Annotated in this window: 105 protein-coding genes and 1 tRNA gene; 49 read left to right on the forward strand and 57 right to left on the reverse strand. The window is 41.5% G+C overall.

Annotated elements, in window-relative coordinates; all coding sequences use genetic code 11:
• Positions 1-406: 406 nt before the first annotated feature.
• The 6 genes from HUJ21_RS03020 to HUJ21_RS03045 form a co-directional block, all read right to left on the reverse strand.
• Positions 407-634 (reverse strand): hypothetical protein, encoded by a 228-nt coding sequence (locus tag HUJ21_RS03020; protein ID WP_366483567.1) that lies wholly within the window; start codon positions 632-634, stop codon positions 407-409.
• Between the two features lie 76 nt (positions 635-710).
• Entirely contained in the window at positions 711-983 is a 273-nt protein-coding gene (locus tag HUJ21_RS03025) for a hypothetical protein (RefSeq protein ID WP_291367168.1), read from the reverse strand.
• On the reverse strand, positions 980-1,495 hold the full coding sequence (locus tag HUJ21_RS03030) for a hypothetical protein (protein ID WP_291367170.1): 516 nt from the start codon (positions 1,493-1,495) through the stop codon (positions 980-982). Before HUJ21_RS03030 ends, HUJ21_RS03025 begins: the two co-directional genes overlap by 4 nt.
• Before the next feature lie 549 nt (positions 1,496-2,044).
• On the reverse strand, positions 2,045-3,505 hold the full coding sequence (locus HUJ21_RS03035; protein WP_291367172.1) for a potassium/proton antiporter: 1,461 nt from the start codon (positions 3,503-3,505) through the stop codon (positions 2,045-2,047).
• A 197-nt stretch (positions 3,506-3,702) separates the two neighbouring features.
• Positions 3,703-4,644 (reverse strand): DUF1080 domain-containing protein, encoded by a 942-nt coding sequence (locus HUJ21_RS03040; RefSeq protein ID WP_291367174.1) that lies wholly within the window; start codon positions 4,642-4,644, stop codon positions 3,703-3,705.
• A gap of 140 nt (positions 4,645-4,784) precedes the next feature.
• Entirely contained in the window at positions 4,785-5,357 is a 573-nt protein-coding gene (locus HUJ21_RS03045; protein WP_291367176.1) for a hypothetical protein, read from the reverse strand.
• A gap of 174 nt (positions 5,358-5,531) precedes the next feature.
• On the opposite strand from HUJ21_RS03045, the gene hisH reads away from it, so the two are divergent.
• The 7 genes from hisH (at position 5,532) to HUJ21_RS03080 (ending at position 10,173) form a co-directional block, all read left to right on the forward strand.
• Positions 5,532-6,116 carry an imidazole glycerol phosphate synthase subunit HisH gene (gene hisH / locus HUJ21_RS03050; protein ID WP_291367178.1) on the forward strand — a complete coding sequence of 195 codons (585 nt, stop codon included), beginning with the start codon at positions 5,532-5,534 and terminating at the stop codon, positions 6,114-6,116.
• On the forward strand, positions 6,116-6,838 hold the full coding sequence (gene hisA, locus HUJ21_RS03055; protein ID WP_291367180.1) for a 1-(5-phosphoribosyl)-5-[(5-phosphoribosylamino)methylideneamino]imidazole-4-carboxamide isomerase: 723 nt from the start codon (positions 6,116-6,118) through the stop codon (positions 6,836-6,838). The genes hisH and hisA overlap by 1 nt, the downstream gene beginning before the upstream one ends.
• Position 6,839: 1 nt before the next feature.
• The gene (hisF, locus tag HUJ21_RS03060; RefSeq protein WP_291367181.1) at positions 6,840-7,595 is read left to right on the forward strand and encodes an imidazole glycerol phosphate synthase subunit HisF; all 756 of its coding nucleotides are present in this window, start codon (positions 6,840-6,842) and stop codon (positions 7,593-7,595) included.
• 61 nt (positions 7,596-7,656) lie between these two features.
• Positions 7,657-8,262, forward strand: coding sequence for a bifunctional phosphoribosyl-AMP cyclohydrolase/phosphoribosyl-ATP diphosphatase HisIE (gene hisIE / locus HUJ21_RS03065; protein WP_291367434.1), 606 nt, complete (start codon positions 7,657-7,659; stop codon positions 8,260-8,262).
• A 5-nt stretch (positions 8,263-8,267) separates the two neighbouring features.
• Positions 8,268-8,678, forward strand: a complete 411-nt coding sequence (locus HUJ21_RS03070) for a gamma-glutamylcyclotransferase family protein (protein ID WP_291367183.1) — start codon at positions 8,268-8,270, stop codon at positions 8,676-8,678.
• Between the two features lie 103 nt (positions 8,679-8,781).
• Positions 8,782-9,318, forward strand: coding sequence for an SRPBCC family protein (locus HUJ21_RS03075; protein ID WP_291367186.1), 537 nt, complete (start codon positions 8,782-8,784; stop codon positions 9,316-9,318).
• 345 nt (positions 9,319-9,663) lie between these two features.
• Positions 9,664-10,173: a fasciclin domain-containing protein gene (locus HUJ21_RS03080; protein WP_291367188.1), complete on the forward strand. Its 510-nt coding sequence runs from the start codon at positions 9,664-9,666 to the stop codon at positions 10,171-10,173.
• 44 nt (positions 10,174-10,217) lie between these two features.
• Here the strand turns inward: HUJ21_RS03080 and HUJ21_RS03085 are convergent, their stop codons facing one another.
• From HUJ21_RS03085 to HUJ21_RS03120, 8 genes are all read right to left on the reverse strand, one after another.
• The gene (locus HUJ21_RS03085) at positions 10,218-10,919 is read right to left on the reverse strand and encodes a 2-phosphosulfolactate phosphatase (protein ID WP_291367190.1); all 702 of its coding nucleotides are present in this window, start codon (positions 10,917-10,919) and stop codon (positions 10,218-10,220) included.
• Positions 10,916-12,010 (reverse strand): glycine cleavage system aminomethyltransferase GcvT, encoded by a 1,095-nt coding sequence (gcvT, locus tag HUJ21_RS03090; RefSeq protein WP_291367192.1) that lies wholly within the window; start codon positions 12,008-12,010, stop codon positions 10,916-10,918. The genes HUJ21_RS03085 and gcvT overlap by 4 nt, the downstream gene beginning before the upstream one ends.
• A gap of 121 nt (positions 12,011-12,131) precedes the next feature.
• Entirely contained in the window at positions 12,132-13,511 is a 1,380-nt protein-coding gene (locus HUJ21_RS03095) for a RagB/SusD family nutrient uptake outer membrane protein (RefSeq protein ID WP_291367194.1), read from the reverse strand.
• Between the two features lie 12 nt (positions 13,512-13,523).
• Positions 13,524-16,592 carry a TonB-dependent receptor gene (locus HUJ21_RS03100; protein WP_291367196.1) on the reverse strand — a complete coding sequence of 1,023 codons (3,069 nt, stop codon included), beginning with the start codon at positions 16,590-16,592 and terminating at the stop codon, positions 13,524-13,526.
• Between the two features lie 282 nt (positions 16,593-16,874).
• Positions 16,875-19,217 carry an outer membrane beta-barrel family protein gene (locus HUJ21_RS03105; RefSeq protein ID WP_291367198.1) on the reverse strand — a complete coding sequence of 781 codons (2,343 nt, stop codon included), beginning with the start codon at positions 19,215-19,217 and terminating at the stop codon, positions 16,875-16,877.
• 42 nt (positions 19,218-19,259) lie between these two features.
• Complete coding sequence (locus HUJ21_RS03110) at positions 19,260-20,516, reverse strand: HAMP domain-containing sensor histidine kinase (RefSeq protein WP_291367200.1); 1,257 nt, start codon at positions 20,514-20,516, stop codon at positions 19,260-19,262.
• Positions 20,513-21,202 carry a response regulator transcription factor gene (locus HUJ21_RS03115; RefSeq protein WP_366483572.1) on the reverse strand — a complete coding sequence of 230 codons (690 nt, stop codon included), beginning with the start codon at positions 21,200-21,202 and terminating at the stop codon, positions 20,513-20,515. The genes HUJ21_RS03110 and HUJ21_RS03115 overlap by 4 nt, the downstream gene beginning before the upstream one ends.
• Before the next feature lie 153 nt (positions 21,203-21,355).
• Complete coding sequence (locus HUJ21_RS03120; RefSeq protein WP_166151542.1) at positions 21,356-21,682, reverse strand: iron-sulfur cluster assembly accessory protein; 327 nt, start codon at positions 21,680-21,682, stop codon at positions 21,356-21,358.
• A 106-nt stretch (positions 21,683-21,788) separates the two neighbouring features.
• On the opposite strand from HUJ21_RS03120, the gene mce reads away from it, so the two are divergent.
• Positions 21,789-22,199: a methylmalonyl-CoA epimerase gene (gene mce, locus HUJ21_RS03125; RefSeq protein WP_291367213.1), complete on the forward strand. Its 411-nt coding sequence runs from the start codon at positions 21,789-21,791 to the stop codon at positions 22,197-22,199.
• On the forward strand, positions 22,192-23,223 hold the full coding sequence (gene thiL, locus HUJ21_RS03130) for a thiamine-phosphate kinase (RefSeq protein WP_291367215.1): 1,032 nt from the start codon (positions 22,192-22,194) through the stop codon (positions 23,221-23,223). Before mce ends, thiL begins: the two co-directional genes overlap by 8 nt.
• A 34-nt stretch (positions 23,224-23,257) precedes the next feature.
• On the opposite strand, the gene HUJ21_RS03135 is transcribed toward thiL, so the two are convergent.
• Together HUJ21_RS03135 and rlmD are read right to left on the reverse strand one after the other, a co-directional pair.
• Positions 23,258-23,635, reverse strand: a complete 378-nt coding sequence (locus HUJ21_RS03135; protein WP_291367438.1) for a hypothetical protein — start codon at positions 23,633-23,635, stop codon at positions 23,258-23,260.
• Entirely contained in the window at positions 23,635-25,044 is a 1,410-nt protein-coding gene (rlmD, locus tag HUJ21_RS03140) for a 23S rRNA (uracil(1939)-C(5))-methyltransferase RlmD (protein ID WP_291367217.1), read from the reverse strand. The genes HUJ21_RS03135 and rlmD overlap by 1 nt, the downstream gene beginning before the upstream one ends.
• 88 nt (positions 25,045-25,132) lie before the next feature.
• Between rlmD and HUJ21_RS03145 the strand changes: the two genes are divergently transcribed.
• Together HUJ21_RS03145 and HUJ21_RS03150 are read left to right on the forward strand one after the other, a co-directional pair.
• A complete protein-coding gene (locus HUJ21_RS03145; protein WP_291367219.1) occupies positions 25,133-25,945 on the forward strand; it encodes an SDR family oxidoreductase in 813 nt (270 codons plus the stop codon).
• 6 nt (positions 25,946-25,951) lie between these two features.
• Entirely contained in the window at positions 25,952-29,938 is a 3,987-nt protein-coding gene (locus tag HUJ21_RS03150) for an AAA domain-containing protein (RefSeq protein WP_291367221.1), read from the forward strand.
• A gap of 68 nt (positions 29,939-30,006) precedes the next feature.
• Here HUJ21_RS03150 and HUJ21_RS03155 read toward each other — a convergent pair whose 3' ends face one another.
• From HUJ21_RS03155 to recQ, 4 genes are read right to left on the reverse strand one after another with little or no spacing between them, the layout of a single operon-like run.
• Positions 30,007-30,483 carry a gliding motility lipoprotein GldH gene (locus tag HUJ21_RS03155; protein ID WP_291367223.1) on the reverse strand — a complete coding sequence of 159 codons (477 nt, stop codon included), beginning with the start codon at positions 30,481-30,483 and terminating at the stop codon, positions 30,007-30,009.
• Complete coding sequence (ricT, locus tag HUJ21_RS03160; protein ID WP_291367225.1) at positions 30,473-31,843, reverse strand: regulatory iron-sulfur-containing complex subunit RicT; 1,371 nt, start codon at positions 31,841-31,843, stop codon at positions 30,473-30,475. Before ricT ends, HUJ21_RS03155 begins: the two co-directional genes overlap by 11 nt.
• Before the next feature lie 46 nt (positions 31,844-31,889).
• Positions 31,890-33,185, reverse strand: a complete 1,296-nt coding sequence (purD, locus tag HUJ21_RS03165; RefSeq protein ID WP_291367227.1) for a phosphoribosylamine--glycine ligase — start codon at positions 33,183-33,185, stop codon at positions 31,890-31,892.
• A gap of 14 nt (positions 33,186-33,199) precedes the next feature.
• On the reverse strand, positions 33,200-35,377 hold the full coding sequence (gene recQ / locus HUJ21_RS03170) for a DNA helicase RecQ (protein ID WP_166151524.1): 2,178 nt from the start codon (positions 35,375-35,377) through the stop codon (positions 33,200-33,202).
• A gap of 98 nt (positions 35,378-35,475) precedes the next feature.
• Between recQ and HUJ21_RS03175 the strand changes: the two genes are divergently transcribed.
• The gene (locus HUJ21_RS03175; RefSeq protein ID WP_291367230.1) at positions 35,476-36,444 is read left to right on the forward strand and encodes a KpsF/GutQ family sugar-phosphate isomerase; all 969 of its coding nucleotides are present in this window, start codon (positions 35,476-35,478) and stop codon (positions 36,442-36,444) included.
• Positions 36,445-36,447: 3 nt separating this feature from the next.
• Complete coding sequence (locus tag HUJ21_RS03180) at positions 36,448-37,524, forward strand: sugar phosphate nucleotidyltransferase (protein WP_166151520.1); 1,077 nt, start codon at positions 36,448-36,450, stop codon at positions 37,522-37,524.
• 12 nt (positions 37,525-37,536) lie between these two features.
• Here the strand turns inward: HUJ21_RS03180 and murQ are convergent, their stop codons facing one another.
• The 7 genes from murQ to HUJ21_RS03215 all read right to left on the reverse strand — a co-directional run bounded on the left by murQ (position 37,537) and on the right by HUJ21_RS03215 (position 44,143).
• Entirely contained in the window at positions 37,537-38,346 is an 810-nt protein-coding gene (gene murQ / locus HUJ21_RS03185) for an N-acetylmuramic acid 6-phosphate etherase (protein WP_291367233.1), read from the reverse strand.
• Positions 38,343-39,185 carry an N-acetylglucosamine kinase gene (locus tag HUJ21_RS03190; RefSeq protein ID WP_166151516.1) on the reverse strand — a complete coding sequence of 281 codons (843 nt, stop codon included), beginning with the start codon at positions 39,183-39,185 and terminating at the stop codon, positions 38,343-38,345. The genes murQ and HUJ21_RS03190 overlap by 4 nt, the downstream gene beginning before the upstream one ends.
• A complete protein-coding gene (locus HUJ21_RS03195) occupies positions 39,186-39,413 on the reverse strand; it encodes a cytochrome b5 domain-containing protein (RefSeq protein ID WP_166151514.1) in 228 nt (75 codons plus the stop codon). It lies immediately after the preceding gene.
• A gap of 54 nt (positions 39,414-39,467) precedes the next feature.
• Positions 39,468-40,625, reverse strand: coding sequence for a formimidoylglutamase (locus HUJ21_RS03200; RefSeq protein WP_291367236.1), 1,158 nt, complete (start codon positions 40,623-40,625; stop codon positions 39,468-39,470).
• 87 nt (positions 40,626-40,712) lie between these two features.
• Positions 40,713-42,017: an NADH:ubiquinone reductase (Na(+)-transporting) subunit F gene (gene nqrF, locus HUJ21_RS03205; RefSeq protein ID WP_291367239.1), complete on the reverse strand. Its 1,305-nt coding sequence runs from the start codon at positions 42,015-42,017 to the stop codon at positions 40,713-40,715.
• 126 nt (positions 42,018-42,143) lie between these two features.
• Positions 42,144-42,986 (reverse strand): acetyl-CoA carboxylase, carboxyltransferase subunit beta, encoded by an 843-nt coding sequence (gene accD, locus HUJ21_RS03210; protein ID WP_166151508.1) that lies wholly within the window; start codon positions 42,984-42,986, stop codon positions 42,144-42,146.
• A gap of 110 nt (positions 42,987-43,096) precedes the next feature.
• The gene (locus HUJ21_RS03215; protein ID WP_291367243.1) at positions 43,097-44,143 is read right to left on the reverse strand and encodes a mechanosensitive ion channel domain-containing protein; all 1,047 of its coding nucleotides are present in this window, start codon (positions 44,141-44,143) and stop codon (positions 43,097-43,099) included.
• Positions 44,144-44,308: 165 nt separating this feature from the next.
• Between HUJ21_RS03215 and HUJ21_RS03220 the strand changes: the two genes are divergently transcribed.
• Positions 44,309-45,940 carry a carbon starvation protein A gene (locus tag HUJ21_RS03220; RefSeq protein WP_291367245.1) on the forward strand — a complete coding sequence of 544 codons (1,632 nt, stop codon included), beginning with the start codon at positions 44,309-44,311 and terminating at the stop codon, positions 45,938-45,940.
• Between the two features lie 61 nt (positions 45,941-46,001).
• Here HUJ21_RS03220 and HUJ21_RS03225 read toward each other — a convergent pair whose 3' ends face one another.
• The gene (locus HUJ21_RS03225; protein WP_291367247.1) at positions 46,002-46,577 is read right to left on the reverse strand and encodes a porin family protein; all 576 of its coding nucleotides are present in this window, start codon (positions 46,575-46,577) and stop codon (positions 46,002-46,004) included.
• Between the two features lie 482 nt (positions 46,578-47,059).
• Here HUJ21_RS03225 and HUJ21_RS03230 point away from each other — a divergent pair, with 482 nt between their 5' ends.
• Positions 47,060-47,833: a hypothetical protein gene (locus HUJ21_RS03230; RefSeq protein WP_291367249.1), complete on the forward strand. Its 774-nt coding sequence runs from the start codon at positions 47,060-47,062 to the stop codon at positions 47,831-47,833.
• Positions 47,834-47,867: 34 nt separating this feature from the next.
• Here the strand turns inward: HUJ21_RS03230 and HUJ21_RS03235 are convergent, their stop codons facing one another.
• The 4 genes from HUJ21_RS03235 to carB all read right to left on the reverse strand — a co-directional run bounded on the left by HUJ21_RS03235 (position 47,868) and on the right by carB (position 53,278).
• The gene (locus HUJ21_RS03235) at positions 47,868-48,941 is read right to left on the reverse strand and encodes a hypothetical protein (RefSeq protein WP_291367251.1); all 1,074 of its coding nucleotides are present in this window, start codon (positions 48,939-48,941) and stop codon (positions 47,868-47,870) included.
• Between the two features lie 440 nt (positions 48,942-49,381).
• On the reverse strand, positions 49,382-49,921 hold the full coding sequence (locus HUJ21_RS03240; RefSeq protein ID WP_291367253.1) for a hypothetical protein: 540 nt from the start codon (positions 49,919-49,921) through the stop codon (positions 49,382-49,384).
• An 86-nt stretch (positions 49,922-50,007) separates the two neighbouring features.
• Positions 50,008-50,262 carry a DUF4834 domain-containing protein gene (locus HUJ21_RS03245; RefSeq protein WP_291367255.1) on the reverse strand — a complete coding sequence of 85 codons (255 nt, stop codon included), beginning with the start codon at positions 50,260-50,262 and terminating at the stop codon, positions 50,008-50,010.
• A 196-nt stretch (positions 50,263-50,458) separates the two neighbouring features.
• The gene (gene carB, locus HUJ21_RS03250) at positions 50,459-53,278 is read right to left on the reverse strand and encodes a carbamoyl-phosphate synthase large subunit (RefSeq protein ID WP_291367257.1); all 2,820 of its coding nucleotides are present in this window, start codon (positions 53,276-53,278) and stop codon (positions 50,459-50,461) included.
• Positions 53,279-53,548: 270 nt separating this feature from the next.
• On the opposite strand from carB, the gene HUJ21_RS03255 reads away from it, so the two are divergent.
• Complete coding sequence (locus HUJ21_RS03255) at positions 53,549-54,148, forward strand: DUF4202 domain-containing protein (protein ID WP_291367259.1); 600 nt, start codon at positions 53,549-53,551, stop codon at positions 54,146-54,148.
• 8 nt (positions 54,149-54,156) lie between these two features.
• Here HUJ21_RS03255 and HUJ21_RS03260 read toward each other — a convergent pair whose 3' ends face one another.
• The 4 genes from HUJ21_RS03260 to HUJ21_RS03275 all read right to left on the reverse strand — a co-directional run bounded on the left by HUJ21_RS03260 (position 54,157) and on the right by HUJ21_RS03275 (position 57,938).
• Complete coding sequence (locus HUJ21_RS03260) at positions 54,157-55,101, reverse strand: TIM barrel protein (RefSeq protein WP_291367261.1); 945 nt, start codon at positions 55,099-55,101, stop codon at positions 54,157-54,159.
• Between the two features lie 84 nt (positions 55,102-55,185).
• Positions 55,186-55,830, reverse strand: a complete 645-nt coding sequence (locus tag HUJ21_RS03265) for a YiiX/YebB-like N1pC/P60 family cysteine hydrolase (protein WP_291367263.1) — start codon at positions 55,828-55,830, stop codon at positions 55,186-55,188.
• 120 nt (positions 55,831-55,950) lie between these two features.
• Positions 55,951-56,238 (reverse strand): hypothetical protein, encoded by a 288-nt coding sequence (locus HUJ21_RS03270; protein ID WP_291367266.1) that lies wholly within the window; start codon positions 56,236-56,238, stop codon positions 55,951-55,953.
• Positions 56,235-57,938, reverse strand: a complete 1,704-nt coding sequence (locus HUJ21_RS03275; RefSeq protein ID WP_291367268.1) for a helix-hairpin-helix domain-containing protein — start codon at positions 57,936-57,938, stop codon at positions 56,235-56,237. Before HUJ21_RS03275 ends, HUJ21_RS03270 begins: the two co-directional genes overlap by 4 nt.
• A 484-nt stretch (positions 57,939-58,422) precedes the next feature.
• Here HUJ21_RS03275 and HUJ21_RS03280 point away from each other — a divergent pair, with 484 nt between their 5' ends.
• The 7 genes from HUJ21_RS03280 (at position 58,423) to HUJ21_RS03310 (ending at position 66,532) form a co-directional block, all read left to right on the forward strand.
• Positions 58,423-60,012, forward strand: coding sequence for a transcriptional regulator (locus tag HUJ21_RS03280; protein ID WP_291367270.1), 1,590 nt, complete (start codon positions 58,423-58,425; stop codon positions 60,010-60,012).
• Between the two features lie 50 nt (positions 60,013-60,062).
• Positions 60,063-60,611 (forward strand): bifunctional pyr operon transcriptional regulator/uracil phosphoribosyltransferase PyrR, encoded by a 549-nt coding sequence (gene pyrR, locus HUJ21_RS03285; RefSeq protein ID WP_291367272.1) that lies wholly within the window; start codon positions 60,063-60,065, stop codon positions 60,609-60,611.
• Between the two features lie 5 nt (positions 60,612-60,616).
• Positions 60,617-61,540 (forward strand): aspartate carbamoyltransferase catalytic subunit, encoded by a 924-nt coding sequence (locus HUJ21_RS03290; RefSeq protein ID WP_291367274.1) that lies wholly within the window; start codon positions 60,617-60,619, stop codon positions 61,538-61,540.
• Positions 61,541-61,594: 54 nt separating this feature from the next.
• Entirely contained in the window at positions 61,595-61,720 is a 126-nt protein-coding gene (locus HUJ21_RS03295; RefSeq protein WP_291367276.1) for a hypothetical protein, read from the forward strand.
• Positions 61,721-61,780: 60 nt separating this feature from the next.
• On the forward strand, positions 61,781-63,148 hold the full coding sequence (locus HUJ21_RS03300) for a cystathionine beta-synthase (RefSeq protein WP_291367278.1): 1,368 nt from the start codon (positions 61,781-61,783) through the stop codon (positions 63,146-63,148).
• Between the two features lie 25 nt (positions 63,149-63,173).
• Positions 63,174-63,809 carry a hypothetical protein gene (locus HUJ21_RS03305; protein WP_291367279.1) on the forward strand — a complete coding sequence of 212 codons (636 nt, stop codon included), beginning with the start codon at positions 63,174-63,176 and terminating at the stop codon, positions 63,807-63,809.
• Positions 63,810-63,985: 176 nt separating this feature from the next.
• On the forward strand, positions 63,986-66,532 hold the full coding sequence (locus HUJ21_RS03310) for an ATP-binding protein (protein WP_291367281.1): 2,547 nt from the start codon (positions 63,986-63,988) through the stop codon (positions 66,530-66,532).
• On the opposite strand, the gene HUJ21_RS03315 is transcribed toward HUJ21_RS03310, so the two are convergent.
• On the reverse strand, positions 66,529-67,893 hold the full coding sequence (locus HUJ21_RS03315; RefSeq protein WP_291367283.1) for a sigma-54 dependent transcriptional regulator: 1,365 nt from the start codon (positions 67,891-67,893) through the stop codon (positions 66,529-66,531). The two genes, HUJ21_RS03310 and HUJ21_RS03315, sit on opposite strands and share 4 nt — an antisense overlap.
• Before the next feature lie 107 nt (positions 67,894-68,000).
• Positions 68,001-68,363 carry a hypothetical protein gene (locus HUJ21_RS03320; protein WP_291367285.1) on the reverse strand — a complete coding sequence of 121 codons (363 nt, stop codon included), beginning with the start codon at positions 68,361-68,363 and terminating at the stop codon, positions 68,001-68,003.
• 268 nt (positions 68,364-68,631) lie between these two features.
• Here HUJ21_RS03320 and murI point away from each other — a divergent pair, with 268 nt between their 5' ends.
• The 3 genes from murI to HUJ21_RS03335 all read left to right on the forward strand — a co-directional run bounded on the left by murI (position 68,632) and on the right by HUJ21_RS03335 (position 72,552).
• The gene (gene murI / locus HUJ21_RS03325) at positions 68,632-69,447 is read left to right on the forward strand and encodes a glutamate racemase (protein ID WP_291367287.1); all 816 of its coding nucleotides are present in this window, start codon (positions 68,632-68,634) and stop codon (positions 69,445-69,447) included.
• Between the two features lie 141 nt (positions 69,448-69,588).
• Complete coding sequence (locus HUJ21_RS03330) at positions 69,589-71,475, forward strand: amidophosphoribosyltransferase (protein WP_291367289.1); 1,887 nt, start codon at positions 69,589-69,591, stop codon at positions 71,473-71,475.
• A 27-nt stretch (positions 71,476-71,502) separates the two neighbouring features.
• Entirely contained in the window at positions 71,503-72,552 is a 1,050-nt protein-coding gene (locus HUJ21_RS03335) for a M42 family metallopeptidase (protein ID WP_291367291.1), read from the forward strand.
• Between the two features lie 19 nt (positions 72,553-72,571).
• Here HUJ21_RS03335 and HUJ21_RS03340 read toward each other — a convergent pair whose 3' ends face one another.
• Positions 72,572-73,021 (reverse strand): hypothetical protein, encoded by a 450-nt coding sequence (locus tag HUJ21_RS03340; protein ID WP_291367293.1) that lies wholly within the window; start codon positions 73,019-73,021, stop codon positions 72,572-72,574.
• Positions 73,008-73,613 carry an ACP phosphodiesterase gene (locus HUJ21_RS03345; RefSeq protein ID WP_291367295.1) on the reverse strand — a complete coding sequence of 202 codons (606 nt, stop codon included), beginning with the start codon at positions 73,611-73,613 and terminating at the stop codon, positions 73,008-73,010. The genes HUJ21_RS03340 and HUJ21_RS03345 overlap by 14 nt, the downstream gene beginning before the upstream one ends.
• Before the next feature lie 74 nt (positions 73,614-73,687).
• Between HUJ21_RS03345 and HUJ21_RS03350 the strand changes: the two genes are divergently transcribed.
• Positions 73,688-75,622 (forward strand): AAA domain-containing protein, encoded by a 1,935-nt coding sequence (locus tag HUJ21_RS03350; protein WP_291367297.1) that lies wholly within the window; start codon positions 73,688-73,690, stop codon positions 75,620-75,622.
• Here the strand turns inward: HUJ21_RS03350 and HUJ21_RS03355 are convergent.
• The 5 genes from HUJ21_RS03355 to HUJ21_RS03375 all read right to left on the reverse strand — a co-directional run bounded on the left by HUJ21_RS03355 (position 75,619) and on the right by HUJ21_RS03375 (position 79,553).
• On the reverse strand, positions 75,619-76,161 hold the full coding sequence (locus HUJ21_RS03355; RefSeq protein WP_291367299.1) for a DUF4924 family protein: 543 nt from the start codon (positions 76,159-76,161) through the stop codon (positions 75,619-75,621). The genes HUJ21_RS03350 and HUJ21_RS03355 overlap by 4 nt on opposite strands.
• Before the next feature lie 4 nt (positions 76,162-76,165).
• Positions 76,166-76,771 carry a hypothetical protein gene (locus HUJ21_RS03360; RefSeq protein WP_291367301.1) on the reverse strand — a complete coding sequence of 202 codons (606 nt, stop codon included), beginning with the start codon at positions 76,769-76,771 and terminating at the stop codon, positions 76,166-76,168.
• 754 nt (positions 76,772-77,525) lie between these two features.
• The gene (locus HUJ21_RS03365; RefSeq protein ID WP_291367303.1) at positions 77,526-77,756 is read right to left on the reverse strand and encodes a hypothetical protein; all 231 of its coding nucleotides are present in this window, start codon (positions 77,754-77,756) and stop codon (positions 77,526-77,528) included.
• Between the two features lie 15 nt (positions 77,757-77,771).
• Positions 77,772-79,097 carry a S8 family serine peptidase gene (locus HUJ21_RS03370; RefSeq protein ID WP_291367305.1) on the reverse strand — a complete coding sequence of 442 codons (1,326 nt, stop codon included), beginning with the start codon at positions 79,095-79,097 and terminating at the stop codon, positions 77,772-77,774.
• Positions 79,098-79,154: 57 nt separating this feature from the next.
• A complete protein-coding gene (locus tag HUJ21_RS03375; protein WP_291367306.1) occupies positions 79,155-79,553 on the reverse strand; it encodes a (deoxy)nucleoside triphosphate pyrophosphohydrolase in 399 nt (132 codons plus the stop codon).
• Between the two features lie 101 nt (positions 79,554-79,654).
• On the opposite strand from HUJ21_RS03375, the gene HUJ21_RS03380 reads away from it, so the two are divergent.
• Positions 79,655-79,727 (forward strand) — tRNA-Gly (locus HUJ21_RS03380).
• Positions 79,728-79,880: 153 nt separating this feature from the next.
• Here the strand turns inward: HUJ21_RS03380 and HUJ21_RS03385 are convergent.
• Positions 79,881-82,433: a phosphoenolpyruvate carboxylase gene (locus HUJ21_RS03385; protein WP_291367308.1), complete on the reverse strand. Its 2,553-nt coding sequence runs from the start codon at positions 82,431-82,433 to the stop codon at positions 79,881-79,883.
• Between the two features lie 244 nt (positions 82,434-82,677).
• On the opposite strand from HUJ21_RS03385, the gene HUJ21_RS03390 reads away from it, so the two are divergent.
• The 10 genes from HUJ21_RS03390 to HUJ21_RS03435 all read left to right on the forward strand — a co-directional run bounded on the left by HUJ21_RS03390 (position 82,678) and on the right by HUJ21_RS03435 (position 91,010).
• On the forward strand, positions 82,678-84,984 hold the full coding sequence (locus HUJ21_RS03390) for a putative monovalent cation/H+ antiporter subunit A (protein ID WP_291367309.1): 2,307 nt from the start codon (positions 82,678-82,680) through the stop codon (positions 84,982-84,984).
• Between the two features lie 3 nt (positions 84,985-84,987).
• Positions 84,988-85,398: a Na+/H+ antiporter subunit B gene (locus tag HUJ21_RS03395; protein WP_166151440.1), complete on the forward strand. Its 411-nt coding sequence runs from the start codon at positions 84,988-84,990 to the stop codon at positions 85,396-85,398.
• Between the two features lie 2 nt (positions 85,399-85,400).
• Complete coding sequence (locus tag HUJ21_RS03400) at positions 85,401-85,754, forward strand: Na+/H+ antiporter subunit C (RefSeq protein ID WP_166151438.1); 354 nt, start codon at positions 85,401-85,403, stop codon at positions 85,752-85,754.
• A complete protein-coding gene (locus HUJ21_RS03405; protein WP_291367311.1) occupies positions 85,751-87,259 on the forward strand; it encodes a proton-conducting transporter membrane subunit in 1,509 nt (502 codons plus the stop codon). Before HUJ21_RS03400 ends, HUJ21_RS03405 begins: the two co-directional genes overlap by 4 nt.
• Before the next feature lie 11 nt (positions 87,260-87,270).
• Positions 87,271-87,750 (forward strand): Na+/H+ antiporter subunit E, encoded by a 480-nt coding sequence (locus HUJ21_RS03410; RefSeq protein WP_291367312.1) that lies wholly within the window; start codon positions 87,271-87,273, stop codon positions 87,748-87,750.
• Positions 87,747-88,022 carry a cation:proton antiporter gene (locus HUJ21_RS03415; protein ID WP_166151427.1) on the forward strand — a complete coding sequence of 92 codons (276 nt, stop codon included), beginning with the start codon at positions 87,747-87,749 and terminating at the stop codon, positions 88,020-88,022. Before HUJ21_RS03410 ends, HUJ21_RS03415 begins: the two co-directional genes overlap by 4 nt.
• On the forward strand, positions 88,015-88,395 hold the full coding sequence (gene mnhG / locus HUJ21_RS03420; RefSeq protein ID WP_166151425.1) for a monovalent cation/H(+) antiporter subunit G: 381 nt from the start codon (positions 88,015-88,017) through the stop codon (positions 88,393-88,395). Before HUJ21_RS03415 ends, mnhG begins: the two co-directional genes overlap by 8 nt.
• Positions 88,382-89,524: a lactonase family protein gene (locus tag HUJ21_RS03425; RefSeq protein ID WP_291367315.1), complete on the forward strand. Its 1,143-nt coding sequence runs from the start codon at positions 88,382-88,384 to the stop codon at positions 89,522-89,524. The genes mnhG and HUJ21_RS03425 overlap by 14 nt, the downstream gene beginning before the upstream one ends.
• A 92-nt stretch (positions 89,525-89,616) precedes the next feature.
• A complete protein-coding gene (asnA, locus tag HUJ21_RS03430) occupies positions 89,617-90,654 on the forward strand; it encodes an aspartate--ammonia ligase (RefSeq protein WP_291367317.1) in 1,038 nt (345 codons plus the stop codon).
• 158 nt (positions 90,655-90,812) lie between these two features.
• Positions 90,813-91,010, forward strand: coding sequence for a cold-shock protein (locus tag HUJ21_RS03435; RefSeq protein ID WP_014020889.1), 198 nt, complete (start codon positions 90,813-90,815; stop codon positions 91,008-91,010).
• An 88-nt stretch (positions 91,011-91,098) separates the two neighbouring features.
• On the opposite strand, the gene HUJ21_RS03440 is transcribed toward HUJ21_RS03435, so the two are convergent.
• The 4 genes from HUJ21_RS03440 to HUJ21_RS03455 form a co-directional block, all read right to left on the reverse strand.
• Complete coding sequence (locus HUJ21_RS03440; RefSeq protein WP_291367323.1) at positions 91,099-92,043, reverse strand: DUF4097 family beta strand repeat-containing protein; 945 nt, start codon at positions 92,041-92,043, stop codon at positions 91,099-91,101.
• On the reverse strand, positions 92,036-92,416 hold the full coding sequence (locus HUJ21_RS03445; RefSeq protein WP_291367325.1) for a TM2 domain-containing protein: 381 nt from the start codon (positions 92,414-92,416) through the stop codon (positions 92,036-92,038). Before HUJ21_RS03445 ends, HUJ21_RS03440 begins: the two co-directional genes overlap by 8 nt.
• Positions 92,401-92,715, reverse strand: a complete 315-nt coding sequence (locus HUJ21_RS03450) for a DUF2752 domain-containing protein (RefSeq protein WP_366483589.1) — start codon at positions 92,713-92,715, stop codon at positions 92,401-92,403. Before HUJ21_RS03450 ends, HUJ21_RS03445 begins: the two co-directional genes overlap by 16 nt.
• A 137-nt stretch (positions 92,716-92,852) precedes the next feature.
• Positions 92,853-93,932: an oxygenase MpaB family protein gene (locus HUJ21_RS03455; protein WP_291367327.1), complete on the reverse strand. Its 1,080-nt coding sequence runs from the start codon at positions 93,930-93,932 to the stop codon at positions 92,853-92,855.
• A gap of 60 nt (positions 93,933-93,992) precedes the next feature.
• Here HUJ21_RS03455 and HUJ21_RS03460 point away from each other — a divergent pair, with 60 nt between their 5' ends.
• The gene (locus tag HUJ21_RS03460) at positions 93,993-94,922 is read left to right on the forward strand and encodes a hypothetical protein (protein ID WP_291367329.1); all 930 of its coding nucleotides are present in this window, start codon (positions 93,993-93,995) and stop codon (positions 94,920-94,922) included.
• A 248-nt stretch (positions 94,923-95,170) separates the two neighbouring features.
• On the opposite strand, the gene HUJ21_RS03465 is transcribed toward HUJ21_RS03460, so the two are convergent.
• On the reverse strand, positions 95,171-96,043 hold the full coding sequence (locus tag HUJ21_RS03465) for a mechanosensitive ion channel family protein (protein ID WP_291367331.1): 873 nt from the start codon (positions 96,041-96,043) through the stop codon (positions 95,171-95,173).
• A gap of 4 nt (positions 96,044-96,047) precedes the next feature.
• Entirely contained in the window at positions 96,048-96,920 is an 873-nt protein-coding gene (locus tag HUJ21_RS03470; protein WP_291367333.1) for an alpha/beta hydrolase, read from the reverse strand.
• Positions 96,921-97,283: 363 nt separating this feature from the next.
• Here HUJ21_RS03470 and HUJ21_RS03475 point away from each other — a divergent pair, with 363 nt between their 5' ends.
• From HUJ21_RS03475 to HUJ21_RS03490, 4 genes are all read left to right on the forward strand, one after another.
• Complete coding sequence (locus tag HUJ21_RS03475) at positions 97,284-97,889, forward strand: hypothetical protein (protein WP_291367335.1); 606 nt, start codon at positions 97,284-97,286, stop codon at positions 97,887-97,889.
• The gene (locus HUJ21_RS03480; RefSeq protein ID WP_291367336.1) at positions 97,886-98,545 is read left to right on the forward strand and encodes a hypothetical protein; all 660 of its coding nucleotides are present in this window, start codon (positions 97,886-97,888) and stop codon (positions 98,543-98,545) included. The genes HUJ21_RS03475 and HUJ21_RS03480 overlap by 4 nt, the downstream gene beginning before the upstream one ends.
• 914 nt (positions 98,546-99,459) lie before the next feature.
• Positions 99,460-102,558 (forward strand): TonB-dependent receptor, encoded by a 3,099-nt coding sequence (locus HUJ21_RS03485; protein ID WP_291367338.1) that lies wholly within the window; start codon positions 99,460-99,462, stop codon positions 102,556-102,558.
• A gap of 13 nt (positions 102,559-102,571) precedes the next feature.
• On the forward strand, positions 102,572-104,275 hold the full coding sequence (locus HUJ21_RS03490; RefSeq protein ID WP_291367340.1) for a RagB/SusD family nutrient uptake outer membrane protein: 1,704 nt from the start codon (positions 102,572-102,574) through the stop codon (positions 104,273-104,275).
• Between the two features lie 228 nt (positions 104,276-104,503).
• Here the strand turns inward: HUJ21_RS03490 and HUJ21_RS03495 are convergent, their stop codons facing one another.
• Positions 104,504-104,917, reverse strand: a complete 414-nt coding sequence (locus HUJ21_RS03495; RefSeq protein WP_291367342.1) for a hypothetical protein — start codon at positions 104,915-104,917, stop codon at positions 104,504-104,506.
• 224 nt (positions 104,918-105,141) lie between these two features.
• Here HUJ21_RS03495 and HUJ21_RS03500 point away from each other — a divergent pair, with 224 nt between their 5' ends.
• From HUJ21_RS03500 to HUJ21_RS03510, 3 genes are read left to right on the forward strand one after another with little or no spacing between them, the layout of a single operon-like run.
• Complete coding sequence (locus tag HUJ21_RS03500; protein ID WP_291367344.1) at positions 105,142-105,660, forward strand: sigma-70 family RNA polymerase sigma factor; 519 nt, start codon at positions 105,142-105,144, stop codon at positions 105,658-105,660.
• A complete protein-coding gene (locus HUJ21_RS03505; RefSeq protein WP_291367345.1) occupies positions 105,642-106,298 on the forward strand; it encodes a hypothetical protein in 657 nt (218 codons plus the stop codon). The genes HUJ21_RS03500 and HUJ21_RS03505 overlap by 19 nt, the downstream gene beginning before the upstream one ends.
• A 26-nt stretch (positions 106,299-106,324) precedes the next feature.
• Complete coding sequence (locus HUJ21_RS03510; protein WP_291367347.1) at positions 106,325-107,302, forward strand: hypothetical protein; 978 nt, start codon at positions 106,325-106,327, stop codon at positions 107,300-107,302.
• A 243-nt stretch (positions 107,303-107,545) separates the two neighbouring features.
• Here HUJ21_RS03510 and HUJ21_RS03515 read toward each other — a convergent pair whose 3' ends face one another.
• Both HUJ21_RS03515 and HUJ21_RS03520 read right to left on the reverse strand, forming a co-directional pair.
• Complete coding sequence (locus HUJ21_RS03515; protein ID WP_291367349.1) at positions 107,546-107,989, reverse strand: GNAT family N-acetyltransferase; 444 nt, start codon at positions 107,987-107,989, stop codon at positions 107,546-107,548.
• Between the two features lie 121 nt (positions 107,990-108,110).
• The gene (locus HUJ21_RS03520) at positions 108,111-108,611 is read right to left on the reverse strand and encodes a hypothetical protein (RefSeq protein WP_291367351.1); all 501 of its coding nucleotides are present in this window, start codon (positions 108,609-108,611) and stop codon (positions 108,111-108,113) included.
• Positions 108,612-108,843: 232 nt separating this feature from the next.
• Here HUJ21_RS03520 and HUJ21_RS03525 point away from each other — a divergent pair, with 232 nt between their 5' ends.
• Together HUJ21_RS03525 and HUJ21_RS03530 are read left to right on the forward strand one after the other, a co-directional pair.
• Positions 108,844-109,818, forward strand: coding sequence for an aldo/keto reductase (locus HUJ21_RS03525; RefSeq protein ID WP_291367353.1), 975 nt, complete (start codon positions 108,844-108,846; stop codon positions 109,816-109,818).
• A gap of 202 nt (positions 109,819-110,020) precedes the next feature.
• Positions 110,021-110,215: a hypothetical protein gene (locus tag HUJ21_RS03530; RefSeq protein ID WP_163382045.1), complete on the forward strand. Its 195-nt coding sequence runs from the start codon at positions 110,021-110,023 to the stop codon at positions 110,213-110,215.
• Here HUJ21_RS03530 and HUJ21_RS03535 read toward each other — a convergent pair.
• Positions 110,201-111,655 carry a sodium:solute symporter gene (locus tag HUJ21_RS03535; RefSeq protein ID WP_291367356.1) on the reverse strand — a complete coding sequence of 485 codons (1,455 nt, stop codon included), beginning with the start codon at positions 111,653-111,655 and terminating at the stop codon, positions 110,201-110,203. The two genes, HUJ21_RS03530 and HUJ21_RS03535, sit on opposite strands and share 15 nt — an antisense overlap.
• A 214-nt stretch (positions 111,656-111,869) precedes the next feature.
• On the opposite strand from HUJ21_RS03535, the gene HUJ21_RS03540 reads away from it, so the two are divergent.
• On the forward strand, positions 111,870-114,800 hold the full coding sequence (locus tag HUJ21_RS03540; RefSeq protein ID WP_291367358.1) for a glycoside hydrolase family 3 N-terminal domain-containing protein: 2,931 nt from the start codon (positions 111,870-111,872) through the stop codon (positions 114,798-114,800).
• Between the two features lie 37 nt (positions 114,801-114,837).
• On the opposite strand, the gene HUJ21_RS03545 is transcribed toward HUJ21_RS03540, so the two are convergent.
• Positions 114,838-115,239, reverse strand: coding sequence for a response regulator (locus HUJ21_RS03545; protein ID WP_291367360.1), 402 nt, complete (start codon positions 115,237-115,239; stop codon positions 114,838-114,840).
• Between the last annotated feature and the right edge of the window lie 104 nt (positions 115,240-115,343).

Raw genomic sequence — 115,343 nt, forward strand, 5'->3', positions numbered from 1 at the left:
CCTTATATGGTTCCCTTATTTTTAGAACCATATAAGACATATAAGGAAATATAAGGTTTAGGCTACAAAAAAAAATCTGTGGTAATCTGGGTTTATCTGTGGTGAATCCTTTGTTCCCACCACGGATTAGAACAGAGAAAATCAAATACAAGCCCACTTCTATGTTCTTCTATACCTTATATGGTTCCCTTATTTTTAGAACCATATAAGACATATAAGGAAATATAAGGTTTAGGCTACAAAAAAAAATCTGTGGTAATCTGGGTTTATCTGTGGGGAATCCTTTGTGCCCACCACAGATTAACACGGAGAAAATCAAAAACAGCACTACTTCTATGTTCTTCTATTCCTTATAGGGTTCTCCTTATTTTACCAAGCATATTAAGAGGGCAGTTGATATGAAGTTTTATTTCACTTCTTTTTCAATAATTCTGGGGTTGAGTTTTACCTTTCTTTTGTCGGCTTTTCGTCTTATTCTCATGTTTACCAATTCAGTACCTAAAGAAAAGAATACGGCAAAATAGATATAACCTTTCGGTACTTCTATATGGAACCCTTCAACTAAAAGCATGAATCCTATTAGAATCAAAAAAGATAGGGCAATCCATGTTTCTGTAAGGAGGAATATTTCCATAATCGGTATTTTTTTATTTTAAGAATAATCTGAGAGGGAGATTCAATTTTAGTCTCCCTCTCAAGAATCTTTAAACTCAATCAATTTGAATTATGGCGTTTTTTGGGATGAAAAGATTTCCTTTCAGACATACAATCTCTTCGGTAGCTGCCCAAATAGTGGTTTCCACTAGAAATAAATTATGTTGAAAGTCAAGAAAAGTGATTTTTACTTTTCCATGCGCTATATTTCCCAATAGCATGGCTCTTTGCAGGTCCATATTTCTTTTTGTAATCTCGATTGGCTCAGACAAAACTTCCTTTTTTGAGTAATGGAAGTTGATCAGTTCTTCTTTGGCTATGGTTTTCATAGGACTAAAGCTTTTTTGGTAAGTTGCTGCATACAGGAAACTATTTCTGTTTCCCATTTTTTGATCAATATGGTTTCTCCAAGCAGATCGGAAAAAGTTTCTCCGTCATAAAATTCTAAGTTATGAACCAGCTCAGCCTTTTCCGAATAAAATATGAGTTCCAGTTTATCGATCACCTTTCTGGTCGATGTTGGGCTTACCACTTTGCGGGATTCCTCTTTTATTCGCACATGACCAATCAAATGTATATCAATCAGAACAGGAGCGCATGAATTGATGTCTTCTGAATAAATGAGCTTTCCTTTTTGGGGGTCTATACCAATGAAATATTTGTTTCTCCACAGGTCTTTCACCTGAATATCAAGTTGTTGATTTTTTGCAAAATCAGCCAGGAGTTTTTCTGCCAATTCCACCTTTGCTTTTACCTTTTTATTATTGATGTAAAAAGGCATAATGAAGGCAATGATGGCCACTATTGCCATGGAAAGTGTGATGATATCTAAATCAAACATGTTGTTATTGTGTTTCTGGTAGGATCAATTGATGATCTTCCGTATGGATTTTTTTAAAGAAATACCTTTAACCTAAAGGGCAAAGGTTTTTTCCTGCAACAAAAGTTTTGTGCAGGGGAGAAAAAAGTTAGGACTACCAGAAGTAATGACTAGGGAAGAGGGCCTCCCTGATGCCAAATTTAATATTTACAGTCCGGGCATTTGAAAACGAGCTTTGAAGGCTACGTCCAAAATGTATTAAGATTTGGGGGAAAGGGGATACTAAAAAATCTCCTCCGTCAAAAATATTATTTGGTAACTGGGATTGGGTTTGTAACCCTTCATTTGTTAGCGCAATGGGCCCGGCCAAATCATCATAGACCGGTTCGTAAGAGACTGTGTTCGAAAATGCTGCTATATGGAAAGGGTTGGCTATACCTGAAAAATAGGATTGACAGACCATTAATATGGACAGACAAACACCTACAAATGGTTTGACTATTTTTAGCATGGATTTAATAGAACCCTTAATACCGACTATTACGCTGGAGTTGAAAATAAGTTTTGTTTTTAGATGCCCAATGCCAATTTTATTTTTTCTTCTTCGTCTTCCGAATTCATCATGACCATTAGTTTGTCACCTGAATGAAGTTCGGTTAAACCATTTGGGGTAATGAATTTATTTCCCCGGTTGATCAGTACAATCAGACAGGTCTTGGGAAAATCTAATGATACTATTTTCATTCCGTCTACAATAGCATTTTCAGGCAGTTCCACTTCTACCAGTGCATTTTTAAAGTCCTCTGATAATTCAAGGTCGAGAAGAGATCGCCTCTTCAAACCTTCAGGAACTGATAAATGAAGCAGTCTGGCGGAAAAAGAAAGAGTGGTTGCCTGTAAGGCTACTGAGGTTAAAACGATAAAAAAGACCACATTAAACAGCATACTGGATTTGTCAATGCCTGCAATAAGAGGGAAGGTTGCAAAAACAATGGGTACCGCTCCTCTGAGACCAACCCAACTTACAAATACTTTTTCCCGGAGTTTGAATTTAAAAAAGGTGAGAGATATAAATACCCCTATAGGCCGAGCCACAAAAATCAAAAATAATGCAATAACAAATCCAAAACCCATAACCGGAATTACCTGGGATGGAAACACCAATAAGCCAAGGGTAATAAACATAATGATCTGCATCAACCAGGCTACTCCATCAAAAAACTTTATCAGGCTTTTTTTATGTAGCATTTTCCCATTTCCTATTGTCAGTGCTGCTACATAGACTCCTAAAAATCCATTTCCTTCCAATAGGTCAATCAGAGCGTATGTCATGATTACCAGACCCAGCATGAGTACCGGATAAAGGCCCTCGTATTCAAGATTTATTCTATTTACCAACAAAACAATTCCTCTTCCCATCAAATAACCACCCAATCCTCCGATGATCATTTGAAGGAAAAATACGGGGATTAGCTGAGGCCATGTAAAACCGGACACGGAGATTAGTGATGTCAATCCAACCGTAAGGAAAAAGGCCATCGGGTCATTGCTTCCTGATTCAAGTTCCAATAAGGGTCTAAGATTTCCTTTTAGACCTATACTTTTTGCCCTTAGAATTGAAAATACGGCTGCCGCATCCGTAGAGGAAACGATAGCACCCAGCAATAAACTTTCCAGAAGCGAAAAGTCAAAAAGGGTATACGAGAATAGGCCTACAGCTATGGCTGTAAACAATACACCCAGGGTAGATAATACCAGTCCCGGGCCCAAAACGGGTTTAATGGCTTGCCATTTGGTGTCCAGACCCCCTGAAAATAAAATATAAGTTAAAGCGAGAATGCCCATAAATTGAGCTACCCCTGGGTCTTCAAATTCGATTCCACCAATACCGTCAGAGCCTGCCAACATCCCAATGCCAAGGAAAAGCAACAAAATGGGTATGCCTGCTTTGCCTGCAGTTTTACTGGCCAATATACTGATGATCAGCAGTAGGGAACTAATTATCAATATGTTTTCCGGGCTCAATTCCATTTGGTGTAGTTTTTCTGTATTTGTTTTGGCATCCTATCGGTTACATATTCCTACTCTACGATAAGTTTACCAGAAAACATAGAATAGATAATGGGGAAAAATCTAATTCAAAAAAGTTTATAGATTTTAAAATTAAAAAAGTCAACATCCTTATTTTAAAGGATGTTGATTTTTGGTAAGTATTGAAAAGGACCTGTTTATTTTGCCGGAGTAATCTCTATTTTCCGGAACTCAATAGCACCATGATCTCCCTGAAGCATCAATGGCCCTGGCTGACCTTCATCACTGTCCAGAGCTCCTCCGGTAATACCGGGGATGATCTGATCGCAAATGATTTCTTTACCGTTTGCAACGATGCTTACCCTACGGCCTATAAGGGTAATATCAAAAGTTTGCCAAACTCCCGGAGATTTTACCACCATCTCATTTGGGGTTAAAAATCCATAAACGCCACCAAAATAAATGGAAGAAGGCGGAGTGCCTTTATTATCTTCAATTTGTACCTCGTATCTGCCTCTCAGGTACACCCCGCTGTTACTTCCCTCAGGATATCGGAATTCTACATGAAGCTTAAAATCCTCAAACTCCTGGTCTGAAATCAGGTTGGCTCCTGCTTCTTTGCTGGTCAGGATACCATTGATGACTTCCCATTGGTTCTGTGATTTGTCAGCATGCCATCCATCCAGGTTTTTCCCATTGAAAAGCTCAATTGTTTTTCCCCATTTTGGCGCATTCTCTCTGATCATTAAAGGAGCCTTTTCTCCTGTAAAGCTGTGTTTTTTCCCCATGCTGCTGGTAATGGTTCCGGTCAATTTTTCGCCCTCCAGTTTTCCTTCAAATACCATGTCTCTATCTGAATCATCCCATTGGGGAGGAATAGAAAAGCTGATTTCACCATCCTGATAATTCACCCGGCTAATAGGTCTTGCACTACCGTTGTGGGCCACGAAATAGCCTACCAACGTTTTGATCCCTGATAACTTTACTTCCAGCCAGGAGGGCACCTCCTGTCCATCCATGTTTACTGTTAGGTCCCATCTTCCTTGTATTGCATTGGTCTCCTGAGCTTTGACCGTATGGTTTGAAAAGAGTAAGGTCAGAAGGAACAGTATTGGTAATTGAAATTTTTTCATCATCATGTCTTTATTGATTAATAATTTTAAAATTACTGGATTTTTACTTCCTTTTGAAACAGAATTTAAAAATAATGCCATAAAATAAAGATCCACTGGAATTTTAACCGAAAAGTTCAATTTTCTTTCCTACAGTAATTTCCTTTTCAGGTGACCCATAGCAATAGTACACCACATAACAGTCCAACCATTCCGCCGATGAGCAATTCGTTGGTTTTGTGTCTTTCCAGTTGTATTCTGGACCATGCTATGAAGGGTATGGCCATGAGCAGCAATAGTGCCGGCAGGGGATGGATTTGCCACAAGCCAAGGGAAACATAAAAGGCCACGGCCATGTGGAGAGATACTTTCAGCCAGAAATTCAGAACAAATGAAGTCACCACCAATAGAAGCAATACCAGGCTTCCGGCAAACACCGGCCAGGGTTGGTTGCTGGTCCAGATAAAAAGTATGACCAATAGGGTCAGTACCGTTAAGAGAGTAAACATGGAATAGCGATCTTTCCTTACAGAGACATCAAAATTTGTATAGATCCCTTTTTTTGTCCTGCTTTGGTTCCATATAACCAGGGGTATAATGCCAATTGCAGTGATAACTGTAAGGGTCCAGGTGGCCTTCCATAGCGAATGAATGGAAAAAAAAGTATAAGCCATAAATACCAGTATGAGGCTTATGGGGTGCGCAATGCGGGAAATGATCAGTGCGAGGTGGTTTTTCAAAATTTATTCTTGCGGTTGCTTATTTTTAAGTTCAGTTCCAATTTCAAAAGTAAGCGTTAAAAGTTATTATTTCCTAATGCATATTTCCGGTTAAACCTTCGCCCCTAACGCTAAATGCTGTAATTTAGCGGACGATTATTAAAAGTTAAATTTGTCCACCGGGTACAAACAAAAATGGAAGTAGCAGTAATCAAATACAATGCGGGGAATGTGCAGTCGGTACTTTATGCCATGGAAAGGTTGGGAGCCAACGCTACCTTAACAGATGATTGGGAAACCATACAAAAAGCGGACAAGGTCATCTTTCCTGGTCAGGGTGAGGCAAGTACTGCCATGAAATACCTGAAAGAGAGGAAGCTGGATAAATTGATCAAGTCTTTGGAACAACCCTTTTTTGGGATTTGTCTGGGATTACAGCTGCTTTGTGAGTTTTCTGAAGAATATGATACCCAATGTTTGGGTATATTTCCGATACAGGTAAAGAAATTTCCACCATTGGACAAGGTACCTCATATCGGCTGGAATAATTTACAAAACCTGCATTCTCCCTTGTTGGCAGGATTGGATGAATCTGCTTATGTCTATTATGTGCACAGTTATTATGCAGCTGTTGATCCTGAATTTACCATCGCTACTTCGCACTACATAACGGATTTTTCAGCTTTGCTGCAACGGGATAACTATTATGCCATGCAGGCCCATCCTGAGAAAAGCAGCTTGACGGGAGAAAAGATTTTAACCAACTTTCTGAATTTATAATGGAAATTATTCCGGCAATTGATATCATCGATGGAAAATGTGTTCGCCTTACCCAGGGAGACTACAATCAAAAAAAAGAGTATGCCTCTGATCCTATAGAGGTGGCGAAAAGGTTTGAGGCTGCAGGTATCCGAAGGTTGCACCTGGTAGATCTGGATGGGGCAAAAGTTAAAAGGATTGTCAACAAAGATGTGCTGAAAGGGATTTGCCAGTCCACCTCCCTGCAAGTGGATTTTGGAGGAGGAGTACAATCGGATGAGGACATTGCTCTGGCATTTCAACTTGGTGCCAAGCAGGTCACCGGGGGAAGTATAGCCGTTAAAAACCCGGAATTATTCACCAATTGGTTACAGACTTATGGAGGTGATCGACTGATATTGGGCGCTGATGCCAGAAACAGGAAGATTGCCATTTCGGGTTGGCAGGAAACTACAGCCATGGATTTAATGGATTTTATCAAAGATTATCACCAGAGAGGAGTACAATATGTGATTTGCACGGATGTCGCTAAAGACGGCTTGCTTCAGGGGCCTTCTTTGGCGCTTTACAGGGAAATAATGGAGGAGATTCCGGAGATACGCCTGATTGCAAGTGGGGGAGTAGCGACGGTTCAGGATCTGGAGGATTTGGAAAAAGCGGGCGTATACGGCACCATCATTGGTAAGGCATTTTATGAAGGGAAGATTACTTTAGCGGAACTCAGTACTTTTATTCAGAATTAATATGTTGACAAAAAGAATCATACCCTGTCTGGATATCAAGGAAGGTAGAACCGTGAAGGGGGTAAATTTTGTGGAGCTGAGGGATGCCGGGGATCCTGTAGAGCTTGGAAAGGTTTATGCCGATGAAGGAGCCGATGAATTGGTATTTCTGGATATTACGGCTACTGTAGAAAAACGAAAAACACTGGTAGAGTTGGTTACAAAAGTGGCCAAAACAGTGAATATTCCCTTTACGGTAGGCGGAGGGATTTCCACTGTGGAAGATATTAAGGCCTTGTTAAATGCAGGGGCAGATAAAATCAGTATCAATTCTGCTGCGGTGAAAAATCCGGGTATAGTGGACGAGATGGCAAGAGAATTTGGCAGCCAATGTATAGTGGTAGCCATAGATACCAAAAACATGGATGGAGTCGACTTTGTGCATACACACGGTGGTCGAAGACCAACCCTCCTTCAAACACAGAAATGGGCAAAGGAAGTCACAGAAAGAGGAGCAGGAGAAATATTGCTTACCTCCATGGATCATGATGGCGTGAAAAATGGTTTTGCCAATGAAATTACAAGCGAGATTTCGGCTTTGTTGGGAATACCCGTAATCGCTTCAGGGGGTGCTGGTAAAATGCATCATTTCAAGGATGTCTTTACCTCCGGAAAAGCAGATGCTGCACTTGCCGCTAGTATTTTTCATTTTAAAGAAATTCCTATTCCTGAGTTAAAAAAATACCTGCAGGCTGAAGGGATTAGTATAAGACTATAAAACTTAATGATTAGCAAGGAAACAGGGCAGTTACCTGTTATAAGATGCTATTGATAATATGATGGATAATTTAACTATTGATTTTGAAAAGGTTAACGGCCTGGTTCCGGCCATAATTCAGGATATAAACACCAAAGAGGTGCTCATGTTGGGCTACATGAATAAAGAGGCTTTGGATAAATCTCTTCAAAGTGGAAAAGTGACCTTTTTCAGCCGGACCAAACAAAGGCTTTGGACCAAAGGGGAGACTTCAGGCAATTTTTTAATGATTCAAAAAATGGAATTGGACTGTGATGCCGATACACTTTTGATTCAGGTTAACCCCAAAGGGCCGGTTTGTCACAAAGGGGATGATACCTGTTTTGCCCATGAAAATCACAGTAAAACTTTTTTCATTGATGAGCTGAGAAAGGTCATTAAAGAGCGGAAAAGCAAGCCTTCAAGTAAATCATATACCTCATCCCTATTTGCTGCAGGAATCAATAAAGTGGCCCAGAAAGTAGGCGAAGAAGCTGTTGAAATTGTGATTGAAGCCAAAGACGATAACAAGGAATTGTTTATGGGTGAAGCGGCAGACCTTTTGTTTCACTATTTGGTATTGCTGGAAGCCAAAGGATATGAATTGGAAGAAGTGATGGAAGTATTGATCAACCGGCATCAAAAGTAGGTATAGTGGCCGGACAGACAAATTTATTTGTTTACGGTACCTTGAGAAGGGGATTTAATCACCCAATGGGTCAATTTTTGGAGAAAGAGGCTGATTTTCTCCGCAGGGGGTATATTTTTGGCTTATTGTTTGATCTGGGGCCTTATCCTGTTGCAGTGTACTCTGATAAACAGGATCAGCAGATCGTTGGTGATATTTACGCCTTTCAGGAAAACTCCAACCTTTTATCCATTTTGGATGATTATGAAGGGATAGGGGAATTACTGGAGACAGGAGTGACTTTCGAACGAAAACAAATGGTGGTAAGGTTGGCCGACGGATCTCAATTGGATGCCTGGGTCTATTTACATGCTGGGTATATAGACCATTTGATCCCTATTGCCACAGGGGATTACCTGGCTTACAAATGCAGCTAAATTTTTGTTGGGATCCAATAGAAAAATTTATCAAATAATTTTTATATTGGATTGGTTTACAGTTGATTACTTTTTGTTTTCTTCAAATTAAAATTTAAAAACCATGAAAGTTTTAAAAATAATTCTAATCATCCTATTGGTGCTGATTGCGATTCCGTTGGTAATGGCTGTTTTTATCCAAAAAGACTATTTTGTGGAAAGAGAGATAACCATCAATAAACCCCACGAAGAAGTATATAACTATTTGAGCATGTTGAAAAACCAGGATAATTTCTCCTCCTGGTCATTAAAAGACCCAACAATGAAAAAGACCTATACCGGTTCGGATGGACAGGTTGGATTTATAGCAGGCTGGGAAAGTGAAAACCCAGATGCAGGGGTGGGAGAACAGGAAATAATTGGAATAGACCAAGGCAAACGTATTGATTATGCACTTCGCTTTAAGGAACCATTCGAAGCTTCAGATTTAGCCTATATGGAGTTTGAGGAGGTCAATTCAAATCAAACCAAGGTTATTTGGGGATTTGAAGGGCACATGGATTACCCGATGAATGCCATGTTGGCTTTTATGGATATGGAAAGCCTGATTGGAAATGATTTTGAAGAAGGTCTCCAGCGCCTGAAGGAAATTCTGGAATAAACAAGCGTATTTTTCCCTATTGAGGCCAATATGGATGCCTGTTCATTACATGGGTATCGTTTTTGATAAAATGAAATTTCCATTGTGGAGTGGACTGAATTAATTATAAAAAATTTAAATTATTACTTTTAATAAGCCAATCCTTTTTAAATTTTATTGGTATTCAACTATTCGTTAAAATTATTTTGAATTATAAACGCGCCATTTTGGATTCAACAATCAAAAGCTGATGGTATACGTTTAAAATCTGTAAATCAAACTTTTATTTTGATTTAATATAAAAATTTATGCAAACATTCTGTTTTATTTCTGGTTTCCTAGTTGTAACAATTAAATCAACTTACCATGAAAAAATTAATGAGTGTATTCGTAATGGCGTTGCTATTGTCAGCAACAGTATTTGCCAATGATGATGAAAAAAAACCTGTAAAAAAAGCGGCAGACAAAGACATTGTCGATCTGGCTGCGGGAACTGATTTTCTGTCGACACTGGTTGCAGCGGTAAAAGCTGGCGGACTGGTAGATGTTTTGAAAGGCGATGGTCCGTTTACTGTGTTTGCGCCTACCAATGATGCTTTTGCAAAACTTCCTGCGGGAACGGTTGAAAACCTATTGAAGCCAGAAAACAAGGATCAATTGGTCAAAATTCTTACTTATCATGTAGTGCCTGGAAGCATCAAGGCGTCCGATTTGGAGAATGGTATGGAAGTGGAAACAGTTCAGGGTCAAAAAATCAAAGTGATGTTGTCTGGTGGTAAAGCCATGATCAACGAAGCTACAGTAACAGCTGCAGATATTGAAGCGACCAATGGAATGGTACACGTAATTGACTCAGTGATCTTACCAGAAATGTAAAAATCAATTAATATTGAAGCCGTTTCCATCTGGAAACGGCTTTTTTATTTTAACCTCAACAGGTTCTTTTGCAGAAAGACGATTTCATCGTACTGGTTTAGGGTTAGGCAGAAGTCAATATCCCTCTCCAGATGATGGTTTTGAAGTCTTTTGGCATGAGAGGCTTTTTGAAGAAATCCGGCTAAATTATTTTCGGAACTTTGAAACAATGCTTCCATGGCCATTGTCGCATCACATTCATGTTTCCTTCCAATAGCCAATGATAATGCCCCTGCAAATAAGGCATCTTCCACATTGAATCTCCCTTTCCAGCCAGCACAAACCACAAGGATATCATTATTCACAGCTTTCAGGTAATTGGCAAGCGCATTGATGTTAAGAAAGGCCCCAATTAGTACTTCTGAAGCATCATTTTGGACGAGTGAAATGGCTCTTGTTCCATTTGTGGTAGTCATGGCAATCTTTTCGCCTGACAATTGTCGGTTTGTATAAACCAGAGGGCTGTTTCCCAAATCAAATCCATCGGCTTGCTGCCCATTTCGTTCTCCGGCAATTTTCCAACCTTCTTTTTTATAGGCCCTGCATTGCTCAAGATCTTTGACTGGAAGTATGCATTGAACTCCATTCGCGAGGGCAGTGACCATGGTGGAGCTTGCCCTGAAAATATCAACCACCACTACTGTTTTGCCCTTGATTTGGTGCAGGTGAATCAGTTCCGGGCTGAGGCAGGTTTCTATTGTGTTCATTTTTTGAGTAAGGGGAGTTTTTCAACCGTAGCTTGAATATTTTTCTTTCTAACCGATATCGCAATTCCGGTACCGGGTTTGGCATAGGCAATATCGACATATCCCAGGCCTATTCCGATTCCCATACTTGGAGAAATGCTGCCAGAAGTAACCTCACCGATTGGTTCACCTTCCATATTGACGATGGGATAATGTGCTCGGGGGATACCTTTTTCTTTTAAGGTAAAACCTACCAGCTTCCTTTTTACTCCATTCTCTTTTTGTGCTTTTAAGCCGTTATGATTGATAAAGTCTTTAGTGAATTTGGTAATCCATCCCAAACCTGCTTCTATGGGTGAGGTTGATGCGGTAATGTCATTCCCATACAGGCAATAGCCCATTTCCAGTCTGAGGGTATCTCTTGCACCCAAGCCAATGGGTTGAATGCCATATTTCTGACCGGCTTCAAAAATAGCCTCCCAGACCTTTCTTGCATCCTTATTTTTCACATATAATTCAAATCCTCCTGCACCAGTGTATCCTGTTGCCGAAATGACCACATCCTTTGCACCGGCAAGGGTACCTGATTTGAAATGATAGAATGGTATATCAGCTAAATTTACATCAGTAAGTGGCTCCAGGGTTTGCAAGGCCTTAGGGCCCTGAACTGCAAAAAGGGAAATATCATCGGATATGTCTTCCATTTCAGCTCCCATGGTATTGTGGCTTTTGATCCATTCCCAGTCTTTGGCAATGTTGGAGGCATTGACCACCAGCATGTAGCTGGTATCATCCATTCTGTAAACCAGGAGGTCGTCTACTATTCCTCCGGTTTCATTGGGAAGGCAGGAATATTGGGCCTGCCCTATGGAAAGTTTCTCTGCATCGTTTGAGGTGACTTTTTGAATCAGGTCTAGCGCTCTGGGTCCTTTTATTAAAAATTCTCCCATATGGGAAACATCAAAAACTCCAACCTTCTCTCTAACCAATAGGTGCTCAGCTATATCCGAGCTATATCTTACAGGCATATTATAACCAGCAAAAGGAACCATCTTTGCACCCAAAGATTCGTGAAGGTCATTTAGCGTTATCTTTTTGATTTGTTCCGGCATAAATATTTATTAGGGGGTTTTTGATAGGCCAAAGGTAATCAATGTGCTGTAATTTTCAGAAAAGGCCATAAAAAAAGACCACTTCAACAATGAAGTGATCTCTTTCGTTATACCTTATTAATTAACCCCCATACCCGGAATTCTGAACCAGCTCAGGATTCGCATCCATTTCTCTTTGTGGAATTGGCAGAACCATCCTGGGATCATCAAAATTGTATTGTAAATCAGTGGTGTTATTGTCCTGAATTTCTCCTCTTGTCCTTTTGATGTCGTGGATATAATGCCCTTCATGGGCCAATTCCAGTTTTCGTTCCATAAGGATTTCTTCCAGGCTCAAGCTGGATTTGGCCGGCAAGTTCACCCTGGCCCTAATCCTGTTGATGTCCTCTAATGGAGTAGCTCCGATTGAAGTCCCCTCTCTGAAATTGGCTTCAGCTCTGGTAAGGTACATTTCTGCCAGCCGGATTACTTTAACATTCCGGAATTGGTCTCTCCATTTATCTGTTCTTATTTCTCCGGCTCTTTCTACAAATTGTTCCAGCCTTTCATCGCCTTCCTCGTATTGGTTGATATGGGCGTCAAGAATGGTGACATCTCCATCCCTGCCACCAAAATCAGGAGTGGAATAAAACAAGTGCATGGCATTATCTGGATCTTGTGCATTTACCTGGATGGCAAACAAGTCTTCCTGGGTATCGGCTGGGTTATTAAAAGCGGACATGTAGTCATCTATCAAAGATTTGCCATTTTCTGTAGCAACAGTAATGCTACGGTTCGCTGCATCTCGCGCATCTTCGAAGCGTTCCATCTGCAAATAAACCCTGGAAAGCAAAGCCGAAGCCACGTAATTTCTGGCAAAAAAACCATTGCTTGCCGGAAGTAAATCTTCAGCGGTTTCCAGATCCTCCAATACCTGCTGGTAGACCTCTTCTACAGTATTCCTTGGAAGTAAGTCTTCTTCTGACACTTCTCTAGTAGGGCTTAATACCAAAGGAACTGCCAGGTTGATATTGGCATTTCCTTCCGAATAGGGCAAACCGTAAAGTTTTGCTAATTCAAAATAAATTGCGCCCCTGATAAATAAAGCTTCTCCCAAAATCCTGTCCCGATCGGCTTCATCAACCAGGTCAATCACCTCTAGTATGTTATTGACCACGTTTATGGCACTGTAGGACCTGAGCCAGGTATTGGTAATGAACGAGTTGTTGGTAAAGATGCTTTTGTTGTAGATCTCCCGGGGTTGATTAAAGGTACCCTCCCAACGGATCTCATTGTTGGCCCCAAGCATCTCAGCATACAAGATGGTTCTCCCACCCCAAAATTCCTCATCCCTCATGTTGGCATAGGCACCTATCAAAACCCTTTTGATATTGGCATCACTGTTTAGCGCAATTTCCTGATCCACACTTTGGGCAGGCGTTAGTTCAAGCTGATCCCCACAGGAGAAGAGCATTATGCATGCGCTTAGAATTAACGAAAGTTGTATATAATTGAATCTCATTGTTCTCTGTTTTTAAAATCCTACATTGAGCCCTATGGAAAAGGTTTTCGCTTGTGGGGCTGAGTAAAAATCATTACCCTGGAAAACATTGGCATCTGAAGTCGTACTTCCCAGGTAATCCGCATTTACTTCTGGGTCCCATCCCATATAGCTGGTAAAGGTCAGCAGGTTCTGCGCCATCAAATAGATCCTTGCGCTGCTGATCTTCATTTGATCTGTTAGGTTGGAAGGCAGGTTGTAGCCAAGAGAAAGCGTTTTCAGGCGCACATAACTTCCATCCGAAATGTACCTGCTGGAGGCATTACAGCCATTACATTCTCCCAGTCGGGCCTGGGGAATATTGGTTATATCCCCTGGGTTTTGCCACCTGTTAATTTGTTCTGCGGTACTGTTATCAAACCAATCCCCATTGGCTGCATAAAAACCAGCCCCACCTTCATATATTTCATTCCCGAAAACTCCCTGGAAGAGAAAAGAAAGTTCTACATTTTTGTAGGTCAGGTTGTTCGTAATGCCCGCAATGAAGTCAGGATTTGGGTCCCCTACTACCATTCTTGCTGCATCGTTGTAATCATTGGTTGTTTCAGTCAACGCCTCATTGCTGTAATAGAGTGCATCGCCATTACCTGGATCTACTCCGGCATATTTGGGCCCGTAAAAAACGCCAATAGCTTCTCCGACAAATATTCCATTCAAAAATCGGGAATTGGAGGGAGGAATGGAATTCTGACCTTCAGCAAGTTCCCGAACCCGGTTGATATTTCTGGCAAAATTAAAAGAGGTATTCCAGCTGAAGTTTTGGTCCGCATAGTTGGCGGAGTTCAGCACCACTTCAAAACCGTAATTCTGCATTTTCCCGATGTTTTGCCTTTGGGTAGCAAAACCGGTGGTACCCGGAACGGGAACCAGCAGCAATAAGTCACTGGTTTGTTTGTCGTAATAATCCAATTCACCGGTTAACCTGTCACTGAACAATCCAAACTCAATGCCCACATTAAATTGAGCAGTGGTTTCCCAGGTAAGATTTGGATTATAGATTTGGGTGGGCTCCAAACCTGGTTGAAGTCCATAGGAAACCGGACCAAATAAGCCCAGGTGATCAAAATTTCCTATTTCAGCATTACCTGTAAGGCCGTAAGAAGTTCTTATTTTTAACAAGCTAAGGCCTTCGGATCCTTTCAAAAATCCTTCTTCAGTGATGATCCAGCCAATTGATCCGGCAGGGAAAAAGCCGTACTTGTTATTTTCTCCAAATCGAGAGGAAGCATCGTACCTTGCACTTAGAGTCATGAGGTATTTGTTATCCAGTTTGTAGTTGATCCTGGAAAAATAGGAAAGGAAAGAAAAATTGGTAAAGGTAGAAGTACCTTCCACAATTTCAGCAGCTGATTCAAGTGTTTTCAGATCATCCAGCGGAAATTCCTGTCCATCTACCCTGGTGTAATTGTCTTCTGTTTTTTGGAAGGACATCCCGGCAACTGCCTCCAACTGATGCCTGTCAGAAAAGGTATTGGTATAGGTGAAGTAATTGTTGGTATTGTAGTTGACAATCCTTGCCCATCGGGAAGTGCCAAAGCCATTTGTTCCCTGGCCGGTAATGGTTCTGGATCCGAAAAAGCGTTCATCGTTTTGATTGATGATGTCTACCGCAAAATCGGATCTGAATTTCAGTTTTTCGCTGAATACATATTCTCCGAAGATGCTGTTGATGTTCCTGAAACTGGTAGTCAGCCAGTTGGCATTTTCAGAATCAATCAGGTTATTGTAATAGGTGGTGGTTGGTCGGTCATATAAGACCCCGTTTTCATCTCTGATAGGTGTAATGGGCGCCAAGGCTACCAACTGAATGGGGTTGTTGAACTGATTATCTTCCGGCAAACGGGTTGTTTCGGTTCTTGCCAAACTGAAATTGGCTCCTAAAGAAAACCGATCTGATATTTTGTGGTCCAGGTTTAGCCTTCCTGAAATCCGCTCGAAGTTATTTCTTATCATGATGCCCTCCTGCTTATCGTAGGCTGTAGAGAAATAAAATCTGGTTTTTTCGTCTCCTCCACTGGCTGAAAAATTTACATTGGTTATTCCGGCATCAGGATTAAAGGCCTGCTCTTGCCAATCTGTATTCACATTGCCCTCTCTCCAGTCCGTATGGCCTGCATACCTGTCCAGTCGACCTTCCACAAATTCAAGGTCGGAATCTTCGTAATCAGCAGGATTGTTGATCGGATCAAGCCCATTGGCCAGGTCATTGTTATAGCCCGACTCTCTCATCAACTCAATGTATTGGGCGGAATTTAGGAATTCATTCCTTCGGGTAGGGCTACTGACTCCCCTTTGAATGCCCACATTAAATTTGGTCTTACCTGAGGTGCCGCTTTTTGTGGTAATCAGTACCACGCCATTAGAGGCCCGGGCACCATAAATAGCCGCAGCAGAAGCATCTTTCAACACTTCGAAGGATTCAATGTCATTGAAGTTTATATCTGCCAATGGATTACTTTTCCCGATGGTCCCGGAAGAGGTGACCGGAATTCCGTCAATCACATATAAAGGCTCATTTCCTCCGGAAATGGATGAGGTACCCCTTACCCGGATTTTGACTCCTTCACCTACTTTTCCACTGGAAGATTCTACGAATACACCTGACATCCTTCCCTGCAAGGCCTCCTGAAAAGTGGGTACTGGGACATTGGCAATTTCCGAGCCTTTGAGTGAGGCCACATTTCCAGTGAGATCTCCACGGGTTACACTACCATAGCCCACAACTACCACCTCTCCCAATGTTTGGGCATCAGGTTGCAGGGTAATATTAAGTGTATTTTGGTTTCCTACTTCAACTTCCTGGGTAATGAAACCAATATAGGAAAAAACCAGGGTCTCCCCATTTGAAACCGGGATACTAAAGGTTCCATCAATATCGGTGACAGTACCCCTATTGGTATCCTTTATTCTTACATTGACCCCAGGTAAGGTTAGGTTGTCCTCCCCGGATATTACCTGTCCGGTTAGGGTTCTACTCTGGGCCCATCCTGTTATTGGCCATGCCAATAGCACCATCATCACAATGAGTAAACTTCTTTTCATACAAATAAAGATTAGGTTTTTAATGAATTGGAGGTAATGTTGGGTGTATTATCTCGATTCAAATTTGATGAATTCTATTTTCATCAAGCTGCAAGCTGTTTTAAATTACTCGCAAAGATAAAATAAAATTAGATTAAAACATAAAAAACCTCAAAACCAATAAAATACGTATAAAAAACAACCTCCATCATAGAAGTAAATATTTATTTCCTCAAGATGAGATAAAAAAAAGCCTGGTATAACTAACCAGGCTTTTCCAATTGAAAATTAACCTAAAGGTGATTAAAACCGGTATTTTGCACTTACCATCACAAACCTGGTCTCTCTTTTGGCATAAAAGGATTGTCTGAATGTATTTGTCAGGCTGTTGCCAGCGAACCTGCGGGTATCAAAAATATCTCTTATACTTACCGAAAGTGCGCCCTTGTTTTCCCAAAAGCTTTTTTGAAAGTTGGCATCAACGTAATACTGAGAAAGATCCCTGCCTTGAGCTTCAATTTCTGCAGATTCATAGTTGCCGACCAATTGGAAACTGAACCCCATCGGCAGTGTAAAACTGTTCATCAATTTGGTGTTCCAGGCAAAACCCTGGTTTACAAATTCCTCACCTATATTAGAGCCATCTACTTTTAGTTGAAATGCGGTAAAACTTCCATTGATATTCCACCATGGGGTAATGTCTGTAATACCTATAAATTCTATTCCATATGATTCTGCTGTGTTCAGATTAGCAGGTTGGGAATAAGATATACCATCTTCGATGATCGTAACAAAATCCAATTGGTTACCTACATGACGGTAAAATAAATTAGTGGTAAGACTGGAATTTTCAAAGTTTGCCAGATGTCCAAATTCTAATGAATGGATCATTTCTGGTTGCAGATTTGGATTTCCCCTTCTGACACTCAGGGAATCTGTAATATCAGGGAAGGGATTCAACCTCCAGGCGGTGGGTCGGTCTATTCTTCTGCTATAGGATAGTTTTAGGGAATTCTCCTCGTTGATTTTGTATAAAGTTTGAAGACTGGGAAACAAGTTGAAATAATTTTGTTGGTTGGACTCTCCCGTATTTTCCAAAAAAGTATCCACAAATGAATATTCTCCCCGCAATCCCAAGGTATAATCAAATTTGGGAGAAGTGTTTGAGTAGATGAAATACCCTGCATGGATTTGATCCTGATAAATAAACCGGTTACTGACATTGCTGTCTTCTACAAAATCCTGAATATTCTCTTCGAATCTTGTGTAAATATAATCGTTGTCAAATTTTCTGATATTTGATTTTAATCCAGCTTCAATTTTGGCATCTGAAGATAAGGGGCTGGTAAAATCTGCCTGGAATACAGATACATATCTTTTCTCGTCTGTAAAAGCACGTTCCATTCCATTCAGATTTTCTTCCAGAGGCTCGCTGGTATTTCTAAAAATATCAATGTTTTGAATCTTATATTGGTTTCTGTAGGAATTGCTTGCAATTACTTTAAAGGTCTTGTCCTTATCCTCAAAAGTCCTTTCATATATCAGTGCATTGTCAAAACCGTCATCAGCTTCCGTTTCCCGGTTTCTTCTTACATATTCCAAAACCAAATCATTGGTTTCATTTTCCCTGAGCTCTGAATATAAAGTATTGATTTGGCTATCGTCACTGGTTTGAAAAAAACCTTCATAACTGATAATATTGTTTCCAAAGTAGTAATCGGCTCCAAAATTAAGGTTGTGTCCTATATTTTCATCAGTTGAGTTGGTGTTTTGGCGTAAGGTTTCTTCATCCTCAAAAATTTCCCGCTCGGTTCTCCTTTCGCCGATGGATCTCCACCTTCTGAAATTGTACCCTGCAAAAACGTTGTATTTTAAGGTACGGTGATTGATGTTGACGCCCGCATTTGTTCGACCTCTTGTGCCGTAAGTAAGTTCCCCATTACCATGTGTTCCCAGGTTTTCTCCTTTTTTAAGCACTATATCTATGACCCCTGCTTCGGCTTCAGCATCATATCTGGCGTTGGGGTTGTTGATAATTTTAATTTGTTCTATGGCACTTGCCGGAATCTGGTCCAGATTCTGCGTTAAAGAAGAGTTTCTTCCATTGATCAAAATATTTGTTCCCGAACTTCCTCTCAGTGTTATGGATCCGTCTTCAGAAACACTCACCGATGGGGTATTTCTTAAAATGTCAAGTAGGGTCCCTCCAAGGTTAGAAAGATTTTGACTGGGATTTATGGTGAGCCCTTCCGCATCTGATCGGATAGGGAATTTTGAAGATTGAACGACCACTTCTTCCAGATCCTGGTTTTCAGAGGTTAACTCAATGGTTTCAAGACTTCGGTTACGGTCCAGGTTGATTTCCAATTCTTTTTCATCATATCCAATTAGAAAAAACCGGAGCAGATATTCTCCTCTTGCCGCAGTTATGGAAAAATTGCCGTTGTCATCTGAATCTGAGAATGCTACAGGTCGGCTTTCTCCAGGTTCAAAAAGGGCTACCTGAACAAAAGAGAGTGGATCTTTGCTGTCATTAGCTGTCAATTTACCCTTAATGTTGTAAGTTTCATTTTGACTAAATCCAATGTTGGTAAAGAATAAGCTAATCAGCAAAAAAACAATAGAAAATAATTTAGTTGGTTTCATATCTGTTCTTGATTCGTTACAAGTTTAGGTATACAATTTGAATCAATTTTGAAGTTGGATAGTAATCTGATGCTCCTCATTGATAAAAGTATAATCCAAAATGTAACCATGAATCCTACAGATTTGTTGTACAATAGACAGTCCCAATCCAATTGATTCACTCATAGGATTACCCTTCTTGAATCTTTTCAGGTACTCGGTAACATTACCTGTTGGTTTGGGTCCTTTATTTTTGATAATCAAGGACTTATTATTAACTTCCAGGTAGATGTATCCAGGGCTTTCATTGTGTTTAATGGCATTGCTTAGCAAGTTGTTGATGAGCATTTCGGCCATATTGGGATGCATGTCAATTTTTACAGAAGGAGTTAATTGTTGATGAAGGGTAATGTTTTTGATGCCCATTAGTTCTTCATACTCTTTGAGGCAATCTGCAATCAACCGGGATAGGTCTATAGATTTGGAGCCTTCAAATTCCTGATTTTCCAATTTTGCCAAAGTGGCCAGCGAATTAACGATTTTAGTCATTTTTTCATTGGCATTATAGGCTGCCGCTATCCAGTTGGCTTGTTGGTTGTTGATGGGGCTATTGAGCAGGAGTTCAAGCTTACCGGAAGCGACAGCGATAGGGGTCTGGATTTCATGGGACAGGTTTTCAGAAAATTCTTTTACCACCTTGTAATCACTTAAAAGACGGATGGACATTTTATTCAAAAAATCGTGTAGCTTTTCAAATTCTTCGGTCTTTGTGGGTTCAAATTCCAGTGGTTGGTTATCTTTAAAACTAAAGTTTTTAATCCTATTCAGACTTTGATGAAATGGTTGGAGGATTCTTTTTGATACCAATCGGCTGGTTACTGCTATAAAAATCAGGAGCATTAAAAAAATGGCAACCATGGTTTGTACAACGGTTTCGGTAATATCATTAGACTCAATCATGATATTATAGGTAGACATATAGAAATGCCTCCCATTGACCAGGTATGATTTACCGGCTTTAACTTGTCTTTCTATCTGTTCCAGGGGCTCATGCCAAGCCAGGGTATCTCCGGATTGGAAAGGTATCATGGCTTGGTCTGGTGGCAGTTCTTTGATTTCTAATCGATCTTTCCGGAGCCGTTCGGGATTTTCCAGTGTTTCCATTTTTTTGGCATACCGGTCAAGTTGTCTTTCCAGCTCCTTTCCTTGCTCAAAATCGATTTCTGATTCCAGTTTGTAGAAAATAAGCAGGCCTCCGATCAAAAATACGATGATGGATATGCCAAGATACCAAATGGTAAATTGATTGATTAATTTCATTTTTCTGGAGAGGTGTTAAATTTATAGCCTATTCCATAGACTGTTTCTATGTAATCTCTGCCTCCAGCCTGACAGATTTTTTTCCTGAGGTTTTTGATATGCTGATAAACAAAGTCAAAATTGGCCAGGTCATCGGTGTAGTCACCCCATAAATGTTGTACAATGGCTTGCCTGCCAAGTACCCGGTCTTTGTTGGTCAAAAAGAAAAGAAGCAGGTCAAATTCTTTTTTGGTCAGGTCCAGCAAGGTTTGGTTGATCAATGCCTGTAAGTTTTCAGGATTAACCTGAATTTCATTAAAGGTCAGGACATCAGCTCCACCCAATTGGTTTCTACGGTAAAGTGCTTTTAACCTGGCATGTAGTTCAGCCAAATGAAATGGTTTGGTAAGGTAATCATCTGCGCCAATTTCGAGGCCCTCAATTTTATCACCCAGGGATCCTTTTGCTGAAATTATGAGAATATTACACTTTGATTGGTTTTTTTTAATCACATCAATTAAATCCAGACCAGTCCCGTCAGGAAGCATAATGTCCAGGATGATACTGTCATAGCTGTTGATCAGCAACTTGTCTTGTGCATCGAAGCAATTGCTACAGGCATCGCAAAAAATCCCTACGGAGGCCAGAAATTCTGTAATATTGTCCGAAAGTTCTATTTGATCCTCGATTAAAAGAATTTTCATCATTCAAATAAAAGAGGTGTTTTTGAAGCAAATCTGAAGAAAAGCTCCGTTGCGTTTTCTGAAACAGGTGTATTAATATTTTGAACCAACAAAAATAAAATCCAAACCGGAATCAGGATTAAACCGGTCTGGATTTTTTCAAAATTCTGACGAATATCAAATGGAAAAACTCTCTCCACAACCACAGGTTCTGGATGCATTGGGATTGACAAATTGAAAACCTTTGCCGTTTAATCCATCACTGAATTCCAAAGTTGTACCTGCAAGATATAAGAGGCTCTTTCTGTCTACAATGATTTTAACCCCTTTGTCTTCAAAAACATGGTCTGTTTCTGAAGTGGTATTATCAAATCCCAAATCGTACATCAATCCTGAACAACCTCCGCCTTTGACAGATACTCTGATGTTTTCATCAGTATTTCTGTTCTCTTCCTGTCTTAATTCAAGGATACGATCCTTGGCTTTTTCTGAAACGATGATCATATCTTTTCAATTTAAATTTATGGCTTGCCGAATACTTTTTAAACCAACAAGGTTAAAAATTAATTCCATTATCTTTATTTGCTCAACAAACAAAGATAATAAAATCATGATGAAAATAGAACATATCGGCATAGCAGTAAATGATTTGGATGCTTCTAATCAGGTGTTTGAAAAATTACTGGGCAAGGCAGCCTATAAACAAGAAATTGTTGAAGGAGAAAAAGTCAAGGTGTCCTTTTTTCAGTCAGGGGACCTGAAGGTGGAGCTTTTGCAAGCTACTGATGAAGAAAGTCCCATTGCCCGGTTTTTAAAGCAGAGAAAGGAAGGTATTCATCACCTGGCTTTTTCCGTGGAGAATATCAGAGAAGAAGTAAAAAGATTAAAAGCTGAAGGCTTTACTTTTTTGAATGAAGCAGCAAAGGATGGGGCAGATAATAAATTAATCGTATTTTTGCATCCAAAATCCACCAATGGAGTATTGGTGGAATTGTGTCAGGACAAAAATGCATATGGATAAGGATAGAAGAACAGAGATAGGAACCCTGGGGGAATTTGGGCTTATTGAAAAAATAAGCGAAAATGTTCAATTGAAACATGCCAGCTCATTAAAGGGAATAGGTGACGATGCGGCAGTACTTGCGCCAACAGACTTGCTGCGGGTGTTGACTACTGATATGCTGCTGGAAGGAGTTCATTTTGATTTGTCCTATACGCCACTAAAACACCTGGGTTTTAAAGCGATTGCGGTAAATGTCAGCGACGTGGCCGCCATGAATGCTATTCCCACGCAGGTGACAATAAGCCTGGGTTTATCCAACAGGTTTTCCCTTGAGGCGGTGGAAGAACTGTACGAGGGAATTAATCTCGCTGCTACACATTATAACCTCGATTTAGTAGGAGGAGACACCACCGCTTCAAGGTCTGGGTTGATCATTGGAGTAACGGCAATCGGAGAGGTGAGAAAAGAGGAAATCAGTTACCGGTCAGGAGCTAAAGTAAACGATATCATTTGTGCAACAGGGGATCTTGGCGGGGCTTTTATGGGCCTTCAGGTTTTGGAAAGGGAAAAACAGGTTTTCCTTTCTGATCCAAAAATGCAGCCTCAGTTGGAAAAATACGCCTATATCACGGGGAGGCAATTAAGACCTGATGCCCGAATGGACATCATTCATGAGTTCAGGGATTTACACCTGGTGCCTACCAGTATGATGGATATTTCAGACGGATTGGCTTCAGAGCTTTTTCACATTTCCAGGGCATCCGGGGTAGGGGTGGCCATATATGAAGACAAACTGCCTATAGACAAGCAGACCTACGATACTGCCCTGGAATTCAACATGGATCCCATCACCTGTGTTTTGAATGGGGGAGAGGATTATGAACTTCTCTTCACCATTGACCAAAAGGATTTTAGTCTATTGGAGAAACATCCTGACATCCATTTTATCGGTCATGTGACAGCGCAGGAGGATGGCAAGGTGTTGATAACCAAAAGCGGAGCCGCCGTCCCACTCAATGCCCAAGGCTGGCAGCATTTTTAACGGGAAAGGGTAATCAAAGGCAAAACCCATTCAATCATTCATTTGGGTAAGGGATATAAAGGAAATTGGTGAACGTTTCATCCACCACAAACAGGCAGCAAAATTCATCCGGATCTTTATAAGTGGCCTTAAACTGCTCCAGGTTATCTTCCTGGATGAGTTTTCTTTGGATAAATTCATCCAGGTAGGTGATATAATAATTCCAATCGATGGGCTTCTCCTCTTTGCTTAGAAAAAGCTGTCCTATGGGTTGCTCTGTCTTGCTGATTGGAAAAATGGGGAATTCAGAAAAACCTCTTTTTCTAACCTGGTATGAAGCTTCTTTAAGGTTTTCACAAATTTTTATAAAGTCACTGCTGATAGTCCCCAGGTATTTTCCGTTTAATTCAGGGTCATTTTCGTTACTGATCATCATTGCTCTTTCAATTCTAATAAAACTACATTTTCTACATGGTAAGTTTGTGGAAACATATCCACAGGCTGTATGCGATTCACCTTGTATTTTTCGGAAAGCAAGGCAACATCCCTGGCCTGGGTTGCCGGATTGCAACTGACATATACGATTTTCGGAGCCGATAATTTCAGCAGCATTTGAATCACGTCTTCATGCATTCCTGCCCTTGGGGGATCGGTAATGACCACATCTGGTCTTTGGTGCTGGCTGACAAAATCGTCAGTCAATACATCTTTCATATCGCCGGCATAAAACAGGGTGTTTGAAAGCTGATTGTGCAGGGCATTTTCTCTGGCATCCTCAATGGCAGGGCCTACGTATTCTATGCCAATTACCTGTTTGGCATTGGCGGCAACAAAGTTGGCAATGGTGCCGGTTCCCGTATAAAGATCATAAACCGTTTCATTCCCCGTTAACCCTGCAAATTCCCGTGCCACCTGATACAAGCGGTAGGCCTGAAGAGAATTGGTTTGATAGAAGGATTTTGGTCTGATCTTAAACTTGAGTCCTTCCATGCTTTCTTCTATGAAATCTTTCCCGGCATAAGTATGGACGTCCAGGTCCAGAAAGGTTTCATTCTTTTTTAGGTTCACAATATATAAGAGTGAGGTGATTTCGGGAAAACGCTCTTTCAGAAAGCCCATGGTTTTGTCTATCCCAGCCGGGTCATCTTCACCAAATTGTACAATCACCATGGTCTGTCCATCTACTGTGGACCTGATGATGAGGTTTCGGAGCAGGCCGGTTTGGTTGATGATATCGTAAAAAGTCAGGTTTTCTTTTAAAGCAAAAGTTCTCAATTCATTTCTGACTTCATTGGAAATACCGCCTTGAAGGTAACAATGATTAATGTCCACTATTTTATCAAATCTTTTTGGGACATGAAAACCCAGGGCATTTCTTTCAAAATTTTCACCGGAATCGATTTCTTCCCGGGTAAGCCAGCGGTTATTGGAAAAAGTGAAATCAAGTTTGTTTCTGTAATAACGGGTATCTTTGGCACCGATAATGGGCATGACTTCCGGTAGAGGGACTTTGGCAATTCTTTGGAATTGATCCACCACCTGCTGTCTTTTGTAGGTCATTTGGAGCTCATAAGAGATATGTTGCCATTTGCAGCCTCCGCATGTGCCAAAATGTTCGCAAAAGGGGCTCACTCTGTTGTCCGAATATTCATGAATTTTGATGGCCTCTGCTTCCATGAAACTGCTCCTTCCTTTGGTAACGCGCACGTCCACTACATCTCCCGGTGCTACGTTGCTTACGAATACGACTTTTCCTTCATGGTGCCCCACGCATTTTCCTTCGCTGGCTATTCTTTCTATTTTCAGCCTTTGAAGGACCTTATTCTTCATTTTTCTTGACATAGGTTGCAAAATTAATCATTTTCGGTCAAAGGGATTAAATTTGTCCTGAATGGTTTCAGGTTTTTGCATACCTTGATAAAAAATACATATGGATCTAAAAGACAAAGTTGTAATCATTACGGGGGCCACCTCCGGCATTGGTGCTGCCTGTGCCAAAATTTTTGGTAAAGCAGGGGCCAGAATTTGGATTACAGGCAGGAGTCAGGTAAAACTGGACGAAACGCTGCTGATGCTTCAGAAAGAAGGGATCAATTGTGCGGGCGGAATTTGTGATGCTGCCGATCCTGTTCAAAACGAAAAGATGGCAGAAGATGCAAAGGAAAAATTTGGTTCTATTGATGTTTTGATCAACAATGCGGGTGTGAGCATGCGGGCTTTGTTCAGTGATTTGGATTTGAAAGTTTTCCACCGGGTCATGGACATCAATTTTTGGGGTACCGTATATGCGACCAAATATTGTATGAATGATATTGTTAAAAACAAAGGGGCCATAATAGGCGTGTCGTCCATCAATGGGTTCAGAGGTACACCCGCAAGGACAGCATATACGGCTAGTAAATTTGCTATGAATGGCTTCTTTGAATCTTTGCGAACAGAAGTAATGAAATTAGGCGTTCATGTGTTGGTGGTATGCCCGGGCTTTACCGCATCCAATATCCGAAACAATGCTTTGCTGGGAGATGGAAGTACACAAAAGGAATCCCCCAGAGATGAAGATAAAATGATGACATCGGAGGAGGTGGCAGCTGCCATTTTAAAAGCCCTTCGCAGAAGGAAGAGAGACCTGGTCCTTTCCCGTGAAGGTAAACTGGCTTCATTTTTGAATAAATGGGTACCCGGATTAATGGATCAGGTGGTGTACAACCACATGGCCAAGGAAAAAGATTCACCCTTTAAGTAAAGTTTCATGCTAAAAGATATTTTTAAGGTTTATTTAAACCGCTTGGTGGATCTTTCTTCCAACAACCGATCTATTTTTCTTCCGAAAATCATTCAAAGCCAGATGATTGATCTCAAAGATTTCCATTTTTTGAACAATCATCCTTCCTTTTTTTACATCAATGAATTGCTGGGTAGAAAAAGAAATATTCCATTGATTCAGGAGCTTGACTCCAGGGATAAGAATGTCAACCAGCTATCCACCAGGCTAAAACGCCTGCTCCACCATGTACGCTTTGCCATTGAAGAAACAGGGGAAAAAAATTTGTTTGTGGGCTGGCCTTTTGTAGAGGGCAGATTACTGAATGAACAGTTGATCCGTTGTCCCTTGATTTTTTTTCCAGTGGACCTTGTACTTGAAGACAAAACCTGGTACCTGAGAAAAAGCCTGGGTGAGCTTCCTTTTCTAAACCCATCTTTTCTGCTTGCCTATAGCCAGGCTTTGGGAAGACCATTTGATAAAGAATGGCTGGAGCTTTCGATGGAAGATTTCAGTAAGGAACCCATGGGTTTTCGTACCGACTTGTATCACTATTTAAAAAATCAGGTTGAACTTAATTTCAACAGGGAAATTTACCAGGATAAACTAGAGTTTTTTCCCGATCTGAATAAAGATGATTTTCAAAAATATTCAGAAACAGGGCTGCTTCGGCTTCAGCCTTATGCCATTCTGGGTCAGTTTTCTCAAAAAAACTCTTTCCTGATGGATGATTATGAGCAACTGATCAGGCAATCAACCCAGCAAAATCTGGAGGAATTGTTTTCTGATAGTTTTGGAAATGTTACTACAAACAGCCAACTAAGCCTTGAAAGTAACCTATACAATACCTTTCCGATGGACGCAAGTCAGGAAGAGGTGATCAAACATGTAAAATCAGGGCAATCCTGTGTAGTGCAAGGGCCTCCGGGTACAGGAAAATCCCAATTGATTTGCAATTTGGTTGCAGATTTTACTTCAAGAGGTAAAAAAGTGTTGGTTGTATCTCAAAAAAGAGCAGCTCTGGATGTGGTTTATCAACGTTTGTCTGCACAGGGTATGGCAAATTTTTCCGCCCTGGTCCATGATTACAGGGGAGATAGAAAAGAACTTTACAAGAAAATCGATCACCAAATCAGCTCCCTTGAAAATTATCAAAGCCTCAATAATTCTCTGGATGCTATCCAACTCGAGCGGACTTTCGGTCAAATGTGCAGGAATATTGAAAAGCATACGGATTTTTTTGAGGAATATAAAGAGGCGCTTTTTGATGTAGTAGATTGCGGCGTTCCGGCTAAGGAACTCTACCTTACATCAGATTCTGCTGATGAAGGAATAGACATGACCCAATATTACAGGTCTTTCAGGTTGGATGACCTGGATGTTTTTCTTAATAATTTTGAACAATATCAGTTTTTCTTTAACAAATTTCAGGTTTCTTCCTCGTTTTGGCTCCATAGAGTAGATTTTTCGGAATTTGGTCCCGAAGCTTTTAAAGGTGTAGCGGCCACTTTTCAGGAACTATCTTCGGTAAAACTTACAGCCAAGAAAGACCTGGATAGCATGTTGGCTGATACCTTTGAATATGGACTGATCTATCAATCTTTTCAACAAAAGGAAAAGATTGAAGCATTAATGCAAAGTATTAACAGCCCGGAGATATACGAGAAATTCAAGGTTTTTATGGCACATGATCCAGCGTCACTGGACCACCTATGGCTGGAGAGTAAAGTAGAAATGGTGCGTAAATTGTTTGGGGAGGAGGGAGTAGAATGGGAAATTGGAGATGAAGAGGTGGAAGGAGTCCTGAAAAAAGCCGTTCAGGCTTCCAAAAAACTCGAATCATGGTACGGAAAGATGGCGGTCAGCCTGGATGCAAAGAAATATGGAACTGTAATTTCGCTTCTGGAACAAAATGGATTAAAAAAAAGTAAGGAAGATATCAGGATATTGATTCAAAGGTTGGAAAACAGAATGAACCTTAATCACCAATATACACTTTTGGCCCAAAAAACCTGGGTAGAGTTGCCTGAAAAACCATTTACTATCCATTCATTTAATCAAATGGCCGGCGTTCTGGTAAAAGCCTTAAAAGCACGATTTATCATGCATGATTTGGGTGTTTTGGCATCATATTTTTACAAGCCTCAATTTTCCTACCAACATTTTCAAACACTATTAGAGGGTATTACCGTAATCAATGATTGGGTAGAAGACCATTTTGGAAATTGGAGGAAATACCTCAGTGTGATTCAGATTAAACATTTGCTTAGTTCACCTGATGAAGAAAAGCTGCAGGAAGTGAATCAAAATATTGCCCGGGATGTGGATGAGTTGATTAGGTTTGACCGGCTAAGAAACCAGATGAACGAGGTCGAGAAAAAGGTGGTTGAAAAAATTATTGACGCATTTCCTGAAAGGGATTTTGCCAGCCTCAAACAAATATTTTTATCCAGTTTAAAGATAAGTTGGATCGGGCATTTAGAGGCAAAATACCCGATTTTGAAAGAAATCTATGGACCACAAATCAAAAGTTATATTGCTGATTTTGAATTCTCTGTTGAGGAAAAGTTGAAGACTGCCCGCTTTATTGTGGAGATGCGGCTTCGGGAGGGGGTTTGTCAACAATTAGAATACAATCGGCTGAACAATCTTATTACTTACCGGGAGCTGGCCCATCAGGTAGGTAAAAAGAAACAGATCTGGTCTGTGAAAAAGTTGATTGCTTATTACAAAGATGAAATATTCAGATTGGTACCCTGTTGGTTGGCGTCACCAGAGACTGCATCAGCGCTTTTTCCTCTTGAGCAGGATTTCGATTTGGTGATTTTTGATGAAGCCAGCCAATGTTATTTTGAAAGGGGATTGCCCATGATGATGCGGGGAAAACAGGTGGTTGTTGCTGGTGACAGTCAGCAGCTTCAGCCATACGATCTTTACCAAACCAGAATTCAATCGGAGGATGATGGTATGGAGCTGGAAATTGATGCCTTATTGGATATGGTAAGCAAATTTTTCCCCACTTTTCACCTCAGCACCCACTATAGAAGTGCGACCCTGCCGCTGATTCATTTTTCCAACAAACACTTCTATGAGGACAGGCTTTACATGCTGCCAGACAGGAAGGTATTGAATAGCAATGAGCAGGGCATCAAATTAATTTCAACCGATGGGATCTGGGAGGACCAGACCAACCTTATTGAAGCGAGAGAGGTTTTGTCACAATTGGTTAAACTAAGAGCCAAACATCCTTTGGATTCTCTGGGTGTTATTACTTTTAATTATTACCAGATGATTCTGATCATAACCCTGTTGGAGGAAGATGAACATCTGAGAATGGACAAATATATCAAGGTTAAAAATATAGAAAATGTACAAGGAGATGAATTTGACAGGGTTATCTTTTCCGTAGGATACGCCAAAAACCCTGAAGGAAGGTTCACAGCCAATTTCGGGCTTCTATCCAGAAAGGGGGGGGAGAATCGTTTGAATGTTGCGGTAACCAGAGCCAGAAAGGAAAATATTCTAATCACCAGTCTTAAAGCAAGCGATTTCAAGGATAAGCACATGAATAATCCAGGAACCAGGTTGTTAAGTGAATATATAGCCTATGCTGCTAAAATTCAAGAAGGTGAAATTCCTGAAAAGGCCAGCCTAGATGTGAAAGGATATGGCAACCAATGGTCATTAAAAAACAGACTTGTAGGGACTTATGGAAATCATGAAGTGGAAGAAAACCCATACGTTAAAGTGATGGACCTGGAAGTTAAAGAAAATGGAAAAGCCGTGGCGGCCATATTGACGGATGACCAAAGGTTTTTTGCTGCTAAAACCGCAAAAGAGGCTTTTGTATATCATCCTCAGTTACTGACTTCCAGAAATTGGAACATTGTGTTTTTGTTTAGCAGGCAATATTGGTTAGACAGGGAGGATTTGCTGCAAACAAAAATAGCACAGGGAAATTTCAACAAGGGATAAATACCTGGCACACAGAATATCTGTCTGGTTCCTATCCCTTTACCCTGAAAAAAATACACTTTGCGGGTTTAATCTCTGACCGCCGATATTTTTAAGCCTACCGATTCAATGCCTGTCAAGGTGTCTTTTCTCATGTACTGGATGAATTCCACCCTTGCTGGTGTTGCGAGTTGATTGGCAGGTAAGGTATCATAAAGTGTCCTTCTGTTGCCAAACCCCGATCCCAGAGGTTGACCTGATTTGGAATCAAACAGTTCCAGGTTGACCAATGAATCCAGCAATACATTATTCAGGCTGTCCCTGAGTAGGTAACGGAGGTACAGGTTATGGTATTCGTAGCTGTCATTGTACCTGATACCTACAGATAGCATTTTTGAAGCATCGGGAGGTAGCGAATCCACCGAAAATGAAACTGTATCCGATACCAGCCAACTTTGGTTTGGGAAGTCTTCAAAGGATTCGTACAACCTGTCTCCATTGCAGCCGGAAAGCAAAAAAAGCATGCCGAAAAAGTATAAAATGAGAGACAGGCTTTTAGTTATCATCAGACTTCCCCTGGTTTGGATTGTTCTTTGGATTCCGGTTTCGGTTGGGCCTACGCCTTTTATTCGGATGTCCATCATTTTTACTTTTTGGTCCTTGCGGTCCATTATCGGCCTGGATTTGGGATGGATTATCCTTTTGATTTTTATTTCCTCTTTTCTGGTTGCGATTGCTTTTTTGATTTCTGCCCCTTTTTTCTTGATGATCAGGTCTTGCTGTTCCAGCTTCACCTGAGGTCATGTTGGGTTTTCTTGATTTGGGTTTGCGTTTCTTTTTCCTTTTGGATTGAGCAAATTTCTTATCCAACAGCTCCAGGTCCTGGTTGTTTTTGCTTTGGTCAAACTCTCCCTCAAATGCCTTGTCCTGCTTTAGGTTGAAAGGAGTGATTCCTTTTTCGTTTTGTTCAAGGATCATTTTGACCCTGTCACAATCTATGGAGTGCCAGTTGTTGTCATCATTGTAACTGAACCACATGAGTCTTCTGAAAATATCTGTTTTTTGGAGCTTGGCAGGTCCCGCTTCCGTTAGCAGTGGCTTCTCAACATTGGGAATATCTTCCAAGGCACTCAGGTAACTATCCAGTTCGAAATTCAGGCAGCATTTCAACCGACCGCATTGGCCGGACAATTTACTCGGATTCAGGGAAAGGTTCTGATATCTTGCTGCTGAAGTAGTGACACTTTTAAAATCGTGAATCCAGGTGGAGCAACAAAGCTCCCTGCCACAAACACCAATGCCTCCCAACCGGCCCGCTTCCTGCCTGAGGCTAATTTGCCTCATTTCAACCCTTATTTTAAACTCTGAAGCCAAAATCTTGATCAATTCCCGGAAATCAACCCTGTCATCAGCGGAATAATAAAAAGTGGCTTTGGAATTATCTGCCTGGTATTCCACATCCGATAGTTTCATTCCCAGTTTGAGTTCGTCAATGATTTGTTTGCTCCTGTATATGGTGGGGATTTCCCGGTTTTTGGCTTCCTGCCATTTATCAAGGTCTTTTTGGGTAGCTATCCGGTAAATGCTAAGAATATTGTCATCGTTTTTGATTTTTCTTTTCTGCATCTGAAGTCTTACCAACTCGCCTTGCAGGGACACGTAACCAATATGGTGCCCGTTGGGTACATCCACCACCACCGGGTCTCCGGTAGTGAGTGGCAAAAGGCCCGAATTTCTGAAATAATCTTTTCTTCCTCCTTTAAATTTAATTTCTGCAATGTCAAATTTATCAATTTCGGGTATGCCCATATGGGATAACCAATCAAAGGCATTCATTTTATTACAATCGCTGGTACCGCAACTGCCGTTATTTTGACAGCCGCCTACAGCTGTCGTTCCGGTGCTACAGTTTGTACATCCTGACATAATTCATCTATATTTAAGGGAGTTGCCTCCTCGTGAAAATGGGTTTTCAATCACTTAAATGAAGAATATCCTGACCGATATCTTTCCTGTAATTTACTTTTTCCCAATTGATCTGATTTACTCTTTCGTAGGCATGCTTAATCGCATCCTCGGTTGTATTTCCTAACCCGGTAATCCCTAGTACTCTTCCACCATTGGTAACGATGGCTTCCGGATGAATTGTTTTGGTGCCCGCATGAAAGGTGATGGCTTGTTTGAGCGTATCTTTTTCCAGGCCTGATATGACCTTGCCCTTCTCATAGGCTTCCGGATATCCTCCTGCTACCATTACCACTGTTGCTGTTTTGGTGGCAGCGGTTATTAAATTATAATCTCCCAATTTTTTATCAGCAATGGCACTCAACAGGGATACAAAGTCGCTTTCAATTCTAGGTAACACAGCCTGGGTTTCCGGATCTCCCATTCTGACATTGTATTCGATGACAAAGGGCTCCCCATCCATATTCATAAGCCCTATAAAAAGAAAACCCCTGAAATCTATTCCTGAATTTTTTAACCCGAGAACGGTAGGCTTAATAACTTTTTCTTCGACTTTTTCCATAAAAGCCTGATCTGCGAAGGGGACCGGGCTAATGGCTCCCATACCCCCGGTGTTTGGTCCGGTATCCATTTCACCGATTCTCTTGTAATCTTTTGCTTCAGGAAGAATTTTATAGCTTTCTCCATCTGTGGCTACAAATACGGAAAGCTCTATTCCTTTAAGAAAAGTTTCTATTACCACTTTTGTTGAAGCTTCCCCAAATTTCTGTCCTACCAGCATGTCTTTGAAGCTTTTTTCCGCTTCTTCAAGGCTGTTACAAATCAAAACACCCTTGCCAGCTGCCAGGCCATCCGCTTTAAGGACGATCGGCAATTTTTGCGTTTTTAAATAAGCAATACCCTCCTGTAAAGATGCCTGGGTGAACGTGGCATGGGAAGCGGTAGGGATCCCATATTGGTTCATAAATGCCTTCGAAAAATCCTTACTACCTTCGAGCTGAGCACCTGCCTTACCGGGACCCACTATGGGAAGAGAGGCAGTTTTAGGGTCCAGGGCCAAAAAATCTCTTAAACCCTTTACCAATGGCTCTTCGGGTCCAACTACAAGTAAATGGATGTCATTTGTAATGCAAAAATGCTTAATTCCTTCGAAGTCATTGGCGGATAGGTCTATATTCTCCCCAAGGGCCTGAGTTCCGGCATTGCCAGGAGCAATCCATAATTTCTCACAATGTTTACTCTTTTTTATTTTCCAGGCAAAGGCGTGTTCCCTGCCACCGCTTCCAATAAGCAATATGTTCATTTGTAGTATTTCTTTTAGTTGGCGTGATCTGAAATAAATTTTATCCGGTAAACCCTTACTTCCTCCTCAGAAAAATCATCTTCCTCTAATTCCGCCATGGCTTCCCGGATTTTGTCAGTATCGGCCGTCATGAAATAATCATGGAGAATATCCTCTCTTTCATCATCCATGATGTTTTGGATGTAATAATTGATATTTAATTTTGTCCCACTGTAGATAATTTGCTCAATTTCATGAAGCAATTCGCTCATGCTGATGTTCAGGTTATTTGCAATTTCGTCAAGGTCAATTTTTCGGTCTATTTGCTGAATGATGGTGATCTTAACTTTGGACCGCGTTCCGGCGGTTTTTACTACCACATCTGAAGCTGTGATAATTTCATTCTCATCTACATATTTCTCAATCAATTTCAGGAAGCTAGCACCAAATTTGGTTACTTTTCCTATTCCTACCCCATTGATTTGGGCCAGTTCTTCCTTTGAGGTGGGATAAACGGTAGCCATTTCCTCCAGTGACGGATCCTGAAAGACGACATAAGGAGGGAGGTTTTTAACTTTTGCTACTTTTTTCCGTTCCGCTTTCAGCAATTCATAAAGCTTTTCATCATAAGCTTTGCCCACATTGTTCAGCTCTTCAGAAGATATGTTTTCAGCCATTTCTTCAAAATTATGATTTTTACTGATCTTAATAGGGTAAGGTTCCTTTAAATAAGCTTCACTTTTATCTGATAGCAAAAGGACACCGTAATTTTCTATGTCTTTATCCAGCAAACCATAAATCATGGTTTGTCTAATTACTGTTTTCCAATGGATCGTATCTTTGTCCTTACCCAGGCCAAAAGTGGAGAGTTTATCATGGTCATAGCTCTCTATGTAATCGTCTTTTTCTCCCCGAATCATGCTTACGATATGATCCATACTAAACCTTTGATTGGTTTCCTTTACAGCTTTGATTACAGTAATGATGTCATCCTGACCATCAAAGGTTTCTTTTGACTTTTTACAGTTGTCACAAAAGCCACAATCTTTTCCCAGGTTTTCCCCGAAATAATGAAGCAAAAACCTTCTCCTGCAAACTGAACTTTCAGCATAGGCTGCCATTTCCTGGAGCAGGACTTTGGCGTTTTCGCGTTCATTGACAGGCTTGTCTTTATTGAACTTTTCCAGTTTTACAATATCTTCATACCGGTAAAACATTAGACAGTGACCTTCAAGGCCATCTCTTCCGGCCCTACCGGTTTCCTGGTAATAGCCTTCAAGGGACTTGGGTACATCATAATGGATGACATACCTTACATCTGGCTTGTCTATGCCCATTCCAAAAGCGATGGTGGCCACGATGACATCTACTTCTTCGTTGAGGAAGTCATCCTGATTTTTTATCCTGACGTGACCATCAAGTCCGGCATGATACGGGGCGGCATTGATCCCGTTCACCTTTAAAAGGTCGGCTATTTCTGTCACTTTTTTCCTGCTCAGACAATAGATGATCCCCGATTTGCCTTTTTGTGACTTGATGTATTTGATGATTTCCTTTTTGGTGTCATTCTTCATTTTCGGTCTGACCTCATAATAAAGATTGGTCCGATTAAATGAAGACTTGAAGAGGTCAGCTTCCTCCATTTGAAGGTTTCGCTGTATGTCTTGCTGAACCTTTGGCGTGGCTGTAGCTGTAAGTGCGATGACCGGGAGCTTGTCCCCGATCTGGGCAATAATTGATTTTATCTTTCGGTACTCTGGCCTGAAATCATGACCCCACTCCGAAATACAATGGGCCTCATCAATGGCAACAAAGCTAATATCCGAGTTTTTTAAAAACTGGACGTTTTCATCTTTGGTCAACGACTCGGGAGCCACATATAGCAATTTGGTAAGACCGGCCGTTACTTCACCCTTTACCCTGTTCGATTCGGATTTGCTCAGGGTGGAATTAAGGAAATGGGCATTAATGCCAAAACTGTTCAGTTGGTCCACCTGATTTTTCATCAGCGCAATTAAAGGAGAAATGACGATAGCAGTCCCCTTTTTTGAAACGGCTGGCAATTGGTAGCAAAGGGATTTCCCTGCCCCAGTAGGCATTATAACAAAAGTGTTTTTCCCCTTAAGTATATTTTCTACTATGAATTGTTGGTTTCCTCTGAACTGATTGAAACCAAAAATATTTTTCAGATTATCTTTTACTGCGTTATCCACTATATAAATAGTTTAATGAGTTGCTCTCAGTCAATCATTAAAGTTTAAGGTAAAACTTTCCTACCTTTGTACAAAATTAACAATTAACAACTGCAAAATTGAATTTACTAAAAAATATTAAAACCACGGCAATAAATGTACTTCAAAACGAGGCCGATGCCCTTATAAATTTAATACCTTATATTGGAGAGGATTTTGAGGCTTGTGTACGAGATATTTTGCAGCACTCAGGACGGGTGGTGGTCACCGGTATTGGCAAAAGTGCCATCATTTCCAATAAAATTGTGGCTACACTCAATTCTACAGGAACACCTTCTTTATTTATGCATGCTGCCGATGCAATTCATGGTGATTTGGGTATGATTAAAAAAGAAGATTTTGTAATATGCATATCTAAAAGCGGCAATACTCCCGAAATTAAAGTGCTGGTACCTTTGGTTAAGCAACTTGGAAACAAGCTGATAGCCTTGGTGGGTAACGAATCCAGTTATTTGGCCAGGCAAGCAGATTACGTGTTGTATGCAGGTGTAAAGGAAGAGGCCTGCCCGAATAAGCTGGCTCCAACCAGCAGTACTACAGCCCAAATGGCCATGGGAGATGCCCTGGCAGTTTGCTTACTTACAGCCAGGGGTTTTACTGCCGAATCTTTTGCCAGGTTTCATCCGGGAGGTGCCCTGGGCAAGAAGCTGTACCTGAAAGTTGGAGATGTAATGGATGATTCCTTGCTGCCTGTCATTACAGCGAATGCGAACTTAAAGGATGTAATTGTAGAGATAAGCAGTAAAAGGCTTGGGGCGACAGCTGTGGTTGGACCTGATAAGCAGTTGCTGGGCATCATAACGGATGGAGACCTGAGAAGAATGCTTCAGCGTGACCCTGACCTGACGCGGATAAAGGCGGTTGAAATCATGACCAGTCATCCGAAAACGATCGATGCCGGGGAGTATGCGGTAAAAGCACTGGGATTGATGAGGGATTTTAATATTACACAATTGGTAGTAATGGAAGGTAATTCGGTTGTCGGGTTTATCCATATTCATGATTTGATGAAGGAAGGAATTGTATAAATTATGGAGACAAGGGACAAATATGTAGTGATTTTGGCAGGAGGTATCGGAATTAAATTCTGGCCGTTTAGCAGGCACCACAAGCCCAAACAGTTTTTGGATTTACTTGGTACCGGCAAGTCTTTGCTTCAAATGACCTATGATAGGTTTAAAGATGCCTTCGAACCTTATCAGTTTATTGTGGTGACCAATAAAAGATACCTTTCCCTGGTAAAAGAACAATTACCACAAATACCGGAAAACCAGATACTCGTCGAGCCATTGCGAAGGAATACTGCAGCATCTATTGCACTGGCCAGCTATAAAATCAAAAAATTGAACCCAAATGCCATGGTGCTGATCAGTCCATCCGATCAGTTGATCTTTAATGAACAGGCTTTTTTTGAAGCCATAGATCTGGCCATAGAGGGTGCTTCCGAATCTGGAAACCTGGTTACTATCGGTATCAGGCCAAACAGGGCAGATACCAGCTATGGTTATATTCAGTATTTCCCCGATAATGGGAAGCAGGTTAAAAAAGTAAAAACCTTTACCGAAAAGCCTGACTTTTCCCTGGCCACCACTTTTTTGGAAAGTGGAGATTTCGTTTGGAATTCGGGGACTTTTATTTGGAAAAATGAAAGTATCATCAATGCTTTTGAAAAGTATTTACCGGAAATGGCTGAAGTTTTTGAGGAAGGTGAAATTTACTTTTGCACTGAAAAGGAGCACCTGTTTCTGAACAAGGCTTACAGCCTGATCAAAAATATTTCCATTGACCATGGCATTTTAGAGAGATCCGATGAGTTTTTTATGGTATTGGGTGATTTTGGCTGGTCAGACCTGGGTTCCTGGCAAAATCTGTATGACATTTCTGATAAGGACAATGAACAAAATAGTGTAAAAGGTAAAGCGCTATTGTACGATACGGAAAACTGTTTCATTCAACTTCCTCAGGACAAGCTGGTGGTCATTCAGGGTTTAAAAGATTACCTGATCAGCGATAGTGAAAATGTACTTTTAATTTGTAAACTTGGAGAGGAAAGTAAGTTTAGAGAATATGTTACAGATGCCAGAAAAATAGATGAAGGTTTTATCTGATACCCTTAGGCATCAGTTTTTTTTTTCATGAGCGGCGACTGCGTTTCTTACGGATCCATATTTGTTCAACAAATCATGGGCTTCTTTTTCTCCCAACCCAGTCGCTTCCATGATCATCTTTGTGCCTCTATCAACCAGTTTTTTATTGGATAACTGCATGTCCACCATTTTATTTCCTTTGACCTTTCCGAGTTTGATCATGACACTGGTAGAGATCATGTTAAGACAAAGTTTTTGTGCAGTTCCTGATTTCATGCGCGTACTACCGGTTACGAATTCAGGCCCCACCACTACCTCAACCGGGAACCTCACTGCAGCTGCCAGGGGGCTATTGGTATTACAAGTAACACAACCTGTGAGCAAGCCTGCCGATTCAGCAGCCTTAACTCCTCCGATTACATATGGTGTAGTACCTGAAGCAGCAATTCCAATTACTGTATCTTGTGCGTTGAATCCAAATGATTGAATATCTTTCCAGGCCTGTTGTGGATCATCCTCCGCATTTTCTACTGCTTTTCGGATGGCTGTGTCCCCACCGGCAATAATGCCGATGACCATTTCATGAGAGACCCCGTAGGTAGGGGGACATTCCGAAGCATCCAAAATACCCAATCGCCCACTTGTGCCAGCACCTATGTAAAAGAGGCGGCCGCCTTTTTCCATTCTTGGTACGATCGCATCTATTAATGCCTCCAGCTGTGGTAAAGCTTTATTTACTGCCAATGGAACAGTTTGATCCTCTTTATTCATATTTGCCAGCAATTCACTTACTGACATTTTTTCCAGGTGATCGTAAAAAGAAGAACTTTCTGTGGTACTCATATTTTTTCTTGATGATACAGGGTCAACCCGGCAATCGGGGTTTCGATGATGGTATTGATTTGAATTTGCAGGTCCTTTCCGGCTTTTCTCAGAATGTCATTATTATAGTATGCGATTGATCCTACAAAGTTCACAGGCTTGTTTTGATAGTTTTCATACCTCATTACATGCCTGTGAAAGAAATCCCTAAAGGCATTATAAATCAGGTTATAGCAATAAGGATTGGATTTGTGTTGTGAAATAAACTTACAAAAACCAGCCATGTACCGGTTGGGAAAGGGCTTTTTGTAAACGTTGTCCTGAATCTCGAATATCGTTAGGTTATAGACCTTGATAAACTCCTTGCGGATTTCTTCAGGCATGTCATCATAAATAAAATCCTGAAGAAAATGCTTTCCAATATATACTCCGCCACCTTCATCACCCAATAAATAACCGGGGGAAGGCCTGCTTGAGACAATGTTTTCCCCATCGTAGTCACCGCTGTTGGATCCGGTACCCAGAATACAGGCTATGCCGGCCTGGTGTCCACAGGTAGCCCTGGCAGAAGCCATAAGGTCGTGATCAACATGTATTTCAGTGAGTGGAAATATACTATGGATGGCTTGTGCAACGGATGCTTTATTGGCCGCTGAGGTACAACCGGACCCATAAAAATAGATCTGGCTGACCTGAGATTTTAAAGCCAGTAAATGAGGGTTGTTTAAACCTGCAACCATGTCCTCTCTGGTTTGATAATAGGGGTTAAATCCGATGGTCCTGAACTGAGAGATGTTGTCATCTTTCCCGATTACCCGCCAATCGGTTTTGCTTGAACCACTGTCTGCAATTAGAATCATTTATTTCAGGTATCCTATAGGTTCAAATTTATCAAAAACATGGGCTGTATGGGGTGCACTTTTCAATTCTTCAGTAAGATCCTGCCCTGCCCAGTGCTCATAGTGCCTGCCGGATTTCCAAAGCCTTGAACTGGCGAGATCATAAACTTTTCCCTGGAAGGCTATCCAGATTTCAGGCTTATCCTGCCCGTTTCTCAAGGCCAACTGGGATTTTGAAATGGCAATCATATTTTACCATTAAACAACACGTGTATCATAAGGCCGACAATAAGCTGCATTCAATCAGTAGAGTTTTAGTTGGGAATTGACCCACCTTTCAGGAATCTCTCCTTGTTGCGCAGTAAGGTAATCCTGATAACTGCAAGGGATGATGGTGTCTCTTTTATATTTTTCAGTTTTATTTTTGGGGATTTCCATCCACCATTTACCGCTCAACTTGCTTTTATAAAAATGCAATATAGAAGGTTTTGAATCTAAAGATACGGTATATTTGATGTAATCACTGCTTTTGAAGGATAAACTGTCTTTCCTTTGGTAAAAACCCTCAATAAAGTACCAAATCATGGTCGCTATCACGGAGGCTGTTTTGGCCCTTCTGTCGTCCAGTTTTCCATGGTACCCATAAATGCCCATTGAACTTAATTTTTCATTCATTCCGGCAAACCAGCAAATCTGGCAGGCTTCTTCTGCACTTAGCCCAAAGGGCTGGGCATCAATGGCCCCCGGGGCATCTGATGCGTGAATAGCGCAAACATCAAAACTCAGCAAGTCTGCATTCCGGATCAGCGGTTCTATTTCCTTGAAGCTATCTCGGAGCTGTCCCAATCTTACATGGTCAAAATAAAGTTTTTCGAGTGTCGTGACCAATTCCGGATCCGTTAAAAAACTCTGGTAGGCCAGATGACAATAATTAAACATATAATTGGGCTTGTTTAAAATAATGTCCTGGGAGTGAAGATCCATGGGTTTGCCCTTGTCCTCCATATCCATTTTAGCATCAACGGTAAGCAGGCTAACCAATTTTTTCATTGGCTGATAGGAGCGGTATTGGCCCAGATCCAGGTCATGACTTCCTCCTATAAAAACCGGCAAAACTTCCATTTTCAACAATAACTCACCGATTGAACTGATCAGCGATAGTGTTTCTTCCCTGCCTTGTCCAATTTTGATATTGCCCAGATCTGCTATGCGGTAGTTGTTCTGTCCTTTTTTTAGGGGATAGAGTTTACTTCTTATCTGGTTCGTAGTCAAAGAGGAGTTTTCCACCTGATCATTATCAGCACCGCGATACTCCTCGATTCCAACAAGAGCAATCTGAATCCCTTTTATTTCCGGGAAGGTTTCTCCATGGCAATGTATGTGATGAAAAAATGCATTGTGACCGTATTCTTTGTTTAAGATGGCTGGCTGAATGGGTTCGAAAAATGCCTCAAGATCCATTGATAATCTTTAAAATTGAAGATCAAATTTATTGAAAATACCTGCATTAAAAAAGTCCCGTTAGCAATAAACGGGACTCATTTTAATTTAACCTCCGAAATCGTCAAATCTTATGTTTTCATTGGGGACTCCCATATCGTCCAGCATTTTCAATACTGCAGAATTCATTAGTGGAGGACCGCAAAGGTAATATTCAATCTCATCCGGCTCCTCTATATCTTTCAGATAGTTGTCGTAGAGAACCTGATGAATGAATCCTACGTATCCATCCCCTTCCTTATCATCCAGAGATTTTTTGACTTTCCAGTTATCCTCGGGAAGCGGCTCAGAGAGACCTATGTGAAAATTAAAATTTGGAAATTCCTTTTCTATATCTCTGAAGTGTGGGGTGTAAAACAATTCCTTTTTAGACCTTCCTCCATACCAGTAAGAAACTTTACGATCGGTTTTCTCGGTATGAAATAGATGAAATAAATGCGATCTCAATGGTGCCATTCCTGCTCCACCACCAATATAAATCATTTCCCTCTGGGTAGGATTGATATGGAATTCACCATATGGTCCTGAAATGGTTACTTTATCCCCTGGTTTGCGGGAGAAAACGTAAGAAGAACACACGCCCGGATTAACATCCATCCATTTGTTGTTGGCCCTGTCCCAGGGTGGGGTAGCAATCCTGATGGTTAGCATGACGATATTTCCTTCTGCAGGGTGATTGGCCATTGAATATGCCCTGAAAAGTTCTTCGTCGTTTTTCATTACCAGATCCCACAGACCAAATTTATCCCAGTCACTTTGGTAAACATCTTCAGGATGTTCCAGTTCAGGATGAGGCGTAATATCCATATCCTTGAAATTTACAACCACTTGAGGGACATCTATTTGTATGTATCCTCCCGGTTCAAAATCAAGTATTTCACCTTCTGGAAGCTTTACCTTAAACTCCTTGATGAAGGTCGATACATTGTAATTGGAGACCACTTCGCACTCCCATTTTTTGATACCGAATATCTCTTCAGGAATTCGGATTTTCATATCGTTTTTTACCTTCACCTGGCAGGAAAGTCTCACATTACTTTGCTTTTCTGCCCGGCTAAGGTGTCCTTCCTCCGTGGGTAAAACTTCACCACCACCTTCTTCAATGGTGCATTTGCACATGGCACATGTGCCACCTCCACCACAGGCTGAAGGGAGAAATATTTTTTTGTTCCCTAACGTGGAAAGCAGTGTAGATCCCGCAGAGGCCACCAAAGGGTTCTTTTCGTCGCCGTTGATGATGATTTTCACGTCTCCGGAAGCCACCAATTTGGATTGTGCAAAAAGAAGTACAAATACCAGTAGCAAAATAATAAAGGTGAAAGCTACTATCGAAGTTATGATTACTGAACTCATTTAATAGAATTTTATTTTTATCAGTATAATAAACCGGTGAATGATTGTCACAAATATATTTATTATTCAACAAATCCACCGCAATATGGGAATATTTTAATCCGGGTATCCTGGCCTATTAACCGCTTAATTGCGCAATAAGTTTAGCAAAGTGTACATTCTGTTTTTCAACTGACGTCGGTCGATGATAAAATCAAGAAATCCATGTTCCAAAACAAATTCGGAACTTTGAAAACCCTTTGGTAAATCTTTCCCAATGGTTTCCCTTATCACCCTTGGGCCGGCAAATCCTATCAGTGCTCCCGGTTCGGCAATATTAAAATCGCCAAGCATGGCGTAAGAGGCCGTTACTCCTCCAGTGGTAGGATCTGTCATCAATGAAATGTAGGGAATTCCCGCTTCGTCCAACAAAGCCAATTTGGCGGAAGTTTTCGCCATTTGCATCAGGCTAAACCCGGCCTCCATCATTCTGGCACCACCGGACTTGGAAATCATCAGGAAGGGGATTTTGTTTTTCAAGGCATAATCAATCGCCCGGGATATTTTTTCTCCTACCACTGACCCCATTGACCCGCCAATGAAGTTGAAATCCATACAGGTGATAATGAGGTCCAGACCATTGATTTTGCCAACACCCGTCCGGGCAGCATCCTTCAGGTTTGTTTTGGCGATGGTATCTTTAATTCTGGTAGTATAGGGTTTGCTATCCACAAAATTTAGCGGATCACCTGAGGTCATGTCTTTGTCCAGTTCCTTGAATTGGTTGTCGTCAAAGAGTATCTCAAAATATTCTTTGGAACCAATTTTTACGTGATAGTCATCGTCAGGGCAGACATAAGAGTTGTTTTTCAATTCCCGGGTGTGGATGATATTCCCTTTTGGGGTCTTGTACCATAGTCCGTCAGGAGTGTCTTTTTTTTCCTCTGTGGAAGTTTTGATCCCGGCATCTTTCCTTTTAAACCAAGCCATAAAGTTTTGTTTAAATTAGCCCAAAAGTAATTTGGGAATTCAAATTTATGGGTATTATCCGTTAAATAAAACCAAAATCTGTATTCTCGCTCCGAATACAATTTTTCATGTCATTTTTTTTCTTCCTCACCGGACAATAAAACCCGGGATTTTGGCAGGGACCCTGGGTAATTCTGCTGGAGGTATTCCAACATTTTTTCTCTAACCAAACACCTGAGATCAAAGGCAGTAGGGCTGTCCCTGGCACTCATCAGGCAACGGATTTCTACTGTTTTTTCTGTGTAATCGGTTACCTGAAGTACCTGCACCTTTTTATCCCATAAGGAACTGCCATCCAATATTTCTTTTAGCTTGATTTTTAAATCCTCTACCGGAATGGTATGGTCTACATACATGAATACTGTCCCCCAGATATCAGCAGTAGTCCTGGTCCAATTTTGGAATGGCTTTTCAATGAAATAGTTGATAGGCAGCACCAACCTTCTCTGATCCCATATCCTGACCACTACATAAGTCAGGTTGATCTCCTCAATTTTCCCCCATTCATCCTCTACCACCACTACATCATCAATTCTTATGGGTTGTGTGAAAGCAATTTGAAACCCTGCCAATAAATTGGCGATGGATTTTTGTGCAGCCAAACCAACAATGATACCTACAATACCGGCAGAAGTCAACAAGCCCGCACCTAGTTTGCGGGCGGATTCGAAATTCATCAATATGGCTGAAAAGGCAATGATAACAACTATTATAATAAAAAGCTTTCTGACAAAGGCTACCTGGGTGAGTAATCGCCTTTCTCTTAAATTGTCCTCTTTATTTGAATTGAAGTTCTCCAGAAAAGCATGTCTCAATACATTGGAAAGCTCAATAATGATCCAGGAAAAAGTGATGATGGCAAGAACTATAAAAAAAGGCTCCTTACCAAATTGGTTTAAATCAGGTGGAGAAAAAAGAGGTTCGATGATGGGGAATACGGCAAAAAAGAGTCCCCATTTTAATGCAGTGGAAAATTTTCTCATGGCATTTTTTCCCTTTTCGGAGGTAGGTCTGTAAATCAGCCTGGCCAGTTTTGGAAATAACAACCAAAGAAAAATATGGCTGAATACCAACAATCCAAGTGCTACCCCAATAAAAATAATGTTTTCTTTTTCCATGCTTTAAAATTTAATGATTCTGCTGTTAGAAAGGTTGGATAATTTAATATGCCCTTCGCTAAACTGCGAGGCTTATGCCTAAACCTGATATTTTTTTAAATTAGGGTTTATTTCTAATGAAATCAATTTTCTCATTATCTTTAAACATTAACTTAAGACCAGACCATGCAACTCACCTATTTATTTGTTTTTTCAGCCATCATTCTGACCGGGGCTTATTTCATTTATGGAAAATATGTTTTCAAAAAGTTTAAAATCAATAATGATAACCTCACCCCCTCACATCGGCTAAACGATGGCGTAGATTATGTGCCCAGCAAGCCGATTGTAGTGCTCGGACACCATTTTGCCTCCATCGCGGGTGCAGGTCCTATAGTTGGGCCTATCATAGCCATTACTTTTGGCTGGATACCTGCCGTTATATGGATTTTGATAGGGGGGATATTTTTCGGGGCAGTACATGACCTGGGAAGTATGGTGGCATCACTGAGAAATGATGGGAAATCCATAGGTGTTATCATTCAAAACAATATTGGTAAAAAGGGGAAAAGGTTGTTTATTTTATTCAGCTTTTCGACCCTGATCCTGATCATTGCCGTATTTGCAGATATTATTGCCAAAACCTTTATCAGCAACCCAGGTGTGGCTTCGGCTTCCATTTTGTTTATTGGGTTGGCTGTGGTGTTTGGGTTTGTTACCAAAATCACGGGACATAGGAAAAGTGCATTTTTAATAGCCACCATTATTGGTGTTGCGGTAATGTATTATTTTGTTTATCTGGGAATGCAAATTCCTTTCGTGTTGAACTATCAAACATGGGTTTATATACTGTTGATTTATGCATTTATTGCTTCCGTTACCCCTGTGTCTATGTTGCTGCAGCCCAGAGATTACCTGAATAGTTTTCTGTTGTACGGTTTGATTCTGGCAGCTATTGTAGGGGTCTTTGTGGCCAATCCTACCATAGTAATGGATACGGAAATTCATGTAACAGATGAAAACCTTGGCTATTTGTTTCCCGTGCTTTTCGTGACCATAGCATGTGGCGCCATAAGTGGTTTTCATTCCCTGGTAGCCTCAGGCACTACTTCCAAGCAAATTGACAAGGAAGGGGATGCCAAAATAGTTGGGTTTGGTGGCATGTTGATAGAATCATTTTTGGCCATTATTTCAGTGGGAGCCGTGGTTGTCCTGAGCAGGACGGATTATTTGTCCAGATTGGGGGAGGAAGGCCCTGTTCCTCTTTTCGCCGATGGATTGGGGAATATCATTTCAGCTATGGGGGTGTCCGAACCATTTGCCATAGGCTTTGTGGCATTAACCGTGTCTGCTTTTGCTTTGACCACACTGGATACCTGTACCAGACTGGCCAGGTTTACCCTTCAGGAATATTTTGAGGATGTGGAACAACCCATAGGAAAGAAATTATCCCAAAACAGGTATCTATCTACGAGTGTAGTGGTAGTGCTTTCTGTTTTGCTTTTGGGAAGTGGGGGGTTCACAACCCTATGGCCCATATTTGGATCTGCCAATCAACTCCTGGCTGCACTGGCATTGTTGACCATTTCCGTTTGGTTGATCAAGAAAAAAATCAACCCCACCTTTGTTACCATCCCCATGTTTTTCATGTTTACTGTCACCCTTAGTTCCCTGGGTTTGTTTGCCTGGCAGAATTTTCAGAAAGATGCTTATGTCCTTTCTATTATAGCGACCATTCTTTTTGTGCTTTCCTTTGCTTTGATCATTTTGGCCAGGAAAAGTCTGACAAAAGATGTGGAAGTCAGGAAAATGGCCTAAATAAAAGAAATCCACCTTAACATTGATTCAATGTTAAGGTGGACTTGGTCAGCTTAAATGATTAAAAGAGATTGAATCCCAGGGAAAGTATAAGTTGGTTTTGTCTTTGGTCGGTAGGGACCTGGCCAAAATTATTGACAGCGTTTGTCAGCCCTCCTTCATATTTTAAATCCATCAAAAAATTCCCAATATCCAGACCTACCCCTGCCTGATATCCAAAGGTAAATTCCTCCTTGGGGGGAATGATTTTTTGCCTTGTCCCATTGTCGGCAGTCATGTCTCCATTGATCAAATAACTGGCTACAGGTCCTGCCTGAATCCTGAAAAGCCCACCTAACTTCATCCCGACCATTAAAGGAACATCCAATCGGTCAAAATTGACATCATAATTGAAGGTGTTGTCAGAGAATGATCCGCCAGTATTGGTGTACAAAACTTCCGGTTGCAAGAAAATAACAGGCAAATTGATCCTGGCAAAGGCACCTACGTGATAACCCATTTTAGAATCTTCACCCTTAAACCCATCCATTACCTTAACGTCACCCTGAGAGACGCCAAATTTTGGACCGATAGATAAAACCTGGGCATTTAATTGTCCAAAGCCCAAAAGAAATAAAACTACAAATAATTTTTTCATGTGCTGGAGTTTAAAATGAAAACGTGAAACATTTACTTTTTAAACATTTTTTAACTTAAAATAGTATATTTTAATGTTGATTTTTTGTGGTCTATTTCTTTTGGTCCGGGTACATTGGGGAAAAATCATTTCTTTTTGAAAACCATGTACGGCTCTTAAAGGTTTTGCCGTTCCAAAAGACAGGTTTAATTTTGCCAGATGAAATCGACACGATTAAAAAAATCATTAAACACACAGGGCAATGATTATTTTAATCGTCAAAGATTCCCTGTCTGTCGACAGGCAGCCATGTGGCCTATTAAAAGCAAATTATAAACACATGAAATGTTCATCTTCTGGCCATATTTTTATTGTATGAAATCCAGCCCGCCTGGAGCTGACAGGCATGACGAAAGCGTCACATAGCGGGATGATTATCATGGCGATATTCTCCTGAAAGTAGAAACGAGTTATCTGATCATTAAAGATCAAATTATAAACAGATGAAATTTATACGAAATAAATTAATACTATTCGCTTTTTTGGCTATCCTTTTTCAGGGATGTGAAGAACCAATTAGAGAGGACCCTTTTGTAGGAATAGGAGCCTCCAGGTGGGATGTGGGCAAATCTGCTAATTTTTTACTTTCTGACGACCGGTTTACTGCCTTGGAATTGGAAATTGTATATATGGAGGGCTTCAAACCAACCAGTTTTATGGTTAGCGAGATGACGGATTTCCTTCAGGAGCTTACCTTGAAACCTGAAGGCATCCGGGTTACTGAAAGGGAGATACCAGCAGAGGGGGAGGAATTTTATACAACCGATAAAATTGCCGAATTGGAAAACCGCTACAGGGAGAGCTATAATGATGGCAATACGGTATCTGTATTTTTATTGGTGGTAGATGGGTTTTATATGCAAAATGAAGAGGAATACTTTACCATAGGGGCGGCTTACCGGAATACCAGTATGGTCCTTTTCGGGAGAAGAATCGCCGAAAATTCTGGTGGATTCAGAAAACCTGGCAGAGGAAACCTGGAGGCTACCGTTGCACTGCATGAATTGGGACACCTTTTAGGTTTGGTAAACATAGGTACTGAAATGGTTACGCCCCATGAAGATACTGATCAAGATCGGGAGTTCCATTGTGACAATGCGGATTGTTTGATGTATTGGGCTGTAGAAACCAGTAACGTACTCAATTTTATGCAGAATTCCGTGCCCGAACTGGATGAGAATTGCAGGAATGACCTTCGGGCCAATGGGGGGAGATAAAATTCCCGCCCTATCAATCAGGGCGGGAAAATGATTAAAATTCATTGAAAACCGGCGTTTCTTTTTTGACGATTCTCCAGGCCAGACCTACATTCAACAGGTAATCTGCAAATGCAGCATCCCCATGGCGGTAATTGTCAGGGGTGCTGGCCGCTATATCCGTCACACTTCTGGTTCGGTTGCGGTGCAATGCTACCGGCACATTGACGTTAATGGTGAAATTATTGATCATGTAACTGATACCTGGCTCGAAGGATATCACATACCCGGGCCTTCTAAAGCCTTCATTTCCTCCGATTAAGTCTCTTACAGGGATGCCCTCAATCCTTCCTCCAAGAGAAAGACCCAGGCCGTGTACAAACAGGGATTTGAAAACTCCTGCTCTTAAAGCGAACTGGTCTGGTACTGCCATTATCGACTCGTTGGATAAGATTGGACTTAATGTTTCACGAAAAGTTCTGGTCCCATTGGTTTCTCTGGGATTGATCAGGTAAAAACCATCGTAAAAAAAGACAAATTCCTTTCCCAGGAAACGCAATCCCTGCATATCGACGATTAGCCCGACTCCTCCATCCCCGGGCTGTATGGACTGATCCACGGGTCGACTTTCAGGCGCTCCTTCCGGACCGACATTGAAGAAAGTGCTACGGGCGTCATAATTCCCAGTGGGGAGTTTTAAATTGAGACCAAATGCCATATTGCCATTTTTGGCCCTATCCCCCTTAAATAGCCAGTAGCCCAACCCCAATCTCATGTCTGCTATTCCCTGAGAAAAACTAACGTGTCTTTCAGTCCGGCCATGCTCGTACAGAGAGCTCCTTTCATTGTAAACAAATGGAAGTGAAATCGCACCATATAATTGGTTATTGAAGGCATAGCTGATATTAAAATCCACGGCATGTGACCAGTTGATTACCTCTGTATGATTGGCTACCCTGTCAGGCTCCTCGTGTGTCCCCTTAAAATGCCTGAAAGACCTGAAATACCGGTAGTTGGTGACAAAATTCCAGTCACCCTTTTGAAGGAGCTCCCCCTGATTCAGGGCATTTCCCACTCCAGAAAATTGCCTTATGGCTACACATCCCTGGGCCTTGATGTGGTTTTCCATTATTATACTTGCTAGCAATACAAGTAATAAACTTTTTATGTATATATTTTTCATTGGTCGGGTATTTTCTTGATTGTTTTTGATTGGTTAATTGGCTTTCCTCTATTTTGTCCATCACTTACGGGGCCACTTCAAGCTTGATTTGAAAAGAAATTCTCCTTATATCTAACAGGTGTTGTTAGTATAGAGATTTCCTCCAAAAACTGAAAATTCATTTTTTACGCAAATTATCAGACCCTTTCAGGAACCAGTTTCCATGTCTGAAATTGTTTCAGGTGGAATGAAGCAATGCTTCCCCCATCAATATTGGGGTGGAGCCAAAATTGCATTCCTGATTATTGCAAGATGGTTGACCTTTGGTTTTTGTTGTTTATGGAAACAAGAGGAGGGAAATCACGAATTTTTTTTAAGGAAAAATTCGCGCAGGTTTCCCTGGTGCTTTAAACCAATCTGGGAGGTGGACTTGGAAAGGGGATCAGGGTTTCCAGCCAAAAACAGGTGAAAAAACTATTCCAATTCATCCTGTTGACTGATGGTTTTGAAAAGACAAATTGAAAAAGTGGTTTAATGTAATCTTTTAAGGAAGTTTGTGAAATGACCTGGTCATTTTGAGAGTCAGAACTGTTTTCAGGTAGGATTGTAAGGATCCATTGCTTGGTATTGATTTCCAATTTGATTTTGGCCATATCGGGAACATATACCAATTCAAAGGTGTCATCTTTAAAACGTTTTTGTATGGCCCTGTAGGCTTTACCGTCTTTGGTAAAAGGAATGTTGGTCAGCTGAAAACCTTCCTCATCAAAGGAATAGGGGAGTTTCATGGGGATTTTCATGACCTTCTTATTGGAGAAGTCTTCCTGATACACCCTTTCAGTCCAATCCTTTTCTATCTTGTATTGGTATACCTTGTGAAATACATGGTACCCAAAATGATAGACTATGAAACAAAATAACAGCGATATGGCAATAAAAGGCCTCATTTCTCAGAATATAGCCTAAATCTATAAAAATTTCCGGTAAAGAAATTGAGGAAGGATGAATATATTTTTTTTATTTCCCGAGACGGTTAGTCCTTAACTTCTTCATAGTCAATATAATCTCCTCCAGAAATATTTCCGGAAGTGCCTTTTTTGCCTTTCCCAGGTACAAAATCAACATTTACATTTCCATCTTTGGGTTTATTTTTTTTTCTGGCCTCTTCCCTTTGAGCTTCCTGAACCTGATCGGCAAACTTCTTTAGTTTGCTATTCAAAAAGTACCGTAGCAAACTTGAAAAGATCCAACCCAAAGCAATAAAGAAGATTATTATTTTTAAAATCATGATGACCAATTTTGAAAATGCACGAAATCCGACCAATAGTTAAACATCAACCTATTTTTTTAACGGATAATTCCTTTTTTCCATTCAATATTAAGGGAAAAATTATATAAAAACCAATCTGTAACCTGCAAAACAAAAAGGTAAAAAATAGCCCGGCCCTGTTTAAAAGGGCCGGGAATTGAAAATAAAACCAGGTTTACCTACTAAGGTAAAGATTTCTTTCAGCAAAGATTTTAAGAAAATAATCGTCCATTAAGTCATCAATAAAGTAAATAGCTTCTCCTGTAGATTTCATTTCAGGTCCCAATTCTTTATTGACATTGGGAAATTTGTGAAAAGAAAATACAGGTTCTTTAATGGCATAACCTTTTTTGACTGGCGCAAAATTGAAGTCTCTGACTTTCTTTTCTCCAAGCATCACTTTGGTGGCAAAATTGACATAGGGCTCCTGATACGCTTTACAGATAAAAGGCACAGTTCTGGAAGCTCTTGGGTTGGCTTCGATGATATAGACCTTATCGTTTTTGATGGCAAACTGAATGTTGATCAGTCCCTTGGTTTGCAGTGCAAGAGCGATTTTTTCAGTGTATGTCTCTATTTGGCGGATTACAAGGTCCCCCAGATTGTAAGGAGGTAGAACAGCATAGGAATCTCCTGAATGGATGCCTGCGGGCTCTATGTGTTGCATGATCCCGATGATATAAACATGCTCACCATCACAAATGGCATCTGCTTCAGCCTCTATGGCACCTTCCAGAAAGTGATCCAGTAGAATTTCATTGTTAGGAATGTCCCGAAGTACATCTACCACATGTTGTTCCAGTTCCTTCTCGTTGATTACGATTTTCATTCCCTGCCCGCCAAGTACATAGGAAGGCCTTACGAGAAGGGGAAAGCCTATGGTCTTACAGAGCTCCAGTGCCTCATCTGTACTGTGTATGGTGCCAAATTCAGGATAGGGAATGTCATTTTCTTTAAGTAAGTTGGAAAATCTACCCCTGTCTTCAGCCAGGTCCAGAGCCTTGAAGCTGGTTCCCAAAATAGGTATATTGTACTTATCCAGCTTTTCGGCCAATTTCAATGCCGTTTGACCACCCAGCTGCACAATTACTCCGATTGGGTTTTCATGCAGGATAATTTCATAAATGTGCTCCCAAAAGACGGGCTCAAAATAAAGTTTATCCGCAACGTCAAAATCAGTAGAAACCGTCTCGGGATTACAATTGATCATGATGGTCTCATATCCACATTCCTTCGCGGCTAAAACGCCATGTACACAGGAATAATCAAATTCAATACCCTGACCAACGCGGTTTGGGCCAGAGCCTAAAACCACCACTTTTTTCCTGTCAGATACCGGAGATTCATTTTCATCTCCAAAACTGGAATAGAAGTAGGGGGTTTTGGCCTCAAATTCGGCGGCACAGGTATCCACTAATTTGAATACCCTTTTAATTCCCATTTCATCTCTTCTTTTGTAAAATACCTCGCTTTCAAGGCATCCCAACAGATGGGCAATTTGTCGATCGGCATATCCCTTGTGTTTGGCTTTTTTCATCAGATCAAAACTGATGCTTTGAAGGGTTTCTTTTGCCAGGGTAATGTCCAAATGGACCAATTCTTCAATTTGTTTGAGGAACCATTTATCGATTTTGGTCAGGTCTTGTATGGTCCGGAATGAGATCCCCAATTTGAAGGCATCGTAAATATGAAACAACCTGTTCCAACTGGGGTTGGCCAGACTGTACAATATTTCATCCTGATTTTTGAGCTCTTTGCCATCTGCACCAAGTCCATTCCTCTTGATTTCAAGAGATTGACAGGCCTTTTGCAGGGCTTCCTGAAAATTCCTGCCAATCCCCATGACTTCTCCAACAGCCTTCATGGAAAGTCCGAGCTTCCGGTTGGAACCTTTAAATTTATCAAAGTTCCATCTTGGGATTTTGACGATTACATAATCTATGGCAGGCTCAAAATAGGCAGAGGTGTTGCCTGTGATACTGTTTTTCAGCTCGTCCAGGTTATAACCTACAGCTAGCTTGGCAGCAACCTTGGCAATAGGGTATCCGGTTGCCTTAGAAGCCAAAGCAGATGATCGGGATACCCTTGGGTTGATCTCTACACCAATAATGGTTTGGTTATCGGGGCTTACTGCAAATTGCACATTACATCCACCTGCAAAATTCCCTATGCCATTCATCATGCGGATGGCCATGTTTCTCATTTTTTGATAAACCGTATCGGGAAGCGTCATGGCCGGGGCTACTGTAATGGAGTCCCCTGTATGCACCCCCATGGGGTCAAAGTTCTCAATGGAACAGATGACGACCATATTGCCAATATTGTCACGCAGTACCTCAAGCTCATATTCCTTCCAGCCCAAAATGCTTTGTTCTACAAGTACCTCATGGGTAGGGGAGGCCTTTAATCCTGCACTCAGTGCCTCCTCGAAACTATCCGGCCCGTCTACAAAACCTCCGCCGGTTCCTCCCAATGTATAGGAAGGTCGAATAACCAACGGAAACCCAATTTCCTGTGCAATCTCTTTACCTTGCAAAAATGAAGTAGCTGTTCTCCCTATACAGACATTGATATCGAGTTTGCCCAACAGGGCTTTAAATTTTTCCCGGTTTTCTGCAGTGTCAATGGCATCAATGTCCACACCAATCATTCTGGTGTTGAATCTTTCCCAAATACCTGCTTTGTCACAATCAATGGCCAGGTTTAGAGCGGTCTGACCTCCCATAGTAGGCAGCACACAGTCTATGTCCGGATGCTCCTTTAAGATTTGTACAATGGATTTTTTTTCAAGTGGCAACAGATAAACATTGTCTGCCGTTACCGGATCGGTCATGATGGTGGCAGGATTTGAATTGATCAGGGTTACTATTATGCCTTCTTCCCTTAGGGATCTGGCAGCTTGTGATCCTGCATAGTCAAATTCACAGGCCTGTCCGATGATTATTGGGCCGCTTCCGATGATAAGAACATGTTTGATGCTACTGTCTTTTGGCATGCTGAGGTTTTTTCAAGTGGTTTACATTTGGCTAAATTGGTGCAAAATTAAACAAATTTCTTAAAGATGCACGGGAAAGTCCGATTTAACCTGCTCTTCAATGTTTAGGGGAGGGAGGAAAGCACCATACAGGATCCTGGGGCTCGGTTTTGAGCTTGAAAAATGGCTTGAATTCCGTAGCCCCATCCAGTGTTCGAAAACGTGAGTCAAGAGACGGGGTGCACTATTTCAATTTATTTTACTACATTTATTATGAAAACAACAAAAACTATGAGTAAAAGCACGGAAGCCAGGTTTAAAAAGACCCTTGAAGACTTTGATGCCATTAATAGAGAGGACCCCAATAAGGAATTGGTAAATGGACAATCCTTTCCCAAAGAACTGATATATGGTATCCGGATGTCTGAAATGTTGATGGAAACCTACCCGGATTCGGATGAATTACTTCGCCTGGCTGCCAGATGCCAGCACATCAAGCGATGGGCTATTCCCAGGGAGGATTACCCCATGGACAGAAAAGGATACCTGCTCTGGAGAACCAAGCTCAAGCAGTTCCATGGAGAAATGGCCGGGAAAATCATGGAGCAAAATGGTTATACCGAAGAGGATATAAAAAAAGTAGATGACTTGTTAAACAAAAGAAGGTTAAAAACCGACCCTGAAACACAGGCATTGGAGGATGTGATTTGCCTGGTTTTTTTGAAGTTTTATTTTAAGGAGTTTATCCATAAACATGAACATGAGGAACCAAAGCTTGTGGGAATACTCCAAAAAACCTGGAACAAAATGTCTGTTAAAGGGAAAGAAAAAGCTTTATCCATGCCGCATTCCCCGGAAGCAAAAACATTACTGAACAAAGCACTGAGCTAAATTGCGGCTCAGGACATCAGGGAAAGGCATACGTCAACATCTTTTTTAATGGCAGATAGGATGGTTGATTTTGACGCGGTGGGTTTGCTGTTTCCATGTTCTGCACCTCCCAGGTCGTATTCTACATGAAGGATTTTGGGAAGGTTTCCCTTGAAACCAGGATGGTCTTTAAGTAAGTTAAAATTGACATGCCCTTCACCCATGGGTACATTCACAGGTTTGTCGCCTTTTCCTTCCGGGTTTCCCCAGACAAAATCTTTCAGATCGAAACTTCGGATTTTATCAGCAATCAGCCGGTAGGCGTTTTCATGAGACTGATATCCTTCAACGGTAGCGTGTCGCAAGTCAAATTGAATTCCAATATGCTCGGGCTGAATACCATCCAGCAGGTGGTGGATTTCCCATACAGAGCCACCCACTCTTTTGCCGGCATGGTTTTGGTAATGACCATTAACGCCATGCTTTTCATGTAAATCAGCCAATTTTCGCATGGAAACATTCAGGGTCTTCAGTTCTTCAAGGATGTCTTTTGAAGTGAAGGAAAGGTATCCCATTCTATAATCCCTGATCCCTTCCCCTGCCAGCATCCTCAAAAACTCATCCATCTCATTCATTTGGTAGACATTCATGTCTGTGGTAAGGACCGGCCTGCTGAGTTTAAGGTTTTCACTGGCACTGACTATACCAGGTAACTTGCTCTTGATTTCATCTTTATCGAAAAAACCATTTTTCCGCACAGGCAGGTCAATCCCATCAAAACCCAAGGATTTAACAGTTTCCGGTATTTCGCCAAGCGGCAGCCATTGAAGGACTTTTGTAAAAAGATAAAGCGGGCCTGAAGTCGCAGCTTTATTATTTGTTAATGAAAACTGGTTGGAAGCAAGGATTTCTGGGCTTACAAACCCTGCTGCTGCTACAGACAATATTTTTTTAAATGAGGATCTTCGGTTCATACTGGGCTAGATTGAAAATTGTTTGCTCTTAGGTTCAAGTTAAGGTTTTAAAGAATTTACTCCAACATTTTCGAAAAATCTTACTTAAGGGGATTCTAAATTAGATATCATTTCGATTGCCGAATCCCGGGTCATGCCGCCCGGATTAAGTCCGGGCTCTCCCTCGGGAACAGGCAGGGATAAATCTTCAAAATGCTTTTTCCAAACAGGGAATACCTGTCCTGTTTCAGGATCATTATAGGTCATGGGCGGGGTTTGGAATATCCCTTTTCCCCTATTGGCTTTTTTAAAGGCCAAATGAATCAGTTCCGAACAATAATACGCATCATTTTCCATGTCAAATGCCATGTCATAAGGTTTGCCTATCAATGATTTGGCATGCTTTAGGGCTACAGGAATTAATTTTCTGTAGGGGCTTTTTAACCTGCCCACGTGCACGCTTGGATTTCCTGATGGTGTTGTGTGGCGGTATAAAAAGGTGTCCAGGGGAGTCAGACTTACTCCCTCCCGGATGGCCTCGATTACCATCCATTGACCTTTTTCTTTTAAAAGTAGCCCATTGTGAGAAAACTGCCGGCCCTCATAGGCAGTGGTGACTTTTCTGATGGCAGTACAAAAATCTCCGCAATCCCCATTTTGGAATAGGATATCTCCTTCTTTCCATTCAATATCCACGGAATTTTCCCCACAGCCAAGGACCAAAAAACAACAGATCAAGTAGATGGGCATGGTGAAATTTTTTTTTTCATGTGTTTATAATTTGCTTTTAATAGGCCACATGGAATCTTTGACGTTTAAAATAATCATTGCCCTGTGTGTTTAATGATGATTTTAATCGTGTCGATTTCATCACACCAAAATAAAGAACAGCAAGGCCACTGCAAGTACCAAAACCATTTTTTTAGCCTTTTCTTTTTGTATTTCACCTATGTTCCGTCTCCTTAATACAAGTACAGATAAACTTAGTCCAAACAATTGTAAAGCCAGACCAAGTCCAGTAAAAAGGTTGTTATAAGCGATTACATTCCATTGCATGGCAATTACAACCAAGGGGACCATGCAACAGACTATACCGGCTAACCCAAAAAGAAAGGATTTTTGAAGCAGGCTATCTACGTTCATTTCTTTCCAGTTCATTGGATTTTTCTTTTTCGGTTTTCAAAATATTGAGACAGCTCCTCCGTGGTTTTTGTGTTCAGTGTCATGGTTTTTGTAAGGCCTCCTTTTCTACCTGTGATCACCCCATATTTCATATCGGCAACCCCTTTTTTCTCATGTGCATCTGGGTTTATGGACAGCATTACTCCCTTTTCCATGGCATACCTCACCCAACGCCAGTCCAGGTCCAGTCGCCAGGGGTTGGCATTGATTTCAATCACTACTTCGTGTTCGGCACAGGCATCAATCACAGCCCGATGATCAATGGGGTAACCTTCCCGGCGAAGCAATAGCCTCCCGGTGGGGTGTCCCAGGATGGTCGTATATGGATTTTGAATCGCCTTTACCAGTCTGGCAGTGGCTTTTTTTATATCCATGTTCAGGCCCGAGTGGATGGAAGCCACGATATAGTCAAACGAAGCCAGTACATCAGGAGAATAATCCAGGTTCCCATCGATAAGAATATCACTTTCGATTCCCTTGAAAATGCGGAAGGGGGCAAGGGTTTCATTGATAGTATCAATCTCCTTATGTTGCTGTAAAATTCTATCTTCATCCAGGCCGTTCGCATAGAATGCAGATTTGCTGTGGTCTGCAATTCCCAGATAGCCATAACCCGCTTCCTTGCAGAATTCGGCCATTTCCATCAAGCTATGCCTGCCATCACTGTAGGTAGAATGATTATGAAGGGGGCCTGTAAGGTCATTTTCGGTCAATAATTCACCAATAGAATGAGACTTTATCCAATCAAGCTCCCCGTTTCCTTCCCGCAAGGAAGGGGGGATATACGGAAAACCCGCCTTCTCATAGGCATCCTCCTCGGTAGCATAGCTTGATTGGTAAAAATGTTGCCCAAGGGAATGACCATCCTCCACCGGAGTCAGCAAATGTTCCGGACTGGAAGTCTTAAGCAATTTTTGCCGCAGAAAGTTTGCCTTTTCGGTCAAAAAAATGGTCACAGGTATGTTATCTTCCTTCCAATGCCCGTGCCACCTGTAGGGGCTTGACAATAGGGGCTCCTCCGCCAATCCCTCAAAGGCAGCGATTTTTTTTAATGCAGATTCCATCTGATCCGTTCCAATCAGGAATGAAATACCATCCACGATTTCAGACATCCTTCCATAGGGGCCTACTGCCGCAACCCATTCCTTGTCCGCAATCTTTTCCATTAATTTTTGCAGGTCTTCAGCAATGGCCTCTATATCCGCATATAACCATTTGCCCTTATTCGAAGCCTTATATTCTAATGCCTGAATGATGCTTTCCTGAGTTTTTTCGCCAAAACCTTTGATTTTTGCCACCTGTCCGGACTGGCAGGCTTCCATGAGTTCATGGGTGGAGGTGATTTCCAGCTCTTTCCAAAGAATTTTGATTTTTTTGGGACCCAGTCCCTTGATTTCCATTATTTCAAGGATGCCATTGGGAGTTTCTTTCAGGAGTTTTTCTAATTGAGGGTGGGTGCCGGATTGCCGGATGCTCTCAATGGTTTCTGCAAGGCTTTTTCCAATCCCGGGAAATTCCTGAAGTTGGTTCGTGTCAAGGTCAGCTAAAGGTTTGCCTTCTCGCTCAATACTATTGATGGCCGATTGGTAGCCCCTTATTTTAAAAGCATTTTCTTCATGCAACTCCATGAGCTGCATGGTCTGTTTTAAAACACTTACAATTTTTTTGTTATCCAAGGTAGGTTACGATCTTGTGAATACACGACAAATGTCCATAATATTTGTTTTAAAATAAAATCATTCGCCTTATCTTATGCAGGCAATGCGCAAACTTAGAATAATCCCCGGAAAAGATAAAATAGGTAAAGATTGGTATTCAATTGGTAAAAAAAAGGAAAGAGGTCAGGCTGGAAAGAGGAATGCCGGGGGGAATTTACTTAATCAAATGAATTTAGCCACTTGAAATATTGTTTGTCCTGATAAGATGGGGAATATCGGCTCAAAATCGTCGCAAATTTTCCGGTCTTCCTTTTCAGGTCAGGATGGAATTAATGGACTGTTGTGGAAAACACCAATTATCGGTTTCGGTATTCCCGTTGGTCGATTATTTTCCCCTAAATTATTCAAGGGTTATTTCCTGGTAATGGGAAATAGTCTGTTGAGGCATTGCTGGCCTTTCCCTATAAATCGGTATAAAAAAAATCATTAAAACGCTCCAAATATGATTAACAAAACCTTGGTATTGTCTTTGGCCCTATTCTTCTTTTTCGTTGCTGCTTTCAGTCAGGTTCAATTTACCCAAAGAATGGAGGTTGAAACCAAATGGTCAGAGGACGATTTCTTTGTGCTGCCAAGGGAGCAGGGAATGGTAGCATTTAGGATGAAGTCTGAAACTGCTTATGGTACAAAAAATATTTTTGAATACCTGACGTCTGACTTCCAGCTAGAAGGTGATTCTGCCAGGGAAATTGAGTTGGAGGATTTTTATGAATTGTTGGGTTTTGATTTGGATGAGGATTTTCTTTATGTTTTGTTCAATAAGGGTTCCCAGTATAATCCTGAAAAAGCCATTTTTGAAATTAATCTAAAAAATCATGCGGTGAATAAAATGTTGCTCACCAGTATTTTGGAAATGGAGCTTCAGGATTTTTTGGTATTCAATAAAAAAGCCGTTTTCATGGGTAAGTATGATTTCAGGCCGGTGATACAGATTTTGGATATTCCCAGTAAGGAGGTGGTCACAGTTCCCGGTCTTTTTGAAAAGGATGCTAAAATTTTACAGATGAGAAAAGACCCTGACCTCAACGTATTTGATGTGGTAGTGAGCAGACGGGATTTTTACAAGAAAAAAATTGTATCCATTCTCACTTTCGACACCAATGGCAACAAATTGAGAGAAGTCAAAATAGATGATCTTAAGGATCCTTCTATGGAAATAGTTGAAGGGTTACTTACATCCTCCTATAACTACAAGCAGGCCCTTATTGGCCCATATGGCCTAAGAAGGAAGGAAGCTTATCAGGGCTTGTATTTTTCCAAAATCAATCAGTTTGGGGAATATGAAAACAAGTTTTATTCTGTTTCTGATTTTGAAAATTTTTATAATTATTTACCAGAAAAGACCAGGGAAAGGAGGTTGAGAAAAGTTGAAAGAAGACTCAACCGGGGAAAAAATATCCCCATCAGTAATGTAGTGGTGACCAGGGAAATCAATGCTTCAAATGGGTATTATTTGATTTACAACGATCATTTCATTTCTTCAACTTCCCGGTATGTACCCAGGGATGGCATGTATGCCAGTAACTTTTATCGTTTAAACCCCATGATGGGTGGCTACGGAGGCATGTACAACCCATTGTGGATGGATCCCAGATTCAGAAGCAACCAGGTAACAAATCAGTACAAATATTTGGCAGCACAATTCATTTTATTGGATGAGGATGGAAACATCATTTGGGACAATTCCCTAAACCTGGACAATGCCAGTAAAAGTCAGCCGGTTAAGTTTGGTGAAATGAGTTTTAGTGGGGATAACCTCTTTTACATGTATTTGGATGAAACGGAAATCCTCCTCAGCCAAATAAAAAGAGGGGAAGTCGTCATGGAGAATGAACCCTTTGAAATAGAACTCATCAATGAGAATGAAAGGATTGCTGATACCAGAGAAGACAGTCTTCAACTGCTTTGGTGGTATGACAACTATTATTTATTGAGCGGAAAGCAGCGGATCCGCTATCAGGACAAGGATGGAAAAGCAACAAGCAGGGAGGTTAATTTTTTCACTAAAATAAAAGTCGATGATTTCATTTAGGTCGGTTTTGCCCAAACAAATTATTTATATATTTGCCTCAAAGTTAAATCATGCAAAAAAGACTTGTTCTTGATCAGACCCAGATATCCATTATCATCAGCAGGTTTTGTCACCAATTGATCGAAAACCATGATGATTTTGATAATACGGTGCTTTTAGGTCTTCAGCCCAGAGGAGCCATGGTGTTGGACAGGATCGTTCAGCGCATGCGGGAAATCCGCCAATTGAACCTGAAATATGGATATTTAGATGCAACTTTCCATAGGGATGATTTCAGGCGCAGGGACCTTCCCCTAAAGGCCAACGAAACCAGGATAGATTTTTTGATTGAAAACAAGAAAGTAATTTTGGTAGATGATGTATTGTATAAAGGAAGATCCGTTAGGGCCGCAATGGATGCCATGATTGCATACGGCAGGCCACTAAAGGTAGAGTTAATGGTATTGATTGATAGAAAATATACCAGGGATTTTCCGATCAGGCCTAATTACTATGGGAGGCAGGTCAATACCCTTGAAAGCCAATATGTAAGTGTAGAATGGCAGTCTCAGGGTTATCCTGAAGATGCCATATGGATCACTGAAAAAGAAAGTAAATAAAACCCATGCAGCAGCTCAGCACCAGACATTTATTAGGGATCAAAGGACTCACCGAAACAGACCTTCAACTAATTTTTGAAACGGCAGATAATTTTAAAGAGGTTTTGAATCGCCCGATAAAAAAGGTGCCTTCCCTGAGAGACATTACCATTGCCAATGTTTTTTTTGAGAATTCCACCCGGACAAAATTGTCCTTTGAGTTGGCCGAAAAGAGACTCTCTGCAGATGTGGTGAATTTTGCTTCTGGCAGCAGTTCTGTAAAGAAGGGAGAAACCCTGATCGATACCGTGAATAATATATTGGCCATGAAAGTGGATATGGTAGTCATGAGGCATTCAAGCCCCGGGGCACCTCATTTTCTATCCAGACATATCCGGGCCAATATAATCAATGCGGGTGATGGAACACACGAACATCCCACCCAGGCCTTGCTGGATGCCTTTTCCATTCGGGAGAAATTGGGGGAGGTCGCAGGAAAAAAAGTAGCCATCATTGGTGACATTCTTCATTCAAGGGTGGCACTTTCCAATATTTTTTGCCTTCAAAAATTAGGGGCAGAGGTAATGGTTTGCGGGCCAGTGACCCTCATGCCCAGGCATATCGGGGAGCTGGGGGTGAAAGTTGAGCAGGATGTATTTAAGGCTCTTCAGTGGTGTGATGTGGCGAATGTTCTCCGCATTCAATTAGAAAGACAACAAATAAAATATTTCCCCTCTCTAAGGGAGTATTCGCTTTATTTTGGAATAAATAAAAAGCTATTGAACCAGCTGGATAAAGAAATTGTCATTATGCACCCCGGCCCCATCAATAGAGGAGTGGAACTTAATTCGGATGTGGCAGATTCGGATAATGCGATCATTTTACAGCAAGTAGAAAATGGGGTTGCGATAAGGATGGCAGTTCTTTACCTTTTGGCAGGTGTTAAATGAACTATGATTAATCATGCAATGGGCAAATGACCATTGGGGGGATGAATGTCAATCATGAGAGATTCCCCGCCCACCGACAAGACTTTGGGTAGGGGACAGGTTATTACCGCCTTAAAAAGATTATTGGCAGATAAAAAAGATGAAATAGTAATGGGTTGGTTATCAGCCATACATCTTTAGGAAGTAGTTTTTCTTTCGATGTTTATCCTATTTTTTGTTAAATTGCTTTAAAAAGAACAGATGATTTATAACTCCATTATTGATACGATTGGTAATACTCCATTGGTACGGCTCAACAAATTGAACAAAGGGATCGCCGGTGAAGTATTGGTAAAAGTTGAATATTTCAACCCGGGAAATTCAATGAAAGACCGGATGGCTATTAAGATGGTAGAAGATGCTGAAAAAGCCGGTGTTTTGAAGCCCGGTGGAACAATCATTGAAGGCACCAGCGGAAACACAGGAATGGGTCTGGCATTGACAGGGATTGCAAAAGGGTACAAGTGTATCTTTACCATGGCAGACAAGCAGTCCAAAGAAAAGATCGATATTTTGAAAGCTGTGGGAGCGGAGGTGATCGTTTGTCCTACGAATGTTTCACCAGATGATCCCCGGTCCTATTATGCGGTAGCAAGGAAACTCAATAAGGATATTCCCAACTCATTTTACCCCAATCAATACGACAACCTTTCCAACTGGAAGGCTCATTATGAAACCACCGGGCCTGAAATCTGGAAGGATACAGCCGGAACGGTGACCCATTTTGTTGCGGGGGTAGGTACTGGAGGATCTATGTCAGGCACTGCGAAATACCTTAAAGAACAGTTTGACGGACTTGTATCAGTGGGTGTAGACACTTATGGTTCTGTATTCAAGAAATACAAGGAGACTGGAGAATTTGATGAAAATGAAATTTATCCTTATCTGACCGAAGGTATTGGCGAAGATATTTTACCAAAGAACGTAGATTTTTCTGTCATAGATCATTTTATCAAGGTAACGGACAAAGATGCAGCGGTGATGACCCGTCGGCTATCCAGAGAGGAGGGGTTATTTGTTGGCTGGTCATGCGGTTCTGCCGTTCATGGAGCTTTGGAATATGCCAAAGAAAATCTGAAGAAAGGGGATGTAATGGTAATATTGTTGCCCGATCATGGAACCAGGTATCTCGGCAAAGTCTATAATGATGAGTGGATGAGAAATCATGGATTTATGGAAAACAAAACCTATCGTTCTGCAAGGGATATTGTAAATGCCAGAAACGAGGAATATCAACTCGTTGTCGTTCGAAAAATGGATAAAGTCAGGGATGCAATAGCCATAATGAATGAAAAAAGTGTTTCCCAGATTCCTGTAATGGAGGATGGTCAGGTGGTAGGTTGCCTAACGGATAATAAATTACTTTTAAAAATAATTGAAAATCCCGAAATCAAAGATTCCACAGTGGATCAGGTGATGGAAGACTCTATGCATTTTGTTGCGCTGGACAGTACGCTGGATGTACTCTCCTCTATGGTAGAAAAGGAAAAAGCCGTTTTGGTTAGGGACGAGGCGCACCGGGTACATATCATTACCAAACACGACATCTTAGAAGCTATTACCAGGTAATTTTGGTTTATTAGTAAATCGCACAATGGATAAAAAACACCTGGATCTTTTAACGGACGGAAATTACGAATTTGACATCAAAGAAGCTTTTGCCAAAGGTTGGGAAACGTTCCAAATGGTAAGCATTTATTCGGTTTCATTCACCTTGCTGATTCTATCGATTCAGTTTTTATTCATGCTTTATGCACCGGATTTTTTGTTTGTCTTTTCTTTTTTCCTGGCGGGGCCACTATTTGCCGGATTTTATTTGGTGGCCAATAAGGTTAGCCTTCATGAGCCTGTAAAGTACCCGGATTTTTTCAAAGGTTTCGGTTATTATATACCTGTAGTTTTGGTATGGGTTGTTGGGCAGTTTATTACAGTCCTGGGCATTTTTGCCTTGATTTTGCCAGGAATATACCTTTTGGTAGCTTTTATGTTTGGGGTTTTAATAAGTATTTTCTTTGGCTTGGATTTTTGGGAATCTCTTGGGTATAGCCGGAAAATTATCCACAAACAATGGTTGAAATTTTTCACCTTTGGACTTTTTCTGGCATTGATCAATATTGCCGGTGCATTAATTTTTGGCATAGGTTTGGTTGTCTCAGTTCCTGTCACCTATTATGCAGTTTATCATGTTTTTGAATCCCTTACTCATCAGGTATCTTTGGAAAATGATTGAAATTTTCCGGATTTTATTTTGAAGTTTAGGCTTTCATAGTATCATTGCGGAAATTAGGGGTCGATAAATCTACTTCATCTACAGCAGGTTAAATGTAAAAACCTGTAAATTATGGTTACATTTATGGCCTTAAGTTCGACCAAGGGTGTCAGAAACTTTGTAACATACCGGTATTTATGAGATTCAATGCGAGAATAAAAGTAATCCTGGGTTTTTTTCTGGCCATATGCCTGATTGTAGGAGCCGGGCTCATTACTTATAACAGTGTAAATCAATTACTCGAATCTGTCGAGTCACTTTCAGAACCCAATAAAAAACTCAGAAACCTGAATCAATTATTGGCCGACATCTATCAACTTGATAAATCCCGCAGTGTTTTTGTAGAAGAAGATACCAGTCAAAACCTGAATTACTACAATCGAATCCAGGAGGAAATACGGGACTTGGAGAAATTGGCTGCTGACACGGTTGAATTGGGTCAGATAAAACGGATCAATTACAGTGTTAATGAATTGATGGTGGTTTACAAGGGGTTAAAAGATGTTAAAACAAACCTTTACAACAGGAATTTCAGTAAAGAAGCCCTAAATAACATTGAAAGAAAAATAAAAAGAAAAGAGGAACTTAGCAGGCTTCAAAGTTTAGGAAAAATTCGAATAGGGATCAATCCTCCTTCCAATGAGAAAGGTTCCAAAACTGAGGTAAAGCCTGTTCCATCCAATAGGCAGGAAGATTTTGGAGATGTCCTCGCCGGAGCAGGGAAGGAGGATATGGAAAAGATTCTGGGTATGCTTCGGCTAAATCTAAATAGAATAGATCCGGTAGATACAAATTCACTTTACAGTTCTGACTCCATCATTTACGCAGTACGACAAATGGTACTGGATATCAATAATGAAGAGAAATATCTCCGTTCCCGGTTAAGCGCGCTTGAACAGGAACTGAATGAGAAAAACCGAAACCTTATCATCAATATTCAGCATATTGTCACCTCTCTGCAACACGAAGCCCTGCAAAAATCTAAGGCAGAAAATGCTTCGGCATACGAACTTACTTATAAGCTTTCATTATTGCTGGGCTTACTGATTATTGTAGGGGTGATTGGTTCTTCAGGCTTTATTTTTAGTATCATTAAAGAGATAAAGAAATCAGAATCTTATCAGATAAAGCTCTCCGAAGCCAAGAAAAAATCGGATAATCTTGCCAAAACCAAGCAGGATTTTCTGGCAAGCATGAGCCATGAAATCAGAAATCCTTTGCATGTTATTCAAGGGTACAATGATGCCATTTCCAAGACCTCCCTCGATCCGGACCAACAGGAATATGTACGTATGATTAAATTAGCTTCAGGTACACTATTGGGGATAGTCAATGATATTCTTGATTTTTCCAAATTAGAAGCAGGCAAAATAAAAATACAAAAAGGGATCATTAATCCCGATATTTTCTTCAAGAATCTTCATTCTTTTTATAAGCAGAAAGCACTGCAAAAAGACATTAAGCTTGACTTTTCGATTCTCTTGCCCGTGAATAAGTTTATATTGGGGGATGATTTGAGGATTAACCAAATCATGAATAACCTGCTGTCCAACGCAGTTAAATTTACCGAGAAGGGCAAGGTGTTGGTAAGGGTTTATTTTGAGGATAAGGGAAACCTCATTTTGCAGGTAATAGATACGGGCATGGGAATGTCAACAGACTTGCAGCGAAATTTATTCAAGGAATTTAATCAGGGAGATGGAAGTATTTCCAGGAAATTTGGAGGAACGGGTCTTGGAATGGCCATCATCAAAAGACTTGTTGATCTGCAGGGTGGAAAAGTAAAGGTTAGAAGCGAACAGGGAAAGGGGACAGCAATAACCGTTTCATTGCCTTCCACCTTGCTGGATAAGAAGGAGGAATCACCTATACCTGCAGCCAAACTAGAACGTATTGAGGGCCTTCGGATATTGTTGGTAGATGATGACCAAATGGGATTGAAATTTGTCAAGCTGATGCTAGGCAGGTTAGGCGCAGATATTGTCACCCATTCCGGGGGGGTGGATTTCAAAAGCAACTTTAAAGAAGAACCCTTCGATCTGATTTTATTGGATATTCAAATGCCAGAGGTGGATGGGTATCAGGTATTTGATCTGCTTAGAGCCAATCAAAAATATGATGATGTTCCTATTTTGGCCATGACAGCCAATGTATTTGCCAGCGAACAGGAAAATTTAATCAAATTTGGGTTTGATGGTTTGGTAATGAAGCCATTTGATGAGGCTGAATTGGTAGAAAAAATCACTTCACATATCAAATCCTTTAAAAGGGGAATAACTCCGGTAAAGCCCGAAGAATCCCCTGTTTCACAGCAGCTAAAATTACCGGAAAAGGCTTCAGGGAATTTTGACCTTACAGAAATAAGGAAGTTTTGCATGGGTGATGAAGAATTACTGAAAGAAATCCTTGAAGGATTCTATACCCAGACAGGCCTGGACCTGATAAGGATCAATAAAGCAGCGGATGAAGGTGATTTTCAGAAGGTGCAAGCCATAGCCCACCAGCTTTCCAGTAGATTGGGTCAATTAAAGTTCAAAGAGCGAAGCTTGGCAAAAACCATAGAATGTGATCTGAAACAGGGACTGGAAGAGGGTATTCAGGAAAAAGTTTGGTTGCTAACCGAGAAAATAAATGGTTTGCTGGAAGAACTGGCTGAAAGATTTGGATATGCAATAGCCGATTAATCCAGTCCGTATTTTTCTAGTTTATTATAAAGTGTTTTCCTATCCATATTCAATACTTTTGCTGTTTTGGATTTGTTAAATTTCAATTCTTCCAGGGTTTTGATAATCAATAACTTTTCCTGCTCCTCAAAAGAGGATTTCAGGTCCTTGGCAGAATGGATGTCTGCCGGTTGAAAAGGTTCGCTATCCAATAATTCTGTGGGAATTACCTCAGGTTGAACCAAACCTTCACCTGTAAGTAAAACCGCTCTTCGTACAATGTTTTTCAACTCCCGGAGGTTGCCTGGCCAATGGTAGTCCAACATGATTTTTTCTGTCTCAGGGCTGAAACCTGCTACATTTTTATCAAGACTGGCATTGCTTTTTTCTAAAAATAAGCGGGCAAAAAAAGGAAGATCTTCTTTTCTTTCTCTCAAAGGTTGGGCTTTAAGGCTAAATTCATTCAGTCTGTGAAATAAATCCTCTCTGAAATGCCCTGACCTGGCAAGCTCCTGTAAATCATCGTTGGTGGCAGCTATAATCCTGACATCTATAGGTATGTCCATATTGCCCCCAATTTTACGTATCTTTCTTTCCTGAATGGCACGAAGCAATTTGATTTGTATGTCATAACTCAGATTGCCAATTTCATCCAATAAAATGGTTCCACCGCTGGCATTTTCAAAATGCCCTGTCTTATGGTCTATTGCTCCTGTAAAGGCCCCCTTGACATGGCCAAAAAGTTCACTGCCTGCCAATTCCTTGGATAAGGCACCACAATCCACGGCAACGAAGGGGCCGCTGGCTCTTTTTGACTTTTGGTGGATCCTTTTGGAAATATATTCTTTTCCCGTGCCACTTTCTCCCAGGACTATAATACTTAAATCTGTAGGAGCTACAAGTTCGATGTGCTTTTCGATTTGCAGCGCCTCCTTGCTCTGTCCGATCTGGTAGTCCAATTCTGAGGAAGGTCTTTTCTTTTTTTCCTTTTCAGTTTTTTTAAATGTAGTTTTATCAGTTGTATTTTTTTTAAGTGCTTGCTGTACCGTAAGCAACAATTCATCAGGATTGATGGGTTTGGTTATGTATTCGAAAGCACCCATCTTCATGGACTTGACCGCCGTACGGATGTCGGAATAATTGGTGATAAGGATTACGGGAGTCTCAGGGTAATCATGGATGATTTTGTCCAGTACATCCATACCAGTACCGTCAGGAAGCCGGTAATCCGTGATGGTAAGTGCTATTTTGTGTTTTTCCATATGACCCAATCCATCCTTAACTTTTGTACTGCTCAAAACTTCATATCCGTTTTTTTCCAAAAAGTTTTTAATGATTTTTGAGTAAGTAAGGTCGTCTTCTATTAGGAGAATTTTTGTCATATATTTTTATCCAAACAAGTGATCATGAATTAAATATAAAATAAAAGCACCGATTTCACAATCAGTGCTTTCTGGTAATCGTTGGCTTAGCTGTAATTTTTATTTATTTACTGAAGAATTACTCCTCCATCCTTATCGTACATGACCATGATGTTCAAGTCATCGGTGTCCAAAAAGCAGACATCATAATAATCGTCGTTTTTTTGGGATATTTTTTTAACTGTTGTGATTTTTAAATTATTGATAAGGCTATCTGTTTGAATGACATGTTTTACCGTGCTCGGTAAATCTGTTGCCGCAATGAAAACCGTATCGGAATCTACAGGTTCATAAACGTTGGTTTTTAAAAAATTGTTGTTCATATCCGCATCTAATTTTTTCTCCGAAATATTGAAATACAACATGAATGCAAAAATCACCAATCCGGTAACTCCGCTTATTTTCGCCTTTGATTTTATTCTTCCTTTCATAATCCTATCCTTTCTAAAGATTTATATGCAGTAATTGTGCCATCATTTTAAAAGAAACCTTTGACCTAAATCTTACAAAGGATTGGGTAGAAAATACCCAGATTGCGGACAATGGGTAACTATTGCAGCTTCAGAAAACTTTATTAACTTTGTTATCATTATTAACTTTAAACGCTTCGCTTGCATTCCCCCGGGTGCGTGAATCCGGGGGTTTTTTGTTTGTTATTTCCGAAAAAATTCTTTTTTTGTTTCATATGAATTGTTACAAATGGGCATAAAAGCACAGGCACCTATAGGGATTTTTGATAGTGGGATCGGAGGGTTAACGGTAGCAAAAGAGGTTAAAAAACTTTTGCCCGATGAGCAGCTCATTTATTTCGGAGACACGGCTCATTTACCTTACGGAGATAAAAGTACAGCAGCTATTCAGGCTTATTCAGTCAAAATTGCAGATGTTTTGATCAAAGAAAACTGCAAATTGATATTAATTGCCTGTAATTCGGCCTCAGCAGCAGCATTTGAATTGGTAAAAGCCTATGTGGCTACGAAAGCACATGTCTTCAACGTCATTGATCCGGTAGTAAATTATCTCAGAGAGGTACATGCTGGTCAGCGTGTAGGGCTTATTGGTACAAAGCAAACCATTAGTTCGGGGGTTTATTTACAAAAAATTAATGATTTGGATGTGGGTATTGTACTTAAATCCCTGGCCACGCCTTTATTGGCTCCCATGATTGAGGAAGGTTTTCATAATGAAAACATCAGTAAGGAAATCATCGCTTCTTATCTCTCGCAGCCGGCCTTAAAGAATATTCAGGCCTTGGTATTGGGTTGCACACATTACCCCCTTATAAAGAAACAAATTCATGCTTTTTATGAAGAAGAAATAGATCTTATTGATGCCTCTGAAACGGTTGCCAGGTCTGTAGCTTCATTTTTGGGATATCATCAGTTATTGGCGAAGAAAGTTTCCGGAATGGAGGACCGTTTTCTCGTTTCCGATTACACTGTTTCATTTGAGGAAACAACCAAATTATTCTTTGGCAAACAAATCAAACTTCAAAAGTACCCATTATGGGAATAGCTTTTGGCGATTTTCTTCCTTTTATCCATCCGTCAAAATCCCGCATTTTTTTTTGTTTCCTTTGTTAAGTTTGGTGGGATTCAGGGTTTTATTCCTGAAAAAAAACTTAACTTTGTTACTTAATTTACCCCGTTAATACTTATGAGTGACGAGATTAAACACGAATGTGGGATTGCGCTAATCCGGCTGAGGAAACCGTTACAATACTACATCGATAAGTACCATACACCTTTTTATGCCGCCAACAGGTTATATGTGTTGATGCAAAAACAGGTTAATAGGGGCCAGGATGGAGCAGGTTTGGCAAACATTAAAATCAATACCCGTCCCGGAACACGATATATCAGTAGGTATAGGTCTGTAGAATCGGAAGCAGTTGCTAAAATATTTCAAAAAATAAACAAGAAATACAAAAAGGTAAAAAAATTAGGGACTGAAGAAAAACTATTGGATGCGGAATGGATAAAGGAAAATGCCGCATTTACCGGTGAAGTTTGGCTGGGACACCTCCGGTATGGCACACATGGGCAAAATAGCATAGAAACCTGCCATCCTTTTTTAAAACAAAATAATTGGAGAAGTCGCAATCTGGTTATGGCTGGAAATTTCAACATGACCAATGTGGAAGAACTTTTCGATAACCTGGTGAAATTAGGGCAGCATCCCAAAGAAAAAACGGATACCGTCACCGTAATGGAAAAAATCGGACACTTTTTGGATGAAGAAAACCAACGTATTTTTGACAAGTATAAAGGCCATTTTACCAACAAAGAGATTACCGAAGTCATCGAACAAGAGTTGGATGTTGCCAGGATCCTGAGACGGAGTTGCCGGGATTTTGATGGGGGTTATGCCATGGCGGGATTGATTGGCAATGGAGCGGGATTTGTGGTCAGGGACCCTACCGGAATACGTCCGGCCTACTATTATGCCGATGATGAAATTATTGTGGTGGCCTCTGAGAAACCACCCATTAAAACTGCTTTTAACATAGATTATCAGCAAATAAAAGAAATCCAACCAGGTAATGCATTGATTTTTAACAAAGACGGGTCTTTTGGCGAACATGAAATCATCCCTCCCAGGGAGAAAAAGTCCTGCAGCTTTGAACGGATTTATTTCTCCAGAGGCACTGATCCGGATATTTACAAGGAAAGAAAAAATTTAGGCAGGGCTCTGGTACCCCAGATATTGAAAGCTATTGATTTTGATTTAAAAAACACCGTTTTTTCCTACATCCCTAATACAGCTGAGACGGCCTATTATGGTATGATAGAAGGACTGGAGGATTACCTTAGTGCTAAGAGGAGGGAAATATTAATCGAAGGAAAACCCCACCTGGAAGACCTGGAAGACCTGCTGAATTTCAGACCAAGGGTGGAGAAGCTGGTAAGCAAAGACGTCAAATTGAGAACTTTCATTACCAATGACTCTGACAGAGATGTGATGGTCTCAAACGTTTATGACACCACTTACGAGGTAATTCGTTCGGGAGTTGATACGATAGTAGTGATTGATGACAGTATTGTTAGGGGAACTACCTTAGAGAAAAGTATCCTGACCACTTTGGATAAGTTAAAACCGAAGAGGATCATCATCGTTTCTTCTGCTCCTCAAATCAGATTTCCAGATTGCTACGGGATTGACATGTCGCGAATGAAAGAATTCATTGCTTTCAGGGCTGTTGTGGCTTTGCTAAGGGAAAGGGAAATGGAACATGTGTTGGAGGAGGTGTATGACAGATGCATTGCAGAACCGGATGCACAAGTCAATTTTGTAAAGGAAATTTATGCGCCCTTTACCGATCAGGAAATATCCAATAAAATCGCACAGATCATCACATCCGAAAAGATAGAAGCTGATGTGCATGTGATTTACCAGACGGTACAAAATCTGCAGCTGTCTTGCCCTGCGCACAGGGGTGACTGGTATTTTACAGGAGACTTTCCCACGGATGGTGGTATGCGTGTGGTAAATATGGCTTTTGTCAACTACATGGAAGGCAAAGTAATCAGGGCTTATAAGTAGTACAGCCCAATATTCAATGATGTTTTTATGATCAACATAGAACTGCTAAAGCAAATTTGCGAGTTACCCGGAGCTCCGGGTTTTGAAAAAAAAATACGGGACTTCGTGGTAATGAAAGCCAGGGACCTCGTTGATGAAATCAATGTCGATAATTTGGGCAATGTAGTCGCCGTCAAAAAGGGCATAAGGAACCCGGATAACAAAAGGGTAATGGTGGCTGCCCACATGGACGAAATCGGTTTTATCGTTACACATATTGATGAAAATGGATTTTTAAGATTTCACCCCCTGGGAGGATTTGACCCCAAAACCCTAACCGCACAGCGTGTGATCATCCATGGAAAGAAAGACCTGATCGGAGTGATGGGAAGTAAGCCCATTCACGTAATGACAACAGAAGAAAAAACCAAGCTACCTAAACTTACTGATTATTTCATTGATTTGGGGATGAATAAATCAGAGGTGGAAAAATGGGTGCAAGTAGGAGATCCAATCACCAGAGAAAGGGCATTGATTGAAATGGGTGACTGCGTCAATTGTAAGTCCATAGATAACAGGATTGCGGTATTTATTTTGTTGGAGACTTTAAGGGAGTTAAAATCTCCTGCTTTTGATGTCTATGCTACTTTTACTGTTCAGGAAGAGGTGGGTTTGAGAGGTGCTCAGGTGTCTGCACACCACATAAATCCGGATTTTGGCATTGCGCTGGATACCACTATTGCCTTCGATTTACCGGGGGCTTCTGAACATGAAAAAATCACCGAACTGGGCAAAGGGACAGCTATAAAAATTATGGATGCCTCAGCCATTTGCGACTATCGAATGGTGGCCTTTATGAAAAAAGTGGCCTCCAATAACAATATTCCTTTCCAGACAGAAATCTTAACCGCAGGAGGAACTGATACTGCCAGTGTGCAAAGAATGGGCAAAAATGGGGCGATTGCCGGAGCCATTTCTATTCCAACCAGGCACCTGCATCAGGTGATTGAAATGGCTCATAAATCTGACGTTGCAGCAAGTATTAAATTGTTAAAAGCATGCCTTGAAGAGATGGATGGCTTCGATTGGCAGGCTTGATAGGCTAATTCATTTTTTTTTAACTTTTAACCCGTTTTTTAACTGCTTTTTTTACCAAATACTTCTTTAAATCATCATAGCCCAGGTGTTCATGGTTACTGATAGAGAAGGAGTATTTATCTGAAAAAACCAATACCAGTTGTTTGAAAATCCTTTGGTTAGCTTTTACCTCCTCTTCCTGCCAGGCCAAAATGTCCGCAACGTCATATTTCCTTCTTTGGCCTTTAAGCGGAAGCCAAATTTCGACTTTGTCTTTTCCTGCCGCCAGAAATTTAAATCCGGCCATCATTTTTACCAAAACCAATAATAAAACCACCGTAATAATAGAACTTCCTATCAGGTAAAACAAAAAGGGAAATTCCCTGCTGGAATAAAAATCGAATAATAGATAACTCAAGCCTGCAAAAAGAAGCACCACAACCAGCCCAAGTACAAAATAGGTGCTCTTCTTTGGTTTACAACTTACCATTTTTTTGAGATATTTGATCTAATCTGGTTTTTGAGAAGAAAATTAATTCCTGGAAAAAGAGGTTGAAATAATTTTCGAATTTGTCCTGGTGCAATTTAAGGAATTCCGGGGCTTTTTCCATTTTTGAATCAAAAGCGGTACGATAAGACAATCCGGTAAAGGAGCGTTGAAGTCCTTCCATTGTCCCGTATGCCACCAGCCAATTTTCTTTTTGCATGTATTTAAAGGGGTATTGAAATTTTTCCGGAAGAATTTCTTTGTGAGCACTTATCACCCCATAAACCCATTGTGCAAAGTTTTCTATACTTCGCTCATCATATTCATGCCAGTTTTTTGCAAGGAAATAATCGAAATACATATCTGTAATAACAGTAGCATATCGTTTAAAAACCGGTTTGAGTAAGGTTTGTGCTTCTTTTACCAGCGGATGGCTGTCTGTAAAGGAGTCTATTTCCCGGTGTAGCAATATACCGGTCACGATTTCCTTTTCGAATTGCTGCTCCAGGTTGCCCCGAACAAAGTCTCCTATAAAATTACCAACCAGTACCTTAGGTTGATCAAATGATAAATAAGCATGTGCAAGAAAATTCATGCGGTCTTTAGGCTGTTTTGATAGTAAATAGAAATGTTTTTCCTAATCTTGGCCCTGTGAAAAAGAAAATACAAATGGCAAATATAAAAGAAGAAATAGCATATACCAGCAAACTTTTACAACAGGAATGGGAAGCGGATCGCAAACAATTTCAAGACTTGACTTACAGTAAATCCATTAAGGAGAAAATTGCAGCCGGAATGTGTTGGTATCCAGTGAATTTGGTGAAAGTAAAATGGGCTTTTTCAGATCAGCTGATCGTTGAAATCAATGTTCATGAAGTCTTGGAAAACCACAGTTTTCAATCCGGGAAATCCATTTCGCTTTTTTCCAACAACAATGAATACAAGCTTCGGGCCAGTTTTGTAAATGGGGTGGTAAACGCTGTCAATAGGAATCAGATGACCATAAGCCTCCATACCGAAAACCTGCCAGATTGGATTCATGATGGGAAATTGGGCCTGGACCTGATGTTTGATGAAACTTCCTATAAATTGATGACTTCCACTATGGAAAAGGTGCTCCTGGCCGACAACAACCACCTTGCATACCTCAGGGATGTTTTATTGGGGGAGAAAAGTGCTGCTGTATCCGAAAGGATTGAAATGCATGAGCCGGGTCTGAACGAAAGTCAGAACCAGGCTTTGTCGTTGATTCATGGGGCACAGGACCTGGCGATCGTACATGGCCCTCCCGGAACGGGCAAGACCACCACCCTTGTTCGTGCCATTGGTACATCCCTTCAGCACTATTCACAGGTTATGGTTTGTGCACCCAGTAATGCCGCTGTGGATTTATTGGTTGAAAAACTTCTGGAAGAGGGGATACATGTACTCAGGATGGGACATCCTGCGAGGGTAGATGATAGAATAATTCAACAAACGCTGGATGCAAGAGTCCTTGCCCACCCAGCCTACAAGGATTACAAAAAATTAAAAAAAGCAGGTGAGGAGGCCAGAAGAAATGCCAAAAAATTTAAAAGACATTTTGGACCCTCCGAAAGGGAGAAAAGGAAAATGGAGATGAATGAAGCCAAGCGGTGTTTTGGGGAGGCCAGGCAACTATATGATTATATGGTGCATACTGTTTTAGACAGCAGCCAGGTTATTGCCTGCACTTTGGTGGGAGCAGCCTCCTCCTTATTGAAAGGAAGGGTTTTTCCTGTCGTTTTTTTGGATGAGGCCGCTCAAGGACTGGAGCCTGCTTCATGGATTCCCCTTCTACAGGCAGAAAAAGTGGTCATGGCAGGGGATCATTGCCAGCTTCCTCCTACCATTAAATCAAGGGAGGCTGCCAGGGGCCTGCAGAAAACACTTTTTGAAAAGGCCATTTCCAACAATTCCAACTGCTCAAATATGTTAACCTTGCAATACCGGATGCCGGAAACGATAATGAGCTTTTCCAACAAAATGTTTTACAATGGAGCCTTGTTAGCTGCTCCCAATACGGATACACATTTCCTCAAACCTGGTGAAAGTGTGATGGAGTACATAGATACAGCAGGAAGTGGTTTTATGGAGTACCAGGACAAGGAAACCTTTAGCATTAGCAATAAAGAAGAAGCCCTGATGGTGCTCAGGCTACTGAAAAATCTGCTGAAAAGAGTTGGATTGGTCAATGCCGAAAATGAGCCCTGGAAAATAGGCGTTATAGCTCCTTACAGGGCACAGGTAAGCTTGCTCAGAGACATGGTAAATTTGGATGATTCCTGGGTGTATTTAAGGCAGCTAGGAGCAAATATGACGATAAGTACCGTTGATGGATTTCAGGGGCAGGAAAAGGATATTATTCTTATCAGTTTGACCAGGTCTAACGCAAGGGGAGAAATCGGTTTTTTAGCCGATAAGCGAAGAATGAATGTAGCAATTACCAGGGCTAAGAGAAAATTAATCATTATAGGGGATAGTGCCACTATTGGCAATCACTCTTTTTACCAGTCATTTTTAGATCATGTACAGGAAAAAAATTGCTACCATAGTGTCTATGAGTACCTGGACATAGGCGATTAATTTAAATACCTATTCGCCTTTCTTTTCATTAATACCGCATTGAGATATGCCAGGGCATCTCCAAATTTCGCAGCAGCTTCCAAGATGTCCTCTGGTGCATTTTTTCCGTTTAATTTGCTAAGCAATAAGCCATAGAGTGTATTGATAAATAGCTGAACTTCATGCCCTGGATTTTGATCTCCAGCTTCTGAAATCAATAATAGCAAATGCATTTGGGTCTTTTTATAAATAGCAAAATAGTCAGGGTCCTCTTTGATTAATTCCCAGTGGATTTTGGCCAATTCATCCACCCAACCTTGCGCCTCTGGTAAATGCCCCTTTTCTTTGATTCCCAAATCAGCCATGGCCTTTGCCATCTTTTCCAGCCAATCCCGGCTTTCTATCCGGTCCCTTTCATTGATGCGCTCATGGCCGAGAACATACTTTTCGATCTCCCGGATATCAAATTTGTAGGCACGAATCAGGTCCTCCATGCGGTATAAGTAAAGAATATACTCAACGATGTTTTCCTGTTTTTTTTTCTCTGCTATTCTCTTCATAAGCTTAATGATATACTTCTTTTGTAAGGGCGGTAATTTCTGACTGCAAAAACCTGTCCCATCGGTCCTGCATCTCCTTATTGCTGGGTTTGGTTGTTTGGGCATCATATTGCGAATCCAGTCTTTTCCAATCTTTAAAGTTATCCCTAATAATACCGTTAAGCTGGTATTTGTACTGTTTGGGGTCAAACTTAAAGCCATTCACATCTCTGACGATACGGTACCCTATAATCTGGGCAATAATAAAATGACCGTTTTCATGGTGCAGGACTTGTTTTTTTTTACCCTGGTCCGAACGTGCCAGAAAATCATGGGTAACCTGGGTAAGTTCTTTCTGAAGATTGATTTTGGCATTGATCGCTAATTCTACATGTTCCTTATCACGGATGATATCCAGTATTTCCACTTCACAGGAGCTGAGACAAATGGCGTTGATGGTGCTTTTTCCACGGATTAGATCCACCTTCCTGAAATCATTCCAATTTAGCAGCCTGTTTGGATATACCGTGACCCTGCCTCGTTTGGGTACTTCCTTTGGGCTGGTTCCGCTCAGCAAGCTTATACAAAGGAATACCCCTGCTATCAAATACAAAAAAGATTTTATATTCATTATTTTCTGTTTGCCTTTTTTCGGTTTTTTGTCGGTGCCTTCCTTGCCAGGGATTGGTCTGATCAAATGTTTTTGTATCGGGCAACAACATGTCCTGGCACCTCCGTTAACCTGTTTTTTTTGTCAAGCACCTCAAATATCCGGGATTCTTAAAACAAATACAACCTGTTAAAATGCCACTGGCGTGGAATGCATTTGACCGGCATTCAATCGATTTTCAAAAAGTCAGGGAAATATTATTTGGCCTTGTAACGCAACTTTTTTATAACCATATAGCCCTCCTATGGTTAAAAAAAGGGGAAACGATAGGAGGACATTTAAGGTTATATGACGACCCTATCCCTATTGGTCAAGATGGGTTCACCACAGAAGAGTCCATATTTTCACATATTATTTTCTGGTTGTAGTTCTAAACCCTATATTCCCTTTTATGACTTATAGGGTTTAAAAAAAGAGGAACCCTATATGGGATAGAAGAACTTATAAGTGTTTTTTTTTGATTTTATCCGTTTAATCCGTTGAACGTAATGGTTTCAACACAGACAGGCACAGATTTCCACAGATTATTTTCTGGGCGTAGTGTGAGTCTAATATTTCCTTATATGACTTATATGGTAAAAAAAGGAACCATATAGCATAAAATAGCCAGGAATGATTTTTAATTTTTTCCCTTTATTGTCATTTTTCCTTTTCCAAAGATTGTATCTAATAAAAAAAATGATCCTATTTTCAGCCAACTAGCGGTACCACATCACTAATCCTTTCCTCCCAGAGCCCGGACTTCATGGTCTTCTTCTATGTAGCGAATACCCTGTACTTTGAGCTCCTGCAGGTCTTTCTCCTTTCCGGAGCTAGAACCGCTAATCACACCGGCAAGTTTTAATATCCGGTTTATGGTGCAGCCTTTCTGTCTCAGGTTCTCAGCTATTTGTTCGATATGAGGTGCTGATCCGGGCTCAATGGAGGCAATAAAGTTTCTCTTCATTTTAGTTGTCCTCTTTTATTTAGGAGATTGTACCAGCCCGGCACCCACATCCCTGACAGGCAAAGGTAAAGCTCTGGCTTGGGCTACGAGTTTGTCCCAAACCTCACGGGCAGTGGCCTCCGGAAAGGCTTCCAACAGCTGCGCTGCCACCCCTGCCACAAATGGGGTAGCCATACTGGTACCACTAAGAATAGCATATTCCTGTGGAGTCTTCCATGAGCTGAAAACTTCCACACCCGGACCAGCTATATCCACCAGACCCCCATTTGGATTCAGTCCCCCACAGGAAAAGTCGGCTATTTTCGAACGCCGGTCCAATGCACCTACTGCAAGGATATTGGGACAATTGGCCGGATGGTTTACTGCACTGATCCTTCCCTGAGATCGGCGGCTGTCGTTTCCTGCCGCACCGATAATCAATGTGCCCATATCCATGGCCTTGCCGGCAAGCTCATTGTAAATATTGGAATAGTTGCTGTCTTCCTCCACAGAGGCACCAAGAGACATGGATATCACCCGGCATCCTTCCTCCACCGCCCATTCCATCCCAGCAAGGATGCCGCTATCGCTTCCTACCCCTGCATTGGAAAGGACCTTGCCTACATATAAGTTTGCTTCCGATGCAGTACCATAGCGTATACCGCTTTCGCCCCTGGTGCCTCCGACAGCAATACCCGCGCAGTGTGTTCCGTGTCCATTTACATCATCCACAGATTCCCCCCGGATAAAAGACTTGGTCACCATTTGCCTGGATGCAAAATCCGGATGGGCCAGGTACATTCCTGTATCCAGTACTGCGAGCTTTACTCCCTTGCCGGTAAAAGAATTTGCTAAAGTGTCCAACGCATGCAATCCCCAATAGGCCTCCCCGGTGTTTTCAAAAACGGGAGGACTTTCGGGCAGAGGATCTTTTGGAGCGGGATCCGGATCAACTTCAGGCGGATCTTTCTTTATGCCAAACAAACGGCAAAGCATTTGCCAGAGCAATACGCCAAAATTACTGCTGCGGGGTCCATCAAGGGCATAAAGGTAACGTTCGGGTTCCTCATATTGAAAACTCCTGCGGGCATACAGCAGAGATTTGATTTGTTCTTCATGGTTGGCATTGATAACGGCAATTCGAAATTTCTCGAAAACTATCCCATCACCCTCCTCAAAGGCTTTTATGTAGTCTTCTTCGTGGCTTTTGTAGGCACTGGAAGGTGCCAACCGCAAGGCCGCTCCCGATGCTTCGGCATCAATATTTTTCATGCTGGCATCAGGGGAAAGCATGACCAGTTTTTTACCGGTATACTTAGGTCGATCCCCGGTAGGGACTTGAAAGGAGGTGTAGGGATCCATTTTTCAGGGATTGGTTGTATAAAGGGTTTTGAACTTCAAAAAGTTACGTATTTTCCTTCAAAAAAACCAGGGCTTGCTGTTCAGAATTTGTATTACCACTGGAAGGTCTGCGGCAGCCCAATCTAATCCCGGCAGGTTTTTGGGAATTATCCACCGGTAAGCAAGATGTTCTTTCAGTCTCACCTCCTCCTTCCCGATCCTGGCCCAATAAGGTATCAGGCAAATGGTAAATGCGCCATAGTCATGGTGAACTGGCTGCATCCTGATCTCCGGTTGGATATTCAGGGCCAATTCTTCCCGGATTTCCCGGATTAGTCCTTCCGCTTCTGTTTCCCCTGCCTCCAGCTTTCCTCCCGGGAATTCCCATTTCAGTGGCATTCGCATCTTTTCGGAGCGTTGCACGGCAAGGATTTCATTTTGAGGGTTGCAGATGACAGCACAAGTAACCTGTAGCATAATTATAAGTTAGAATTCAAAATGGATCCACTCAATTTTTTTAAAAAAGAGCGTCTTCCACAAAACAATAAAAAAAAAGCTTTATTTTTATACCCAGACAAGCGGGTGTAGCTCAGTTGGCAGAGCGTCAGCTTCCCAAGCTGAAGGCCGTCGGTTCGAACCCGATTACCCGCTCTATATCTGTAAAAGAACCCATGTTCATTTTTCCCGACTAATTTATTATTGATCCTTTTGTTCTGTTCGTTCAACATTAACATGAATTGGTTAATAACAAAAAAGCCTTCGAAAGTAATTTCGAAGGCTTTTTTGTTATTGCTGAGGCAGGCATCAGGCTGCATTTCTTGCGGCGTTGATAATGCCAAACATGGTTCTAAGTATCAATTTCTGCAAGTCAGCATCTTCCTTGCCTTTTTCCAGGATAGTCTGTATCGCATATTGCTGAATGGTGATCAGTGGCAATACAATTTTTTCCCGAATCCCTATAGATTCTCTGCTCAATGGACTGTCTTCCAATAGGTTGCTCATGCCAGCTACTTTAAGAATTTGTTCGTAAGCCCTTTGGTATTCACCATACATGAGTTCCCAGAATCCCCCAAATTGGGCATCGTCCTTCAAATAAGCCGTCGCAGGATAAAAGGCTTTGGCCAGGGACTGCATGGAATTGCCTAAAAGGGATTTGAAAAACAGGGAATCCTTATACAATTGCTGTACTTCTTGCAATTTGCCCCTCTTCTCCATTTCTTCGATTGCCTTACCCACGCCAAAGAATCCGGGAATATTTTGTTTCATCTGCGCCCAGGCACCTACAAAAGGTATGGCCCTGAGGTCTTCAAATTTCATGCTTCCCCCTTTGCTCCGCTTTACCGGCCTTGATCCGATATTTGTCATACCGAAGAATTTCAGTGGGGTCACCTTTTCCAGGTAAGGCACAAACTGAGGATGATTCTTTAACTCCTTGTATTCCTGGTAGCTGATATCTGCCATTTCATCAATCAATGCTTTTTGTTTTTTGGTAAGGCTGTTTTCGCTGGATGGATACAGGTGACTTTCCATTCCGGCACTGAGTAGCTGCTCCAGGTTATAGGCACAACTCACAGGTTTACCGTAATTAGAGCTGATGGTTTGGCCCTGTATGGTAATCTGGATTTCTCTGTTTTCCACGTTTGGTCCCAGGGAAGCATAAAAATTGTGGGTATTTCCACCACCACGTGCCGGAGGCCCCCCTCTACCATCAAAGAAGACCACATCAATTCCTTCTTCTCTGGCAACCAGAGTCAACTCCTCTTTGGCCCGTAAAATGGACCAGTTGGCCCGGATGTATCCTCCATCTTTTGTCCCATCCGAAAATCCCAACATGATGGTCTGTTTGTTGCCCCTCTTGTGCAAATGATCCCTGTATGTTTTATTGTGGTACAAAGATTTCATCACAACCGGAGCGGCAGCCAGGTCATCTATAGTTTCAAATAATGGTACGATATCCAGAAACAGGTCCCCGTCTTTAGATAAAATCAGTTTATTTAGCTGAAACACTTCCAGTACATGAAGGGCCGATTGATTATTGGATATAATGTATCGGTGACATCCCATAGGGCCATTGCTTTTTTGGATGTAGGCGATGGAAGCGATGCTTTCAAGCATCTCTCTATGGAAATCATCCTCAAGAGAGTCAGTAGCTGGTAATTTTTCGGTGGCCAACACTTTCTCTATCTTACTTTCTTCGGTACCCTTATGATAGGTTTCAAGTGCTTTTTCCCCTTCACTTTTGCTGATAATGGCATCCCAAAGGCTATCATGTTTTCTACTGTCCTGCCGGACATCCATACTTGCGAAGTGGAAACCAAAGACCCTTACTTTTAAAATGAACTCATCCAAAAGTTCCAAAGATAGGCCTCCATGATCTTCTATGATACCTTTTCTTGCCTGATAAAGTATATCAAGCAAATCATTTTTTGATTGAAAAACTTCTCCCTGCCCTCCAAAAAGGGTGTTGTAAATACCTTTCTCCGCTTTGATGAGATGGCTTTCGACATTATAGAATGTTAATCTCCTTCTTACTTTGCGGATGTCTCTGTAATAACATTTCAGTATGCTGTTTTGAAGCTTATCTGCCACTTTTTTGGTAATATCGTGGGTCACATAGGGATTGCCATCCCTGTCTCCTCCTGGCCAAAAGCCTACTTTCAGCAAATTGGGGTTTTCCCAGTCATGCAGCGGAATATTCAATTGATTCAGCATCCGAATCATGATATCAGAAATACCCGGATAAAAGACATATTCTAAAAACCAGGTAAGACTGACAGCTTCCTCATAGGGAGAGGGCTTTTCCTTATTGATAAAGGGTGTTTTTCCCAGCTGCCTCAACAACAAATCAATGTCTCCCAAATCATTCTTTCTGATGGCTTGTTCCAGGTCAGTAATGATGGCCAGCACATTTCCCGGGTAAAATTGGGTGGGGTGCGCCGTCAAAGTAAGGCGGACTGAAAAATTCTGCAATTTTTGTATCAGCTCTTCTCTTTTATGGTCAGTTTCTGCACGGGAAATCAGGGAGCTCATGGTTCCCTTTCCCTTAATATCATTGAATTTTTCAAAAGCCGCATCTTCAATAGAATCAAACAATACTACCTGTCGTTCAATGTATTGAACCATTTTGAACAGGAGGTCATGTCTGTCTTTCTCAGGTTTCTCGGACATGAGTTCCTCGAAAAACTGATGGATGATTTCTTTGGGTGTTTTGTTTTTCTTAAAGCCACTTTGACACGCTTCAGATAAGATCGGTAACAAGGTACCTGTTCTGTATATCTGGTCAAAGGGCAGATCTAAGAACAGACTGTTATAGATGGTAAAGCGTTTAGCAACTTCAGTTTCGTAGATGTTTGCCATGGTTGATGGGATTAATTTTAATCTTTCCAATTATCCAAAAATGCACATTTTTTTCCTTCTATGCATTATTTATAAGGCATAATTTCAATATCAAAAATAGATTACGGATTTATTTTCCTTACTGTCAGGATCTTATTATCTATCTCATGCGACCCACTCATGGATTCAGAGGCAGGGTTCCCCGCCAATCGAATATTTTTTTGTATTTTAGGCTTTCGAAAACCAACATTTTAATCAACCGCTGATGTTAATCGCAGTAACTTCTGGATTTGTTTTTGCTTTGGTAATCCCCCTGATCATGGGTAGGCTAAAATCAAAATCCACACTTTGGGCGGCATTGTTACCGCTTTCGATTTTTGTGTTTTTTCTCTCCATCTTGCCTGAAATTCAGGATAATGGACACATAAGGGTCAGTTATCAGTGGGTCCCTTCCATTGGGGTCAATCTTGATTTCTACCTGGATGGCTTGTCCATGTTGTTTGTTCTGTTGATCAGTGGTATTGGAACGCTGGTTTTTATTTATACTTCGGCTTATTTGAAAGGGCACCATTTTCTGGATCGTTTTTATGCCTACTTGTCCATGTTTATGGCTTCCATGCTTGGCCTGGTATTATCAGACAATATTTACACCCTATTTATCTTTTGGGAACTCACCAGTATCAGTTCCTTTTTTCTGATAGGTTTCAATAATGACAGCGAGGCGTCCCGGAAATCCGCTCTTACCGCATTGGCCATTACCGGTATTGGAGGCTTATTCCTTTTGGCAGCTATGGTAGGGCTAGGTCATGTTACTCAGCTCAATCAGATTTCCGCCATGTCATCCCTTTCTGAAGTCATTCAAGGAAACAACTTATATGGTTGGATACTGCTGTTTCTTTTTTTAGCTGCCTTTACCAAATCCGCCCAGTTTCCTTTTCATTTTTGGTTGCCAGGAGCTATGAAGGCACCTACCCCGGTTTCTACCTACCTGCACTCTGCCACCATGGTTAAGGCAGGGATTTATCTACTGGCTCGTTTCACCCCGGTATTGGGAAATCACGAATGGTGGAATGGCCCATTGATTATTGTGGGGGCTATTACCATGGTTTATGCAGCCATTCATGCCTTGTTCCGCCTGGACTTGAAGGGAATCCTTGCCTATTCTACCATTTCAGCACTAGGAATTTTGGTGTTTCTAATTGGTCTGGGCTCTTCTGCCGCTCTTTTGGCAGCTGCTATTTTTATTCTGGTACATGCCTTGTACAAAGCCACTCTTTTCCTGGTGACAGGAATTATTGACCATGAAACGGGAACCAGGGATGTGAGCCAGCTACGGGGTTTGAATAAGGTCATGCTTCCGGTAGGGATTGCAGCCCTGCTGGCGGCCATTTCCAATGCCGGTATACCTCCCTCTTTTGGTTTTGTTGGCAAAGACCTGATTTATGCAGCCACGCTGGGCATGGGTGATCTGGCATGGCCACTGACCATCCTGGCCATCATCACCAATGTAGCCCTCTTGTTTGCCGGTTTCCTGGCAGGGATCAAGCCTTTTTTTGGGAAATTACCTGAACGATTCCAAAACCTGCATCTTCCTGGTCCTGCCATGTATGCACCCCCATTATTACTTGGGATATTATGTATTTTGTTTGGGTTGGCACCTTTTTTATTGGAAATTAGCCTGATCCATCCGGTGGTGGCAGGTCTCACGGGGACAGATCCCGATTTTCACCTGCAGTTGTGGCATGGGTTTAATTTGATTCTTCTCCTGAGTGTCATTACTATAGGTTCAGGAACTGCACTCTACTTTATTTTAAAACCATCTGAAAATTTATTGTCCAAAGTCAACGCATTTGAGGGCATTTCTCCTGAGTCCATTGTAAGGTTGATCTCCAGGGGATTTGCCAAATTCAGTAGCGGATGGACAAGATTTTTTCAAAATGGCTACCTCCGATACTACTTGATTACCATTTTGGGTTTTATTTCGCTAATGCTGGCCTACCGCCTTTTTACCGGGATTACCTTATATGTAGATACAAGCACCATGACAACCGTTACTTTTTATGAGGCGGTGGTATTAATAATCATGGCAGTAGCCATTTTTTTCACGGTATTTTCCAAGTCCAGACTCGTGGCCGTAGCTTCCATGGGAGTGGTGGGTTACTCATTTTGCCTCATCTTTCTTTTTTATTCAGCTCCTGATCTGGCCATGACTCAATTTTCCATTGATACCTTAACGGTGATCTTATTTGTTTTGGTGCTGTATAATTTACCCAAATATTTAAAATTATCTGATACCAGAGACAGAATCCGGGATGGCCTGCTTTCTCTGGCATTTGGAACGCTTATCAGTATCCTTACCCTGGAAGTGATGAACGAGACGGTAAGCAAAGAGACCAGTCAGTATTACGCAGAAAATGCCTATATCCTTGGAAAAGGAAAGAATGTTGTGAATGTTATATTGGTGGATTTCAGGGGTTTTGATACCATGGTCGAAATCACTGTTTTGGCCATAGCGGCCATTGGCGTATTTGGCTTGTTGAAATTACACCTAAGAAGTACAGAAAAAGAATAGTATATGAAAACAATTATATTTAAAACTGCTTCAGCTTACCTGCTCCCTTTGCTGTTACTGTTTTCAGTGTTTATTTTATTGAGAGGCCATTATCTTCCAGGTGGAGGATTTGTAGGCGGGCTGATGGCTGCTATCGCCTTCGTGATTCATTCTTTTGCCAATGGGATAGATAAGACCAAAAACATTATAAAATTTCACCCCGGATTTCTCATGCCTGTGGGATTGTTGCTGGCACTGACGGCAGGATCCTTGCCTTTGGCTTTCGGGGATACTTTTATGACAGGTCTTTGGATGAAGCAATCCGTGCCTGTGATTGGCTCGGTTGGTACGGCTTTGTTTTTTGATACAGGAGTGTACCTGGTGGTCATAGGAGTGACACTCACGATTATTTTCACCATATCTGAAGGCTTGTAAGCATGGAGATTTTGCTCGTAATCATCATAGGACTATTGTACGCCGCCGGCATTTACATGATGCTCAGAAGGAGCCTTGTGAAATTGATCATAGGTTTGATCCTGCTCGGAAATGGTGCCAACCTGCTTATTTTTTTATTGGGTAAAATTGTAAAAGGAGAGCCCCCCATCATTGCCGATACAGAGAAGATGCTGGGAGAAATTTATGCAGACCCTGTTCCACAGGCCCTTATTCTTACCGCTATTGTCATTAGTTTTGGCCTGCAGGCATTCGCTATCATTCTCATTAAAAGAGCCTATAAAGTAGTTAAAACAGACGATCTGGACGAAATGAACGCAACCGACGAAGATTTATGAGCAACCCCTACATTGTTTTACCGGTAATTTTCCAGCTTTTTGTGGCAGTGGTTCTGATGTTTTCCTGGAACAGAAAAAACCTTCAAAAGCTGATCTCTGTGATCGGATCCCTGATTGCCTTGCTAATCAGCCTGCTTTTGCTTTTAAAAGTAAATCAGGATGGGATTCAGGCCATGCAGGCAGGAGGTTGGGTTGCCCCTTTCGGAATCACTTTTGTGGCCGATACTTTCAGCGCACTGCTGGTGCTGCTAACGGCAATTGCGGGACTGGCTGTCAGTGTGTTTTCTGTGGGGAGTATACGGAATGCAAGGATTAAGTTTGGATATTTTCCTATTTTGCATCTTTTGATCATGGGGTTGAGCGGTGCCTTCCTTACCGGTGATATTTTCAACCTTTACGTTTGGTTTGAAATCATTATCATTTCTTCCTTTGTACTGCTCACTATAGGAGGGGAAAAAGCCCAGATAGAGGGGGCCATCAAGTATGTCACCATGAATTTGCTGGCTTCTGTCATCTTCCTTACCGCTATCGCCATTTTGTATGGTTTGACGGGAAGTTTGAACATGGCAGATCTTTCGATTCAGGTTGCAGCCGTTGAAAATCGCGGACTGGTAAATGTGACAGCCATACTCTTCCTGATAGGTTTTGGGATCAAATCTGCAGTTTTCCCATTGTATTTTTGGCTCCCGGCTTCCTATCATACCCCTCCACCGGCCATTTCAGCTATTTTTGGTGGGTTACTAACCAAGGTGGGTGTATATGCCCTATTGCGGGTGTTCACCTTGATCTTCATCCCGGATGAATTCCTTACCTGGGTAATTTCCATCATGGCCATGTTGACCATTCTTACCGGAGGACTGGGAGCATTGATCCAAAATAATATGCGGAAAGTATTCAGTTACCTGATCATTTGCCATATTGGCTTTATGCTGGCCGGTCTTGGTATTTACAGTGCTATTGCCATAGCCGGGGCGGTGTTTTATCTGGTTCATGACATCATGGTCAAAACCAACCTGTTTATGGTTAGTGGCTTGATATTCAAATTTAAAGGCACCTACTCCATGCGATTATTGGGCGGGTTTTACAAAGAACAGCCCCTGTTGAGCCTGTTGATGGCCATCCCTCTGTTTTCTTTGGTGGGGATACCGCCACTCTCCGGCTTCTGGGGAAAATTGCTGCTCATCAAGGGTGCCATAGCAAGCTCAAATATTTTAATGATTGCCTTTATAATATTGGGAAGTTTCCTTACCTTATTCATTATAGCCAAATTATGGGCAGCCGTTTTTTGGAAGGATGGAGCCGAATTGCCAAGGAAAAAACACATCAAATACTTTGAAGAATTAAAACCATTGAAAAAGAAAGCCATGATTGGTTCAATTGCTTTTTTATCGGTGATCTCTTTAGGCATTGGTTTCGGTGCAGAATGGATCATGCGCCTGTCCATGACAATAGCGGAAAATCTGATGGATCCAACTCCATATATTCAGGCCGTTTTGGGAATTTAAATCTAAGGAAAATGATAAAAACCAGGTTTCTAAGCAATCTCCTGCTCTCCTTCATTTGGCTTGCGGTGACAGGAACATTCTCATTTGTAAATTTTGTTTTTGGATTCATCCTGAGCTTTTTCCTGATGTGGCTCATTTCCAAAGAAAGGGAAGAAAACAAATATTTCTACAGAGGTCCTAAACTAATTGCCTTCGTCTTTTTCTTTTTATACGAACTGATTAAGGCCAATCTTCAGGTGGCCTATGATGTGGTCACCCCCAGTTTTTACATGAAACCCGGGATTATACAAATACCGCTTACAGCAAAAACAGATCTGGAAATCACCCTGCTGGCCAATTTGATTTCTCTTACACCAGGTACCCTGAGCCTGGACGTATCAGATGATAGAGAGGTGCTGTATGTGCATGCCATGTATGTACACGACAGGGAAGAATTTATAGCAGATATAAAAAATGGATTCGAACGCAAGTTATTGGAGATTTTGAGATGAGTGTATACGATTATTTATATTATGTGATTTTACCGGTTTTGGCCGGGTCTACCCTTTTGATATTTATTCGGTTTATTATCGGTCCCACACTTTCTGACAGGGTGGTGTCACTGGACCTTTTGCTGACCACGGGAATAGGTATCATTACCATTTACAGCATACATACCGACCAACCGGCATTCCTGGATATTGCCATGATCATGGCATTAATCGCTTTTTTGGGAACGGTGGCTTTTTCCTATTACCTTGAAAAAAGAGAAAAAAATGAATGACTATTTAATCATGGGGCTAAGTACATTGGGAGCTGTTTTTATTTTACTGGCAGCTGTGGGAGTAGTACGGATGCCAGATCTGTACCTGAGAATTTCGGTCACTACCAAAGCCGCCACCCTGGGGATTGGGTTACTGCTTCTTGCGGCAGGTATTTATTTCAACGAATTCGGAATTTATTCCCGGGTAATGGCCATTATCCTGTTTATGTTGCTTACCGCTCCGGTGGGTGCCCATATGATTGGCAGGGCATCCTATTTTACAGGAGTAAAATTATGGTCCGGGTCAAAATTGGATGATCTGAAAGGCAAATACCACCCCAAAAGCCATGAACTTTCAAGTGATAACGACCAAAAGAAGGATGAAAATAAATAAAATGATAGTTGTGGTATTGATAGCCATGGCCTGTGGTCAGTCAAATACCCGGAAATCCCAAACAATAACCAACGACATGTCCGATTCCTATTTGTTTTTGTTAGGCACCTATACTGATTCTCCTGAACAAGGCATTCACCTGCTTGAGTTCAATCCCGGGAAAAATGGCTTCAATTTACTTTCTTCAGCGACTGATCCTGAAAATCCTTCATTTGTAATTGCCAATAAATCCCAAAACCTGGTTTTTTCAGTAGAGGAAACCGCCGGGGATGAGGGGGGAAAGGTAAGTTCTTTTGCATTGAATAAGGGCGTCATTTCCAAAATCAACTCCGTATCGGCTGCAGGTGATGCTCCATGCTACCTCAGCCTGGATCCATCAGAAAAATTTGTTGTTGCTGCTAACTATTCGGAAGGTAACTTTTCAGTTATTCCGGTGGAAGCTGAGGGAAGGCTGCAACCTGCTGTTCAGGTGGTCAACCACAAAGGGAACAGTGTAAATCCCAACCGACAAAAACAACCTCATGTACATGCGGTTGTTTTTCATCCTCAGGATGGCAGGCTTTTGGTTGCCGATCTGGGGACAGATGAGGTAGTGGTATATGATTTTGACCCCAATCAGGAAAAACCATTGGTTGAAGACCCACATTTCCGTTTGCAGGTAAAGCCCGGAGCAGGTCCCCGCCACCTGGTGTTTGACGCAGCCGGTGAGACCTTATATTTGATCCATGAAATTACTGCAGAAATAGGCGTTTACAGCTATCAGGATGGATTCCTGGAACATGTAGAGACCCAAAGCCTGCTTGAACAAGGTTTTACCGGTAGGGTCGGCGCCGCTGAAGTCAGGCTATATGATAAATACCTTTACGCCTCTAATCGTGGAGAAGCAAATGAAATTATTGGATTTCAAATCGTTGATCAGGGGAAACTAAAGCACATTCAAACCATTTCCTCGGGTGGCAATGGACCTAGAAACTTTAACATTACCCCGGACGGTAAATTCCTGGTGGTGGGGAACCAAAACTCCAATACCCTTTTGGCTTTCAGTAGGAACCCTGAAAGTGGGATGCTGACCAGCACAAACCACCGTTTTGAAATTCACAAACCCGTCTACATAAACTTTCTACCATAGAAACCTGAATCGGGCAGGGCATGTCCAGGAATCAATTCTTTTCTTTTATATTGCGCCGATTTTAAATTTGTCAAAAGAAAAATTAGAAAAAAATGGCAGCATCCAGTGAGCTGAAATACAAATGCATATTGAATAGAAGAGAAACTGAAAGAGCCATAGACCTGATCAAAACCCGATTTCCGGTCATGATGTCTGAAAGGTTGAATTTGTTAAAAATTTCCTGCCCACTGGCCATATTGGACGGGACAGGAATCAACGACGATCTTAACGGCACAGAAAGACCAGTCAGGTTTCCTATCAAAAATCAATCGGATGCCTCTGCAGTAGTCGTTCAGTCTCTTGCCAAATGGAAACGATGGCAATTGGCTGAATTGGAGGCAAAAGACGGAGAGGGGATCTTAACAGACATGCGGGCCCTTAGACCCGATGAAGACTATTCTCCACTGCATTCCTTGTATGTAGACCAATGGGACTGGGAACAAAAAATAACAGCATCCCAAAGAAATCTGGACTATTTAAAATCCACGGTAGACAGTATATATGGTATCTTCAGGGAACTGGAGAAATCTATCTTTGCCGCCTTTCCGGACATTTCTCCCCAGCTTCCTGAGAAAATTACTTTTATTCAGGCAGAAGAACTCTTGCAACAATATCCGGATTTAACCCCCAAGGAAAGGGAATACCAGGCCTGTAAAGCTCATGGAGCAGTTTTTCTGATTGGTATCGGAGATGTACTTAGCAATGGGGAAAAGCACGATGGCAGGGCCCCTGATTATGATGACTGGAGCAGTTACAATTCCGAAGGCCATAAAGGCTTAAATGGGGATATTTTGGTGTGGAATCCCATTTTAAATAATTCTTTTGAACTTTCCTCCATGGGGGTTCGGGTGGATGCGGACACTTTGGAGAGGCAGCTGGCGCTTTCAGGTGAAGAAAAAAGAAAAAATCTGTTTTTTCATAAAAAGTTATTAAACGGAGAACTCCCAGAAAGCATAGGAGGAGGGATCGGTCAATCCAGAACCTGTATGTTTCTTTTGAGAAAAAAGCATATCGGCGAAGTGCAATCAGGAATTTGGCCAGCCGATGAAATAAATAAATGTAAGGAACAAGGAGTTTATTTAATGAAATAAAAAATAGGGAAAAACCTATTTATTGATTTTGAGCATTATTAAGTTAAAATTGCTTTTCAAGAAGTCTTTAAAATCAAAAAAATAATTTTAATAACTGTTTTATTTGCAAAAAGTTTCCTTACCTTTACTGCCATTAATACAATCAATTAATTACAATTATGAACACAGGAAAAGTAAAATTTTTTAATGAGTCCAAAGGATTCGGTTTTATTATTGATGACGAATCATCTAAAGAGTATTTTGTGCATGTCTCTGGACTTATTGACGAAATCAGAGAAGACGATGATGTATCCTTCGATCTTAAAGAAGGAAGAAAAGGTCTGAATGCAGTGAATGTGAAGGTAGTAAACGCATAACATAACATTGACATCAGTAGCAGAAAGCAATCCATTTGGATTGCTTTTTTTGTTTAAAGACCATATATGTTTATGTTTTTTATTTTTTTTAACTGCCCTGAATATCCAATCGTCCGGATTGAAGTTTGCCTTTAATAGTTGTTTCAGCTCCATGATCAATGATCAAATCCTCACTACTGGATCGATCTCCAATACTTAGTCTGCCACTACCTACTTTAAAATCAAAATTATACTTATTGAGGTCAGAAATCGTCTCAATTTTCATGTAGCCAGAGGAGGCCGATAATTGGGTGTCCTTTCCCAATCCGCAGTTTATGGCAGACAACATGCCTGAAGAAATAGAGATTTCACCCAAGCTTTCCACGCTTTCCAGATCGGCTTTTCCGGAACTCATTTCCCCGGTGACAAGGCCATTGACATCAGAAATTTTCACCAGCCCGCTAGAGCCTTTAAACCTGACATTCCCTTCCATTCCTTCTAAAGATCCCATTCCGGAAGATAATTCCAGATTCAAATCTCCCCGAATATTTTCTAAATCAGCTCTTCCTGAAGAAATTTTGACATGGAGGTTGGGGGATTCCAAATTGCTGGCTTCAATTTTTCCAGAACTCCCCCTAAGTTCAATGAAGTCATGACGTACATTATTGACCTCCATTTTTCCGGATGAACTGTTCATCTCAAGGGCCATTTCTGATGGACCTGTCAAGCTGATAAATCCCTTAACCCTATTTCCAAAGAAAAAGGAAAAATCAATGTCCGGATCAAATTCAACTATCAGTTCGTCACCTGACCTATTGAACACCACTCCTTCCAAATCCGGGTCAGTGGAGGTTATGTATGCATTCAGGTAAACCTTGTCAGTGTCTTCTCCACCGGTATAACTTATTTCCAGTTCTCCTCCTTTGACAGTAACTTTTTTAATTCCCTCATATGAAGTTTCCAGGTCCGAGATGGTTTCCATGGGCAATGGATTGCAACCAATGAGGCAACTGGATATAGCCAGAAGCAGGAGGGCAATTCGGTTCTTATTCATTTTTATCCTCCTGTTTAAGGTTACTGCTCATTGACATTAATGATATGGTCTCATGGGCAACCTTGATATTGTACTCGTAAGCCAGGCTTTTGTAATTGACCAAATCCACGATAGTCCCGATAAAACACAGTCCCACAGTCAAAAGATATAAAATACCCAAACCAATTTGTCCCAAAATAAAACGGTGCAATCCAGCAAAGCCGAAAAAGCCTATCAGGGTCAAAATCAAAATCATCTGACTATCTTTTCTCCGGGCCCGGTAGACCTGAGAAAAAAGGGCTGCCTGCTCTTCATTCATGTCTTTTAAAATACCCTGAATGTATCCCAATTCCATTCCTTCCAGTTCAGGTAAGTGTTTCAATACGTTTGCCATAATTTTTTTTGTTTTGAAATAAGAAATATCAAATCAACCAGACGCCACAGAATCACTATCAGTGCAAAAACTCCCAATGGGTGAAATTGCCATGAAACTAGAAACTCTCCATGCATCAAATGGTGCAAAGACCTGCCCAATCCACATCCTGGGCACCAGGAAAAACCCAGGTTATCCAATGGGCAGAGACTGAAATGATGATCTGACGCACTTCCAAAAAAATATATACCCAGTAGTGCAAGGGTCCATGTCATCAATTCCAAAAGTCCTGGTGGTAAAGGTCGCATGACAATAAACATACGAAATGAATGCCATTATTAAAAGGAGGCATCCTGGCCTCTATGGGCCATTTTTTAAAAAGTGATGTTCGAAAGCAATACATTTTATGTCCGTTTTTGGACAGTGAATGAATAAGGATTGCCTGAATCAAGCATGTTTACTTTTGGGGCACAGGCAGGTTGATCGCAACTTCCAATCCCAAAGCCTTTTGCGTGTTGGTTAGAAACTCTTTATAAATGGAGTGGAATGTTGAATTTCCCGCGCTCTGACTGAAAGGGCTAAATTTATTGAGATTCTTAAGGAAAAATTCCGGCAATTTTTGGCTGGCATTAAGTTCCAGAATACGGCTAATTTCCTTACCCAGATAATATTGTAAAATATTTTCTAAAAACGGAGAAAGCTCCGGTCTGAATAAATTTTTTCTATAAAAATTCAACAGGGAATGTAGCAAAACTTTGCCCGCACTGGATTTTTTTAAATGCCTCTTTCTAATGATCTTTTCCAATTCAAATGCTTCCTTGTTGGATTCTGGCCAAAATTTGGTGTCAATACCCAGGTAATACCCTACCAAACCCCAGTAGGCCAAAAGCATCTCCCGTTCCTTGGAGGAAATGGAATGATTGGACTTTTTCATTCCCCTACTTATCAATAAACTGAAAGTAAGGTTTGTTGACAATAAATCTTCCTGATTGATGGGCTGACCCCAGGACTGATCCCAGTCTCCGGCATATTTTTTAATGAAATGCCTGGACATGGCATGGATCAACCTCACCTTAGCGAGTACCATTAAAACCTTTTTATCGCTAGCAAAAGCTCCGGGACGATAACACTCCAATACGAAAAGGGCAGTTTCTGCCAATCGTTCACCCGGATTTTCAACAATTTTTCTTGACCTCACCAACACCTCAGCGCCGTCTCCAAAGGCGTAGGTATAAGGCAAGGAATAAAAGCCAAGCAGAGACAAAATCAGGCTGGAATGTTTTTCAAAAAAAACCTGTGCTTCCCGAATAAATGGGGCATCACTGTGGGGATGATCTTTTAGGAAGAATTTAAAATAGTTTTGTATGGCTAATGGGTAATTATCAGGCAGTCTTTTTGGGATTTCTTGCCATGAATTGATGTCTGAAAGCAACTCTTTTTCCAATAGAAGTGATTGAACAGCCTTGTCAGCGAGTCCGTCTTCAAGATGTCTAAGGTGATTTAAATGTTTATCTGTGTATAAATCTAATTTTCCCACTGAGAATATAACAAGTATTTTGTAGATTAGTTTTAAATTAAATTTAAACCAGCTTTTTTTATGCCTTTTTATAGAATCAAAAAATTTCCAGCTCCCTACATCCTTATTATTCTTCTTATTTACCTCTGTGGAAATGTCAACATGAGCCTTGCTCAACAATCCACTGATCTGTTTTTAGTAGACACCAGAAACAATTTGCTGGGTTTCAAGATTTTCTCAGGGACAGCTGAGAAAATAACAGAAAATGAATTATACGATAACCAGCCAAAATTTATCAATGATTTACAGTTGGTTTTTTCATCTGAAGATCCGTCTGGTAATTTTGATATTATCATGTACAATTGGGAAAGTAAAAAATTCACCAACATGACCCGGACCAAAAACAAAAGTGAGTTTTCTCCCGACTTAACCAACTGTGGACAATACATATCAGCCATAACAGTAGAGGAGGACAGCAGCCAAAGGCTCTGGCTATACCCTATTAATTTGGGAGAGCCTGAACTATTGTATGATGATATTCAACCTGTGGGGTATTACGGATGGCATGAGGATGTAGCTGCGCTTTTTGTTATCGGTGAGCCCAATCGCCTGGTGTTCCCTTATAGCAGGGATGATGTCCATGAGATTGCTGTTAACACGGGGAGGACTGTTCAAAAAAGACCGAAGAAAAGTGAGATAGTGTTTCTGGATAAAAATAACAATATAGTGGCAGATGGAAAAACCACTTATGAATTGAAAGCCTATGATATTGATAAGCGGGAAACAACAAGTTTAGGTTTGGCGCTGGGAGGGGCAGAGGATTTTTGCTGGGTGGATAAAAACACCCTGTTAATGGGCAGAGGAAATGATTTGTATATGCGGAAAGTAAATAAAAGCATACAATGGGAGAAAATAGCCAGCTTCAGCATTCCCGGCTACGGTAATATCAGCAGAATATCCATAAGTCCGGACAATAAAAAGCTGGCCCTTACTTTTGAGCAATTGGACTGAATGTCAAAGAAAAATGGAACCATATATGACATATAAGGTTTTTTTGATCTTTACTTTTCAATCCCTTTTGAACAAGTTGGATTCACTACAGATGGGCACAGATTAGGATAAATCTGATAGAATCAGGGAAAAACCCTTTTAAGTTTGTTTAACACTGGCCAGCAGGGAGAGGGTACTTCCGGACTGTTTTTTTAAGGGTAGGATAAAATTGAGAAATATCCTGTTTGCTCCTTGCGATCAGGCTTTATTTAAATACTTCCTTTTCCTGTTTGCAAAGGGCTTTTGAGTTCAATAATTTTTCCTGGCAAAGGCACTCCCTCTTTTTCCAGCGCTTTTAACACTGCAAGAATAGCCTGGGAACGAACCTCCACATCCGGTTGCTTCCTGTCATAGGTATTGACCCAATAATTCACACGTACCTGTAGGGAATTATCGCCCATTTCGGTCACCAGTGCCACAGGTCTCTTTTTACCTTTCAAGACCCCCGGTACTTGTTCCATGGTTAGGGTGATTAGTGCTATTGCTTTTTGGTAATCGCAGCCATAGCCCAGTCCTACCGTAAATCCGTAACTCAGGAAGCCATCAATGGTAAAATTGATCAATGGACTCTTGATAATGGACGCATTGGGTAAAAATACGTCCTTGCCATCCGGTGTTTTTATCTGCGTATCCCGTAAGTTAAGTGCTAAAATTTTCCCGCTGATGCCTGTGATTTCCACAATATCACCCACCTTAAAAGGTCTTTTGAAAGCCAGTAAAATCCCGGCCAGAAAATTTTCCCCGATATCCTTAAGGGCAAAGCCTATAATGAAGGCGGTAATGCCTGCTCCAGCCAATAACCCACTTACCGCACCTGTGAGACCCAAAAAACGAAGTACCAGGGTTATCCCGAACAGCATTATGATGAGGCGAATACTACCGGCAATAAAAGCAGCCAGTAAACTATCCTCAGTTCTTTTGTTGAGCCGGGAGCGGACGATTTTCTTTATCCACCGGGACAGGTAAATAAAAAACAAAAGAACTGCGAACCCAATCAACAGGGCAATCAGTAACTGCCGCAAGTCCGCTATATCGCCAGTGACTAGTGAAGTTAATTTTTCCAGGGATTCATTAAAGTTCATGGATTTATCTGGGTATCAGGTGCCGGTTATTTTTTAAAATAAGTTGTCGAAGCCAATTTTCTGCCAGTCCGGGCCAGGTTTCGGCGGCAACATTTCCTTTTCGCAGGCCATATCCATGGCCACCTTCTGATAGAAAATGCAAGGTAACAGGCAGTTTTTGGTCGCGAAGTGCTCCCGCCATTACCAAAGCACTGTTGCCATAGCGATCATCCGCAGTGCCGAAGAGAAATTGCGGAGGAGTATCATCGCTAAGACGCAGTTCTGGTGTCAGGCTGCGATCTTTTCCTTCGTCCAGGTAGGCCGGATAGATCAGCAGGGCAAAATCCGGACGGGACGAAAGGCTGTCCTTCTTATCTACAGGAGTATAGGAGCTTTCTGAAAATCGGGTGCTGGCTCTTGCTGCCAGGCTTCCACCCGCTGAAAAGCCCATAACTCCCAGGCGATCCGGGTCAAGCTGCCAATCAGTTGCCTGACTTCTAACCAGCCGGAGGGCACGCTGCAGGTCGTAGAGCGCTGCCTCTCTTTTGTCAGGGACCCTGTATTGAAGAACGAAGGCAGTGAATCCCAATTGGTTGAGCCATTCCGCAACCTCGTAGCCTTCTTTGTCTATTGCCAGGATATTGTAGCCTCCGCCAGGACAAACGATTATCCCTGCCCCGTTGGAAGCTCCTTGGGGTTCGAATACCACGAGCGCAGGGTTTGTTACATCGGTAAGGCGGGTTACGTTTCCACTGGTATTAGCCGTCTGAACGGGCGGATGTTTGGCTCCGGTCTCACCGGGAACATTATCAGGCCATAGGTAAAGGGTGTCGGTGCCCTGGGCCATGCTTATATCAGAAAAGATGAGCAAAAAGAGACAGGCTAAAGATGTTTTCATCAGGGTTAGGTTTTGGCGGTTGGCAGACCGAGGATTTTTTGCCTCGGACAAAACGAGATTGTCAAGTTAATAGTTTTACGCCAATTCTGACAAATAGAATCGGAAATTAGTGGTGTATATTCCTTCGAAATTATCTACAGTAATGCAGGTTCGAAAAATACATATGGTTTACACCGATAGCAGATATGGATATGGCCTTTCCTGTCGGTGATGAATTACTTGTTGAGAACCATGAGGCGAGAATATTTTAAAATAAACTTAGATTATTTAAAAACCATTGAATTAAACTTTTCGTAATAGAACTAACAAGCCAATAAAAATTAAATTTTTAAATTAAACCTATTTAACAAAAACCCTTTTTCTATGAAGCACCTATTTCTACTCTTTATTTTGGTATTCGGGATTTCCAATGCCTTTGCCCAGTTTAATAAAGGGGATAAGTTTGCGGGAGGTAGCTTTGGCCTATCTGTCAATACCAGTGAAATAATTGCGCAATCAAACCTATCCGAATTTAGTATTCATCTTAACCCAAATTTTGGTTTTTTTGTAAGTGAGTCTGCTGCAATCGGACTTATTCCCCAAATCAACTTTAGTAGAAGTACTTCAACTAACGTGAATGGGGGCAAATCCACAACCAACAGCCTCTCGGGAGGAATGGGTGTTTTTTACAGAAAGTATTTCACAGTGGCAGAAAATTTTTTCCTCTTTTTTGAGCCAGGAGCAGTATACACAGGCGCTATCAAACGGGACGATGGCTTTAACAATTTTTCCTTATCCATCTCCCCGGGTGCAGCTTACAAGATAAGCCCTAAATGGATGGTGGAAGCCACTTTGGGGGGACTTCTTTACACCAGGTCATTAAATCAATTGGGAACAGACCAGGAAAACATTAATTCCCAATTTGCCTTTGATTTTATCACAACGAACAGCATTGGGATTATTTATTTTTTTAAACAAAAAGCGTTATGAAGCAGCTAATTTTCATCTTCTTGAACATGGGGCTTTATTTGGCAGGCTTCCAGGTCAGTGGGCAGGTAACGCAGGGCACTCACGCCTTAGGTTTGGAAATCGCCTGGAATACGAGAAATGTAGAGAATGGATTGGACAGTCAAATTGATAACCTCCGATTAACGCCTTCTTATTCTTATTTTATCAAAGATAGGCTGAGTATTATAGGTGGAGGCAGCTACCAAAGCAACAAAGCTAACAATGATTATCAAGGCCCAGACTTTCAAGGATTGGCCTACGGATTTGAAAGAAAAGAGGTGGATGCATTTATTGGTTTGAGAAAATACATTGTGGTCCAACCCAAGTTGTTTTTGATGGGTACCTATGGATTAAAATACCATTGGAATGAAACTTATGTAGAACAAATGCATCAAGGAGATAAATCCAATTCCCTGCAGACTGCCAGGCAAGTAGGGTTTTTTGGCAATCTGGGGCTGGCCTTTTTTCCACATGAAAAATTCAGTTTTGAACTTATTTTTTTTGATGCCCGGTTTTTTAGAATTTACAATAAGAGAAGATTTTATACCGAAACGAAGATCCACAAATATCAGGGATGGGGTTTTGAATTAGCCGGTTTCCTCAACCAACCCAGTCTTGGGCTAAGGTATTTTTTCTAAGTGAGGGAAAACATCATCTTAAAATTTCATTTGGCGAGCTAATGGTTGCCAGATACCATCTTGAAAAGCCTTTTCAAGATGGCGCGTCATTTTAGGGCAGGCTGATCCTTTTCACCCGTTTGATATTGCCGTAGAAAATCAGGATAACAATACTTAAGGTTGCGACTATTAATTATCTGCCATTTTCCTATCGGGCTATTTTTTTTAATAAAACGGATCAGAAATGGGCTTACATACACTTGTTCCAGACAATCGTATTCTATTAATTGGTGCAGTCACTACAAAATCATTCCCTTAGTAGCTCTTTCTCTATCGTCATTGCTTTGCTATGACCCAGACTCCATAAACACAGATTTTTTTGATTGCTCCCATCCCTGCTAATCACATTGAATCCGGGTTAATTGCCTATCCCAAAAAGAACCACTATTCAATGGATAATGGCAATATGATCAGGGAAACACTCAATTATTACCAGGGGAAAACCATCAAAACTTCATTCGAATCGGAGGTATTTACTTTGTAAAAAAAAACTCAATACTTAAACTATTTTTTAGATAGGTATTGGGTATAAGTTCATGTTTTACCAATTATAATTTGAAATTATACCATTGAAGGAATAAATAATTAAAAAAGAATGAAATACCAGTTTAATCACTAAATTGAATATCATAATTCACCAACTATTTATTTTAGGAAAAGGAAATGTCTTGGCGGTAGTTTCAGGTGATCTTCTCCTTTTCTAAGATTCTGATTTTAAAACAACCATTTAAAGCAGAATAAAATCCGCTCTGCAATTTGGATTTTACAATAAGTTAAACCTCCTGCCTATGAAGAAAAGTACTTAAAGGAGATCGGAAAAGGATTTCCGGAATGTAAAAAAAATGAATATCAATTAATTTAAACCCCAAAATTTCATGAAAAAAACAATTCTAAACCTTTTTAAAAAGGCAAGTAAAAAGCTATTGTATGGCAATCTTCTATTAATGATTGTTATACCGACTTCAATGGCGATCAATCTGGATGGTATGGTAAGGGATCATAACAGCTATGCAGATGTGGTTAATGAAATGATAATTGTTAAAGGCAGGGTAACCGACCAGCTTGGAGAGGGCATTCCAGGTGCTACGATTCTGGTTCAGGGTACCTCCGTAGGAACTGCCACTGATATCAATGGTGAATACCAAATTGAGGCCCAGGAGGGGGCTGTTTTGATTGTCTCTTTTGTCGGATACAAAACCAAACAAGTCACCGTCGGAAACCAAACCCAATTGGACATTGTACTAGAGGAGGATTTTTCTTCTCTGGATGAAGTGGTTGTAGTAGGTTACGGTTCTCAGGAAAAAAGGAATATTACCGGGGCTATTTCCTCTTTAGATGAAAAATCCATTAAGGAAATCCCGGTAGCAAGTGCTGTTGAAGCCATGCAAGGGCAGGTAGCAGGTGTAGATATTGTATCCTCAGGAGGCAGGCCAGGACAAAATCCCCAGATACTTATCCGTGGAAGAAGGTCCATTTCCGCTTCTAATGACCCTCTGTACGTTATTGATGGCATTCCCCAAACCAGTGCCACCAGTGCCATTTTTGATATTAATCCCCAGGATATTACCTCCATGGAGGTATTAAAGGATGCGGCAGCAACTGCCATCTATGGTTCCAGAGGCGCCAATGGGGTTATCATTATTACGACCAAAAGAGGTTCTACCGGAAAAACCACCGTTTCTTATGAAGGATACTATGGAATCTCCAATGTAACCAATATGGTGGACATGATGAACGGGCAACAATATGCTGCCATGAAAAGAGAGGCCAGAAGGTGGGATCCCGACACCGGTCAGCCTTCCTGGAATGGTGTAGTGCCATCCGATGAACAAGTATTCCTGGATCCCACTGAACTGGAATCCGTCAATATGGGAAGATCCACCGACTGGTTGGATTTGATCGTAGGGCAGGGGCATCAAACCAATCATCAGGTGAGTGTCAATGGCGGCAATGAAAAAACCCAGTTTAACATATCATTGGGTTATTTCAACGAGGAAGGAATTGTGGACAACATGGATTACACCCGGGCCACTGCCCGGATCAATCTGGATCATTCTATCAGTAAGGTTTTTAAAGTAGGGACATCATTTTTAGCTTCTTTTGCCATTCAGAATTGGGGATCAGGATCAGCCATTGGTGAGGCAGTATCCAATAACCCTCTCGGGGTACCTTTTAATGAGGATGGTAGTTTGCGGTTTTTACCAACAAATGACGGCATCCGCACAAACCCTTTAAATGAATTGGTGCCCGGGGCATATGTGGATGAACGAAAGTCTACAAGGATATTTGCCCCGGTTTACATGGAAGCTAAGATTGTTGAGGGATTAACTTTCCGGGTCAATGCAGGCCCTGATATCAGGTACAACAGGATTGGGAACTTCAGGGCCAGCCAAACCAATACAAACAGGGGAGGTCCCGCCAGTGCTTCCATAGAAAACCAGGCAGATTTTGGATATACTGTTGAAAATATACTAAACTTTAATAAGAACTTTGGAGATAACCATTCCTTTCAGGCTACCTTTTTACAAAGTATACAGGGATTGAGGACAGAGCAGCATGGCACCGAAGTTTCTAACCTTCCTTATGAATCCCAATTGTTTTATGATATTGGTACAGCTGAAGTCAAGGGAAATTTGAGCAGTAGATTGGAGGAATGGACGCTTTCCTCTTATATGGGAAGGGTAAACTATGACTTCATGGGAAAATATCTTTTTCAGGCTACTTTAAGATCAGATGGCTCTTCCAGGTTGGGGCCGGGAAAGAAGTGGGCTTATTTTCCAGGGGGTTCTATGGGATGGCGCGTAATCGAAGAGGGCTTTTTAAGAAACCAAAACTTATTGACAGAGCTTAAGTTAAGGGTCTCTTATGGGCAGGTAGGAAACACCTCAGTAGATCCCTACCAAACTCTAGGTAGGTTAAGGAGAACCGTATATGCTTTAGGGGATACTCCTTATTTGGGATTTGGTTTAAATGAAATTCCAAACAGCGATTTGGGTTGGGAAATTTCGGCAACCACGAATTTCGGAGTTGATTTTGGCTTTTTCAATAACCGGCTTTCTGGTTCATTCGAATATTATATTACCAATACAACAGATATTTTATTGGAAAGGAACCTGCCCTATACCTCCGGCTATCAGAATATCCTCCAAAATATTGGGGCCACCAAAACCAACGGAATGGAGTTGACCCTGAATGCCACCCCGATCGACAAAATGAATTTCCGATGGGATGTTCAATTCAACGTTTCCAGATATAGAGAACAAATTACCGATCTTGTTTTCAGGGACGAAAATGGCAATCCAATTGATGATACTGGTAACCAATGGTTCATTGGACAACCCATAAGGGTGTTTTTCGATTATGAAAAAATTGGTATTTGGCAAGCAGATGAAGTGGATATGGCCAGGGAAATGGAAAACAAATTTCCCGGTGAGATCAAGTTGAAAGATCAGGATGGAGATAATAGGATCACGCCGGATGACAGGTTGGTATTGGGTTCAGATGTTCCTGATTATGTAGGTGGAATTACCAACAGGTTTCAAATCAAAAATTTTGATTTAAGCTTCTTCTTTTTTTACAGGATGGGACACATGATCAGAAGTAGATTTCATGATTCCAACAATAACCTCGAGGCAAGGTACAATAACCTAAATGTGGATTACTGGACAATTGATAACCCAAGCAATGCCAATCCCAGGCCCAATGTTTATCAGGAATTTCCCAGAGACTCATCCACCAGGAGTTACTTTGATGGCAGTTTTGTGAAATTGAGAAATGTCACGCTAGGGTATAATCTACCAGTAAGTCTGGCAGAAAAGTTGGCCATGAGCAGGTTAAGGATTTACGCATCTGCTCAAAATCCTGTATTCTGGTCCACATTCGACACCTGGGATCCCGAATTGGCAGGTGATATTACCGCTGGTTCCATTCCATCGGCGCGGCAATTTTTATTGGGGGTGAATGTATCATTTTAAAAAGAAAAAAATCATGAATAATAAATGGATTATTATTATTGTCCTGTTGTCAGGAATATTTAGCACCTCCTGTGAGAATTATCTGGAGGAAGATCTCATTTCAGGGGTATCAGCGGGTACTTATTATACCACCGCCAGCGGGTTTGAGGCTGCAGTTGCTGCGACATATGCAGAGACCAAAAGCTTTTATGGTTGGGAGCGGGGTTTTACCATGACCGTTTTTGGGACGGATCTGCATACGAATGGTAGGGGAGGAAGTCATAAAATGATCAATTTTTATGATGGAGCTTTCAGTCCGGCACAAGGTTTTGTTAGAGACACATGGAGGGATTTCTACAGGGGAATCAACCAGGCGAATGCTGTCATCAACCGGTCAGAAAACGTAAATGGAGTTTCTGAGGCCATAAAAACTGCAAGAATTGCCGAAGTACGTTTTTTGAGAGCCCTTTTCTACTTTAATCTGGTACGTTTTTTTGGAGACGTTCACCTTTCTTTGGAGGAAACAGTGGGCGTAGAAATTGAGGCCAACAGAACACCTGCAGGGCAAATTTACAGTGAAGCCATAATTCCGGACCTGGAATTTGCCATTTCCAATTTACCGGATGCTCAAAATGATTATGGCCGTGCCAGCAAACCTGCAGCAGAATTTCTCCTGGCAAAGGTGATGATGACCAGGGCCTACCAATCCTATGGACAGGGCAATGCAGATGCTCAGGAGGCAGAAAGATTAATGGGGAATGTCATCAACAATTATAATTTCAATTTGTTACCTGATTTCGCAAACCTCTGGGATATAAACAATGAACGGAATAGCGAGATCATTTTTTCCATTCAAAATAATAAAAATCAAGTGGATGAAGGATTGGATACGCGTGGCCATAGTGGCCATTTATATTTCCTGATGGAATACGATATCTTACCGGGAATGGCCAGGGATACAGAAAATGGAAGGCCCTGGATAAGGTTTCGGCCTACCAACTTCCTTCTTGGTCTCTGGGACCGGGAAATGGATGCTCGTTATGACAAAACCTATAAACATGCCTGGATATCTAATACTGAAAGTAGTATTCCTGAATGGACAGAAGAGGAGGCCAATCAGGGCTATGTAGCCCCAAACCTGGTGGGTACCAAAAAGTACAGTATCGGTGATACGGCAGTTTTTATTCCAGGTCCCGGCAAAGATGAACTCTGGACGGAGGATAGGATCGGAAGAACTCCCTACCTGGTGATCACCAATAGTCAATATGATGAAAGATGGTACCCTACCTTGAACAAATGGATAGATCCCACCCGACCAAATAGGCAACATCCTCCGGGACAAAGGGATCATCCTCTGATGCGTTTGGCCGACGCCTATTTGATCAGGGCAGAAGCCCGTATCATGCTGGGAGACCAGGAAGGTGCGGCAGAAGATATCAATAGCATAAGAAGGAGGGGGGCTTGGCCTGGGATGGAATCAGCAATCGAAATTGAGGCAGGTGAAGCGACACTGGATTTCCTTTTGGATGAAAGGGGGAGAGAGTTGGTTGGAGAAGGTCACCGTTGGTTTGACCTCGCCAGGACAGGAAAACTGGTAGAAAGGGTAAGGGCCCACAACCCGGAAGGCAGAAATAACATACAGGATTACCACATTTTCAGACCAATACCGCTGGAGCAAATCGACAGAACCAGTGGAGGGTATCAACAGAATTGTGGGTATATCGGAGCTGATTGTTAAATAAAATAAAATTGAAGCTATATCGATCTCGGCCCAATCGGGAGAGAGCGATATAGCTTTTTTTTTCCTTAATTCTGCTGAATGCAGGGCTGCACCTGGAGATCAGGCCGGCCTCTGACTATCTTAGAGCAGCAAATAGCCGAGGTTTAGCTTTTTCCCGGGGAAGGCAAAAAAAACGAATTGTTACCCTAGGATTTACCCTATAGGATAGTGTTTTGTAACTACTATCTATTCCTCCAATTGCATCTCAGAACTGATCACTTCAACCTGAAGGCTATTTCCGGAGCTGCCGGTTATCTTCCATTTCTGAACCTGCGTTCCTCCCCAAAACGCAGCAGTTAGCGTTATGATATCACCCGCTTTTTCCCAGGCTCCCTCAAAATCACTAGTTACGATCGGAGGGGTGCCGCACCAGCCGCTGTTGGCCCGATGGATCAATTTTCCATTGCTGAGAAATCGGTAACCATAGGTGTTTTCCTGAAGTTGATTTACCTTTTCCATGGTGATGCCATTTTCCTGATACTCCAGATTACTCCAATTTCCTACAGGTACAGGGCCTGAGCTAAGGGCGGATAGATCTTCATTTTCCATACAGGAGAAAAGTACCAAGCCTAACACAAAAGTAAATACGGTTGTTTTCATGGGTAAATTTTTTGGTTTATATCAATGAGACGAGGGATTTGGTCCGTCTGTTGAGGCAGGGAGTAATTTTTTGGTTTTTTCTTCGGGTAATTTTCTTTTTCCGCCTTAACATCTTTTCACAAAGTAAAATTTCTCATCAGGCAACGCCTGCCTAACTTATCGGGTTCCAACTTTTGAAACCACAAAGCATCATTTTGGAAGAGCTGCAAATCATATCTGGTTGTTTGAAAAAAGATCCTGTCGCCCAAAGATCACTCTTTGACAAATACTATCTGAGGACCTACCGGATAGCCATGAGGTATCTGGGCAATCACCATGATACAGAAGACGTGCTATCTATGGCCTACACCAGGATATTTCGCCGTATCCAACAGTTAGAATACCGGGGGGAAGGCAGCCTTTTAAAATGGGTTACCACCATCGTGATCCATGAAGCATTGCGCTTTTTGGAAAATAAAAAGCAGGTCATTTTCCAGGAAGACGAATCCCTTTTGATGAAAAGTGCCGCTTTACCTGCACCAATTGATGTACTGGACCTGGAAGAAGTTGCCAGGGTCCTGGATGATATGCCAAAAGGTTATCGCACGGTGTTCAATCTCTTTGCGATTGAAGGCTATTCCCACAAGGAGATCGCAGATATGCTCCAAATCAGTGAAAACACCTCCAAGTCACAACTCAGCAAGGCAAGAAATTACATGATACAAAAACTAAAAAACACCATGCCATGTCACAACGGGAAATAGATCAAAGGATTAGGAAAGAGATGCGGCATAAAGCCACAATAGATGAAGTTCATGCTTTGGAGGCCAAGGAAAGGGTCTGGTTAAATATCAAAAGGGAAAAACGCCACATTCCCTGGGGTTTGATTTCCGCTCTGGCAGCGTCTTTTTTGCTTTTACTGGGTTGTGGCCTACTTTTTCTTCAACTCCAAAAACAGAAGCAGCAATTGAATACCATGGCAGCTCAAATTGATTCGCTTAAACTGCAAAAAGCCATTGCAGCAAAAAAAGCCCTGCGAGAGGAATTGCCCACCTGTTTTCAGGAGCAAGGACAAGCAACTGCCCCGGTGAACCTTAAACAAGAACTAGCGAAGCAGCAGGAGCATAGGGCCAAAGATGCTGAAACACAGCATTTGATAACTAAAGCAAGACCAGAGCCTGTTGCAAGTAAATCCCAACTGCCAGCTGAAATTCCTGTTCCGGATATAAGCTTCCCATTGCTGGATATGAGCAGTGCAGTGCCAACTTCTCCGGTTTCAAAGGAATTAGTAGCTGAAGAAACCAGAGATAATCGACCAAAAAATAAATTAAAGATTAGGTTGGGAAACAAAGCCCATTTACCAGCCAAAAACGAGTCTCTGGCTTTACATATCAAACTATAAATCGACATTGTCTAACCATAATCACCATGAAAAAAACAAAATATTACCTGATCACCATGCTTTCGGTACTCTTTTTCCATACCGCTTTGGCCCAGGATGCCGAATTGTTGAGAGACAGCATACATTATAAAGGGGATGAAAATGTAGACCTATTAATACTCACCAGGGACTACCACAAGCTGCAACAAAATGAAACCCTGAACAAAGTGCTGGATGCTTTTCAGGCCGACCTGCAGGAAATCCAGGTAGACCTGCCTGCGGGAAAACCCTTTGTGATTGACTATTGGCACCGGGAAAAAATCGAAATTCAAGAAAACACCAGGATAAAAAGCTACCAAATTTCCAGGGAGCAAGGCCTGGAAGAAAAATTTCTAAACCAGGTGAACATTCATGATGCGGACAGTGGCACGGAGGTCATTATCAGCTTCAATGATATAAAGGAGCTGTTGAAAGCAGACCTTTCCTTCATTGGGGAATCCATCAGCAAAGAATTACCAGTCAAACACCGGTTTTTACGCAGCCTGGAATACCAGCAGGATACCTCCTCCAGGGGTCTCAAGTTAACGCAAGACCGTTTTACCGGTTATATGGACATGCTGAGCCTTAAAGCTGGGGTTGGAGCCAATGTATTTCAAAACCGCTTGCTTACCGATATCTCCGGGGAGATTGGCCTGCACCTGAATCAAAAAGGCATCCTAAAAGACCAATTCTACATTTCCAATAACCTGCTCTTTTCCTTTGATGTGGACAGATCCCTGGTGACCAATAATTTTACCAATATCGGTTACCGCAGGAATTTTTCCAATCAACGGGACAAACCCAATTGGCTGGGTGTGGAATTTGGCATGTTGACTAAACGATCCGGTGATATATTTAAGCCCAACACCTTGCGACTGGGGGTGAACTGGGAGATAGGCAAAAATATCAGTGTCAGTCCTCAGCTGTATTTCAATGGCTTTTTCAAGCAGGTCAGTCCGGGATTTCGGGTAGGGATTGGGTTTTAATGCTCGCTGAAAACCCATAAACCTTTGAGCATTTGTGTGTGGCCTTTACCCGAGACATGTTGAAAGACTACTTTTTGCCAGGATAAAAGCCGTTTTCCTCGCAGTATCGCTGTGCTTTTATCCCAGCTTCAGCATAAGGCTTTATCTTGGTTTTTGGCATTATTTTGATCGGTGAAATCAGATTTTGCAAGGTATTATTCGGTTGCGCTAAAGGGGGAAGGGTACTGTAGCTTGGCCATGGTTTTACAAAACATAAGTAAAGTGCCGCACATCTTCCTCCGAAGTGACCGGAGTGGACCGGTAAAAATCCAGCGCATATTTGTCTATCGTTTCGGCCTGAACAAACACTTCATCATATCCGGCAGCTTTACAAAAATCCAAAACGGCATACATTAATTTTCTTCCTACCCCTTTTCTTTGGTGCCCAACCGAAACGGCAAGGTCATACACATAGCCTTGCTGTTTTTCGGAATAGTATTTATCCAGTGTGTAAGCCGTCAGCCCCCCGATGATCTTCCCTTCCCATTCTGCCACAAAAACCATGAATCCTGGTTTTTGCAATATTTTTTTAAGGTAATCTAAAGAGGGCAATTGAAAATTCCCCATTTCGAAGACCTCTTTAAAGTTTTGAATAAGGGTCTTAAAATCACCGGCATCCGAGTGAGAAAGTTTTTTGATGGTTACCATGATGGAGATTGTAAATGTTTACTATAAAAATAAAATTTTTTTCAAAAAAATGGATCCTGACCGAATAAATAGGCAGGATCCATGTTTCCTGGCTTGAGGAGAATCCAGGTAATGAAACACCTTATTTTCTCCGCTCAAAGAATTTATCCGGTACAATCACATCCCCACCTTCTATGCCCCCGGGGATAAAGAAAGTATTGCCATTATCCCGAATTTCGAACCGCAGTGGATATCCACTGTTTGGTTCTACAAAGCCCTTGTCGAGTTCTTCTTTGGAATAGAATTGTTTTTCTGCGCCATAAGGCTTGTGAAGGAAATCGGTGCGTGCCAATCTGATCAGATTTTCTTCAGAACCTGCAGTAAAAGTTCCCCTTTCCAGGAAATTGAACCCTAAGTCAAGGTCACTGTCTTTCTCTCGCAGGGTGGAGCTGTAAGTATAAGTTCCGTCAGCATTGAATTGAAAAGAGGTAACATAGTCCAGTTTAAGGTAATCATTAAAACCTACCATTTCCCAGGTACCCAATACTGTTGAAGGAAAGGGCGGTAATGTATCCTCCTCATTTTGACAGGAACTGAAAATCAACAGAATCAGTAGAAGTGGGAGCGTAAAGTGTTTTTTCATAGAGTTTTTGAGTTTCCTTTTTTTACGAAAATAAGTTAAATTTAGTTTTCCCTTTTTGTGTTTATGAAAAAGTGCCAAATAGCCTTATCCTGTTTATTTAGAAAAGGTTATTGTAATTCGATTTAGTTTTTAGCATTAAAACATTTGGTTTATTAAATTTTTATTGAAATATTAAAATGTTATCGTATTTCCAGCTTCCTAATCAACTTCTTATTCCTCAAAAACATTTACCATGAATTACAGAAAATTTGGAGAAACTGACTTGAGTGTAAGTGAAATAGGCTTTGGAACCTGGGCTATTGGAGGTCCGGCCATGGCGGGAGATATCCCAATAGGCTGGGGACAAGTAGATGATGCCAGTTCTATAAAAGCATTGCAAACCGCAAGGGACAGGGGTATCAATTTTTTTGACACGGCTGACTTTTATGGACTGGGGCATTCAGAGGAACTGATAGGTAAGGTGTTTTCCAATGACCCGGAAGTAGTTTTGGCCTCCAAGGTGGGGCACCGGATAGATGGTAATGGCAATATATACATGGATTATTCCAAAAAGCACATTTTAGCCTCTTGCGAGGGCAGCTTAAAGCGGCTCAGAAGGGAGACCATCGATTTTTACCAATTGCATACTGCTAAAGTAGCTGATTTGGAGAATGCTGAGTGCATTGAAGCATTGGAACAATTAAAAACGGAAGGTAAAATACGCCATTGGGGAGTTTCTCTGAATACTTTTGACCCCCAACCCGAAGCGGCTTATCTGCTTGGAAAGGGTTTGGGCCAGGGCTTTCAACTGGTGCTGAATATTTTAAACCAGGAAGCTTTGCCCGTTGTGGCAAATTCTGCCCGGTCAGCTTATGGGGTGATTGCCAGAATGCCTTTTCAATTTGGCTTGCTTACCGGGAAATTTACTAAAGCAACCCGTTTTTCTGAGGACGACCACCGAAGGTTCAGGCTCCCCCCTGATTTGTTGGGAAAATATTTGGATGTACTGGATCAGGTATGGCCGCTGGCAGAAAAATATGGGATCAGCCCGGGACAGTTGGCCTTGAGTTTTGTGCTTGGTTTTGAGGGGGTATCCACTGTGATACCTGGAATCAGAACCCCCGAGCAAGCCATTCAGAATACCACAGGCACGGTGAAGTTAAGAGGTGAAGACCGGGCCTATTTACAGTCTCTTTACCTGTCCCATTTCAAAGCACTTTTGTTCTAAAATTGGTTTGCAGGAGGCATCAATTTTATATCTTTATTCAGAAATCTGAAATGCGGTCTTTCGGACAAAATACCGTTCGATACCGGACCCTAAAAAGGGGTAGTTCTATTTAAAACAACTCTGGGATTGCAAAAAGAGCGTTTCGAATTCCTGGCATTCAATTGGATCAGATAAAGTCAATACCACCATTAAAATTCAAATCATGAGCGCATTTACCGGACTGGTGCTTTGGGCCATTCTCTTTGTTCTTTGCTGGCCCATCGCCATTTTGTTGTTATTCCTATACCCACTAATCTGGCTGATCCTGCTCCCATTTCGGCTTTTGGGCTTCGGAGTCACCCTTACCTTATCTATGATATTTGCTTTGTTTATGTTGCCATTTTCACTGATGCGCTGACCGGGGATTTTTGGAAACAATTAATAAGCCCAGATAGGTGATGGCAGCATTGACCAAAAGGATTTCAAAACCGAACTGAAAACCATTGAACCAGGAGGCGGCGTTCCAATCGATCACAAATGAAAGTGCTGGACTGAGCAGGCAAATGTAAGGCACCCAACGATCCCTGATATTCAGGTTATTGGTCAGGCCGAAAGCAAAGAGCCCCAGTAATGGTCCATAGGTAAAGCCTGCAGCTTTGAATACCGCACTTACCACACTTCTGTCATTGACTTCATTGAAAACCACGATGGTAAGGAATACCAAAAAGGTAAAGCCGATATGTATCCACCTTCTGGTTTGGTCCTGGTTGATATTATTTTTGGCTGGAAGGTTTACGATATCTATACAAAAGGAAGTGGTCAGTGCGGTCAAAGCAGAATCTGCACTTGAAAAGGCTGCTGCCGTTATACCCAATAAAAAGACCACTCCTGCCAGGGTACCAAAATGATTCAGTGCCAGAGTAGGGAAAAGCTCGTCAGTGGCTTCAGGTAGTGCCAGACCATTTACACCTGCGTAGTGGTAAAGCAAAATGCCCAGGGCCAGGAAAAGCAGGTTGGAAAGAAAAAAGCTGATAGCAAACCAAAAGATATTTTTCTGGGCCTCCCCCTTATTTCGGCAAGTAAGGTTTTTTTGCATCACATTTTGGTCAAGTCCGTTCATGGCAATGGTAATAAATACCCCTCCGGCAAACATTTTGAAAAAGTTCTGACTGGTATTGCCTTCCCAGACAAAGATTTTGGACAGGTCGCTTTCTCCGATGATGGAAAGAATTTCACCTCCACTTTTCCCCAGTTGGTTGCCGATTACGATTATGGTTATAATAACCGCTAATAGCAGGAAGGCGGTCTGCAGCGTGTCTGTCCAGACAATGGTTTTGATACCACTTTTATAGGTATATAACCAAATCAGGACCATGGTCGTGAAAACCGAGGCATAAAAGGGTATACCAAAAGCGTCGAAAAAGGCAATCTGTAAGACGGTAGCCGCAAGGAATAAGCGAAAGGAGGCGCCAATAGTCTGTGAAATAAGGAAAATCGTTGCCCCTGAAAGGTAGGTTTTTTGGCCAAACCTACTTTTCAAGTATTCGTAAATGGAAATCAGGTTCAGTTTATAAAATAACGGAATCAGTACCAGGGCAATCAAGGCATAACCCACCATGTTGCCCATTACGAATTGCAGGTAGGCCCAATTGGTATTGCCCACTTCACCAGGAACTGAAATAAAGGTAACACCTGATAGAGATGCGCCAACCATGCCAAAGGCCACCAAAAACCAGGGAGACTCCCTGTTGCCGGTGTAGAACGTAAGGCTGTCTGATTTCAGGGAAGTCAGGTAACTGATCAGTAGTAAAAGTGCAAAATATCCTGCGATGACACCAAAAACCAACAGTGGACTCATATTTTCCTTATTGAAGTGAAAATTAACTTCCAATGATAGGCAATTTCTTTAAATCATTTAAACGGGAAGCAACAAAATTGGTATCTTTCCGGTCAATTTGACGGTATTCGTAATGATGATAAAAAATTTAAACGTAAAAGAGTTAATTCCTTGTCCCATTTCGGTTTTTAAGGGTAAAGGTGAGCTAATTTTTATAAAAAGAATACTACTTTTAATGGCATTTTTTTTACAAACGGTTTCACTGCTTATGGCCCAAGAGCAGGCTCCTCCTTTTTTGGATGAAAAATATCAGCCATGGGCAGATTCAGTTTTGGCCACCCTCAGTCCAGAAGAGCGTATAGCCCAGTTGATCATGATTCCTGCTTATTCCAACAAGGATCAGGTTCATGTGGATTCCATATCCGGATTGGTACGTAAATATGGGGTGGGAGGCATCATTTTTTTTCAGGGCGGACCTGTCCGGCAGGCCAAGATGATCAACCGCTTTCAGGAGGAAACCAAAGTACCTTTGATGATAGGCCTGGATGGAGAGTGGGGATTGCGAATGCGACTCGACAGTACGGTACGTTATCCTTACCAGATGGCTCTTGGAGGAATTTCGGATGAAGGCCTGCTTTATGACATGGGAAAGGAGGTAGCCCGACAGGCCAAAAGGTCTGGGATCCATGTAAATTTCGCACCTGTGGTAGACGTAAATAACAATGCCAATAATCCGGTGATAGGCTTTCGTTCTTTTGGAGAGGAGAAGGAGAATGTGGCCAGAAAATCACTGGCATACATGAAGGGCATGCAGGATCATGGGATATTGGCTTCTGCCAAACACTTCCCGGGACATGGGGATACTGATGCAGACTCCCATTATTCCCTGCCGGTACTACATTTTTCTAAAAAGAGATTGCAGGAAACGGAATTGTATCCTTTTCAGCAATTAATGGATCAGGGATTGGGCAGCATCATGGTCGCCCATATGCATATTCCGGCACTGGATGATACGCCTGAATTGGCATCCACCTTATCCAAACCCATTGTTACTGATTTACTGAAAGAGGAAATGGGTTATGAGGGATTGGTTTTTACCGATGCCCTGAACATGCAGGCTGTGGCAGGTTTTTACTCCCCCGGTGTAGTGGATGTGAAAGCCCTTTTGGCAGGTAATGACATGCTATTGAATACCATGAATGTTCCTGCTACCATTAGAGAAGTAAAAAATGCCATGGAACGGGGAGAGATCAGCCAGGAAGAAATAGACCAGCGGGTACTTAAAGTTCTCAAAGCTAAGGCATGGCTGGGCTTAGACAGCTTTCAACCGGTAGAAACAGATCACCTGATTGCAGATTTGAATAGCCCTAAGGCACAATTTCTCAGCAGGAAATTGACCGAAGCATCGCTTACATTGCTACGAAATGATGAAAATATCTTACCGGTAAAGGGTTTGGAGAACACCAAAATCGCATCGCTTTCTTTGGGTACCAGTCAGACCACTGATTTCCAGAAGGGTCTGGAAAGGTATGTTCCCATGGATCATTTCACCTTTCCACAGGATGGAGGCATGGAAGCCATTTACAAATTGAAGCAACAACTTTCTGATTTTCAGCTGATTCTGGTAGGAATACATGGTCTGGGAATCCGGGAGGGAGGCAATGATTTTGGGATCAGCCCCGAAATGAGCGTTCTGCTGAGGGAACTGATGAAAAACCAGGCTGTTGTCGTCAGTGTTTTTGGGAACGTTTACAGTCTGGATAAAATCCCCGGATTGGAAAGGGCATCCGGACTGATCGCAGCCTATCAAGAAACCCCATTGACACAGGACCTGACAGCTCAGTTAATTTTCGGAGGCATAGGAGCCAGGGGTAAATTGCCAGTAACCGTCAATGGAGCTTTTGGAATAGGGGATGGGTTGGAAACAGCAGCAGGTTTACGAATGGCCTATACCCAACCCGAAGGAGTGGGAATTTCCACAGCAGATTTGACAGGAATTGATTCCCTGATGCAGCTTGCTATCAGGGAGAAGGCTATTCCGGGGGGACAGATCTTATTGGCTAAAGGAGGAAGGGTTTTTTACCACAAGGCATTTGGCTATCATACCTATGATTCTTTGCAGGAGGTGAGCTCTGATGACCTGTATGACCTGGCATCTATTACCAAAATAAGCACTTCCCTGGCAGCATTCATGCACCTGAAAGGACTGGGTAAGTTTGATGAAAACCAGACCCTGGGCACCTATTATCCACCTGCAAGAGGGACAAATAAAGCGGATTTGAAATATACTGATATATTGACACACCAGGCCAGGTTAAGGTCCTGGATTCCTTTCTGGATGTCCACCGTCAGGAAAAATGGCAGTTTCAAATGGTATACCATGAAGTCAGACTCCTCAAGGAGGTTTCCCGTTAAAGTTGCCAATAATTTGTACATCCATCGCAAATACGACCAGAAGATTTATTCAGAGATACTCAAATCACCTTTAAATCCAGAACCAGGATATGTTTATAGTGACCTTTCTTTTATTTTAGCGCCAAAGGTGGTGGAGGCCATTACCGGAGAGGATTTTTACGATTATCTGGAACGAAATCTTTATAAGCCTCTGGGAGCTGGTACGCTGACCTTTAATCCCTATAAAAACTATCCGCTGAATCGGGTTGTTCCTACAGAGGTAGATACCGCATTTAGAAAGCAATTGTTACATGCCACGGTTCATGATGAGGGTGCAGCCATGTTGGGCGGGATCAGTGGACATGCGGGATTGTTTGGCAATGCCAACGATTTGGCCAAACTCATGCACCTCTACCTTTATGATGGAAGTTATGCCCGACAGCAGCTCATTGCTCCCGGGGTCGTATCCGCTTATTCCAGCTGTGTATATTGTGCGTCAGGAAATTACAGGGGTATGGGTTTTGACCGGCCCAATAAGCCTGGAGATCCCAACGGGAATGCTGCTCCCAGTGCACCTGCCAGTAGTTTCGGCCATTCTGGTTTTACAGGAACATATACCTGGATAGATCCTGAAAATGAAATTGTCTACGTTTTTCTGTCCAATAGGGTATATCCTACACGAGAAAACAGAAACATATACCGCCTGAATATACGAACCAGTATATTGGAAGAAGTCTACCAGGCCATGAAAAGAACAGGTGGTCAGGAATAAAAGCCAGCTAAATTGGTTGAATGCCTGTTTAATAAAATTACAAACTAAGGATTCGTTTTTTCAGGTCTTTGAATTTATCAAGTGTCATCGGTTTGGTGATGTAGTCTACTACCAAAGCGTAAGTGTTTGCCCTGTCCATTTCATCTTTATTGATAGAAGATGAAATTACAAAAATCTTTACGGGATGCGTAAATTTTGCAGCTGATATCAAATCCAGAAATTGCCAGCCATTCATGATGGGCATATTGATGTCCAGGAGAATAACATCAGGAAGCGAAGCTCCTTCGCTGTTTCTTTTTTCGAAATCTTTCCAGGCGGCTTCACCATTTAAAAAAAAAGATACCTCCTCTGTGAAGGAAGTAAATTCCAGGAGTTTTTTTGTCCCAAAATTGTAAAGTGGGTCATCGTCCACAATGTACGTAAATCCGATCTTATCCATAAAAATTATGACGCTTAAGTGCTGTTTAAAATAGTTGCTATTTTAATTTGGTCGCATCCACCTATAAAAAGGCAAATGTTTTTTATCCAAATACTGGGCTAGAA

This window comes from Cyclobacterium sp. (genome assembly GCF_014762705.1).
Lineage (GTDB): Bacteria > Bacteroidota > Bacteroidia > Cytophagales > Cyclobacteriaceae > Cyclobacterium.

Bases quoted from the DNA above. Each gene is read 5' to 3' on its own strand.
- HUJ21_RS03020 (WP_366483567.1), bottom strand. From the start codon at position 634: ATGGAAATATTCCTCCTTACAGAAACATGGATTGCCCTATCTTTTTTG.
- HUJ21_RS03025 (WP_291367168.1), bottom strand. From the start codon at position 983: ATGAAAACCATAGCCAAAGAAGAACTGATCAACTTCCATTACTCAAAA.
- HUJ21_RS03030 (WP_291367170.1), bottom strand. From the start codon at position 1,495: ATGTTTGATTTAGATATCATCACACTTTCCATGGCAATAGTGGCCATC.
- HUJ21_RS03035 (WP_291367172.1), bottom strand. From the start codon at position 3,505: ATGGAATTGAGCCCGGAAAACATATTGATAATTAGTTCCCTACTGCTG.
- HUJ21_RS03040 (WP_291367174.1), bottom strand. From the start codon at position 4,644: ATGATGATGAAAAAATTTCAATTACCAATACTGTTCCTTCTGACCTTA.
- hisH (WP_291367178.1), top strand. From the start codon at position 5,532: ATGGAAGTAGCAGTAATCAAATACAATGCGGGGAATGTGCAGTCGGTA.
- hisA (WP_291367180.1), top strand. From the start codon at position 6,116: ATGGAAATTATTCCGGCAATTGATATCATCGATGGAAAATGTGTTCGC.
- hisF (WP_291367181.1), top strand. From the start codon at position 6,840: ATGTTGACAAAAAGAATCATACCCTGTCTGGATATCAAGGAAGGTAGA.
- hisIE (WP_291367434.1), top strand. From the start codon at position 7,657: ATGGATAATTTAACTATTGATTTTGAAAAGGTTAACGGCCTGGTTCCG.
- HUJ21_RS03075 (WP_291367186.1), top strand. From the start codon at position 8,782: ATGAAAGTTTTAAAAATAATTCTAATCATCCTATTGGTGCTGATTGCG.
- HUJ21_RS03080 (WP_291367188.1), top strand. From the start codon at position 9,664: ATGAAAAAATTAATGAGTGTATTCGTAATGGCGTTGCTATTGTCAGCA.
- HUJ21_RS03085 (WP_291367190.1), bottom strand. From the start codon at position 10,919: ATGAACACAATAGAAACCTGCCTCAGCCCGGAACTGATTCACCTGCAC.
- gcvT (WP_291367192.1), bottom strand. From the start codon at position 12,010: ATGCCGGAACAAATCAAAAAGATAACGCTAAATGACCTTCACGAATCT.
- HUJ21_RS03095 (WP_291367194.1), bottom strand. From the start codon at position 13,511: ATGAGATTCAATTATATACAACTTTCGTTAATTCTAAGCGCATGCATA.
- HUJ21_RS03100 (WP_291367196.1), bottom strand. From the start codon at position 16,592: ATGAAAAGAAGTTTACTCATTGTGATGATGGTGCTATTGGCATGGCCA.
- HUJ21_RS03105 (WP_291367198.1), bottom strand. From the start codon at position 19,217: ATGAAACCAACTAAATTATTTTCTATTGTTTTTTTGCTGATTAGCTTA.
- HUJ21_RS03110 (WP_291367200.1), bottom strand. From the start codon at position 20,516: ATGAAATTAATCAATCAATTTACCATTTGGTATCTTGGCATATCCATC.
- HUJ21_RS03115 (WP_366483572.1), bottom strand. From the start codon at position 21,202: ATGATGAAAATTCTTTTAATCGAGGATCAAATAGAACTTTCGGACAAT.
- HUJ21_RS03120 (WP_166151542.1), bottom strand. From the start codon at position 21,682: ATGATCATCGTTTCAGAAAAAGCCAAGGATCGTATCCTTGAATTAAGA.
- mce (WP_291367213.1), top strand. From the start codon at position 21,789: ATGATGAAAATAGAACATATCGGCATAGCAGTAAATGATTTGGATGCT.
- thiL (WP_291367215.1), top strand. From the start codon at position 22,192: ATGGATAAGGATAGAAGAACAGAGATAGGAACCCTGGGGGAATTTGGG.
- HUJ21_RS03135 (WP_291367438.1), bottom strand. From the start codon at position 23,635: ATGATCAGTAACGAAAATGACCCTGAATTAAACGGAAAATACCTGGGG.
- rlmD (WP_291367217.1), bottom strand. From the start codon at position 25,044: ATGTCAAGAAAAATGAAGAATAAGGTCCTTCAAAGGCTGAAAATAGAA.
- HUJ21_RS03145 (WP_291367219.1), top strand. From the start codon at position 25,133: ATGGATCTAAAAGACAAAGTTGTAATCATTACGGGGGCCACCTCCGGC.
- HUJ21_RS03150 (WP_291367221.1), top strand. From the start codon at position 25,952: ATGCTAAAAGATATTTTTAAGGTTTATTTAAACCGCTTGGTGGATCTT.
- HUJ21_RS03155 (WP_291367223.1), bottom strand. From the start codon at position 30,483: ATGATAACTAAAAGCCTGTCTCTCATTTTATACTTTTTCGGCATGCTT.
- ricT (WP_291367225.1), bottom strand. From the start codon at position 31,843: ATGTCAGGATGTACAAACTGTAGCACCGGAACGACAGCTGTAGGCGGC.
- purD (WP_291367227.1), bottom strand. From the start codon at position 33,185: ATGAACATATTGCTTATTGGAAGCGGTGGCAGGGAACACGCCTTTGCC.
- HUJ21_RS03180 (WP_166151520.1), top strand. From the start codon at position 36,448: ATGGAGACAAGGGACAAATATGTAGTGATTTTGGCAGGAGGTATCGGA.
- murQ (WP_291367233.1), bottom strand. From the start codon at position 38,346: ATGAGTACCACAGAAAGTTCTTCTTTTTACGATCACCTGGAAAAAATG.
- HUJ21_RS03190 (WP_166151516.1), bottom strand. From the start codon at position 39,185: ATGATTCTAATTGCAGACAGTGGTTCAAGCAAAACCGATTGGCGGGTA.
- HUJ21_RS03195 (WP_166151514.1), bottom strand. From the start codon at position 39,413: ATGATTGCCATTTCAAAATCCCAGTTGGCCTTGAGAAACGGGCAGGAT.
- HUJ21_RS03200 (WP_291367236.1), bottom strand. From the start codon at position 40,625: ATGGATCTTGAGGCATTTTTCGAACCCATTCAGCCAGCCATCTTAAAC.
- nqrF (WP_291367239.1), bottom strand. From the start codon at position 42,017: ATGAGTTCAGTAATCATAACTTCGATAGTAGCTTTCACCTTTATTATT.
- accD (WP_166151508.1), bottom strand. From the start codon at position 42,986: ATGGCTTGGTTTAAAAGGAAAGATGCCGGGATCAAAACTTCCACAGAG.
- HUJ21_RS03215 (WP_291367243.1), bottom strand. From the start codon at position 44,143: ATGGAAAAAGAAAACATTATTTTTATTGGGGTAGCACTTGGATTGTTG.
- HUJ21_RS03220 (WP_291367245.1), top strand. From the start codon at position 44,309: ATGCAACTCACCTATTTATTTGTTTTTTCAGCCATCATTCTGACCGGG.
- HUJ21_RS03225 (WP_291367247.1), bottom strand. From the start codon at position 46,577: ATGAAAAAATTATTTGTAGTTTTATTTCTTTTGGGCTTTGGACAATTA.
- HUJ21_RS03230 (WP_291367249.1), top strand. From the start codon at position 47,060: ATGAAATTTATACGAAATAAATTAATACTATTCGCTTTTTTGGCTATC.
- HUJ21_RS03235 (WP_291367251.1), bottom strand. From the start codon at position 48,941: ATGGAAAACCACATCAAGGCCCAGGGATGTGTAGCCATAAGGCAATTT.
- HUJ21_RS03240 (WP_291367253.1), bottom strand. From the start codon at position 49,921: ATGAGGCCTTTTATTGCCATATCGCTGTTATTTTGTTTCATAGTCTAT.
- HUJ21_RS03245 (WP_291367255.1), bottom strand. From the start codon at position 50,262: ATGATTTTAAAAATAATAATCTTCTTTATTGCTTTGGGTTGGATCTTT.
- carB (WP_291367257.1), bottom strand. From the start codon at position 53,278: ATGCCAAAAGACAGTAGCATCAAACATGTTCTTATCATCGGAAGCGGC.
- HUJ21_RS03255 (WP_291367259.1), top strand. From the start codon at position 53,549: ATGAGTAAAAGCACGGAAGCCAGGTTTAAAAAGACCCTTGAAGACTTT.
- HUJ21_RS03260 (WP_291367261.1), bottom strand. From the start codon at position 55,101: ATGAACCGAAGATCCTCATTTAAAAAAATATTGTCTGTAGCAGCAGCA.
- HUJ21_RS03265 (WP_291367263.1), bottom strand. From the start codon at position 55,830: ATGCCCATCTACTTGATCTGTTGTTTTTTGGTCCTTGGCTGTGGGGAA.
- HUJ21_RS03270 (WP_291367266.1), bottom strand. From the start codon at position 56,238: ATGAACTGGAAAGAAATGAACGTAGATAGCCTGCTTCAAAAATCCTTT.
- HUJ21_RS03280 (WP_291367270.1), top strand. From the start codon at position 58,423: ATGATTAACAAAACCTTGGTATTGTCTTTGGCCCTATTCTTCTTTTTC.
- pyrR (WP_291367272.1), top strand. From the start codon at position 60,063: ATGCAAAAAAGACTTGTTCTTGATCAGACCCAGATATCCATTATCATC.
- HUJ21_RS03290 (WP_291367274.1), top strand. From the start codon at position 60,617: ATGCAGCAGCTCAGCACCAGACATTTATTAGGGATCAAAGGACTCACC.
- HUJ21_RS03295 (WP_291367276.1), top strand. From the start codon at position 61,595: ATGAGAGATTCCCCGCCCACCGACAAGACTTTGGGTAGGGGACAGGTT.
- HUJ21_RS03300 (WP_291367278.1), top strand. From the start codon at position 61,781: ATGATTTATAACTCCATTATTGATACGATTGGTAATACTCCATTGGTA.
- HUJ21_RS03305 (WP_291367279.1), top strand. From the start codon at position 63,174: ATGGATAAAAAACACCTGGATCTTTTAACGGACGGAAATTACGAATTT.
- HUJ21_RS03310 (WP_291367281.1), top strand. From the start codon at position 63,986: ATGAGATTCAATGCGAGAATAAAAGTAATCCTGGGTTTTTTTCTGGCC.
- HUJ21_RS03315 (WP_291367283.1), bottom strand. From the start codon at position 67,893: ATGACAAAAATTCTCCTAATAGAAGACGACCTTACTTACTCAAAAATC.
- HUJ21_RS03320 (WP_291367285.1), bottom strand. From the start codon at position 68,363: ATGAAAGGAAGAATAAAATCAAAGGCGAAAATAAGCGGAGTTACCGGA.
- murI (WP_291367287.1), top strand. From the start codon at position 68,632: ATGGGCATAAAAGCACAGGCACCTATAGGGATTTTTGATAGTGGGATC.
- HUJ21_RS03330 (WP_291367289.1), top strand. From the start codon at position 69,589: ATGAGTGACGAGATTAAACACGAATGTGGGATTGCGCTAATCCGGCTG.
- HUJ21_RS03335 (WP_291367291.1), top strand. From the start codon at position 71,503: ATGATCAACATAGAACTGCTAAAGCAAATTTGCGAGTTACCCGGAGCT.
- HUJ21_RS03340 (WP_291367293.1), bottom strand. From the start codon at position 73,021: ATGGTAAGTTGTAAACCAAAGAAGAGCACCTATTTTGTACTTGGGCTG.
- HUJ21_RS03345 (WP_291367295.1), bottom strand. From the start codon at position 73,613: ATGAATTTTCTTGCACATGCTTATTTATCATTTGATCAACCTAAGGTA.
- HUJ21_RS03350 (WP_291367297.1), top strand. From the start codon at position 73,688: ATGGCAAATATAAAAGAAGAAATAGCATATACCAGCAAACTTTTACAA.
- HUJ21_RS03355 (WP_291367299.1), bottom strand. From the start codon at position 76,161: ATGAAGAGAATAGCAGAGAAAAAAAAACAGGAAAACATCGTTGAGTAT.
- HUJ21_RS03360 (WP_291367301.1), bottom strand. From the start codon at position 76,771: ATGAATATAAAATCTTTTTTGTATTTGATAGCAGGGGTATTCCTTTGT.
- HUJ21_RS03365 (WP_291367303.1), bottom strand. From the start codon at position 77,756: ATGAAGAGAAACTTTATTGCCTCCATTGAGCCCGGATCAGCACCTCAT.
- HUJ21_RS03370 (WP_291367305.1), bottom strand. From the start codon at position 79,097: ATGGATCCCTACACCTCCTTTCAAGTCCCTACCGGGGATCGACCTAAG.
- HUJ21_RS03375 (WP_291367306.1), bottom strand. From the start codon at position 79,553: ATGCTACAGGTTACTTGTGCTGTCATCTGCAACCCTCAAAATGAAATC.
- HUJ21_RS03385 (WP_291367308.1), bottom strand. From the start codon at position 82,433: ATGGCAAACATCTACGAAACTGAAGTTGCTAAACGCTTTACCATCTAT.
- HUJ21_RS03390 (WP_291367309.1), top strand. From the start codon at position 82,678: ATGTTAATCGCAGTAACTTCTGGATTTGTTTTTGCTTTGGTAATCCCC.
- HUJ21_RS03395 (WP_166151440.1), top strand. From the start codon at position 84,988: ATGAAAACAATTATATTTAAAACTGCTTCAGCTTACCTGCTCCCTTTG.
- HUJ21_RS03400 (WP_166151438.1), top strand. From the start codon at position 85,401: ATGGAGATTTTGCTCGTAATCATCATAGGACTATTGTACGCCGCCGGC.
- HUJ21_RS03405 (WP_291367311.1), top strand. From the start codon at position 85,751: ATGAGCAACCCCTACATTGTTTTACCGGTAATTTTCCAGCTTTTTGTG.
- HUJ21_RS03410 (WP_291367312.1), top strand. From the start codon at position 87,271: ATGATAAAAACCAGGTTTCTAAGCAATCTCCTGCTCTCCTTCATTTGG.
- HUJ21_RS03415 (WP_166151427.1), top strand. From the start codon at position 87,747: ATGAGTGTATACGATTATTTATATTATGTGATTTTACCGGTTTTGGCC.
- mnhG (WP_166151425.1), top strand. From the start codon at position 88,015: ATGAATGACTATTTAATCATGGGGCTAAGTACATTGGGAGCTGTTTTT.
- HUJ21_RS03425 (WP_291367315.1), top strand. From the start codon at position 88,382: ATGAAAATAAATAAAATGATAGTTGTGGTATTGATAGCCATGGCCTGT.
- asnA (WP_291367317.1), top strand. From the start codon at position 89,617: ATGGCAGCATCCAGTGAGCTGAAATACAAATGCATATTGAATAGAAGA.
- HUJ21_RS03435 (WP_014020889.1), top strand. From the start codon at position 90,813: ATGAACACAGGAAAAGTAAAATTTTTTAATGAGTCCAAAGGATTCGGT.
- HUJ21_RS03440 (WP_291367323.1), bottom strand. From the start codon at position 92,043: ATGAATAAGAACCGAATTGCCCTCCTGCTTCTGGCTATATCCAGTTGC.
- HUJ21_RS03445 (WP_291367325.1), bottom strand. From the start codon at position 92,416: ATGGCAAACGTATTGAAACACTTACCTGAACTGGAAGGAATGGAATTG.
- HUJ21_RS03450 (WP_366483589.1), bottom strand. From the start codon at position 92,715: ATGTTTATTGTCATGCGACCTTTACCACCAGGACTTTTGGAATTGATG.
- HUJ21_RS03460 (WP_291367329.1), top strand. From the start codon at position 93,993: ATGCCTTTTTATAGAATCAAAAAATTTCCAGCTCCCTACATCCTTATT.
- HUJ21_RS03465 (WP_291367331.1), bottom strand. From the start codon at position 96,043: ATGAACTTTAATGAATCCCTGGAAAAATTAACTTCACTAGTCACTGGC.
- HUJ21_RS03470 (WP_291367333.1), bottom strand. From the start codon at position 96,920: ATGAAAACATCTTTAGCCTGTCTCTTTTTGCTCATCTTTTCTGATATA.
- HUJ21_RS03475 (WP_291367335.1), top strand. From the start codon at position 97,284: ATGAAGCACCTATTTCTACTCTTTATTTTGGTATTCGGGATTTCCAAT.
- HUJ21_RS03480 (WP_291367336.1), top strand. From the start codon at position 97,886: ATGAAGCAGCTAATTTTCATCTTCTTGAACATGGGGCTTTATTTGGCA.
- HUJ21_RS03485 (WP_291367338.1), top strand. From the start codon at position 99,460: ATGAAAAAAACAATTCTAAACCTTTTTAAAAAGGCAAGTAAAAAGCTA.
- HUJ21_RS03490 (WP_291367340.1), top strand. From the start codon at position 102,572: ATGAATAATAAATGGATTATTATTATTGTCCTGTTGTCAGGAATATTT.
- HUJ21_RS03495 (WP_291367342.1), bottom strand. From the start codon at position 104,917: ATGAAAACAACCGTATTTACTTTTGTGTTAGGCTTGGTACTTTTCTCC.
- HUJ21_RS03505 (WP_291367345.1), top strand. From the start codon at position 105,642: ATGTCACAACGGGAAATAGATCAAAGGATTAGGAAAGAGATGCGGCAT.
- HUJ21_RS03510 (WP_291367347.1), top strand. From the start codon at position 106,325: ATGAAAAAAACAAAATATTACCTGATCACCATGCTTTCGGTACTCTTT.
- HUJ21_RS03515 (WP_291367349.1), bottom strand. From the start codon at position 107,989: ATGGTAACCATCAAAAAACTTTCTCACTCGGATGCCGGTGATTTTAAG.
- HUJ21_RS03520 (WP_291367351.1), bottom strand. From the start codon at position 108,611: ATGAAAAAACACTTTACGCTCCCACTTCTACTGATTCTGTTGATTTTC.
- HUJ21_RS03525 (WP_291367353.1), top strand. From the start codon at position 108,844: ATGAATTACAGAAAATTTGGAGAAACTGACTTGAGTGTAAGTGAAATA.
- HUJ21_RS03530 (WP_163382045.1), top strand. From the start codon at position 110,021: ATGAGCGCATTTACCGGACTGGTGCTTTGGGCCATTCTCTTTGTTCTT.
- HUJ21_RS03535 (WP_291367356.1), bottom strand. From the start codon at position 111,655: ATGAGTCCACTGTTGGTTTTTGGTGTCATCGCAGGATATTTTGCACTT.
- HUJ21_RS03540 (WP_291367358.1), top strand. From the start codon at position 111,870: ATGGCATTTTTTTTACAAACGGTTTCACTGCTTATGGCCCAAGAGCAG.
- HUJ21_RS03545 (WP_291367360.1), bottom strand. From the start codon at position 115,239: ATGGATAAGATCGGATTTACGTACATTGTGGACGATGACCCACTTTAC.